Below are 115,343 nucleotides of genomic sequence, written 5' to 3'. Positions count from 1 at the left end.
GCCCGGGGTAGTCGGCTTGTACTTACGGATTGCCATGAGTCTTCTCGTCCTCTATGTCTCGTCAAGTCCCGGGCGCTTACGCGACCGGTCCTCCGAAGATCTCGATGGGCTTGCTGTCGGCCGAGAGGGTCACGAGCGCGCGCTTGGTGTCCTTGCGCTTGCCGTAACCGAACCGGGTCCGCTTGCGCTTGCCCTGACGGTTGGCGGTGTTGACGCTGGTCACGGTGACGCCGAAGATCTTCTCGACGGCAATCTTGATCTGCGTCTTGTTCGAGTCCGGGTGCACCAGGAAGGTGTAGGTGCCTTCCTCGATCAGTCCGTAGGACTTCTCGGAGATGACCGGGGCGAGCAGGATGTCGCGGGGATCGGCGATGGTGCTCACTTGCCCTCCTCCTTGTTCTCTTCCTGGGCGGTCTCGGCGGGCCCGTGGATGAACGCGTTGAGCGCCTCGACGCTGAACACGACGTCATCGCTGTTGAGCACGTCGTAGGTGTTGAGCTGGTCGGGTGCAATGGGGTGCACGCCGTCCAGGTTCTGCACGCTCTTCCAGGCCGCGATGTCCTCGCGTCCGACGACGAGCAGGACCTTCTTGCGGTCCGAGATCTCGCCGAGGAAGGTGCGGGCGGACTTCGTGGACGGAGTCTGACCGGCAACCAGTTCGGTGATCACGTGGATGCGCTCGTTGCGGGCCCGGTCGGAGAGGGCTCCGCGCAGGGCGGCGGCCTTCATCTTCTTGGGGGTCCGCTGGCTGTAGTCGCGCGGCTGCGGGCCGTGGACGGTGCCACCACCGGCGAACTGCGGTGCACGGGTCGAGCCCTGACGAGCGCGGCCGGTGCCCTTCTGGCGGTACGGCTTCTTGCCACCGCCGCGAACCTCGCCGCGGGTCTTGGTGGCGTGGGTGCCCTGACGTGCAGCAGCGAGCTGCGCGACGACAACCTGGTGGAGAAGCGCGATGTTGGCAGGCGCGTCGAAGATCTCCGCGGGGAGATCGACGGTGCCGTTGGTCTTGCCGCCGGCGACCTTGACGTCCAGCGTCAGCTTGGTCGTCGATGTCTCGGTGCTGGTCATGCTCGTGCACCACCCTTCACTGCACTCTTGACGATCACGAGGCCGCCCTTGCGGCCGGGGATCGCACCCTTGATCAGCAGCAGGCCGTTCTCGGCGTCCACCTTGTGAACGGAGAGGTTCTGCGTCGTGATGCGGTCGCTACCCATGCGGCCGGACATGCGCATGCCCTTGAACACGCGGCCCGGAGTGGCGCAACCACCGATGGAACCGGGGCGACGGTGAACGGCCTGCGCACCGTGCGATGCACCCTGACCGGCGAAGCCGTGGCGCTTCATGGTTCCGGCGAAGCCCTTACCCTTGCTGGTTCCGGTGACGTCGACGTAGGCGCCGTCCTCGAAGACCTCGGCGGTAAGTTCCTGGCCGACCTCGTACTCCGAGGTGTCGGCAACGCGGAGCTCCACAACGTGGCGGCGCGGGGTGACGCCGGCCTTGGTGAACTGGCCGGAAGTCGGCTTGTTCACCTTGCGCGGGTCGATGGCGCCGAACGCGAGCTGCACGGCGCTGTAGCCGTCACGCTCTTCGGTACGAATCTGGGTCACGACGTTCGGTCCGGCCTTCACGACGGTGACCGGAACGACCCGGTTGTTCTCGTCGAAGACCTGGGTCATGCCGAGCTTGGTGCCCAGGATTCCCTTGATCTTGGTATCAGTCATTGTTTTTGTCTCCGCCGCGCTCACTGAATGTTGACGTCGACGCTGGCCGGAAGGTCGATGCGCATGAGCGCGTCAACCGTCTTGGGCGTCGGGTCGAGGATGTCGATAAGCCGCTTGTGAGTACGCATCTCGAAGTGCTCGCGCGAGTCCTTGTACTTGTGCGGCGAGCGGATGACGCAGTACACGTTCTTTTCGGTCGGCAACGGCACGGGTCCAACGACGCGGGCCCCGGTACGGGTCACCGTCTCGACGATCTTGCGCGCTGACGCGTCGATCGCCTCATGGTCGTAGGCCTTGAGCCTGATGCGGATCTTCTGTCCCGCCACGCTTAGTGTCCTTTTCTTGCCGCGTTTCGTAGTCCCACCCGAGTCGGGCCGAACTACCTCGTCTGCACAGTCCCTTACCTGGGCCGCAACTGTCCGAACGCTAGGCGACCGGGACACACCCGATCCGCTGCCGCTGTTCATCTGTCATGGTTCTCCGGTACACGCGGTCGGGCGTGTCGCCCTCCCACTCATTCTCCGACCCGGAACTTTTCAGCTTTTCGGGCCGGGAACGCGCACCGGATGCACTCGAATTCGAGTGCCAGTAGGTACTGCTTCCGTCTTGCATGTGGCCGCGAGCAGGTCATGTGATCTACACCGCGACGTTTCACCCCACCTGTTTCGGGCCGCAAACGATCGCGTCCCAGACAAGGCAACCCGACCAGTATGCCGTACCGGGCGGGAGACTTCAAACCGGGCTCGATCCCTCCCACCATCGCCCGAACTTACTCTGAAGTAAGATGCGTGGATGACGAACTCGAGTCCCACGTACGCCGCGTGGCAGAAACTCCCCGACAACGCGCTGGGCCACGCCCTCTTCTCTGTCGGCATGTGTCTCCGCGTCCCCTACTTCGGCTCGGTCCTCCCCCGCGTCGTCGAGATGCGGCCCGGCCGCTGCGAGGTCCGCGCCCCGAAATGGTGGGGCGTCCGCAACCACCTGGGCACGTTCCACGCGATCGCGGCGTGCAACCTCGCCGAGGCCGCCATGGGCATGCTGTCCGAGGCGACCGTGCCCTCGACCCACCGGTGGATCCCGAAGTCGATGACGGTCCACTACCTCTCCAAGGCGAACGGAACGCTGCGCGCCGTCGCGGAACTGCCGGAGCTGCCGGACTTCACCGCGATCTCTGCGGGCGCCGACGTCGTCGTGCCGGTGGGCATTTTCGACGGACACGGGGTAGAGGTGGTTCACGCCGACATCACGACGTGGGTCACACCGCGGTAGAACGCGAAAGGCGCATGTCGAAGCTCACATTCGTTGCGGCGTCATCGGGGGTGACCCGAATTGCCGTGTGGCACTTCCCCGCAGCCGGAACGTCGCGGCACAGCACCACCTTCCGGCCGGACGGGACCGGTTTCCGCCGCGGTCGCCGGGGCCGAAGTGGTACAGACGTCCGGCATTTATCGCGTACCTGTCTTTCCGCGTTACAGAAGATTTCCCCTCCCGTTCCTCGGGCGCGAAGGTGTTCCCCGGTCTGCCTTGATCACCCTCTTCGCGTGACATACTCGGGACATGCCAGCAGCTGACACCGCCGTTCTTGTCGAGGGAATCGAGAAATCCTTCGGTGACGTAGCAGCGTTGCGGGGTGTGAGCTTCGAGGTGCCCCGCGGCACGGTCCTGGGCATCCTGGGCCCCAACGGCGCAGGGAAGACCACCACCGTCAACGTGCTGTCCACTCTGCTGCGACCCGATGCGGGCCGCGCATTCGTCGCCGGACACGACGTCGTCGAGGAGTCGGCGAACGTCCGTCGCAGCATCATGATGACGGGCCAGTACGCCGCCCTCGACGAGTCGCTGACCGGTCGCGAGAATCTGGTGCTCTTCGGCCGCCTGATGGGCCTGCCCAAGGCGTCCGCGAAATCGCGCGCGCAGGACCTACTGACCCAGTTCGATCTGCTCGAAGCGGGCGACCGGAAGGTGTCCGGGTACTCCGGCGGCATGCGCCGGCGCGTCGACATCGCCTGTGGCCTGGTGATCCGCCCCGAGGTGGTGTTCCTCGACGAGCCCACCACCGGTCTCGACCCCCGCAGCCGCCAGGGCGTGTGGTCCCTCGTGTCCGCGCTGAAGGAGCAGGGCATCACGATCCTGCTGACCACGCAGTACCTCGAAGAGGCCGACCTGCTGAGCGACAACATCGTCGTCATCGACAAGGGCACCGTGATCGCCGAGGGCACGGCCGACGAATTGAAGGCCCGGACCGGCGGAAGCTACTGCGAGGTCGTCCCGGTGAGTCTCGACGACCTGCCGCGCGTGCGGGAGATCCTCTCGAGCCTGTGCCCACCCGGCCGGGTCATCGAAGAAGGCACCGACCGGTTGTCGATACCCGCCGAACACGGCGCCCAGACCCTCGCCGAGGTTCTGCGCCGCCTCGACCTCGCCGGGGTCACGCTCGCCGACATCGCCCTGCGGCGCCCGTCCCTCGACGACGTCTTCCTCTCCCTCACCGGTCACGTCCGCGTCGACGAGAGCCTGCCGTCGTGACGGCGCCCGCCCAGCTCGGATTCGAGAGTGCCCTCGAGGGCAGGCACCGGCGGCCGCAACCGTCGAGCATCCAGCAGTGGATTGCGCTGTCCAAGCGCAACCTGCACACGATGGCAGTGTCCGGTCAGTTCTTCATAGCAGTGTTGGCGCCGTTAATCTTCACCATCGGCTTCTACCTGCCGCTACGCCTGGTGATGAAATTCCAGGGCATCGATTACGCACAGTTCGTCATGCCGATCATCGTCCTGCAGGCCATGGCGTTCACCGCGATCTCGGCCGCCCATCGCGCTGCTACCGAGGCATCGAACGGGATGAACTCCCGGTTCCAGACGATGCCGATCGGCCCAGCAATTCCGTTGGCGGCACGGATGACCGCCAGCTTCGTACATTCGGCGATTTCGCTCGTAGCATCGATCGCATACGGATTGCTCATCGGATTCCGATTCGACGGAGGTGTGGCACAAACTGCCGCGTTCTGCGGACTGGCCATGGCCATTGGATTCACCCTCACAACGGGTGCCGATGCGCTCGGCACCCTGACCCGGAGCCCCGAGATTACAAGTCAAGCGCTGACGCTCCCTCAGCTGATCCTCGGCATGTTCTCGTCCGGGTTCGTTCCGGTGACGCAGTTCCCCGAATGGGCTCAGGGCTTCGTGCGCAACCAGCCGATCTCACAGTTCTCCACGTCCATGCGCGCGATGACCGATGGGACGATCACGTTCCAGTTACTGACACCTACCTTGCTGTGGTGCGCAGGATTTGCCTTGGTTTTCCTCCCGTTGTCGGTCTGGTCGAATGTGAGGCGCGGATGACCACCGAGTACCGATCCGACACACCGGCGACGGTGACCTTCCCCGAGGTGCTCGAACCCCACCCGGAGAATTCCCTCGCCGCGCTGTTCTCGCACAGCCTGCTGCAGACCAGACGACTTCTGCTCCGCTGGGCGCGCGACCCGTACACCATGCTTCAGGCGATCGTGTACCCGTCGTTGATGTTGCTGATGTTCTGGGCGGTCCTCGGGATCTCGATCACCAAGGCCACCGGGGTCAACAGCGTCTTCGGGACCGTTCCGATGATCACGCTCGTCGGCGCGATGTTCGGGTCCATCGCGGGCGGTCTGTCGCTGAAGAAGGAATGGGCGGACGGGCTCTTGAGCCGGTTCTGGGTGCTGCCCGTGCACCGCGCGTCGGGCCTGCTCAGCCGACTCATGGCCGAATCCGTGCGGATCATGCTCACCACGGTGCTGATCATCGCCGTCGGTTTCGCTATCGGGTTCCGGTTCGATCAGGGCATTCTCGCCGGTATCGCATTGATGCTCCTGCCGCTTCTGTTCGGGGTGAGTTTCGCGACGATGGTGACCGCCCTCGCCGTCAACGCGGCGAAGGCGCCGCTCGTCGAGATCCTCTCCCTGCTGTGCACCCTCCTGCTGTTCTTCAACTCGGGATTCGTACCCACAGGCGCCTACCCCACGTGGCTTCAGCCGTTCGTGGAGAACCAGCCGATGTCGTGCGCGATCGACGCGATGAAGGGACTGTCGATGGGCGGACCCGTCGCGGAACCACTGCTCAAGACCATCGCGTGGTCGCTCGCGGGGCTGCTGATCTTCACCTACCCCGCGGTGCGCGGCTATCGCCGGGCCGCGGGCAACCCGGCATAGCCACTCGTATTCCCGGACGTCAGAAGAATCTGATGCCGGCCAACCGGCGACGCGCCGCGGTCGCGGGGGTCAGTAGCCAGTCGACCGTCTCGACGATCCGGCCGACGCGCAGGAGTAGCTCGTCGAGGTCCTGTTCGGTGGCCGCCAGCGACCCGACGACGCCGTCCACCGACCGGACCGTGCCGGCGAAGGTGTCGAGCCCATCGGCGAACTTGTCCAGCAACGCGTCGAACCTGCCCAGCACACGGGTGAATTCGTCGAGGGACGTCCCGATCTCGTGTGCCACGCCGTCGACGCGGCTGATCGTGACGTCGGCATTGAGTGCGGCCTGAGTGAGCCTCCTGATACGGCCGGCCGTGTCGACGCCGCCCGCCGCCTCACCCGTCGGTTTACTCATCGATGTTCTCTCCTCGGCTCGTGCACGGACCTAGCGCGGGGTGTGCCCGGTGAGTGGCGGCTCGATCACCAGCGGATCGTCCGCAGCCGGTGGTCCGTAGACGCCGCCGTTCCTCGTCGCGTTCTCCTGACCCAGGTCGTCCGGTCGTGGCACGTTCACGGCACCCCGCTGCTCCAGGTACTGCTGCGACTGGCACGTCCAGTCCAGAGCGGGCTGACTCGGTTCCGCGTCGGTCACCAGACGGCGCGGGGCGTCGTAGACGCACATCGGTCCCTGCGTTCCGACCAGGAGTAGGTCGGCGAGTCCGCCCTTCTCGATCGACGCGATCTTCGGCAGCGCGCCGGGCATGATCGTCAGGCCGTAGTCGAGGGAGGGTGTGCGGTCACCGACGATCTGGGTGGGGAGAACCAGATTCGCCATCAGCGCGCCCAGTGAGTCCCGATTTCCGGACAGCAACGCGTCCAGGCTCGCCATCGTCTGCGGCGAGCGTCCGAGCAGGTCGACGAGGGCGGAATCGTGGGCCCGCAATTGCTCGAGGACGTTCCGCGCCGTACTCGCCGATTCCGGCAGAGCCGCGGTGAGACCGTCCGCCGTGTCCAGGAGCGGCATGCCCTTGTTCACGATGGTCGACAGTGCGTCGGTGCGGGTTTCGAGTGTCCGGGCGATGTCGGCGGAACCGTCGAGCAGGTTCTGCAGGTCCGGTCCCGTGCCCCCGAAGGCGGTGCCGAACGTGTCGGCCAGCGAGGACAGAGCGGTGACGTCCATCGAGTTCACGAGGTCCGTGGTCTCGACGAGGGTCGCGTCGAGCGAGCGCGGGATTCCCTCCTCCGGAACCTCGACGACGTCTCCGTCCGCGAGGTACGGCGGGTCCGCGCCGTCGGGCATGATGTCGAGCGCCTGGATGCCGATCGCGTTCTCGGTGGTGATCTTCGCGGTCGAACCGGCCGGCACCTGCATACCGGGATGCAGTTCGATGCCGAGGACGACGCCCGTCCCTCCGGGGTTCACGTCGACGGAGCTGATTGTGCCCACTCCGACGCCGCGATAGTTGACGGACGCTCCCTGGGCGAGGCCCGCGGCGTGGTCGAGCCGGGCACTCAGGTGAATGGGAGTTCCGAACGTGTCCGGGCCCGCGACGTACCGCAGCCCGAACAGAATCGCGGCGATCGAGATCACGAGGAACAGGACCAGCTGCGCCACCACGTGACGTGTCATCATCGGACGCCTCCGCCGAGTACCTCGGGCAGCGTGCGGGCTTCCGGCACCTCGAGCGGAGCCGATCCGGTGAGCAGCTTGGCGATGACGGCGGTGACGTCGAACGTTCCGTCGAACGTCGTGTAATCGCCCGGTGTGGCCGCGGCGAATCCACCCAGGAACGTCGCCACCGAATTCAGTGTCGGCGCGAGTTGTGACTCGAACCCGTCGAGCGCCGTGAGTACGGCCCCCGCGTCGCTGATCTCGGCCGACAATTCGGATCCGGCGCTGCCGAGGACGTGCTGCGCCTCGCGGCTGAGACGGGACGCCTCCCCCATCAGCGCGACGATCTGATCTCGTTGCGACACCAGGAGATCCACCGCCGGCACCAGACCGGTCATCGCCCGGTCGAGGATCGGTTGCCCGGCAGCGAGTTCCGCTGCGAAGGCATTGGACGCCACCATCGCCCGGTCGAGTTCGTCCCGGTGGTCGTCGACGACCCCCAGCGTGTCGTTCAGCATGTCCACCAGTTCCCGGACCTTGTCCGAGCGGCCCGTGAAGGCGACGGTCAATTCGTTCATGATGGCGTGCATCTGGTCGATGCCGCTGCCGTTCAGCACGGTGGCCAGCGCGGCCAGGCCGCTCTCGATGTCGGGACCGCGCGACGTCCGATCCAGTGGGATGGTGTCGCCCTCGCTCATCGGCGCGCCCGCCGCGTCCCCGACGTCGAGCCGGACGAAGGGATTGCCGAGGGCCGTGGGCAATTCGATCCGGGCCGTCGCATCCTGCGGTATCGGGACGTCGTCGCGGATCCGCATCTCGATGTGAGCGGTGAAGTCCCGGGTCGACACGTCCGAGACGCGGCCCACCACCTCCTGGCCCACCCGGACCTCGGCGCCCGGGACGACGCGATCGACTCCGTCGAACTGCGCGGAGATCTGATACGACGGACCTTCCGGCGAACGGCCCACCGACAGATCCTGCAGGCTCAGCGAACACCCTGCGGCGGGCAGCATCACACCGACGATCAGTGCCGCCGTCAGCGACTTCGTTCTCGTCCGGATCGTCATCGTCCTCCGACCATGAGTTCGCGCAGCCCGAACGGGTCGGACATGCTGGGCGGAAACTGAATCGGGTTGGTGATTCCCGCTCCTCGGCAGAGGATCGGATCGACCACCGCGCAGAGCGGGGACGTCGGCTCGGCTTGCGCCAGGTTCGTGGAGATGTTCAGTCTGATGCGGGCACGCTGGTCCGGAGTGACCGCACGCTGGATGTTGTCGATCAGCAAGGGCACCAGGTCCATGATCTCGGCGAGGTCGGTGTCGTGCCTCTGCAGCACCTCGCTCACGCCCGCGAGGTTGTCGATGCCGGCGGCGACGTCGCCGCCCCTGGCGGACACGAGTTGGTCGATCTGGTTCAGGAGCGCGGACAACTGGTTCACCGTGTCGCCGATCGCGAACTTCTGGCCGGCGAACTCGTCCCCGATCGCGGTGAGCGAACCGGCCAGTGAATCGACCTGCGCCTGACGCGACGAGATCGTGTTCACGAGCACCTCGAGGTTGTCGACGAGCGCTCCGACATCCGCACTGTTGCCCGCGACCACCGAACTCGCCTGCGACAGTGTGCGGATGGCGTCGTTCATCGCGGGACCGAGGCCGTCCGTCGACGCGGCGGCAGCGGAGATCGCGGCGCCGGCGTCGCCTCCGTCCGGGCCGAGCGCCTTCACGACGGTGTCGACGCTGTCCATCAGCTGGTCCCAGGTGATGGGCGAATGACTGCGTTCGGGTGGAATGGTCTGCCCACTCTCGAACACCGGGCCGCCGGTGTACGCGGGACCGAGTTCGACGAAGCGCTCACCGATCGCGGACGTCACCAGCACGTACGCGTTCGCGTCCGCGGGGAGCACGACGTCCGACGCGACGGACATCGTGACCATCACGGTCGCGCCTCTCGGCTCGACCACCTCGACGGTGCCGACCGGAACCCCGAGCACCGAGACCGTGGTGCCGGGGAACACGCCGTTGACGTAGCCGAATTCGGAATGCACGACAGTGGACGACGTGCGGAAGATCAGCAGCCAGCCGGCCACGACGACCGCCACCACGAGGGCGAGCACGCCGCCGATCCCGGCGGCCCGGCGCGCGATGCCCGCGTTCACGAGCACCCCGTGATCAGCCCGACGACGCAGAGCAGGTTGTCGGCGATCACGGCCGACGGCGCCGAGACGTCGGCCCAGTCGCCGGTTCCGGTCGCGTTCACGAGTGCCCTCGCGGCCGGTGCACCCGTGGTCAGGAGCGCGTCGAGGTTCGCGAGGTTCGCCTGCAACCGGTCCGTCACCTGCCTCGCGTTCGCGAGCAGTGAATCCAGCTCGGCGGTGTTCTCACCCAGGAACTGAGATGCCTGTGCGACGAGCGCCTGGAGATCGTCGACCATCTGGCGGATGGCCGCACGCCGGGTGGCGAGCGTGTTCATCACGACGTCCGCATTACCGAGCAGGGTGGTGAGCTGATCCTGCTGACCGACCAGCACGTCCGTGAGGGTCCGCGAGCTGTCGAGCAGCTGCGTCACCTGGTCGGCGTTCTTCGCCAGGATCGCGGACGCCGCACTCACACCCGCCAGTGCCTCCCGGTTCAGGTTCGCGTCCTGCGGCAACGTCTCCGTCACGACAGCGAGCATCTTCTGCAGTCCCCCGAGGTCGAGTTCGTCCGCCGTCTCGATCGCGGACGACCCGATGTCGTCGAGCGAGTACGGGACGCTGGTGCGGCGGAGTGGAATCACCCCGTCGTCCCCCAGGTCTCCCGGCCCCGACGGCGCCACGTCCAGATATCGCTTGCCGAGGATGGTCGACAGCTTCACTCCCGCGGACGTCGTCGATCCGAGGTGACGCTCACCGTCGAGCCGGAAGTGCACGACCACGTGATCGCCCGCCAGGTCCACTGCGGTCACCCGGCCGGCGGGGACACCCGCCACGTACACGTAGTCCGAATCGGTCAGGCCCGCAGCGTTCGCGAGTTCGGCCGTGTAACCGTCGGTCTGCACCGCGAAGCTCACCCGCGGGATCACCAGAACCAGCGCCAGCGCCAGCGTTGCCGCGAGGATTCCGGCAATCCCGACGATCAGCGGGTTGACGGGGCGCACTCGCTGATTCCCGGCCAGCGAGTCCCAGACGTCGCGCACCTTCTCGGTGACACTCATTGGCAGTACCTCGAATGCAGGTCGGGACCGAGGACACCTTCGCGACCGTCGACGTTGACGATGAAGGTGCACAGGTAGATGTTGAGCCACGAGCCGTACGAGCCCGAGCGGTCGACGGACGAGAAGAACTCCGGCATGGCGACCATCAGGTGATCGAATTCCGGGTTGGCGCCCAGCATCGCCCCCGTCAGCGAATCGAGCCGTTCCACGGTGCGGCTGAGCTCCGGGACGCGGCCGTCCACGATCTGCAGCGCCGAGCGGCTCACCGCCGCACTCTGATCGAGGGTGTCCATGAGCACCTCGTTGTTCTCGGCGAGCATTCCGGTGAACTGGGTGAGGCTGTCGACGAGGTGGGACAGCTCGGGACCCCGCGCCGCCGCCGTGCCCACCACCACCTCGAGGTTTCGGATGAGATCACCGATCAGCTGATCGTGATTTGCCAGGTTGCCGGTGACGTCCGCCACCCGGCGCAGCAGAGTTTCCATGCTCGTCTTCCTGCCGTCGAACACGGCGACGACTTCGGTGGCGAGTGCGTTGACCTGTTTCGGGTCGATGGCGTCGAACAGTGGCTTGAATCCGTTGAAGAGACTGGTGAGATCGAGTGCGGGCGACGTTCGGTCGAGCGGGATCGTGTCGCCCTCCTCGAGCGTGCCCTGGCCCGACGGCCCGGCCGCGAGATCGAGATACCGGACCCCCAGCAGGTCGCCGTATCGGATGGCGACGGTGGTGTCGGCGGGAAGTACCTGATCGCGCTGCACCTCGAAGTCCACCAGGGCGGTGGCACTTCCGGCGTCGCCGTCGACGATGTCGATCGAATCGACGCGTCCCACCCGCACGCCGGCGATGGTGACGTCGCTGCCGGGAGTGACCCCCTGGGCGTCGGTGAACAACGCCGTGTACGTCACGGTGTGCCCCTCGACCGGCACTCGCAGAGTGTTCACCACGAGCACTGCCGAGAGGATGCCGAGGACGGCGAAGATCGCCAGTTTGATTGCCGAGTTCCGGACGCTCATCCTCCGCCACCTCCCCCGCAGTTCGGTCCGTCCATGCCGGGATACCGCGGGCAGTCGGCCGACGTGTAGGGCCGCGGGTTGGACAGGTCCGCGGCAACGCGGACCGCGAACTTGCCGGTGGAGAAGACGGCGGCGCCGGCCTCGCCGAACGGGCCTGCCTCGTCGAGGGTGGCCCGCAGCAGATCGGACTTGCTGGCCATGGCGCCCAGGGTCGGCGAGACGTTCAGGGCCACCGCGATCATGTTGTCCGCGTTCTGTTCCAGGACGTCGCCGGAGTTCCTCGACACGACGAGTGAGGCGGCGAGGAAACCGGTGAAGCTGTCGGTGTTCTCGACGAGAGTGCTCGACAGAGACACCGCCGCGTCCATGGTGGCGAGGACGTCCGGTGCGGCCGCGGCCAGCTGCTCACTGATCCGGGCGATCTGCGGCGCCCGCTCCGCGACCGACTCGACGAGAGGCGCGGTCGACGTCGCCACCGTGTGGAGGCTGTCGATGGTGTGCCCCAGCTGCTCGCCGCGGCCACGCAACGCGTCCGCGACGGCACTGAGTGCGGCCTGCATCTGCTCCGGCTTCACCCGCGACAGCATGTCGTAGACCTTCGAGTACAGGTCGTACATCTGGACGGTCTCGGCCGAGGTGTCGGGTTGCAGCCGCGCGCCGGCCTCGAGTCGGGCGCCGCCGGTTCCGGCGGTCGACACCAGCTCCACGGTCTGGTCACCGAACAGCGTGCGGGGCACGACCCGCACCTGCACGGACGCCGGGATGTGACGCATCTGTTCCGGGCGGAGACTGATGTCCATGCCGGTCTCGTTCATTCCGGGGTCGACACTCGACACGGTCCCCACGGTCGCCCCCTTGTAGGACACCGTGGTGTGCGACTTCACGGCACCGGCGTCGGCCGGAAGCGTCGCTGTCACCACCGGATCGGTGACGATCGCACCGGTGCCGAAACCGACCAGCAATGCCGATCCCAGGATCAGGACGGCCACTCCGATCACCCCCCGCACGGCGAGTGCGCCGTTGCCCGGTCCCCCCGGACGGCCGCGCATCACGGCAACCCCAGTGCGGGGGCGGACGGGACGAGGCCCCACAGCGAGAGCGTCAGGAGCAGGTCGACGATGCCGATGGCGAGGATGCTGGTACGCAAGGCGCGTCCGGCCGCACGGCCGACGCCCTCGGGGCCGCCGTACGCGTGGTACCCGTACGAGCAATGGACGAGCGCGATGATCGTCGCGAACACGACAGCCTTGACGAAGGAGTACACGACGTCGGTGGGGGTGAGCATGAGATGGAAGTAGTAGTCGTAGGTTCCGGCCGACTGCCCGCCGAATGTGACGATCACCAGCCGCGAAGCGAGGTACGACGACAGCAGGCCGACGATGTACAACGGGATCACACAGATCAGGCACGAGACGAGTCGTGTGCTCGCGAGGAACGGCAGCGACCGGATCGCCATCGCATCCAGCGCACTGATCTCCTCCGAGATTCGCATGGCGCCGAGCTGGGCGGTGAACCCGGTTCCGACCTTCGCCGCGAGCGCGATGCTGGCGATCACGGGCGCCAGTTCGCGGGTGTTGAGGATCGCCGACAGGAGTCCGGACAGGGATCCCATACCGAGCAGGTCCAGTCCGCGCAGCCCCTCGATGCCCACCTGCGTCGCGGCGACGGCGGACATCGCGAAGACGACGCCGATCGCGCCGCCGCCGGCGAGCAGCGTGGCACCGCCGAAACTGATGTCGCCGATCTGCCGCATGATGTGCCGCCAGTACTTGACGATCGCGAGGGGAATTCCAGCGATCACATTGCCGTAGAACGTGAATTCCCGGCCCAGCCCCGTCATCAGGTCGAGGGGCTGGCGGGCCCGGGTCCGCACCCAGTGCCCGGCGGGCCATCTGGCACTCACGACCATCAGTAACCACCTACCGGGACGACGAGAACGGAATAGAGCTGACTGAGCACCGTGTTGACGATGAAGACCAGGATGAAGGCCAGGACGACGGCCTCGTTGACGGCGTCGGCGACACCGCTGGGTCCGCCCTTGGCGTGCAGCCCCTTGAAACTGGCGACGAGCGCCGATGTCACCGCGAACGCCATCGATTTGACGAGGGCGACCACGAAATCCGACAACCGCGTGTACTGGGACAGTGCGGTGAGAAAGCTTCCCGCCGAATTGTTCTGGACGACCACCTGGAAGAGGAAGCAGGCCGACACTCCGACGGCGGTGACCATCGCGCACAGTGCGACGCCGACGATCACCGCCGCGAGCACTCGCGGGACGACGAGCCGCTCGATCACGTTGAGCCCGAGGACCTCCATGGCCTCGACCTCTTCGCGGATCGTCCGCGAGCCGAGGTCGGCGCAGATCGCGGACCCTCCGACCCCGGCCAGCATCAGCGCGCAGACCAGGGCGGACGCCTGCCCGACGATCACGAACCCCACGACCGCCCCGGTGTACCCCTCGGCGCCGAGCTGACCGGCGAGGCTACCGATCGTGACCGCGATGAGGACTCCGATGGGGATCATCAACAGCAGGGCGGGCGCCGACGTGACCGACGCGATCCGCCAGGCCTGGTCCAGCAGTTCCCGCCAGGCCAGCTTGCGCCGCACCAGAACTCGCACCGCGGCCACCGTAGTCGCGATCGAGAATCCGATGAGTGCGCCGACTTCGTTGGCGAAATGACTCACGGGCCCTTTGGCGGGTGGCAACTCGAATGTCACGCGGTCCTCCCCCGTTGCCGGTCACCGCAGAGCGGCGACCGGCTCGAGATGTTCGATACGGGGTCAGACGACCGCGACGCCGGTTGCGCCGTGGGCCTTTCGGAGCTCGCCTTTGACGACCTTGCCGCTGGCGTTGCGGGGCAGTGCGTCGACGATCACGACGTCTTTCGGGTGCTTGTACCGGGCAAGCTTGTCGTCGAGCCACGCCGCGAGTTCTTCCACGGTCAGGTCGGATCCCTCGTCGTCGAGTGCGACGACGGCGACGGGCACCTCGGTCCACTTGGGATCGGGCCTGCCCACGACGGCGGCCTCCCGGATCCGCGGGTGTCCGAACAGGACGTTCTCCACCTCGGCGCAGTAGATGTTCTCGCCGCCGGAGATGATCATGTCCTTCTTTCTGTCGACGACGTAGACGAATCCTTCGTCGTCCTGCCGCACCAGATCTCCGGAGTGGAACCACCCACCGGCGAACGCATCCGCCGTGGCGGCCGGGTTCTGCCAGTACTCGAGCATCATCGTCGGTCCGCGGTAGACGATTTCGCCGACGGTCCCGGGTGCGACGTCGTTCATGTCGTCGTCCACGACGCGCGTCTGGATCGTCGGGATCGGTTTGCCCACCGAGCCCAGCTTGCGGATCGCGTCGTCCCCGTCGAGGACGCAGGTGATGGGCGACATCTCGGTCTGCCCGAACACGGCGACGATGAGCGCCCGCGGGAACGTGTCCGCCATGGCGCGCAGCACCGTATCCGATGCGGGCGCCGCACCCCAGCTGATGACGCGAAGGGCGAGGTCGCGACCCCGGACGGTCGGGTCGGCGCAGACGGCCTGCCACTGCACCGGCACGAGGAACACCGTCGTGATCCGCTCCTGCTCCCACACGTCGAGCATCTCGGTGGGGTTGAACGCCTTGAGCGGGTGAATCACCGTGGTACCGCCCAGCATCAGCATCGGGGCGACGGAACCGAGAGCTGCCACGTGGAAGACGGGGGACGCGAGGAACCCGATGTCGTCGCCGCGGTCGTAGCGCATCGCGCGGATACAGGTGATGGACTGTCCGACCATGTTCGAGTGCGACAGCACCGCACCCTTGGGTGTACCCGTCGTTCCGGACGTGTAGAGAATCAGGGACGGTGTGTCCTCGGGCAGATCGACGGGTGCATACGCCGGGCCGGCCTCCGACACGAGTTCTTCGTAACCGAGCACGCCGGCTTCCGAGTCGGCGCCGATGTTCACGACCAGGCTCAGTTCGGGAACGTCCTGACGCACCGCCGCGACCAGCGGTGCGAGCGCGGGCTCGGTGAACACCGCACGAGCCCCGCAGTCACGGGCGATGAACGCGACCTCGGGCGGGGTGAGCCGGAAGTTGACGGGGACCGCGATGGCACCGAGGGCATTGATCGCGAGAACCGCTTCGAAGAATTCGGTGCGGTTGAGGGTGAGCAGCAGAACACGGTCGCCGAAGTTCACACCGCGGCGGGACAGCGCGCCGGCGAGCGCCTCCGATCGGTCGTGCAATTCGCGCCAGGTCGTACTGTGGCCGAGAAAGCGGAACGCGGCCTGATCGGGCTTCATCTCCGCGTGCGACGCAACCCAGTTGTTCCAGTGGTTGCGGCGGGATTGCAGTGGCTGCTCCAGCAGCTCGCTACGTGACGACATGTGGTGGTGGTCCCTTCGCTGCACTCGTGCCCGGCGCCCGTCCGTCCGTTCGGACCTGCACCGAGCTGTGACGAGTATTACAGATCTCGACGTCTATCGGAACAGTCTTGTTAACCGCAATTCGCATCAGCTCCGGAAGTTCGGAGCGCGTTTCGCGAGCATCGCGGTGACGCCTTCGACGAAGTCGGGGGCCTGCAGCAGTTCCGCCTGGCCCGCCTTCTCGCGGTCGAGTGATGCGTCCAGAGCTGTGAGCGTCGCTGCGGTGAGTGCCCGCTTGGTGAGTTCGATGGCCCGCCTCGGACCACGAGCGAGCCGGGCCGCCACGGCATCGACGTGCGCGGCGAGTTCGTCCGGAGGAAGGACGCCGGCGATCAGTCCGTCCCGCTCCGCCTGTGCGGCGGGTAAGCGCTCTCCGAGGAGAGCCATCCGGGTAGCCCGTGCCCGGCCGATGGACGCCGCGATCAGCGCGCTGGAACCGCCGTCGGGCATCAACCCGATGTTGACGAACGCGAGGAGTAGATAGGCATTCTCGGAGGCATATGTCAGGTCAGCCGTCAGAGCGATGGACGCCCCGACGCCCGCGGCCGCCCCGTTCACCTGAGCGATGACCGGGACCGGCAACTCGACGATGGCACGAACCACCCTGTTGGCGGAGTCCATCACCACCTCCGCGGTCGCTTCCCGGCCTCCGGCCGCGGCGGCCGCCGCGAGGTCCGCGCCCGTGCTGAACGCCTTGCCCGCCCCCGCGATGATCACGACGCGAACCGAGGAGTCCGTGGCGGCTGCGGTGAGCACGTCGCCCAGCGCCGTCATGTGTGCCAGGTCGAGGGCATTCATCCGGTCGGGGCGGTCGATCGTGATCCGGAGGACCCCGGCCTCGTTGACGACGCGCAGCCCGTCGACCGCCGGCGCGGTCACGACACCGCTCCGATGCGCGAGTCGACCGTGCGCGCGAGCCGCCCGGTGATGATCGATTCCGCCTCCGCGACCATCCGGGTCACGAGTTCGCGCACGGTCGGGATGTCGTCGATCAGGCCCTGACTCTGTCCCGCGGTCCAGATTCCGGCGTCGAGATCGCCCACTTCGAACACCGTGCGTCCCCGGGCTCCGGCGACGAGATGCTGGATGTCGGCGAATTCGCAGCCACGGGACTCGATGTCGACCACCTCGGCGCTGATCGCGTTGCTCGCGACGCGGGCGGTGTTGCGAAGGGATCGGAAGATGAGTTCGGTGTCGCGTTCGGTGTTGGCGACGATCTGTTCCTTGACGGCGTGTGCCACCGGGGATTCGACCGTGCACATGAATCGGGTGCCCATGTTCACGCCGTCGGCGCCGAGTGCGAGCGCGGCGACGAGGCCGCGCGCGTCCGCGATACCGCCGGACGCGATCACGGGGATCGTGAGCTTTCGGGTGGCGGCCGGGATCAGGATCAGGCCCGCGACGTCGTCCTCACCGGGGTGGCCTGCACATTCGAAGCCGTCGATGCTGACCGCGTCGACACCGACCTGTTCCGCCTTCACCGCGTGCCGCACGCTCGTGCACTTGTGGATCACCTTGATCCCCGCGTCCTTGAGGTGCGGGAGGTGGTCCACCGGATTGGAGCCGGCGGTCTCGACGATGCCGATTCCGGAATCGATGATCGCCTGGCGGTACTCGGCGTACGGCGGCGGGTTGATCGACGGGAGGATGGTGAGATTCACGCCGAACGGTTTGTCGGTGAGCTCCCGTGTGCGGGCGATCTCCGCGACGAGATGTTCGGGGGTCGGCTGGGTGAGCGCGGTGAGAAATCCGAGCGCTCCCGAATCGGCCACGGCCGCTACGAGTTCGGCACGGCCGACCCACATCATGCCACCCTGGACGATCGGGTGCTCGACACCGAAGGCCTCGGTGAATTTCGTCCTCATTCAGTTCACCTCTTCGAACGTGCCGCCGGTGGCGGCCTTGTCCAGCAGTAGTTGGGGTGGGAGGAATCGGTCCCCGTACCGCGCGGCGAGAAGCTGCGCCCGGGAGACGAATCCCTGGATCCCGCCCGGGTACTGGTCGATGTAGCGGGCCACGCCGCCCGTCCAGCCGGGGTAGCCGATGCCCAGAATGGAACCGACGTTGGCGTCGGTGGTCGATTCGAGCACCCCTTCTTCCAGGCAGCGGACCGTCTCGACGGCTTCGATGAAGAGCATCCGCTCCTTGATGTCCTCGAACGGAATCTCGGTGCGCGCACGGTCGCGCCGGAACGTCTCGAGCCCGGACCACAATCCGACGCGCTTACCGTCCGCGTATTCGTAGAAGCCGGCGCCCGTGGAGCGACCCTTGCGGCCGAACTCGTCGATCATGCGATCGACGACGGCATCCGCCGGATGTGGCTCCCAGGATTTCCCCTCGGCGAGTATCGCGGCCTTCGTCTCCTCGCGGATCTTGCGGGGCAGCGTGAGCGTCAGTTCGTCCATCAGCGCGAGGACAGGAGCGGGGTATCCGGCCTGCGACGCCGCCTGCTCGATCGACACCGGGGAGACGCCCTCGCCGAGCATCGCGATACCTTCGTTGGTGAACGTACCGATGACGCGGCTCGTGAAGAACCCGCGGCTGTCGTTGACGACGATCGGAGTCTTGCCGATCTGCCGGACCACGGCGAGCGCGCGTCCGAGCGCGTCGTCGCTCGTCTTCTCCCCCTTGATGATCTCGACAAGGGGCATCTTGTCGACCGGCGAGAAGAAGTGCAGGCCGATGAAGTCCTCGGTGCGCGAGACGTTTTCGCCGAGGAGGGTGATCGGCAATGTCGACGTGTTGGAGCAGAGCAGTGCGTCGGGCGCGATGAAGCCGTCGATCTCGGCGAACACCGTGTTCTTCACGGCCGGGTCCTCGAACACGGCCTCGATGACCAGCTGGGCGCCCGCAGTGTCGTCGGGCCTGTCGGTGGGGAGGATCCGCGCGAGGATCGATTCGGTCTTCTCGGGGGACGTCCGGCCCTTGGCGACCGCCTTGTCCAGAAGAGTCTTCGAGTAGCCCTTGCCCTTCTCGGCCGCGGCCAGGCTCACGTCCTTCAGCACCACGTTCATGCCCGACTTGGCACACACGTACGCGATGGCGGCGCCCATCATCCCGGCGCCGAGCACCGCGACCGTGCCGACGGGTACGCGGCCTGCTCCGTCGTACTGCTCGACCAGACTGTTGGCCTTCTGGAGGTCGAAGAAGAACGCGCGGATCATGTTCTTCGAGATCTGTCCCGTGGCCAGCCCGGCGAAGTAGCGGTTCTCGATCTTCTGAGCCGTGTCGAAGTCGACGAGCGCGCCTTCGACGGCAGCGCTCATGATCGCAATCGGAGCCGGATAGGGCGCGCCTTTGAGCTGTTTCCGCAGGTTGGCAGGGAATGCGGGAAGGTTCGCGGCCAGCGCCGGGGACGCGGGAGTTCCACCGGGAAGCCGGTACCCCTTCACATCCCACGGCTGCACTGCGTCGGGGTTGTCGGCGATCCACTTCTTCGCCGCGGGCACCAGGTGATCGACGTCGTCCACGAGCTGGTCGATCAGGCCGAGACCGTGCGCCTTCTCCGCGGTGTGACGCTGCCCCTGCAGGAGAACCTGGGTGAGAGCGGGGACGATTCCGAGCAGGCGCACCGTCCGGACGACGCCGCCCCCGCCGGGAAGGAGACCGAGCGTCACCTCGGGGAGTCCGATCTGCACGCCTGCGGCATTCAGCGCGATCCGATGGTGGGTGGCGAGTGCGATCTCGAGTCCGCCGCCCAGGGCGGCGCCGCCGATGGCCGCGACGACGGGTCTGCCCAGCGTCTCCAGCCTGCGGAGTGGTTCCTTGATGCGGTCGACGTTCGCCATCACCGCCTCGGCCTGTCCCGCGCGGGACTTCAGGATGTCGTTGAGGTCGCCGCCGGCGAAGAAGGTCTTCTTCGCGGAGGTGACCACGACCCCGGCGATGGTGTCGCGCTCGGCGGTCAAGCGGTCGACGACCTCGCCCAGGGACACGATGAACCCCTCGTTCATCGTGTTCGCGGACTGGGCGGGGTCGTCGAGAACGAGGGTGACGATTCCGTCGGCGTCCTTCTCGTACCGAATTGTGCTGTCAGTCATGCTGTTCGCTTCTCCTGTGGTCAGTGCTGGATGCGTTCGACGACTGTCGCGATGCCCATGCCCGCGCCGACGCACAGGGTGGCCAGGCCGTAACGCTTGCCCCGGCGTTCGAGTTCGTCGAGCAGCGTGCCGAGGATCATTGCGCCGGTGGCGCCCAGGGGGTGGCCCATCGCGATGGCGCCACCGTTCACGTTCACCTTGTCGAGCGGGATCTCGAGGTCCTTGGCGAACTTCAGCGCCACGGAGGCGAAGGCCTCGTTGATCTCGAACAGATCGATGTCGGAGACGTCGAGCCCGGCCTTCGCCAGTGCTTTGCGCGCCGAGGGCGCGGGACCGGTGAGCATGATCGTCGACTCGGAGCCGATGACTGCCGTGGACACGATTCCGCCGCGCGGCGCGAGGCCGGCGCGTTCGCCTGCTTCTGCGCTGCCGATGAGCATCAGGGAGGCACCGTCCACGATTCCGGACGAGTTGCCGGCGTGGTGGACATGGTCGATGCGCTCCACCCAGTGGTATTTCTGCAGTGCCACCGCGGAGAATCCGCCCTGCTCCCCGAGAGCGGCGAACGACGGCGTCAACGCCGACAGGCCCTCGACGGTGGCGCCGGGCCGCATGTGCTCGTCCCGGTCGAGGACGACGACACCGTTGCGGTCCCGTACCGGGACGACCGAGCGATCGAACCGCCCGTCGGCCCAGGCGTCGGCCGCCAGTCCCTGTGAGCGAACTGCGAACTCGTCGACCTGGCTGCGACCGAATCCCTCGATGGTCGCGATGAGATCGGCGCCGATCCCCTGCGGGACCATGTAGGTGTCGTAGTTTGTCGCCGGATCGAGTCCCCATGCACCGCCGTCCGATCCCATGGGCACCTTCGACATGGACTCGACGCCGCCCGCGAGAACGAAGTCTTCCCAGCCGGAGGCCACTTTCTGCGCGGCGAGGTTGACGGCCTCGAGACCGGAGGCACAGAAGCGGTTGATCTGGACACCCGCGACGGTCTCGGGCAGTCCGGCAGCCAGCGCCGCGACACGCGGAAGCACGCCGCCCTGTTCACCCAGCGGCGACACGATGCCGAGCACGATGTCGTCGATCAGTGCCGGGTCCAGACTCGGATTCCGGATCTGGATCTCCTCGATCAACCCGACCGCCAGGTCGATGGGCTTGGTGCCGTGGAGGGCACCGTTGCTCTTACCCCGTCCGCGAGGGGTTCTGATCGCGTCGAAGATCAATGCCTGCCCGCTCTGCCGGGTTGCACCCATGATCCAGCTACCTCCGATAGTTCGAAATGTGACATCCAGGAGCGCACGACCGTCAGGAGACCGCGGACACATGCGAATTGTCGTTAACTTATTCTGCGCGTTCCTCACGTGTCAATAGCTCTACGGCAACTCCGCAGCCAGATTCACCGGCATTTTCCGAGAATGTGGGGTGACGATTTCTCCGCAGGCGACCCTCAGCCGACCCGACGATGCGAAAGTCTCGGTTAAGATCATCGGCAGTTAAACTGGCAGAAGACTGCCGATCGATGGAGGTGACCGTGGCCCGGACCAGCACGGCGGCCGGTGCCGCCACCGAGCGGCCGATCCGCCGTCGCCCGAAGAATCGCAAGGCCCAGATCGCGAACGTCGCGGCCGAGGCCTTCAGCGAGCGCGGCTACCACGCGGTCGGCGTCGACGAGATCGCGGCCACCATCGGGATCTCCGGCCCCGCCCTCTACCGGCACTACCCCAACAAGTACGCCCTGCTCGTACACGCCGCCACCACGACAGCCGACGCACTGCAGGCGGCAGCGGACGGCGCCCTCGACGGCATGGCCGAGCGCGAGCCCGGCGACCGACTCGACCATCTGATCTCCGCGCTCGTCGCGAACACCATCGAGAACCGCAAGGTCGCCGGGCTCTACCGCTGGGAGGGCCGGTACCTCGAGGCCGAGGATCGCACGCGCATCCGCGACGTCTTCGTTCACGTCACCCGATGCGTGGCAGACCCCCTGCGGGAACTGCGACCCGAACTCACGTCCGTCGACGCCACGACGCTGGGGGCGTCGACGCTGAGCGTGATGGGGAGCATCAGCGCACACCGCACCACTCTCGCGACGCGCCGGCTCGACGCGCTTCTGAAGTCGGCGTGCGAATCGATCCTGCGCGCGACACTGCCTCCCGCCGTCCCGACCGAAGGAAGGAACACAGGCACAGGTGCGGTACGCGGCCTGGCGGTGACGTCCAAGCGTGAGTTGCTGATCAACGAGGCCGTGAAGATCTTCGACCGGCACGGCTACCACGACTCGAGCATCGAAGAAATCGGCGCCGCGGCCGGCATCAACGCGTCGAGCGTGTACCGCCACTTCCCCAGTAAGGCCGACCTTCTCGCAGCGGTGTTCTACCGCGCGTCCGACCGGCTGGCCGTGGCCACCTCGGCGGCGCTGTCCACCGCCACCGGCCCCGAGGATGCGCTCCGCAAACTCGCCGAGTCCTACCTGGAACTCTCGTTCGGGAACCCGGAAGTGCTGTCGGTGTACTTCGCGGAAATCGGGAACCTCCCGAAGAACGAGCGGACCAATCTCCGCAACGTGCAGCGCCTGCACGTCGAGGAGTGGGTCCACCTGGTGACCACCGTGCGCACCGAACTCTCGGCTCCGGAGGCACGGTTCCTGGTACACGCAGCGCTGGGGCTGGTGCTCGACATCGGCCGCCTGGTCCACTTCGACACCCGCGAGGAGTCGCGTGCGCGTCTCCACACCCTGATGACGGCGGTCCTACTGGGCCACTGAGGCCGTGTCCCTGGACGAGTCGCCCAGGGACACAGCCGTCACGCGGCGCGTCGACGGAATCCGCGGTGATTGTCGCTGTCCGCGCCCAGATCACGGGGACGGTAGCCCACCGGGTATCCGGGGTAGCTCCGGTTGTGCCGATCCCGTGCGGCCTTGGACTCCCGACGTGGCGGTAGGAAGCGCACGAACCTCGCACGGACCCCCAGCGCACGGCGGGACGCGTTCTGCAGCCAGATCGGGGCGGCGGGAAACCCGAACGCTGCCAGCATCATCGGGTCGAGGAGCGCGTAGACCCCCTGCGCGACGAGGGGCCGGAGTGGCGCCGGAAACCAGGAACAGAACAGCTTCAGCGTGTAGGTGCCGACGCGATGGTTGTCGTCGGTGTACCGGAAATACTTCCGCTCGTAGTCGACTTTGAACCGGTAGAAGTCCTCGAAACTCTCGGGAATGTTCTTGATTCCCATTCGGATTCCCACCTGACGGTAGAAGTGGAAACACGCGAGACGCTCGTTCGGAGTCAGCCGCCGCCATCCGAAGCGGTCGATCCAGTCGATCGGCTCGTAGATGAAGGTGGTCAGCACGTACAGCATGTCGCCGTTGTCGATGTCGTACTTGCCGTGCATTCGGTTCACGACGCGCAGTGATTCGATGCCGCGCTCGGAGTCGTAGCCGTGTTCGACGAGTTCGGCCATCAGCAGTGCGGTGTCGTCGTACCTCTTCTGCGGCCGTTTCTCGAACTCACCGGTGCGCTGCAGCAGTTCCGAAATGGTGGGGACACAGTATGTCCGGAACAGCGCGAACTCGAGCGACCGCTGGTAGTCCCACGGAAACTCGTAGCCGGCCGTGATGCGATGGATCTCCTGGTGATCCCGGACCGGGTCGAGTTCCTCGATCCGCCGCTGCCAGCCGTGCCTGCCCCGCGGAACCCCGCCCGGCGCGCCGGTGTCGGCGCGCTTGCTCTTCATCAGCATGTGAATACCCTCCTGCCGCGTGATCAGCGTCCGTGCCGGTTCTTCAACATCCAGGCCGAGATCTTCATGTCCCGCGACTTGCGCTGCATGGTGAGCAGGTTCAGCGGAGCCGCGAATCTCTGCCGGGCGATGGATTTGACCCGGCTGAATTCACGCAGACCGTCCGCTCCGTGGATCCGGCCGAAGCCCGAGTCTCCGACACCGCCGAACGGCAGCGCCGCCACGCCGGCGAACCCGAGCACCGAACCGATCGTCACCACTCCGGCCCTGAGTTTTTCGGCAGCCTGCATCGCCTTCGTCGCATCCCTGGTGAAGATGGACGCGCCGAGCCCGAACGTGGTGCCGTTGGCCTTCGTGACCGCCTCGTCGAGGCTGGCGACCCTGTTGATGACGACCGTGGGGCCGAACGTCTCCTCGCGGATCGCGGTGCTGTCCTCGGGAACGCCGGTCAGCACGATCGGTCCGACGTAGCCGTCCTTGATGGATTCCAGTCCGCCGACCACAGCGGATCCGCCCTTGTCGAGTGCATCCTGGACGTGGCCGCGGACGACGTCGGACTGGCTGGCCATCGTCATCGGACCGTATGCGGCGTCCCGGGGGCCGGGGCGCAGGACCTTCGACTTCTCGGCGACCAGCCGGACGAACTCGTCGTAGACCGAGTCGACGACGTAGATGCGCTCGACGCCGGCGCACGTCTGTCCAGCGTTGCCCATCGCCCCGAACACCGCGAAGCCGGCGGCCTCGTCCAGGTTCGCGTCGGCGTCGACGAGCATGGCGTCCTTGCCGCCCGCCTCGACGACGAGGGGGGTCAGCGTTTCGGCACACGCGGCCATGACGCGCTTGCCGGTGGCGGCAGATCCGGTGAAGGCAATCTTGTCGACCCCGGCCGAGACGAGAGCAGCGCCGGTCGACCCGTCTCCGGTGACCACCTGCAGTACAGGTTGGTTGGGGACGAGCGCCTTCCACTTGTCGGCGAGCCACACCGCGACCCCGGGGGTCAGCTCGCTGGGCTTGAAGACGACGGTGTTGCCCGCCGCCAGCGCATAGGAGATCGACCCCATCGGCGTGTACACGGGGTAGTTCCACGGCCCGATGACACCGACCACACCCATCGGCTCGTATCCGACGCTGCTGGCCTGGTTCGCGCTGACCAGGCCCGATGGCACCTTCCGCCGCTTCAGAACCTTGCCCGCGTTCTTCGCGGCCCAGTCGAGGTGTTCGATGGCGAGCATCACTTCGAGGAGCGCGTCGTCGTACGGCTTGCCGGTTTCCGCGGCGACGAGCGCGGCCAGCTGCTCGCCGTCCCGGGCCATCGACTTCTTCCAGTCGAGGAGCCATTGCTTGCGGCCGTCGAACCCGAGAGCGTTCCACCACTGCGCGGCGGCGCGGGCCGCGTCGACGGCGTCGCGCACCTCCTGCTCCCCCTGGATCGGGTACTCGGCCAGGACGTTGCCGTTGCGCGGGTCCAGGGACGCGAACGTCTTCGGCGCCTGCTCCGTCCGGGCTGCGGGCTGCTCGCCGGCCGTCGTCTCGGTCGTCTCCGCCTGCTGTGGCATGGTCGATGTCCTCCCTCAAGATCACATCAAATATATGTGATGTGATGTAATGTAGTGGACATCACAGTATGCGGCAGACCCCATCGCGGCAAGCCCCGCACCGTCACCTCCGGCCGTCCGATTCGCCGGCCGCATCAACCATGAGGAGTCCCCCGGACATGAGCGTCGAATTCACCAGTGAACAGAAGGACTTCGCGGCGGCGATCGCCGATTTCTGCAAGCGCGAGAGCGGCACCCGCGAGCAGCGCGACAGGCTGACGAATCACGGCGAGCACAACCACAATCAGGACGTCTACGAGAAGATGGCCAAGCTGGGCTGGCTGGGCATCACCATTCCCGAGGAGTACGACGGCTCGGCCGCCAGCCACGTCGACATGTGCATCCTCCTCGAGGAGGCCGCCAAGGGGATGGCACCCATCGGCGGCATCGGTCCCACCCTGATCACGGGCGGTGCCTACACCAAGTTCGGAACCGACGCGCAGAAGGACATCGTGCTGCGCGGCATCGTGGCCGGCCGATCACAGTCCATCTCGATGTCCGAACCGGAAGCCGGTTCCGACGTCGGCAACCTCAGCACCCGCGCGGAGAAGACCGCCGACGGCTGGGTGATCAACGGTCAGAAGACGTGGTGCTCCAACGCGCACTTCGCCGACAACATCCTGCTCGTGGCCCGCACCGGGCGCGGCGACGGCAAGCACGAAGGCCTCACGATGTTCCACGTCCCGGCGGATACCGCCGGGCTGAAGATCAGCGGCATCGACACGATGGGCGGCAAGGAGGTCAACGACCTCTACTTCACCGATTGCGTCCTACCCGAGGACGCGGTGGTGGGCGAGGTCGGCAACGGCTGGCGCCAGCTGATGACCGGCCTGAACTTCGAACGCCTGATCCTCGCCGCCATGATGCTCGGCACCGCGCAGCGCGCGTTCGCCGACACCCTCGACTTCGTCACCCAGCGCAAGCAGTTCGGGCGGCCGGTCGGATCGTTCCAGGCGTTGCGCCACCGCATCGCCGATCTCGCGACGGAGATCGAGTGCTGCAAGCTGCTCGTCTACAGCGTCGCCAAGGACGTCGACGCGAACCCGGACAAGATGCTGGCCCGCGAGGCGTCGATGGCCAAACTGAAGGTCACGGAGACGGCGAAGAAGGTCGCGCTCGAGGGCATGCAGATGATGGGAGGGTACGGCTACGCCACCGAGTTCGACATGGAGAAGCACGTCCGCTCCACCATCGTGTCGAGCATCTACGGCGGTACCAACGAGATTCAGCGCGACATCATCGGCAAGACCTACGGCTTGTAATCACCACCCGCGGTTTATGCTGGTTTGCCGCATCGAAGGAGTTCTCCATGGCATCGCCCTCCGTGTCACGATCCCCAGCGGGCCGCACCCTGCGCCGCCGACCCCAGCTGTCGGACGACGTCGCCGTGCACGTCCGCAACCTGATCATGTCCGGGGGCGTTCGCCCGGGTGACTTCATCCGCCTCGACGAGACCGCGGCGGATCTGGGGGTCAGCGTCACACCTGTCCGTGAGGCGCTCCTGACCCTGCGAGGGGAGGGACTCGTCGAACTGGTCCCCCACCGCGGGTACGTGGTCGCACCGCTCAGCCGGGACGACATCCACGACCTCTTCTGGCTGCAGGGGCAGATCGCCGAGGAACTCGCGGTCCGCGCAAGTCGGTCGGCCACCCCGGAGGCCGTCGAGGAGCTGACCGCGATCAACGAGAAGCTGCGACGCGCCGTCCAGGACGGCGACGCCGACCGCATCGAGGATCTCGAGTTCTCGTTCCACCGGGTCATCAACCGTCTCGCCGACGCGAGCAAGCTGTCGTGGTTCCTGCTCAGCGCCACCAGGTACACCCCGGTGCAGTTCTATTCGTCCGATCCGGCCTGGGGTGAGTCGGCGGTCGAGAGCCATCGCCGGCTCATCGCCGCGCTCGCCGACGGGAAGTCCGACGTGGTGGGTGCGGAGAACAAGGCCCACTTCATCGACGGCGCCCAGCGACTGGTCGCACATCTCGACGAGGTCGGCATCTGGGACTGACCGGCACCACCGGTGCCCCGGCGCCGGGTCAGCACGGTGCGGGGTTGCGATCTCCATAGCTGGGGTCCAGCGCCCGCTGGATGATGTACACGGCCCGCGGATCGGTGGTCAGCTTGTTGTGTTCGGCCGTGTTCGCCTCGCAGCCGTCCTGGAGCCAGACGTTGTGCACGGTGGCGCCCGGGCCTGCCGTCAGGAAGGTGTTCTCCGGCGGGGTCGACACGGTGTCCCTGCGGCTGGCGACCACCGTGTACTCGATGCCCGGGTCGGTGTCGCCACCCGCGTTGAGGAGCTGGAGGAAGGGCGAGCCCACCATCTGCTGGATGTAGGACGGTCCGACCGCGACACCGGCGAGAGTCGTGACCGGCACACCGAGAGCCTGCGCGATCGCTCCCAGCGCCTGGACGTCCCCGAAGCTGGTGCCGTGGTTGGTGGCGCCGAGCGTGACAAGGGAATGCACTTTGTTCAGCGCGGGGTTCGTGCGGTCGGCGCCGCCGTCGAACCGCAGGTACTGGCGGGACACCGTCCCACCGAGCGAATGCCCGACCATGTCGACCTGCGAAGCGCCGGTGGTGGTCCGGACCTGGTCCACGAACCCGGCGAGCTGCCGCGCGGACTCCGCGATATCGGCGCCGCCGAACATGCGCATCAGGTTACCTTCAGTCAGACCGGCGGCCTGTCCGTAGTTGAGGGCGAAGACGCAGTAGCCCTCCGCGGTGAGCGCCGGGGCGAGGTCCTTCCACGTTCCCAACATGCCGGTCCAGGTGCCGTGCACCAGCACGACGGGACGCGGATGCGCCGCGGACGGCTTACAGCTCCAGTCGTTCGCCCCCGGCAGTACCGACGGGTCGGCCGCGGGTGCGGGTTCCGCTTCCACGGGATCCGCTGCCGCTGGTGCCACGCCGCAGAGCATCACGATGCCTGCCAGCGCGAACAACAGGGCCCTACCGGCCGACGATATACGCATATTCCTCGTATCCTGAGTTGACGGAAATAGACTTCAGGTTACGTTACCCAACTGTCCATTAAAGTCTCAACTTGAGATCGAGACTCTGGGGGTGATAACCCACACGGCTCGTCTTCGGCTGATCACGGACAGCCCTCCCGGCCATCCGGAAGGCTCACCGAAACGAACCACCAACGACACACGATAGTCGGGATGAGAAAGCTACTGCCAATCGAGTGAGTGGGGCGATTATGTATTTCTCCGTAGAACAGCGGAACGGCGACGATTCCGGAGAGCATTCTGACGCCTCGGCGCAGCAGGCACTCGAGGGCCTGCGCGCGGAACTCGACGCAGTCGACGCGACCCTGCTCGAAGCGGTCCGGCAGCGGTTGGAGGTGTGCCTGCGCATCGGCGAACTGAAGCGACGCGAGCACATCGCCATGATGCAGCCAGGTCGGATCCACATCGTCCACGAGCGGGCGCGACAGTACGCGGACAGCCACTCACTGTCCCCGGAGTTCTTCGACTCGCTCTACGACCTTCTCATCGCCGAGACGTGCCGGCTCGAGGACCTCGTGATCAACGCGGAGCCCGCCGACGAGGCCCCCCGCCACAACGGACACCACGACCACCGTGACAACCACCACGTTCGTCGCAGTTCCGTGCCATCTGCGAATGTCGAGTCGTGATGAGTACCCGGACGCTCTTGGTCGACAACTACGATTCGTTCACCTACAACCTGTTCACCCTGCTGGCCGAGGTGAACGGTGAACCCCCCACGGTCGTGCACAACGACGTGGAGTGGGACTCGATCCCCTGGTCCGACTTCGACAACATCGTCATCTCCCCCGGCCCCGGACGCCCGGAGCGGCAACGAGACTTCGGGATCAGTGCGCGCATCATCACGGAGACCGAACTACCCGTACTCGGCGTGTGCCTCGGTCATCAGGGACTGTGCCAGCTGTTCGGGGGCAGCGTGGTCCTCGCACCCGAACCGATGCACGGCCGCGTATCCCTCGTCGAACACGACAGTTCCGAACTCTTCGCCGGCATTCCGTCACCGTTCCCGACGGTCCGCTACCACTCGCTGATCGTCGAGGATCTCCCCGACGACCTCGAGGCCACCGCCCGGACCGCCGACGGCCTGCTGATGGGTGTCCGTCACCGCACTCGTCCGCTGTGGGGCGTCCAGTTCCACCCCGAATCGATCAGCACCGCGTTCGGTCACGAACTGCTCGCGAACTTCCGCGATCTCACGCAGACGCATTCCGGGACACCCACGCACGGGTCCATGCTGAGAATCCCGATTCCCCACGCGCCGTACGTGGTCCAGCAGGTGCGCGTCGATCACGAAGTCGATCCCCGCACCACGTTCGAGGATCTCTTCGCGTCCGGACCCAACGCGTTCTGGCTGGACGGGACGTCGGCCTCGGAACCGACGTCGCGATTCACCATCATGGGCAATTGTTCCGGCCCGCGCGCCGAGTACATCACGTACGACGTCAGCGAATCGATCGTCCGGATCACCCGCGAGGGGTTGCCGGTCGAACAGGTGCACGCACCGTTCTTCGACTACCTCGAGCGGCAACTGCAGGCCCGGTCGGTGCCCGGTCTCCCGGGTGTGCCGTTCGGCCTCGGCTACGTGGGGTACCTCGGCTACGAACTGAAGGCCGAGACCGGCGGCACGGCGGCCCACAAGTCGCCCACCCCGGACGCCGCGCTGGTGTTCGCGGACCGCGCTGTCGTCATCGACCATTCCGGCGAGCGCACCTACGCGCTGTGCCTGAGCGATCACCAGGACGATCCGGAGTTGCGCCGCTGGCTCGACGAGATGGAGGTGGCGCTGCATCGGCTGGCCGAGCCGGACAACCCGCCGACCGCGGTGTCGCCGATCCGGAAGCCGGAGTCCGCCGAACTCGCCCTGCGCCACGAGCACGACAAGTACCTCGAACACATCGCGACCTCGCTCGGCGAGATCCGGACCGGCGAGTCCTACGAGGTGTGCCTGACCAACATGGCGACGGTGGACCAGTCGATCGATCCCCTGCACACGTTCGAGTTGCTGCGCTCCATCAGCCCCACCCCGTACAGCGCGTACCTCCAGTTCGCCGGACTGTCGGTTCTCAGCGCCTCCCCCGAACGGTTCCTCAGGATCGGCGCGGACCGGGTGGTGGAGTCCAAACCCATCAAGGGGACGCGGCCGCGCGGCGCGACCCCCGCCAAGGACGCGGCGCTGCGGCAGGACCTGCTCGACAGCGAGAAGGACCGCGCCGAGAACCTGATGATCGTCGATCTGACGCGCAACGATCTGGCTCGGGTGTGCGTTCCCGGATCGGTGCACGTTCCCAAGCTCTTCGACGTCGAGACGTACGCGGCCGTGCATCAACTCGTGTCGACCGTGCGCGGGACCCTCAGCGCGGACGCCTCCGTCGTCGAGTGTGTTCGCGCCGCCTTCCCGGGCGGATCGATGACGGGCGCCCCGAAGATCCGGACCATGGAGATCATCGACCGGCTCGAGTCCGGGCCGCGCGGTGTGTATTCCGGGTCGATCGGCTACTTCTCACTGACGGGGACGGCCGACCTGTCGATCGTCATCCGCACGATCGTCGCCACAAACACCGAGGTGACGTTCGGTATCGGTGGGGCGATCACCGCCCTCTCCGACCCGGAGGAGGAGTTCGACGAGGCGATGGTCAAGGCCGCCACCATGTTGCGGGCACTGACCGTGACGGCAGACCGGCCGAACGAGATCGGGCCGTGAACGTCCCGGCCGCATCCATCCGGACCGTCGCGCTGATCGGCGGTTCCGGCGATGTCGGCCGGATGCTGGCTGCTCGGCTGCGTGCCGACGGAAACACGGTGCGCACCATCGACATCCGATTCACCGATCGATCCGACCCGGATCAGGTGAAGGGCGACGTCACCGACCCGTCGCCCGAGCTGCGGACGGTGGTGAACGCGGCCGATGCGGTGATCCTGGCGATCCCCGAAAGCATCGCGCTGGAGGCGATTCCGTTCGTCGTCGCGGAGTTGGCCGAACACGCCCTGCTGGTCGACACGCTGTCGGTGAAGTCCCGATTCGACGCCGCCCTGCGCGACAGTGCGCTGCGCACCGGTGCGGTGGGCATCAACCCGATGTTCGCGCCTTCCCTCGGACCGGAGGGCCGCCCCGTCGCGGCGGTGACCTACCGGGACAGTGGTGAGGTCGAGTGGTTCCTGTCGGTGCTGTCCGGCTGGGGGTCGTCGGTGGTCCGCCTGGACGCCGAACACCACGACCGGCTCACCGCAGCGACCCAGGCGCTGACACACGCCGGCGTCCTCGCGTTCGGCCTCGCGCTGGCGGACCTCGGTGTCGACGGCGCCGAACTCACCGCGGTGGCGACCCCTCCCCATCTCGTGTCGCTCGCGCTCCTCGCGCGGGTCGGCGGAGGCGTCCCGGAGGTCTATCGGGACATCCAGGCGGGCAATCCGTTTGCGGGCGAGGCCCGCCGCGCGCTCGCCGCCGCACTGACCACTCTCACGGAAACTGTCGAGCGGGGCTCGGAGGACGATTTCGCTTCGCTCATGTCCCGCTCGACGTCGGCGCTCGGCGACCGGAGCGAACCCCTCGCCCGGCTGTGCGCCGACCTCTTCACCGATCTCGTTCACGGACAGCCGCAGTCGTGGGACAGGAACGGAGATTCGTCATGACGCCCCCGAAGACTCCCTCGCTCCCGGAGTACGACCCGGCGGATCCGGTGGAGAGCGCAATCGTGACCCGGCTCGCCCGGAACTGGGGTCAGCGGGCCACCGTGAAGAAGCCGGAACCGGACCTCGACGCGCTGTTCGACCTCGACAAGCAGGACTACCCGAACGAGTTGCTGCCCTTCGCCGATCACGATCGCTTTCTCGGCATGAGCGAGGAGCACCGGAACCAGCTCCGGGCGTGGGCCTGGATCGCATTCAACAAGAACGTCATGGACATCGAGCAGTACGTGGTCAACCCCGGGTTCGACCTCGTTGCGCACGACGCCCTGGACACCGGGCTCGGAGACACGTTCGCCGTGGCCGTCCACCAGGCGATGGTCGACGAGCAGTACCACACCCTCATGCACCTGAACGCGAGCGCCGTCACGCGCAGACAACGGGGTTGGGCGATGCCCAACAACGCCCTTCCCGACGTCCTGACGTTGCGCCGACAACGTGCGGCGACGGCCGATGCCGCCGACCCGAGGAAGCGGGCGATCACGACGTTCGCCTTCATGACGGTGGCGGAGATCTCGATCAGCTCCTACCTCGACCTGATATCCGAAAACGACGTCATCCAGCCGGTCAACCGGGCGACGGTGAGGCTGCACAATCGCGACGAGTACTGCCACGCCTCGATCGCCGACGACATCGCCGGCGTCGTCTACGACACCCTGAGCCCCGACGACCGCCGCCACTTCCTGGACGGGCTCGTCGACGCGATGACCGCTTTCAGCAGCAACGACTACTCGACGTGGCACACCATCGTCGGACTCATGGACTTGAGCGGTGGTCAGGCGATGATCGACGACGCCGAACACGACACCCGCCGATCCGCACTGGTCCAGGATTTCGGTGGCATCCACAAGCTGTGCAAGCACCTCGGCGTCGCGGGCGAGATGTCCTTCGAGTGGGCCTGACTCCCACGGCGACGGGACAGACGGGGCCACGTGGTGGGAAGGCGCGGAGCCTTCCCACCACGGGCCGCGGAGATCAGCGCCCGGATCGCTCCTCGGCCTGAGCCACGAGCGCGGTGAGCGCGGCAACCCAGAACTCCCCGAACCGGTCTACTTCCGGCGTCGAGAGGATGCCGGGCGGGAAGGACATGAACGCCGACAACTGCAGGCCCTCCGCGGTTTCCGAGATCACCGACTGGATGTCGAGGACGGCCTGAGCAGGCATCGCGCTGTTCTCGTATCCGCCTGCGATGGAGGATTCGAAATCGGGCAGCCAGTCGAGTCCGCGTACCGCCTCGGGAACCTCGGCCGCGCTGACGCGTCCGATGTAGTTGAACACGATCTGCGGTTCCGACCAGTTCCTCATGACCGCCGACGTGTCGGGGTTCAGGTACCGGAGCAGGCCGTACCCGATTCCCCGGTCCGGGATCGCGCTCAGCTGATCCCGTACGGCGCGCACGGCGTCCGCCGCGCCCGCGCCACCCTGCAGGGCATCGGCGATGTCGACCCCGGCGAGGTCGAGACGTGCCGGGTACATCGTGGTGAACCAGCCGACCGTCCGCGACAGATCCGCACCCGGCACCGTGGACTCTTCACGTCCGTGGCCCTCGAGGGTGACGACCGTCGACGAAGCCTCGACTCCGCGGTCGCGCCGCCATCCGGCCACTGCCAACGCGAGGGCTGCCGCGAGGACGTCGCCGATCTCACCGTCGAGCGCACCCGGCGTGCCACCCAGCAATGCCTCGGTGACCGGTGCCGGAACATCCACCCGGGTCCGCTCCAGCGTGCTCACCAGATCGGTTCCCAGGTCCAGCTCGCGCGATCCGAGCAGCGGATCCGGGCCGGTCAGCATGTGTTCCCACACCTCGAGTTCGGCCACCCGCTCCGGCGTCGCTGCCGCTTCGAGCAGACCGTCGGTCCAGCGCCGCAGCGACGTACCGACCGGCTCGAGTGACGGCGACGTGCCGGCGGCGATCTGCGCGCCCGCGGTCGCGAAGTCCGGCACCAGGATCCGCCACGACACGGAGTCGATGACGAGGTGATGCGGCACCACGAGGAGCCGGCCGCGCCGATCCGACTCGGCGGGGTCGAACCAGACGAACTGGAGCATCGACCCGGTGCGCGGGTCGAGGCGATCCAGCGCCGCGTCGAACGCCGCACTCGCCACCGCGTCGAACTCCGGCGAACCGGGCTCGTCGCCGGCTGCGATCTCCACCCGCTGCACGGTGGCGTCGATGTCGACGCTGCCCGCGGGTGCGATCTCGAGCGCGTCCCCCACGCCGGACGTGACCAGGGTCGACCGCAGCACGTCGTGCTTGTCGACCACGGCGGCGATCGTCGCGATCACCTGCTCGCGTTCGATCCCGGCGGGCAGTGTGAGCAACAACGGCATCACGAACCGGTCGAAGTCGCCGCCGCGCTCGACCATCTTGCGGGCAACTGGGGTGAGCGGCACCGTTCCGACGCCACCACCCTCGTACTCCTGCAGTGCGGTCGCCGCGGACTCGCCTGAGTCCGCCACCGCGGCCAGCTCGGCAACGGTGCGCCGCTCGAACACATCTCGCGCGGTGAAGTGGATACCGGCCGAACGTGCCCGCGCCACCAACTGGATGGACACGATGCTGTCGCCGCCGAGCTCGAAGAACGAGTCGTCGATTCCGACGCTCTCCCGGCCGAGCAGTTCACCGAACACGGTCGCGAGTGCACGCTCGGTCTCGGTGCGCGGCGCCCGGAATTCGGCCGCCGACGCGAAGTCCGGCACCGGCAGTGCGCGCCGGTCGAGCTTGCCGCTGGTACCCAGCGGCAGTTCGGCGAGAACCATCACGGAATCCGGAATCATGTACTCGGGCAGCGATTCCGCGACGAACCCGTTCAGCGCCGCGGCGTCGAGAGCGGCATCCGGCTTCGGCACGACGTAGGCGACGAACCGCGCACCCACCTCGCTGTTGTGGACGATCACGGCGGCCTGCGCCACGTCGCGGTACCGGACAAACGTCTCCTCCACCTCGCCGAGCTCGATGCGCAGTCCGCGCACCTTCACCTGGAAGTCGGTGCGGCCCACGAACTCGAGGACGCCGTTCTCGTTCCACCGGACGAGGTCGCCGGTGCGGTACATCCGCGCACCCGAATCGCCGAACGGGTTCGCGACGAACCGTTCCGCACTCAGCGCGGAACTGTTGACGTATCCGCGAGCGAGTTGCGCGCCGTCGAGGTACAGCTCACCGGGAACACCGATCGGCGCCGGGTTCAGATGAGCGTCGAGCACGTAGGCGCGCGTGTTCCACGCCGGCGAACCGATCGGCGCGATCGTCGCTGTTCCCGACGGCTCCACCATATGGGCCGTCGAGTTGATGGTCACCTCGGTCGGGCCGTACAGGTTCACCAATTCCGCGGAACCGAGACCGGAAACCCGGTCGGCCGCCGACTGCGGCAGCGGCTCACCGCCCGCGAAGACCAGGCGCAGCGAACCGCACCGGTCGGCCGTCGCAGCGTCGAGGAACATGGTCAGCACGGACGGGACGAACTGGATCACCGTCACCGCTTCCGTACCCACGGTCGCTGCCATGTACTCGGGGTCGCGGTGACCGTCCGGCGACGCGATCACGAGAGTGCCACCGACCACCAACGGCAGGAACAGCTCCCACACCGAGGCGTCGAACGTGAACGGTGTCTTCTGCAGCACCACGTCCTGCGCGCCGATGCCGTAGACGTCCCGCATCCACGCCAGCTGGTTGGCCAGCGCCGAGTGCGGAATCGCCACGCCCTTCGGACGTCCCGTCGAACCCGACGTGTACAGCGCGTAGGCCAGGTTGTCCGCGCGCAGCTCGGCGAGCCGCTCGGAATCCTCGACCGGGCCGTCCGCGTACTCGGACAGGTCGAAGTCCTCGACCAGGTACACCGGCACGTCCACGTCGAGATTCGCGATGTCGTCGGCCAGGCTCAGCACACAGGTCGGCATGGCACTGTCCACGACGTACGAGGTGCGGTCCGCGGGGTGCTCCGGGTCGATCGGCACGTACGCGCCGCCCGCCGTGTGGACGGCGTAGAGGCTGATCACCATGTCGAGCGAGCGTCGCATCGCGATGCCCACCACCGAGTCCGGCCCCACACCCATCGACATCAGGTGCCGCGCCAGACGATTCACGCGCGCGTCGAACTCGGCGTAGGTGAGGCGCACGTGGTCCGCCACCACGGCCGTTCGATCCGGCGTGCGAGCGACCTGGGCGCCGAACATCGACACCACGGATTCGTCGGTGACGTCGTGCCCCGAGTCGTTCCACCCGGACAGGACGAGTTCGCGTTCGTCGCCGGTCAGCAGATCGAGATCTCCCACCAGCGTGGAACTGCCGGCCGCGATGGTCTGCAGGATCCGGTTCAGCCGGGACCCGAGCCGCTCGACGGTGTCGGCGCCGAATACGTCCGGGAGGTACTTCAGGACCAGCTGTAGCTCGCTGTCCGACTGGGCCAGCAGGCTCAGCGGGTAGTGCGAGGCGTCGCTGATCTGCACCCCGGCGACCCGGAGCCCGTCGATGTCGCTGTCCTCGGTGAGACCTGCGCGGTCCACCGGGTACGACTCGAACACCGTCAAAGTGTCGAACAGCCCACCGATTCCGGCGATCTGCTGGATCTCCGGAAGACCGATGTGATGGTGGTCGAACAACGTCGACTGTTCCGCCTGCAGCCGCTCGAGCAGTCCGAGGAGCGACTCACGGGGATCGATACGCACGCGAATCGGGATGGTGTTGATGAACAAGCCCACCATCGACTCGATGCCTGCGACCTCCGGCGGGCGACCCGACACGGTGGCGCCGAAGACGACGTCGTCCGAGGCCGTCATGCGGGCCAGCAGCAGGCCCCACGCCGCCTGGACGATCGTGTTCATCGTCAGGCCACGGTCCCGGGCGATGCGCGCCAGGTTCTCGCTCACCACCTCGCCGAGGTGCAGCGCGAACTCGGCCGGTTCGGGACGGTCCTCGCTGCTCGGTGCCGGGGCCAGCACGGTCGGACCGTCCAGTCCCGCCAGTGCGTGCGCCCACGCGCTGCGCGATGCGTCGGTGTCGCGTTCGGACAGCCAGCCGAGGAAGTCGCGGTAGCCACGCACGCGCGGCAGCGCCGAACCGTCTCCGCGGGTGGCGTACAGCACCAGCAGGTCCTTCATCAGCAACGGCATCGACCATCCGTCGAGCAGGATGTGGTGGTTGCTGATGGAGAACCGGTAGCTGTTCTCACCCGTGCGGATCAGCAGGAACCGCATCAGGGGCGGACGACTCATGTCGAACCGCGCCGAACGATGTTCGCTCAGAACGGAACTCATCCGCTCCTCGCGTTCGGCCTCGGACAGGCCGGAGAGGTCGAGCTCTTCCCACGGCAGTGCGACACGGTCGACGACCACCTGGACCGCGGTCCCCGAATCGTCGGGGACGAACGCCGTGCGCAGGTTCGCGTGACGTGCGATCAACGCCTCCGCCGCGCCGCGGAGCCGGCTGGTGTCGACGGTGCCCTGGAAGTCCAGCACCACCTGGGCGGTGTAGACGTCCACCGCGTCCTCGGCGAGCACGGAATGGAAGAACATTCCGGACTGAAGCGGGGCGAGCGGCCACACGTCGGTGGCGTCGGGGTAGCGCCGTTCGAGCGCCTCGAGGTCGTCCTGCGTCACGGACACCAGCGGAACGTCGGACGGTGTGAGACCGCCGCCGTTCGGCCCGGAGGCGTGCTCGGCCAGTGCGGTCGCCGCGGCGTGCCACAGTTCGGCGAGCTCCCAGACGTCCGCCTCGTCGAGAATCTCGGTGGCGAACGCGATCTTGGCCTCGATCTGGGGACCGGACGCCGTCTCCGAGGTCACCGCGTTGATGCTGAGCACCGCCGGGGCCACCATGTCGTCGTCCATGGCACCGCCGAACTCACCCGAATCGCTGTCGGGGATCCAGCCGAGATCCCGGATCTCGGCGGGCAGATCCACCGAGCCCGCGCGACCGAGGTAGTTGAACCCGATCTGCGGAGTCGGCAACGATGCCAGGGCCGGAGCGGTCTCCTCGTTCAGGTAGCGAAGCAGCCCGTAGCCGATGCCCTTGTCGGGCACGGCAAGCAGCTGTTCCTTGACCGCCTTCAGCGCCGCGCCTGTCGACGTCCCGCCGTCGAACGCGTCGTCGAGATCGGCCCGGGAGACGTCCAGCCGCACCGGGTACAGGCTCGTGAACCAGCCCACCGTGCGGGAGAGGTCGGCACCGGGCACGGTCGCCTCTTCCCTGCCGTGTCCCTCGAGGTTGATCAGCACCGAGCGATCCTCGGTCCCGTTGCGGAGTCCACGCCAGCGCGCGACCGCGAGAGCGAGAGCCGCGAGCAGGCCGTCGTTGACACCTCCGTTCACGGACTGCGGGATCGTGGTGAGCAGCGCCTGCGTCACCTGCGTCGAGAACGTCATGCTCAGGCGGTCGGTCCGGGCGATCACGTCGCGTGCGGGATCGAACGCACGCTTTCCGATCAGCGGATCCGTGTCCGCGAGCATCCCGCGCCAGAAGTCGAGTTCCGCCACGCGGTGCGGCGACTTCGCCTCCTCGACCAGACCGTGCGCCCACGCACGGACCGAGGAGCCGACCGGTTCGAGCTGCGCCGGCTGTCCCGTCGTGATCTGCGAACCCGCGGTCGCGAAGTCCGGCAACAGCACTCGCCAGGACACACCGTCGACGACGAGGTGATGCGCGAGCACCAGGAGGCGGCCGCTCTGCCCCGGCAACGAGGCCGCGGGAGCGAACCACACGAACTGCGTCATCCGGCCCGACGCCGGATCCAGCCGTTCCGCCGCACGGTCGAGAGCCGCGCGTGCCAGTCTCTCGAATCCGTCCGTTCCCGGCTTGTCGGTGAACTCGATCTGCTCGATCGTGTCGTCCGCACCGAATGCGGCTTCGGTCGGGAGAGTCTCGAACGCCCAGTCGTCCCCGGTCCGGGTGAGCCGGGATCGGAGGATGTCGTGGCGTTCCAGGACAGCATCCACCGTGGCCACCAGTTGATCCCGCGTGACCGCGGGCGGGGTGGTCAGCAGAACCGCCTGCGAGAACTTCTCGAAGGTCCCTGCCGTCTCCACCAGCCAGTGCGCGATAGGCGTGAGCGGAATCGAACCGACGCCACCGCCCGGCAGCTCCTCGAGCTTCACCGACTCGACGTCGGTGGCCCAGTCGGCCACGTCGGCCAGCGCCGAGACGGTCTTGCGCTCGAAGACGTCCCGCGCCGTGAACAGCACCCCGGCGTTCTTCGCGCGGGTCGTGAGCTGGATGGACACGATGCTGTCGCCGCCGAGGGCGAAGAACGAGTCGTCGACGCTGACGCGGTCCACACCGAGCACCTGCGCGAAGACGTCGGCGATGGCCTTCTCCATCGGCGTCGACGGCGCGCAGTACTCACTGGCTGCCGACACGAACTGCGGCTCGGGAAGCGCCTTGCGGTCGAGCTTTCCGGCGGGCGTCAGCGGCACCGAGTCGATCGCCATGATCGACGACGGCACCATGTACCCGGGCAGGGTCTCCGACACGAACGCCGACAGTTCCGCGACGTCGATCGACGCGCCCGGAGCCGGCATCACGTACGACACCAGCACGGTCTGACCGGTCTGCTCGCGGTGATGGCCCAGCGTGACCGCGAAGTCCACGCTCGGGTGGCTGCCGAGTTCGGCGTCGATCTCGCCGAGTTCGATGCGGAACCCGCGGACCTTCACCTGGAAGTCGGACCGGCCGACGTAGTCGAGGACGAGGTCGCCGGTCTCCCCGTCGTGCACCCAGCGGACGACGTCGCCGGTGCGGTAGAGCCGCTCACCGGGACCGCCGAACGGGTTGGCGACGAAACGCTCCGCCGTCAGGGCGAACCGGTTGTGATAGCCGCGTGCCACGCTCGGACCCGCCACGTACAGCTCACCCGCGACCCCCACCGGGACGGGCGTGAGCCGGGAGTCGAGCACGACCACGTCGACGCCCCGGGTGGGACCGCCGATGGTGACGGGCCGATCCGCCTTCATCGGGTTGCTCGACGTGCTCCAGATCGTCGCTTCGGACGGGCCGTACAGGTTGAACATGCGCCGGCCGGGTGCCCACTTCTGCATGAGTTCCGGCGGGCAGGCCTCGCCGGCCACCGACAGCACCTCGATGCCTTCGAGCCCGGCCGGGTCGACCGTGGTGAGGGCCGCGGGTGTGATGAACGCGTGCGTGACCTTCTGCTTCTTCAGCAACCGGGCGAGTTCGTCGCCGCCGTAGACGACGCCGGACGCGATGACCATCGTCGACGCGGCGGCGACGGCGTGCAGCAACTCGAACACGGACGCGTCGAAGCTCGGCGAGGCGAAGTGCAGCACCCGCGACTGCGGGGTGAGCCGGAGCCGCTCGACCTGTTCGGTCGTGACGTTCGCCAACCCGGTGTGGGTGACGACGACGCCCTTGGGCAGACCCGTCGACCCGGACGTGTAGATGACGTACGCCGCGTCGTCGACCCGTGTCGGACGGATGCGGTCGGCGTCGGTGACGGCCTCGGAGGACACGGACGCGCAGTCGCCGTCCATCTCGTCCTCACCGAGCACCAGCCACCACACGGTGTCGGGCAGCTCGCCGACGTGGGCGCCGGTGGTGAGACCGACCTCCACGTGAGAGTCCGTGACCATGTGCAGGATCCGGTCGAACGGGTAGCTCGGATCGACGGGCACGAATGCCGCGCCGGTCTTCACAACCGCCCAGATGGAGAGGATGGATTCGACGGAACGCGTCAGCGCCAGCGCGACGAAGTCGTCGGCCCCGATGCCCCTGCCGATCAGGACGCGGGCGAGACGGTTCGAGCGCTCGTCGAGCTCACGGTAGGTGACCTGCTCGTCGCCGCACACGACGGCGACGGCGTCGGGGTCGACCGCCGCGGCGGCGGCCAGGATGCTCGACAGGAGCTCGGGTGCGGCACTGTCGGCGCCGCGGACGGGTGCCAGCACCTCGTGCTCGTTCTCGCTCAGGACGTCGATGTCCCCGATCAGCACGGACGCGTCGGCGGTGATCGCCTCGAGGATGCGCTGGAAACGGAACGCGAACGACGCGATGGTGCGTTCGTCGAACAGATCCGTCGCGTAGGTGAAGACGCCCCGCATCGGCGCGTCCCCGTCCGCGTCGGCTGCGTCCGCGAGCGTGAGCTGCAGATCGAACTTCGCGGCGCTGATTCCACCGTCGAGTCCCTCGACCGTCAGGCCGGGTAGCTCCAGGTGCGCCTGCTCGATGTTCTGGAACGCCAGAGCCACCTGGAAGAGCGGCGAGAACGCCGTCGAGCGTTCCGGCTGGAGGATCTCGACCAGCCGCTCGAACGGCACGTCGGTGTGCGTGAACGCACCGAGGTCGTGCTGACGCACCTGCGCGAGGAGATCGGAGAACGTCGCGTCGACGTCGACCTGCGCGCGCAACACGAGAGTGTTGACGAACATGCCGACCAGGTCGTCGAGCGCGGCCTCGCCGCGGCCCTCGATGGCAGTACCCACCGCGATGTCGTCCGTGGCGCTCAGCCGAGCGAGCAGCACCGACAGTGCCGCGTGCGCGACCATGAACAGCGACGCGTTGTGCTCGCGCGCCAGCGCCCCGAGCCGGTCTCGCAGTTCCGCGTCGATCTCGAAGTCGAAGTTCGCGCCGCGCATCGACTGCGCGGGCGGCCGCGGCCGGTCCGTCGGCAACGGCAGCACGTCCGGCAGACCGCTGAGCGTGGTCCGCCAGTAGTCGATCTGCTTGGTGGCCAGCGAATCCGACGCGTTCTCGTCGCCCAGCAACTCGTGCTGCCAGAGCGAGAAGTCCGCGTACTGGACGTCGAGCGGAGCCCAGGCGGGTTCGGAGCCGGCGGCGCGGGCGCTGTAGGCGATCACCACGTCGCGCGCCAGCGGTGCCGTCGAGGCACCGTCGGACGAGATGTGGTGGACCACGATGACCAGCACGTGCTGCTCGGCGTCGATCCGCAGGAGACGCGCGCGGACCGGGACGGCCTTCGCGACGTCGAAACCGGCGGTGACGAGGGAGATCACGCGCTCATGCAGGGCGTTCTCGTCGGCGACGTTCTCCACGTCCAGTGAGGTGAAACTCCGGGCCCGCGACAACACGACCTGGCCCGGACCGTCTCCGGTGTCGGGGTACGTCGTGCGCAGCGTCTCGTGCCGTTCGACGACGTCGCCGAGTGCCTGTTCGAGCGCCGAGACGTCGAGGCGGCCCGTCAGCTTGATCGCCAGCGGAATGTTGTACGCCGCCGACGCCGTGTCGAACTGGTTGATGAACCACATGCGGGACTGCGCCGGGGACAGCGGAATCCGGGTCGGACGCGGCTGCGGCACCAGCGCCGGGCGGTTCGCGCCCACCGAATCGGACTGCTCGGCGCGAGCCGACAGCGCGATCACCGTCGGAGCCTCGAACAGTTCCCGCACACCGATCGAGGTGTCGAGTGCGGCGTTGATACGGGCGACCACGCGCGTCGCGACCAGTGAATTGCCGCCGAGGTCGAAGAAGCTCGTGTCCACGCTGATCCGCTCATGACCGAGCACGTCCGCGAAGACTCCCGCGACGATCTCCTCGACCGGGGTACGCGGAGCCTTGTAATGGTCCACGGAGCCACCGAACTCGGGTTCGGGGAGCGCCTTGCGATCGAGCTTGCCGTTGATGTTCAGCGGCAGCGCATCGAGGGCGATCAGCGCGGACGGCACCATGTACCCCGGCACCGACCGGCCGGCGAACGCGAGAATGTCGGCGTCGTCGACGGAGTCGCCCTGCTCCGGCACCACGTAGCCGACGAGCCGGTCCCCGGTGTGACGGTCGTGGTGGACCACGACGACGGCCTGCGCCACCGACGGGTGTGCCACGAGCGCCCGCTCGATCTCGCCGAGCTCGATGCGGAAACCGCGGACCTTGACCTGGAAGTCGCTCCGGCCGACGTAGTCGAGGTTGCCGTCGCGGTTCCATCGCACCAGGTCACCGGTGCGGTACATCCGGTGTCCGGCCTCGCCGAACGGGTTGGCGAGGAACCGTTCCGCGGTGAGGTCGTGGCGGCCGAAGTAGCCGCGCGCCAGCTGCTCGCCCGCGAGATAGAGCTCACCTGTGACGCCGGCGGGAACGGGGTGCAGACGCGAATCGAGAACGTAGGTCTGCGTGTTCCATTCGGGCCTGCCGATCGGGACCGAACCGTCGCGCTCGTCGCCGCACCGGTAGTGGGTGACGCTGACGGCGGCCTCGGTGGGGCCGTACAGATTGAAGATCTCCGCGTCGGAGACGTCGCGGAACCGGAGCATCGTGTCGGCGGGCAGTGCCTCACCGATGCAGAGCACGCGTGTCAACGACACCAGCTGGGCAGGCTCCGCCACCGCGACGAACGCCGACAACAGCGAAGGCACGAAGTGCACGGTCGAGACCTGCTGCTCCGCAACGAGTGCGGCCAGGTATGACGGGTCGCGGTGGCCGTCCGGTGTGGCGACGACCAGACGTGCGCCCGCGGTCAGCGCCCACCAGAACTCCCACACCGACAGGTCGAATGTCGCCGCCGTCTTGAGCAGCACCGAATCCTCGGCGGTGAGCGGGTATTCCGACTGCTTCCACCGCAACTGGTTCGCGATCGCACGGTGCGCGATCGCCACACCCTTCGGGCGACCGGTCGAGCCGGACGTGTAGATGACGTACGCGGCGTTCTCCGGCCGCAGCGGTGCGATCCGCTCCGAGTCGGTCAGCGGAGCCGGGTCTATTCCGCCCAGATCCAGTTCGTCGAGGAGGAGGTAGTCGACCCCACCCGGCAGTCCCCCGACGACGGCGCGGGTCGCCAGAACGCAGACGGGTTGCGCACTCTCCAGCACGTACGCGGTGCGCTCGGCCGGATGATCCGGGTCCATCGGCAGGTACGCGCCGCCGGCCGCGGCGATCGCGTACATGCCGACCAGCAGTTCCACCGAACGCGGAATCGCCAGGCCGACCACGGTTTCCGGGCCGACCCCACGGCCGACGAGGTGGCGGGCCAACCGGTTGACCCTCGCCGAGAAATCGGCGTACGTCAGAGACTCGCCCTCGAACACGAGGGCGGTGACGTCCGGGTTCTCCGCGGCGGCGGACGCGAACATGTCTGCGAGCGTCGTCTCCGGCAGCGCCCGCTCGGTGTCGTTCCATCCGGACACCACGAGCGCGCGCTCGTCGCTGCCTGTGAGCGGCAGGTCGCCGACCGCGGTCCGCGGCGAATCCACCGCGGCGGCCAGGACGCGGCGGAACATGTCCGCGAAACGCTTGACGGTGGCGGCGTCGAACAGGTCGGTGGCGAACGTGAACACGCCCGACATCTGCTCCCCCTCGGGGCTGTCCCCCAGGATCAGATGCAGGTCGAACTGTGCGGTGTCGCCCTCGACCTCGAGCGGTGTGACGGTGAGGTCGGGCAGTTCCAGCTCGGCCTTCGTCGTGTTCTGGAACGAGTAGCCCACCTGGAAGATCGGGTGGTGGGCCATCGATCGTGCCGGGTTCAGGACCTCGACGAGGCGCTCGAACGGGACGTCGGCGTGCGAGAACGCCTCGAGGTCTGCCTCCCGGGCACGGTCGAGGATCTCGTCGAACGTCTGCTGCCCGTCTACCTGTACACGCAGTGCGAGGGTGTTGACGAACATGCCGACGACGTCGTCGAGTTCGCGCTCACCGCGGCCTGCGATCGGGGTGCCCACCGAGATGTCCTCGGTGCCGGACAGACGGCTGAGCAGCACCGCGAACGCGGCGTGCACGGCCATGAACACGCTGGCGTTGTGCCCGCGGGCCAGTGCGGCCAGACCGCGGTGCACCTCGGCGTCGATGGTGAAGTCGATCCGCGACCCGCGCAGGGACTGCACGGGCGGTCTCGGCCGGTCCACCGGCAGCTCGAGAAGGTCGGGCACGCCGGCCAGCGTCTTCGTCCAGAAGGCCAGCTGGGCGGCGATCAGGCTGTCCGGGTCGTCCTCGCTGCCGAGGAGTTCACGCTGCCAGATCGCGTAGTCCGCGTACTGCACCGGGAGCGGCGCGAAGCCGGGTTCCCCGCCGGCCGCCCGCGACGCGTACGCCACCATGACGTCGCGCACGAACGGCGCCGTGGACTCCCCGTCGGTGGACACGTGGTGCACGACGAGTGCCAGCACGTAGTCCTGCGGGCCGACCTCGAACAGTCGCGTCCGGATCGGCGGGACGTCGGCGGTGACGTCGAATCCGGCGGTGACCATCTCCACCAACTGCTCGCGCAGTTCGTCGTCTGACACCGCGGCGGGCGTCAGGTCCAGCCGGACCTGGTCGGCGGGGAGGATCACCTGGTGCGGGCCCTCCGGCGAGTCCGGGTAGATCGTGCGCAACGACTCGTGCCGGTCGAGCACGTCGAACACGGCGGATTGCAGCGCGTCCACGTCGAGTGCACCGGTCAACCGGACCGCGAGCGGGATGTTGTAGGCGGGCGAGTCGGGGTCGAAGCGGTTGATGAACCACATCCGGGACTGTGCCAGCGACAACGGGACGAAGGCAGACCTCTCCCGCGGCGCGAGGACGGGTCGCTGTCGGATGTTCTCGTCGGGGGTGCCGATGCGGGCGGCGAGGCCCGCGACCGTCGGCGCCTCGAACAGTTCCCGCACTCCGATGCGACGACCGAAGACCTGTCCGGCCCGCGACACGACACGGGTGGCGCTCAGCGAGTTTCCGCCGAGGTCGAAGAAGCTGTCGTCCACGCTCACCTCGGTAAGCCCGAGGACATCTGTGAAGATGTCGGCGATCGACTGTTCGATTGATGTCGATGGGGCACGGAACTCGGCTACCGACGACACGAATTCCGGCTCGGGTAGCCGAGTGCGATCAAGCTTGCCGATGGTCGTCAGTGGGATCTCGTCGAGGAAGATCACGACGGCGGGAACCATGTACGGCGGCAGGGTCTCGCCGACCAGAGCCTTCAGGTCGTCTGCCTCGAGAGTGCCACCCATGGCAGGCAGCACGTAGGACACAAGCGCGGTCTGACCGGACGGGTCCTGGCGACCCACCGTGACGGCAAACTCCACCGTCGGGTGCGCGGCCAGCGCCGCATCGATTTCACCGAGTTCAACGCGGAACCCACGGACCTTCACCTGGAAGTCGGACCGGCCGACGTACTCCACCCGATGTCCGTCCGCCCAGCGCACGACGTCGCCGGTGCGGTACATGCGCGCGCCGGGTTCACCGAACGGGTTGGCCACGAACCGCTCCGCCGTGACCGACGGACGGTTGTGGTAGCCGCGGGTCACCGACGGGCCGCAGATGTAGAGCTCCCCGGGCACTCCCTCCGGCACCGGACGCAACCGCGAATCGAGGATGAGGGATTCGACGCCACGCAGCGGCGAACCGATCGTCACGCGCTCACCCGCCACCATCGGTTCGGTGATGGTGACGATGACCGTGGTCTCGGTGGGACCGTAGGCGTTGCGCATCTCGCGGCCGGGAGCCCACCGTGCCACGAGTTCCGGTGTGCAGGTGTCGCCACCGACCACGACGGACGTGACGGAGTCGAGCCCGTCGGGGTCGACGGTCATCAGCGCGGTCGGCGTCATGACCACGTTGTTGACCCGTTCGCGACGGATCAGGTCGGCGAGTTCGTCGCCGCCGTAGACGTCTGCGGGCGAAATCACCAGAGTGGCACCCGCGCTGAACGCGGCGAGCATCTCACCGACCGACGTGTCGAAGCTGGGCGAGGCCACATGCAGGAATCGGGAACTCGGCGACACGCCGTATTGCTCGCGCACCTCGTGAGTGAGGTTCGCAAGACCGCGGTGGGTCACCACGACGCCCTTCGGCTTACCCGTCGAACCTGACGTGTAGATGAGGTACGCCGGGTGATCGACCGCGAGGAGACGGATGCGGTCATTGTCCTCAACCGGGCCTGCATCCTCCAAATCGACTTCGGCGACGAACTTTTCGTTGTCAAGCTGCAACCACGTCACGGCCTGCGGGAGACTGTCGTGCACGCCTGACACAGTGAGGCCCAGGCCCGCACCCGAGTCCGACAACATCTCGGCCACGCGGTCGAACGGAAGCTTCGGGTCCACAGGCAGGTAGGCACCGCCGGCCTTCGCGATCGCCCAGATTCCCCAAATCGATTCGACAGAACGCGTGATCGCGAGAGCAACATAGGTCTCCGGACCCACGCCGTGCCCAATGAGCACTCGTGCCAACCGGTTGGACTGCTCATCGAGCTGACGGTAAGTCAGCTCACGTCCCTCGAAAGAGAGCGCGGTTGCATCCGGAGCGATCTCGACCCGTGAACGCAGCAGATCGGGCAGCACCTGCGGTGCCACCGAATCGAGACCTCGCACCGGCGCGATTGCCGCCTTCTCCTGCGGATCGAGGATCTCTATATCACCGAGCACTGCCGACGGCTCAGTCGAGACCACGTCGAGGATGCGGGCGAATCTCCTCGCGAAGCCCTGGATCGTGACCTCATCGAACAGATCTGTCGCGTAGTTGAAGGACGCGGAGATACCCGCGGCTCCCCCATCGACGTAGCGCTCGCCGACACTGAGCTGTAGATCGAATTTCGCCACATCCAAAGGTGTTTCGAGTATCGACACCTCCAGTCCGGGGAGTTCGAGGGTGGCGCCGGTGCTGTTGTTGAACGCCAGCGCGACCTGGAACAGCGGTTGATGCGCGGTCGAGCGGGGCACCTTCAGCACCTCGACCAGGCGCTCGAAGGGGACGTCGCCGTGCGCGAATGCCTCGAGGTCCGTCTCGCGAACCTGCTCGAGCAACTCGACGAAGCGGGCGTCCGGGTTCACCGTGCTCCGCAACACCAACGTGTTGACGAACATGCCGACCATGTCGTCGACTTCCCGTACGCCGCGACCAGCGATCGGGGTCCCGATGGCGAGATCGGTGTCGGAGCTGAGACGCTCTAGCAGCACCGCGAACGCCGCGTGCACAACCATGAACATGCTCGCGTTATGCCGGCGCGCGACAGCGGCGAGCGCTCGATGCGTCTGCGCATCGATCTCGAACGCGAATGTCGCGCCCCGCAACGACTGCACCGGCGGACGCTGATGATCGGTGGGCAATTCGAGCAGTTCAGGGAGGTCCGCGAGTGTCCTACTCCAGTAGCCGATCTGTCGCGCCGCGATCGAACCCGGTTCGGATTCGTCGCCGAGCACCTGACGCTGCCACAGTGCGAAATCCGCGTATTGCACCGAGAGCGGCTCCCAGCCGGGTTCTGTCCCCGCAGCGCGCGCAACATACGCTTCCATCATGTCGCGGAACAGCGGCGCCATCGATGCACCGTCAGCCGCGATGTGGTGGACGACGAGGACGAGGATGTACTCGTTCTCGCTCACCTGCAGAAGGCGGACGCGAAACGGAACGGAAGTGCTGACGTCGAAACCGGCGTTTGCCAGTTCCCTGGCCTGCCTGTACAGCTCGGCCTCGTCGCCCACAGGGTCCGCGACCAACTGCGGTACCGCATCCGAGGCCGGGAGAATGACCTGACACGGCCCGTCGGGCGATTCGGGAAACACGGTGCGCAGCGACTCGTGCCGTTGCAGGACATCAGCAATTGCAGCATGCAGGGCCTCGATGTCCAGGTTTCCGCTCAGGCGTAGCGCCATCGGCAGGTTGTAGGCCCCCGACCCGGTGTCGAACTGGTTGATAAACCACATCCGGGACTGTGCCAGTGACAGCGGAATCCGTTCCGGACGCGGTCCGGCGACCAATGGAAGACGGGGTCGGTCGCCGTCGACAGCCCGCTCGACCAGTGCAGCAACACCCTCGACGGTGGGGTTCTCGAACACCGAACGCACCGTGAGCTCCGTGCCGAGAGCCATATCGAGACGTGCAACGACACGGGTGGCACTGAGCGAGTTCCCGCCGAGATCGAAGAACGAATCGGTGGCGCCGACTCTGTCGATTCCGAGGACCTGCGCGAAGACGCCCGCCACGACCGCCTCGACCTCGGTCCGCGGTACGACGTACTCGCGATGCTCCGATTCGAAGTCGGGTTCCGGCAGGCGCTTGCGGTCGACCTTGCCGTTGTTGTTGAGCGGCATCGACTCGAGCACCACGAGTACGTCCGGAACCATGTGCGCGGGCAGCTTCTTCTCGAGCGAGGCCAAGACCTCGCTCGGGTGCAGCTCGCCCTCGGCCGGCACCGCGTACGCCACGAGGCGCTGACCCTGCGGACTCTCATGCACCACCGCCACCGTCTGGTAGACGTCGGGGTGGGCGAGCAGCGCGAACTCGATCTCACCAAGTTCGATACGCAGCCCGCGAATCTTGACCTGGAAGTCGGTACGGCCCAGGAAGTCGTAGTTCTTGTCGTTTCGGCGACGCACGAGGTCGCCGGTGCGATACATGCGCGTTCCCGAAGCGCCGAACGGGTCGGCGATGAAACGGGTCGACGTGACACCGAACATGTTGCCGTATCCGCGGCCGACCGCGATGCCACCGACGTACAGCTCACCCGTCATGCCGTCCGGCACTCGGCGCAGACGGCCGTCGAGAACATAGAGAGCCACGTTGTCCAGCACGGGTCCGATCGGCAGACGCAGCTGATCTGACACCGCGTCCGCGGGCTGGATCACATACGACGTCACGATGTCTGACGCCTCGGTGGGCCCGTAGCTGTTGTGGCACCGCACGCCTCGGTCGAGGAACTTCTTCAGCGGCGCCGCCTTGACGGCTTCGCCACCGAGCGCGATGGTGCGAACGGAGGCAAGTTCCTCATCGTTCTCCAGCTCGGCGACGATCTCGAATGCTCCGGGCGCCATGTTGACCACAGTCAACTCGTTCTCGGCGATCTGCCGCAGAATCGACTGCGGCTCGAAGCCTTCCACCGCGAGATGGATAGCGCCTCCCGATGACAGCGTTCCCCACACCGTCTTCTGGGTGAGGTCGAATCCCGGAGCCGACGAAACCAGAACACCGTCCCCTTGCTCGAGGGAGAGCTGCCCCCGGAACCAGACCATCATGTTGCAGAAGCCGGTCATCGGTACGAGGGCGGGCTTCGGCCTGCCGGTCGACCCTGACGTGGAGATCACGTATGCCAGGCGTGCACCGGAACCCGGCTCCGCCCAACGGTTGTCGAGATCGGTGCCCTCGCGCGCGGCGAGCGCCTCGGACACATCGGGATCGTCGAGAACGAGTACATCGACATTCACGCCGTCCGCGTCGGCCCACGAGCCCGTGCTGATCACCATGCGAGCGCCACAGTCCTCGATCATGGCTGCGATGCGCTCAGCCGGATACGCCGGATCGATCGGAGCATAGGCAGCTCCGGCCTTCCAGGTCGCCAGCATGCCGACGATCCACTCGATCGACCGCGGGACGACGAGGGCCACCACGTCGTCCGGACGGACTCCGCGAGCCACCAGCTCGTGCGCAACGTGGTTCGCACGCGTGTTCAGCTCGCGCCGCGACAGTCGGATCCCGTTACCTACGAGCGCGAGAGTGTCCGGGTCGAGACTCACCTGCTCGTGCCAGCAATCGATCAGATCGACAGGAAGGGCGTCGACGCGTCCGTCGGACGTCGAGGTGGCCTCGGCGATCACCCCGGCGAGCATGCCTGCGAACTGATCCGCGAAACCCTCACCCGACGCACCGTCGAGCAGACCGGGCAGCAAGGTGGACAGCGCGACAGTCACCGCGGCCTCCGGACCGACACCGACACTCGCCAAGGTCTTGGCCAGCTCGCCGGACTTCTCGTGCCATTGCCGATAGGTGACGTCTATTCCGTTGTGCGACAGCGCGGTGCCGTCGGGGTTGACCGACGCCGCAGCGTCGAGCAGCTCCGGCAGCGGCTTCGCGGCCAAGTCCTCGGCGACACTGTGCGAACCGAGCGACGCTACGGGGGCTTCGGACGCGACGCGGCTGTCGAGCTCCGCGTGCTCGTCGGCCGACAGGATGTCGATGTCGCCGACCACGACGGAACTGTCCGCCACGACCGCGTCGAGGATGCGCTGGAAACGATCCGCGTACTTGCCCACGGTCGTCTTATCGAAGATGTCGGTGGCATAGGTGAGGACCGCCCGCGTCGGGCCTTGGGCGTCCGCTCCCTGCTCGTCGATTGCGAGCGTCAGATCGAACTTCGCGAGGGTGGCTTCGCTGTCCAGTGCCGTCACGGTCAGTCCCGGCAGCTCGAGCCGGGCAGTCTCGTTGTTCTGGAAGGTCAGCATGACCTGCACCAACGGTGCATACGTGTTGGACCGCACCGGAGCGAGCGCTTCGACCAAACGCTCGAAGGGCACATCCGTGTGCTCGAACGCGCCGAGATCCGTCTCGCGCGCACTCGCCAGGACGTCGCCGAAGGTGGCCGATTGCGCGACCTTCGTCCGCAACACGAGCGTGTTGACGAACATACCGACGAGGTCGTCGAGGGCGGCATCTCCGCGACCACCCACCGGTGTGCCCACCGCGATGTCCTCGGTCCCGCTCATCCGCGAGAGGAGCACCGCGAAGGCGGCATGCACCACCATGAAGACGGTCGAGTTGTGCCGACGGGCGACCTCGGCGAGCGCGGCCTTCTGCTCGGCATCGATCTCGAACTCCACACGCGCACCCTGTGGCGACCGGTGGGGGGTCCGCTGACGATCCAATGGGAGGTCGAGCAGGGCCGGGAGGTCCGCGAGGGTGTCCTTCCAGAACTCGAGCTGCTTCGACGCCGGGGACGTCGGGTCGTCCTCGGAGCCGAGCACCTCACGTTGCCACAACGCAAAGTCCGCGAACTGCACCGGAAGCGGCGTCCAGCCAGGCTGCCCGCCGGCAATCCGAGCACTGTAGGCAGTCAGCAGGTCGCGCGCAAGAGGCGCCATGGACCCGCCGTCCGCGGAAATGTGGTGGATCACTACGACGAGCACGTGTTCGGTACTGCTCTCGCCGCCTACCCGGTAGAGCGCGGCGCGAACCGGGACGGCCTTCGCGACGTCGAAACCGGTCGTTGCGAGGGCGAACACCTGCCGGTGCAGATCGGTGTCGTCGGCGACAGGCGTGACCGCAAGGTCGATTCCTACCTCGTCCGGGGTACGCACGACCTGGTACGGCCCCTCCGGCGAGGAAGGGAACAGTGTCCGCAGCGATTCGTGCCGTACCACGACGTCCCGCAACGCGGTCTGCAACGCCGCGACGTCGAGCGATCCCGTGAGCCGTAGCGCGAGCGGGATGTTGTACGCGGCTGAAGCCGGGTCGTACCGGTTGGCGAACCACATCCGCTGCTGTGCGAGAGACAGCGGGATGCGGTCGGGGCGCGGACGTGGAACGAGCGCGGGGCGGGCGGCAGTACGGGCGCCGTGTTCGGCCACGCGCCGGGCGAGACCGGCGACGGTCGGTGCCTCGAAAAGTTCACGAACGCCGAGGTCGGTGCTGAGCGCCGTGTTCAGCCGCGACACAACGCGAGTCGCGACAAGCGAGTTGCCGCCCAGATCGAAGAACGAGTCGTCCAGTCCGACCCGCTCCACACCGAGAACGTCGATGAAGATATCCGCCACGGTGCGCTCGACGTCTGTCTCGGGAGCCCGGTATTCCCTTCCCTCCGTGAGGAACTCGGGCTCGGGCAGGGCCCGGCGGTCGAGCTTGCCCACCGGGGTGAGCGGGATGGCGTCGAGGGTCACGATCGTCGACGGCACCATGTATGTGGGCACGAACTCGCCCACGAAGTCCAGCATCCGGGTGACGTCCACCTCGGCGCCCGGCACCGGGAGCACGTACGACACGAGGACCGAATCCCCGGACGGTCCGGGCAGGACGGACGTCGTGGCGAAGTCGACGGCGGGGTGCTTGGCGAGCACCGCGTCGATCTCGCCGAGTTCGATGCGGAATCCTCGGATCTTCACCTGCTGGTCCGAGCGGCCGACGTAGTCGACGGTCAGCGCGCCGTCCGCGTCCTTCGTCCAGCGCACGACGTCCCCGGTGCGGTACATCCGGTCGCCCGGCTCACCGTACGGGGTCGCGACGAAGCGTCCCGCGGTCAGCGGCGTGCGCCGATGGTAGCCACGGGCGAGTCCGAGACCCGACAGATAGAGGTCACCTGCGATACCGACCGGAACGGGGCGGAGCCGATCGTCGAGGACCAGTGCGCTGGTGCCGCGGATCGGACCACCGATCGTGACCGGGCCGTCGGCGGCCATCGGGTCGCTGATGTTGGTCATGATCGTGGTCTCGGTGGGACCGTATCCGTTGAACAGCGAGCGTCCGGGTGCCCAGCGCGCCGCGAGTTCCGCCGGGACGGCCTCGCCGCCGGCGACGACGAACTGGAAGTCGTCGAGCCCGGACGGATCCACGGACGCCAGCGCCGAAGGCGTGACGAAGCCGTGCGTGACGCGGTGCTCGCGCAGGAACTGCGCGAACTCGGGTCCGCCGTACACGTCGGTGGGAGCGATCACCATGGTGGCGCCGGCGCCGACCGCGAGCAGCAGTTCGAGGACGGACGCGTCGAAACTCGGCGACGCGAAGTGCAGCGTCCGGGAGTCCGTCGTCACCTGGTAACGCTCACGCTGTTCGGCCGCGAAGTTGGCGAGACCCCGGTGGGTCACGACGACGCCCTTGGGCTGCCCGGTGGTGCCGGACGTGTAGATCACGTAGGCGCTGTTGGCCGGTGTCACCGCCGTGCGACGCTCCGGCTCCGCGACGGGGGCCGTGGAGTACCGCGCGGCGGCGTTCTCGAAGTCTTCGCCGTCGAGGACCAGCCAGTCAACGTCCGCCGGAAGCCGGCCGACCTCGGAGCTCACGGAAAGTCCGAGCGACACACCGGAATCGGTGACCATGTGCGCGATGCGCTCGTCCGGGTACCGGGGGTCGATCGGCACGTATGCGCCGCCGCTCTTGGCGACGGCCCAGATGCCGACGATCGACGCGATCGAGCGGGTGATACCGAGCCCGACGAACGTCTCCGCGCCGACTCCGCGCTCGATCAGGATGCGCGCCAGACGGTTCGAGCGCTCGTCCAGCTCGCGGTAGGTGATGCTCTCGCCGCCCGAGACGACCGCGTCACCGTCGGGATTCGCGGCGACGGCCGCGGACAGCAGTTCGACGAGAGTCGTGGGCGACGTGCCCTCGATACCGCGGACCGGTGTCAGTTCCTGGGTCTCCTCGGCGTCGAGGATGGGGATGTCCCCGACCGTGATGTCGGTGGTCGTCGCCACAGCCTCGAGGATCCGCACGTAACGATCCGCGAAACCCTCGACCGTGCCTGCGTCGAAGATCTCCGTCGCGTAGCCGAGCGACCCACTGATGCCGGTGGGAACTCCCTCGTCGGACCACTGCTCCTGCAGGTCGACGGTGAGGTCGAACTTGCTGAACTCGACATCGACCGCGCCGGGGGTTGCTTCGAGCCCCGCGAATTCCAGCGCGGGAATTCCGTTGACTTGGTGCGTCAGGACTACCTGGAACAACGGCGTGTACGCCGTGGATCGGGTCGGCTTCAACGCGTCGACCAACTGCTCGAAAGGAACGTCCTGGTGGCTGAACGCCTTCAGATCTTGTTCGCGGACCTGTTCGAGGAGAGCCGTGAACGACGCACCGGGTTCGACCTCCGTCCGCAGTACCAGCGTGTTGACGAACATGCCGACGAGGTTGTCGAGCGCCTCGTCGCCGCGGCCCGCGATTGCCGTTCCGATGGCGATGTCGGTTGTCGAGCTCAGCCGCGCCAGCAGCACGGACAGCGACGCGTGCAGAACCATGAAGAGGGAGACATTGTGCTCCCGTGCGGTCTCCCCCAGCCGACGGTGGAGGTCGGCGCTGACGGTGAAGCCGACCGAGCCACCTGCCATCGACCGCACTGTGGGGCGGGGCCGGTCGGTCGGCAGCTCGAGCACGTCAGGCAGACCTGCGAGAGTCTTCGACCAGAAATCGATCTGCTGCGTGGCAACAGATTCCGGATCGTCTTCGGATCCGAGGACAGCGCGCTGCCAAATCGCGTAGTCGGCATACTGGACCGGGAGTTCCGGCCACTGCGGCTCGCTCTCCTCGCGACGCGCGGTGTAGGCCGCCATGATGTCGCGTGCCAGCGGCAGCGTCGACGCGCCGTCGGAGGCGATGTGGTGCATCACCAGAACCAGTACATGGTCGTCCACACCGATCCGGAACAAGCGTGCGCGAACCGGGAGGGTGTCGGTGACGTCAAATCCCTGGGACGCGAACTCGAACAGCCGCACCGTCAGATCCGCCTCGGCGACCTCGAACGATTCGAGCCCCAGGTCGACTTTCGACGCAGGAAGAATGACCTGGTGCGCACCGGAATCCGAGTCGGGGAACACCGTCCGCAGGATTTCGTGGCGCGTCACGACGTCGGAAAGAGCGGACGACATCGCCGCGACGTCGAGGTCGCCACGGAGCCGGACCGTCAGCGGCACGTTGTACGCCGGCGACGCCGGGTCGAAGCGGTTGAGGAACCACATGCGCTGCTGCGCCAGCGACAGCGGGAGTTCCTGTGGCCGGGCCTGCGCGACGAGAGCGGGGCGCGGTGTTCCGTTGCCGCCCTGTTGCTCGACGAAGGCGGCCAGTTCGGCGACGGTGGGAGCCTCGAAGAGATCCCGCATGCCTACGATCGCGCCCGTCGACGACGACAGGCGTGCCGCGACCCGGGTGGCGCTGAGCGAATTGCCACCGAGATCGAAGAACGACGCGTCGACGCTCACGCGATCGACACCCACCACATCGCCGAAGATCGTTGCGACGATCTCTTCCAGCGGCGTGCGCGGAGCAACGAACTCAGCGGTGTCCACGGCGAACTCGGGCGCCGGGAGCGCCTTGCGATCGATCTTGCCGCTCGAGTTCAACGGCATCTCGTCGAGGACGACCAGCGCGTCGGGGACCATGTGTGACGGTAGAACCGAACGCAGGTGCGTGGACACGTCGTGGGCCGCCACGGTCGCATCTGCCGGGGCCGTGACATACCCGACGAGCCGCTGAAGACCGTCACGCTCGTGGACGACGACGATCGACTGCTTGACCTCGTCCATCGCGGTCAGGGCCGACTCGATCTCACCGAGCTCGACCCGCAGACCGCGGATCTTGACCTGGAAGTCGCTGCGCCCGAGGAAGATCAGCTCACCGTCGGCGCGCTCGCGCACGAGGTCGCCGGTCCGGTACATGCGGGCGCCGGCATCGCCGAGGGGGTTGGCGACGAAACGCGCGGCGGTGGTGCCGGTCATCCCGCCGTAACCGCGTCCCACTACGACGCCGCCGATGTATAGTTCGCCGGTCACGCCGGTAGGCACGGGGCGCAGCCGCTTGTCCAGCACGTAGTAGTCGGCTCCCGGCAGCGCGGACCCGATCGGGATCGGGGTGGCCTCTGCGCCGGGTGCAGTCAGGTCGAGCTCGTAGGACGCACTCACGTCCGACGCTTCCGTCGGGCCGTAAGAGTTGACCAGGCGGACACCCCGGCCGATCAGCTTCGCGTACGCAGCCGGCCTGATCTGCTCCCCACCCAGGACGACGCAGTCCAATGACGCCAGGCGGTCGTCGACATCGAGTTCGGCAAGCAGTTCGAACGCGCTGGGCGCCATGTTCACGACGCGGACATCGCTCATGGCGAGATGACGGAGTATGTCCGCCGGGTCGAACCCCTCCGCCGCGAGGTGGAGTACGCCACCGGAGATCAGCGGAACCCAGACGTTCTTCTGTGTGAGGTCGAACAGCGGGGAACTCGCGACGAGGACACCCGTGCCGTCGCCGATGCGAATTTCGTCGCGGTACCACCGGTAGGTGTTCATCACACCAACCATGGGCACCATTGTCGGCTTCGGCCGTCCCGTCGAGCCCGACGTCGAGATAACGTATGCGAGACGGGATCCCGCCTCGTCGTCCGTCCACGGGTCGAACCCGAGGTCGCGCGCGTCATACTCGGCCAGCGCCGCGACGGTGTCCGGAGCGTCGAGGACGACGGCCTCGTCGAGAACGGTGTCACCCAACGGCGTACGGCCCAGTTCGCGCCACGACGACGTGGTGATCGCCACGCGCGCTCCGCTTGTCTCCACCAGACCCGCGATACGCTCGAGAGGCCACGCCTGGTCGAGTGGCGAGTACGCGGCACCGACCTTCCACGCGGCGAGCATCCCGACGACCCAGTCGAGCGAACGCGGAACGATCAGGGCGACGACGTCGTCGGCCCCGACACCCCGGTTCGCGAGTTCGCGGGCCACCTGGTTGGCGCGGCCGTTCAGCTCGGCACGCGTCGTCGCGACTCCACCGCCGACCACCACGACGGCGTCGGGGTCGCGCTGCACGTGCTCGTGCCATGCGGCGAGAGGGGACTCCGGCCGGGCCGCGGCCGTATAGGCGGGGGCCGCCTGCTCCGAGACGATCGGTGCGGCCGTGTACTTTTCGAGGTCGACGTCTCCAACGAGCGCGTGCGCATCGGCGATCACCGTGTCCAGGATCGCCCCGAAGCCGTCCTTTCCGTCCTCGGACGGCGGGGCCATCATAATCGTGGGAACCAGACCGGACAGCACCACGGAGACGATCGCGTCCGGACCCATCCCCCGCTCCGACAGCGGCGCGGACATCATGCGGAGCCGCTCGTCGAACTCGCGGTACGTCACCTGCATGCCATCGTGGGCGACCGCGACGGCGTCGGGAGCGACGTCGACAGCGGCAGCCAAGAGCTGCGGCAGCTCGCGAACGGTCATCGTGCGGGCGGGCCTGACAGGGGTCAACTTTGCTCTTTCACGTTCGGTGAGAATGTCGATGTCGCCCACCGAGACATCTGGGTCGGTGACGACGGCTCGAAGAATGCGGACGAAACGCTCCGCGATCCGCTCCACGCTCGCCCGATCGAACAGGTCGGTGGCGTACGTAAACCGGCCGCTGAGTCCGAAGGGCCTTCCGGTGTCGTCGACTCGCTCGGTCAAGGTGAGGGTCAGGTCATACTTCGCGCCCTCACCCAGGTCCTCGAGCACCTGCACCGACAGCCCGGGCAGCTCGAGAGCGCCGATGCGGTTGTTCTGGAACGACAGCATCACCTGGAACAGCGGCGAGTACGCGGTCGAACGCCGGACACGAAGGGTCTCCACCAGGCTTTCGAACGGTACGTCTGAGTTCTCGAAAACGTTCAGGTCGTGCTCTCGTACCCGCGCGAGCAGGTCGCCGAACCCGTCGCCCGCGTGCACTTCGGTACGCAGCACCAGTGTGTTGACGAACATTCCCACCAGGTCGTCGAGCGACTGGTCGTGGCGCGCCGCCGTAGGGGTGCCGATCGCGATGTCGTCGGTGCCGCTGAGCCGCGAGAGCAGAATCGCGAGAGCGGTGTGCGTGACCATGAACAGCGAGGCGCCCCGCGCCGTCGCGAGTCGCTCGAGTCCGTCGTAGACCTGCGACTGGATTCCGAAGTCGACGAAGTCTCCCCGCATCGACTGCCGGGAGGGTCGCGGGCGATCGGTCGGGAGTTCGAGCAGTTCCGGAGTGCCCGACAGTGTCTCCGACCAATACGCGATCTGTTTCGCCGCGAGCGACTGGGTGTCGGCGGGATCGCCGAGGACTTCGCGCTGCCACAGCGCGAAGTCGGGGTACTGCACCGGCAGCGGCTGCCACAGCGGAGCGGCACCGGCGGTGCGCGCGCTGTACGCGACCATGACGTCGCGCGCGAGCGGCGACATCGACGCACCGTCGGCGCAGATGTGGTGCACGACGAGGACGAGCAGGAACTCGCTCTCGCTCGTGGCGAACAACCGGATACGCAGCGGGGGCGCGACCGTGACGTCGAACCCCTCGGTGGCGAATTCGGTGAGGGCCGTGTGGAGTTCGGCCTCGGTCACCGGGACGGGCGTCAGGTCGACGGGAACCTGTTCGGTGTCGACGACCTGCTGGTACGGGCCGTCGCCGGAGTCGGGGAAGACGGTCCGCAGAGACTCGTGCCGCGCGAGCACATCCGACACGGCCGACGACATCGCGTCGAAATCGAGCGAACCGGACAGGCGCACGGCGAGCGGGATGTTGTACGCCGAGGACGCGGTGTCGAACCGGTTCATCAGCCACATGCTCTGCTGAGCCATCGACAGCGGAACACGCTCGGGGCGCGGTCCCGCGACGAGGACCGGCCGGTCGGAGCCGGTGCCGGCCTGCTCGGCCACCTTTACTGCGAGCCGCTCCACGGTCGGCGCCTCGAACAACTCGCGCACACCCAGACGGGTGCCCGCGGCAGCGTTGAGCCGGGCGACCGCCTTCGTCGCCACGAGCGAGTTGCCGCCGAGGTCGAAGAACGACTCGGCGACACTGATCTTCGCGAGCCCGAGCACGTCGGCGAGCACACCGGCGACCAGTTCCTCGGTGGGCGTGCGCGGCTCGATCATCTCGCTCTGCAGGGCGTCGAAGTCGGGCTCGGGCAGGGCCTTCCGGTCGAGTTTGCCTGCGGTGGTGAGCGGGATCTCGTCGAGGACGACGATCGCGCTCGGCACCATGTGCGCCGGAAGTATGTCGCCGACGAAATGCGTCACCTCGGTCACGTCCACCGCGGCGCCCGCGGTCGGCAGCACATACGACACGAGGGCGGTCGAACCCGATGGCATCGACGTGCCGAGGGTGGCCGCGAATTCGAGGTCCGGGTGCTTGACCAGCGCCGCGTCGATCTCGCCGAGTTCGATCCGGAAACCACGGATCTTCACCTGGAAGTCGCTGCGGCCCACGTACTCCACGCCGTAACCGGCGCGGTGCCCGTGGTCGACGACGAACCGGACGACGTCGCCCGTGCGGTACATCCGGCTGCCGCTGTCGCCGAACGGGTTCGCGACGAAACGTTCGGCGGTGAGGCCGAGACGGTCGTGGTAGCCGCGGGCGAGGCCGGGGCCTGCGATGTACAACTCCCCCGCCACGCCGACGGGTACCGGGCGCAGCAGTTCGTCGAGAACGTAGACGGTGACACCGCAGACGGGACCGCCGATCTCGACCCGGCTCCCGGGCACCAGCAGGTTGCTGACGTTGCTCATTACGGTGGCCTCGGTGGGTCCGTAACCGTTGTACATCCGGCGACCCGGCGCCCAGCGTTCCACCAGTTCCGGCGGGCACGCCTCGCCGCCGACCACGACGACCTCGAGCCGGTCGAGTCCGGCCGGCTCCACCGATGCGAGCGCGGCGGGTGTGACGAAGGCGTGGGTGATTTCGTTGTCCGCGAGGAAGTTTCGGAGTTCCTCACCGCCGTACAGGTCGGCGGGGGCAACGACCATGGTGGCACCGCAGCCGAAGGCGAGCAGCAGCTCGAGGACGGACGCGTCGAAGCTCGGGGACGCGAAGTGCAGGGTCCGTGCCGACGGGCTCACCCCGTAATGGGTGCGCTGCTCGGCGGAGAAGTTGGCCAGCCCGGTGTGAGTGACGACGACACCCTTGGGCAGACCGGTGGTACCGGACGTGTAGATCATGTACGCCGGGTGGTCGAGCCGTACCGGCGCGGTCCGCTCGGAATCCGTCACCGGCTCCGCCGACTTCGGGGCGCACAGCGCGTCGCACTCGGACGAGTCCAGGGCGAGCCATTCGACACCCGAGGGAAGGGTGTCCCGCTGAGCGGCCACGGTCAGGCCGAGGATCGCGCCGGAGTCGGCGACCATGTGTGCGATGCGCTCGGACGGGTAGCGGGGGTCGACGGGCACGAAGGTGCCGCCGGCCTTGGCCACTGCCCACGTTCCGATCACCGAGTGCAGCGAGCGCGTCATCCCGAGCGCCACAGACGTTTCCGGCCCCACACCGCGATCGACGAGAACCCGGGCCAGTCGGCTCGAGCGCGCGTCGAGTTCCGCGTAGGTGAGCGATTCGCCGTCCGCGACGAGAGCCGTGCGCTCGCCGTTCTCCGCCGCGGTCGCGGCGAGGATCTCCGGCAGCGACAGCGGTGCGGCGGCGTCGGTGCCGTGCGCCGCCAGCAGGGACGCACGCTCGCCGGGAGCGAGGATGTCGATGTCCGCGACGAGCGTGTCGACGTCCCCGGACAGCGCACCGAGCACGCGGACGACCCGCTCCATGATCTCCTCGACCTCGGCGGCGTCGAAGATCTCGGGAAGGAACTTGGCCGTGAGGTGCAGCCGCGGGTCGGTCATCGCGACGATCGCCAGCGGGTAGTGCGTGGCGTCGTTGGACGTCACGTCGAGAACTCGGAGACCCTCGATGTCGCTGTTCTTCGTGAGCGCCTCACGGTCGAGCGGGTAGGACTCGTAGACCATCAACGTGTCGAACAGCGCGCCGAGGCCGAGTCCCTGCTGGATGTCGGTGAGCCCGACGTGATGGTGATCGAGCAGCTCGGTCTGCTCGTGCTGGATGCGGTCGAGCAGGGTGCGGACGGCGTCGCCGGCCCGGACGCGGACCCGCACCGGCAGGGTGTTGATGAAGAGCCCGAGCATGGACTCGATGCCGGGCACCTGCGGCGGACGGCCCGAGACGGTGGTGCCGAACACCACGTCGTCCCGCCCGGTCAGCCTGCCCAGCACGATTCCCCACGCGGCCTGGACGAGGGTGTTCATGGTGACGCCGAGTTCGCGCGAGCGCGCGGTCATGTCGGCGAGCAGGTCGTCCGGCAGATCGATCACGAGCTCACCGGGCGTGAGCGTCGGGGCGGTCTCCGCGTGCGCGGGTGCGAGGAGGGTGGGCTCCTCGACACCGTGCAGGGCCTTCGTCCATGCGGCCACGGGCACCTGCGGGTCCTGCGCGGACAGCCACTCGAGGTAGCTGCGGTACGGACGCGGCTGCGGCAGTGCCAGCGCGTCGCCGTCCACCGCGTACAGGGTCAGCAGATCCTGGACGAGGATCGGCAGCGACCAGCCGTCGAGGAGGATGTGGTGGTTGGTGACGGCGAACCGGTAGTGGTCCTCGCCCGTCTCGACCAGCAGGAATCGCACGAGAGGCGGTGCGGTCATGTCGAATCGGTCGGTCCGGTTCGCGAGCATCAGCGCATCGAGTTCTGCCTCACGGTCGGCGTCGGACGCTGCTGAGAGGTCGACGTGCGTCCAGGGAACGTCCACCCGGTCGACGACTACCTGCATGCCGGTGCCGTCGTCGCCCGCGACGAACGCGGTGCGCAGGTTGGGGTGCCTCGCGACGAGCGACTCCGCGGCACGGCGGAGACGGTCGGTGTCGACGGATCCGCCCAGGTCCATGACGAGCTGGGTGGTGTACACGTCGGTGGCGGTACCGGCCAGCGACGCGTGGAACAGCAAGCCCACCTGCAGCGGGGCCAGCGACCAGACGTCGGTGAGCGCGGGATAGTCGCTCTCGAGGGTGTCGATCCGGCTCTGACTCAGCGAAACGAGGTCGAGGTCCGACGGCGTCCGGCCACCGGCTCCGGGCCGCCTCGTGTGCTCGACGAGCCCTTCGAGCGCGCGCGTCCACAGGCCGGTGAGCTCGCCCACCTCGGAGTCGGTGAGAACACCCTGGGGGAAGTCGACGGTGGCCGAAAGTCGCTGTTCTCCTTCGACATCCACGATCATCGCGTTGATGTCGAGGGCGAAGTGCACCGGCATCTCGCTGTTGCGGGTACCGGTCAGCTCCATCGTGTCGGTGTCCGGCACCCAGCCCGCCGCCCGGAACGCGTCGGGGATCTCGCCCACCGACACGCGACCGAGGTAGTTGAAACTGATCTGCGGGCTCGGCAACGCCGCGAGAACCGCGCGGGTCTCGGCGTTGAGGAATCGCAGCATTCCGTAACCGATGCCGTGCTCGGGTACCCGTGCGAGTTGTTCCTTCACCGATTTGACGGCGTGACCTGCGGCCGCACCGCCGGCGAGGGCGTCGCGCACGTCGACGCCGGGCGCCGACAACCGGACCGGGAACATGCTGGTGAACCAGCCGACCGTGCGGGAGAGATCGGCGCCGGGCAGCACCGTCTCCTCGCGGCCGTGACCTTCGAGGTGCACGAGGGTCGAGGTCTCGGTGACGCCGCGTTCCGCGCGCCATGCAGCGACGGCCAGGGCGAGTGCGGTGAGGAGACCGTCGTTGACGCCGCCGTGGAATGCGCGCGGCACGTCGGTCAGCAGACCGTCGGTGACGTCGGCCGAGACCTCGAGGCGGACCCGGCCGGTGGTCGAGACCGTGTCGCGGCCGTCGAGGGCCCGCGAACCGATCAGCGGGTCCGCACCGTCGAGGGTGGTGCGCCAGTAGTCGAGTTCGGCCACGCGGCGGGCGCTCCGGGCGTTGTCGGCGAGGCCGTGCGCCCAGCGGCGGACCGAGGTGCCGACCGCCGGGAGCAGCGGGTCCGCCCCGGCGGCGATCTGCGCCCACGCGGACGCGAAGTCGGGCACCAGCACTCGCCAGGACACCCCGTCCACGGCGAGGTGGTGGATCACGACGAGCAGTCGTCCCGACTGCGGGGTGCTCTCACCCTCCCCGCTGTCGGCGTCCTCGCCGTCCTGCGGTGCGAGATCTCCGGAGTCCTCAGCGGGCGTGAACCAGACGAAACGCACCACGCTGCCGGTCGCCGGGTCCAACGTGTCCACCGTGCGCTCGAGGACGTGCGCGGCCAGCGCCTCGAACGAGTCGGTGCCGGGTCCCTCGCTGAACTCGACGCGATCGACGAGCCGGTCGACGTCGACGGAGCCGATCGGTGCGACCTCCAGCGACCATCCGGCCGGAGAGTCGGTGCGGCGCAGCGACGAACGCAGAGCGTCGTGGCGATCGACGACGGCCGCCAGCGTGCGCACCAGGCGGTCGCGCTCCACCTTCGGCGGCAGGGCCAGGAGGATGGACTGGGAGAAGCGGTGGAAGTCGCCGCCCAGCTCCGTCATCCAGTGCACGACCGGTGTCAGCGGCATCGTGCCGATACCGGCGCCCGGCAGTTCCTCGAGGACGTGCACCGTCGCCGATTCGGATGCCGACTTCGCGACCTCGGCGAGCGAGGCCACGGTCTTGCGCTCGAAGACGTCACGAGCCGTGAACAGGACACCGGCTTCCTTCGCGCGGGACACCAGCTGGATCGAGACGATGCTGTCGCCACCGAGCGCGAAGAACGAGTCGCCGACACTGATCCGCGGCAGACCGAGAACCTCGGCGAACAGTCCTGCGATCGACTCCTCCATGGTGCTGCGAGGGGCCACGTACTCACTGGACTCCGCCGCGAACGTGGGTTCGGGCAAGGCCTTCCGGTCGAGCTTGCCGCTCGCGCCGACCGGCATCTCGGCGATCACCACGACGGCGTCGGGAACCATGTACGAGGGCACCGCACGGCCGACGTGGACGGTCAGATCCTCGACGTCCAGCGCCGAATCGGGTTCGGGGACGACGTAACCGACGAGCCGCTGCCCCAGGGAACTGTCGTGGACGACCGCAACGGACTGCGCCACATGGGGATACGAGGACATCGCGGCCTCGATCTCGCCCAGTTCGATGCGCAGGCCGCGCACCTTCACCTGGAAGTCGGTGCGACCGAGGTACTCGATGCTGCCGTCGACGCGCCACTTGACGAGGTCGCCGGTGCGGTACAGACGGGTTCCCGCGGCACCGAAGGGATTGGCCACGAAACGTTCTGCCGTGAGCTCCGGCCGGCCCTCGTAGCCGCGCGCGACCTGGGCGCCCGCGAGATAGAGCTCTCCCGCGGATCCGATGGGAGCGGGCCGGAGGTGGCCGTCGAGCACGTACGCCTCGGTGTTCCACACCGGGGTGCCGATGGGAATCGTGTGGAGGGTCTCCCGATCCACCTCGCCTGCGGTGGCGTGCACGGTGAACTCGGTGGGGCCGTACAGATTGTGCAACCCGGCGTCGGACTTCGCGCGGAACGCTGCGGCGACGACAGGCGGAAATGCCTCTCCCGCAACGAGAACGACGCGCAGGCTGACGAGTTGTTCGCGGTCCGCCTCGGCGACGAACACCGACAGCATCGACGGGACGAACGACGTCGCGGTGACGTTCTCGCGCGCGATCACGTCGGCGAGATAGGCGGGATCGCGATGCCCCTCGGGCGCGGCGATCACCAGGCGCGACCCGGAGGCGAGTGCGGCGAACAGTTCCCACACCGACACGTCGAACGTCGTCGGGGTCTTCTGCAGCACGACATCGTCCGCATCGAGCCCGTAGCGCGACGCGATCCACGTGACCTGGTTCAGGACCGAAGCGTGGCTCACCGCCACACCCTTCGGACGTCCGGTGGACCCGGACGTGTAGATGACGTAGGCCGGGTTGGCCGGCCGCAGATCGGCGGTCCGTTCGTCGTCGCGGATCGGGTCCGCCGGGACGCCGCTCAGATCCAGGGCGTCGATCTCCACGACGTCCTGACCGGCGGGAAAGGCGAGGCCGTCCCGCGCGACCGTGAGGATGCACAGCGGGCGGGCGCTTTCGAGCACGTACGCCGTGCGCTCGGCGGGGTGGTCGGGGTCGAGCGGCACGTACGCGCCGCCCGCCTTGACGACGGCGTACATCGCGACCATGGAATCGAGCGAGCGGCGGATCGCGAGCGCGACCTTCGTCTCCGGACCCACTCCCCTGCCGATCAGTGTCCGGGCGAGACGGTTCACCCGCGCGTCGAACTCGGCGTACGTGAGCTCCGCACCGTCGAAGACGAGTGCCGTCGCGTCGGGGGTGCGTCCGACCTGGGCGTCGAACAGGTCGACGACGGTCCCCGCCGGCGGCGACACGACGTCGCCGTTCCACCCGGTCACGACCTGTCCGCGTTCCTCGTCGCTCATCGCGGCCAGGTCCGACACCGAAGCATCGTCACCGGCGGCGAGGAAGCGCTCGAAGAAGTCGAAGAAGCGGCTGTGGTGACGGTCCAGCTCGTCCGCCGAGTACAGATTGGGGTTGGCCTCGAAGTCGATGTGGATCTTGCTGCCCGCCACACCCTGGTAGATGTTCAGCGAAAGATCTTCGACCGGTCCGGTGGTGAGGACGTTCTGGTGTCCGGTGACCGTCCCCAGCTTGATCTCGCTGTGGAACATCATGATGTTGATCGAGGGACCGAAGAAGCCACGCTGCCCCTGGGGCGCTCCGGCGTCCCGGCGGATGTCCTCGTGCCGGTACCGCTGGCGGCGCAGGGCGCCGGTGAGCTCGATCTGGACGCTCTTGACCAGCTCGGGGACGGTCATCTCCGGGGTGATCTGCAGTCGGAGCGGAACGATGTTCGACACCATCCCGCCGGAGCGGCGCAACGTGGCGGTGGTGCGCGCCGAGACCGGGAGGCTGAGGACGACGTCCGTCCGGTCGGTCATGTGGGCCAGGTACGCGGCGAATGCGGCCACCACGATGGGCGCGGAACTGGCGTTACTGCCGCCGAGAGCCTCGTCGAGAAGGGTGGCGGTGGACTCGGGCAGCGCCTCGGAGGAGAGCCGCGCGAACTTGCCCACCATGGCCGCACGACCGGCCAGGCTCGGGGCCTCGGGCAGGTGCGCGGTGCGTTCGGCCCAGTATTCGCGATCCTTCGCGAACCGCTCGGAGTTGCGGTACCGCTGCTCGTCCTCGACGATCCGGACCAGGTCCTCGGCGCGGCAGGCCGGCGGCTCGGTGCCTTCGACCAGCGCGGTGTAGATCTCGGCGATGCGTGCGATCAGCGCCATCGCGCCGAAACCGTCGAGCGCGATGTGATGGATGCGGCAGAACCAGAAGTAGTGATTCTCCCCGACGTGGAGCAGGTAGACCACGACGAGGCGGTCCTCGAGGAGGTCGACGGGGGCGCTGTAGTTGGCCCGCATCCACTTCTCGGCGGCGTCGACGGAATCGTCCTCGGCGCGGAGGTCGACGTAGGTGATGGCGTCGTCGAGCGCCTTGTCGACGTACTGGTACGGAACGCCGTCGATCTCGACGAGGCGGAGGAAGCCGGAGCCGAACTCCCGGCCGGTGCGCTTGCTGGCCTCGGTCAGCAGGTCGAGGTCGATGTCACCGCGAAGCTCGATGTACTGGGCGATGGTGAGAGGAACGTCGCCCATCGCGTGTTGCGCGAACCAGATGCCACGCTGCGCAGCCGACAGCGGAAACGCTCCTTCCGGAGCACCACTACTACCCGCTGCTTGTCCCGACCCCAAGGGTTACTCCGTTCTCGAACGCGTGGCGACTGCCGCCTGTGTCTTTGGTGATTCGTAGCTCTCGGTCCCACGGACTACGTCGTGGGCCGGTCTTCCGATGAACGCCATCACATGAACAGGCCTTGCCGGTTCGAAGCATCTCGCGGAGGGGGGACGTGCCGGGCATGGGACGCCCTGCGCTGATCGAAGAGTTCCACCACACTCGGAGTCGATGTCAGACGATCGTCCGAAACCCGATTGCCTGCGACGCTGAACACTCCAAGGCCCTTACATCCCGAACTACTTACGGTGAGCGGGTTCATACGTGGCTCCGTTCTCTCATCGATCCAACAAGCGGCCACCCAATCGGTGCTCGTCATCCTCCGAGTCGAGAGCCGAGTCTACGGCGCTGGTGGAGGAGCGAAACATCGTCGCGATCATTGCTTCGGCCTCCTCTCGCTCGGTGGTGACGATTTCGGTTCGTACGGTTCTGCGGTAGCGCCGGGAATTACATCGGTGTCGGATCCGCTCCCGTTACCGGCGCCGGTGTGACGTACCCAACCCTCGATACTTCCAGAACCAGGCCTGAATTCGATCTTCGACGCGCACATATTCAACAGGGAGAACCACATTCCAGGCACTGCGTACACCCAGAACGTGGATACCGTACCGAGGGTCGGAATTTCGCCAGGTGTACAACTATCGTATCCAGTTTCATGTTCCGCCTCCCGACTGTTATCCGTGCACGGTGCAATCGATCTGGTGACCGACCGCGGCGTTGAACACTCACTGCCCCCCGTGACCGCAGTTTTTGCCAACCACCGTGTCTACCAAAGCGCCGCGCAGGTCTCAAAACGAAGAGCGCCCGGAGTTGCGCACAGGGAATAACCGACCAGGTCCGTCGCGGATCCGCATCGAACGAAAACTTGGACGCTCAGTCAGCACCCGGGCACCATCAGATCGCCCGCTGACCTGCCACGAGGACGCGGAAGCACGGCCCCGCCACAGAGGTGCGAATCGACGGCACCCCGGGGGTATCCCAGTATCTGGAACACCCTCCCGCTGCGCGACACTGCCGATGTCCGATTAGTCGCGTTTGCCGCGGCGCGACCGATCGCAGGCAGACGGGAGATTTCTCACATTCGCCGATGCTCGGGCGTCGGATCGCGCGCCTCTACCGGCAAGCAACCAAAGTAAGACTAACCTAACCATTGTCGCCCAACGACACTGACATCGACGGACTCGCAGGCTCAGCGTCCGTGCCGCGCGAACCAGTCGAGCAGGTCGGGGTCGTCCACGGCGCTGCGGTCCACCGTGCGGCCCGCGTCCGCACCCTGGAATATGCGCTTGAGAGGCACCTCGAGTTTCTTGCCGGTCCGGGTGTGCGGGATGCCGGGAGCCTCTATGATGTCGTCGGGCACGTGCCGGGGAGAGGCCTGCTCACGAATCGCTCCGCGGATACGCTGCTTGAGCGCGTCGTCGAGTTCCGCCCCCTCCGACAGGACCACGAACAGTGGCATCCAGTATCCGCCGTCCGCCAGGTCGACACCGACGACAAGCGCCTCGGCAACCTCCGGGAGCTTCTCCACCACCTGGTAGATGTCGGCGCTACCCATCCGAATTCCGTTGCGGTTCAGGGTAGAATCCGACCTTCCATGCATCAGGACGGTCCCGCGATCGGTGATCGTGATCCAGTCGCCGTGCCGCCACACTCCGGGAAACACATCGAAATATGCTTCACGGTAACGCTTTCCGTCCGGATCGTTCCAGAACGACACCGGCATGGACGGCATCGGCGCAGTCACGACCAGTTCACCCACCTCGCCTCGCACCGGCCGACCCGACTCGTCGAACGCGTCGACGGCGACACCCAGACACGGGGCGGACAGCTCCCCCGGCCAGACCGGCACAGTCCGCGCTCCTCCGACGAACGCCGACACCACGTCGGTCCCACCGGTGATCGACACGACGGGAACCCTGCGACCGACGTTCTCGGACAACCACAGTGACGACGCCGCAGGCAGCGTGGACCCGGTCACCCCCACCGCGCGGAGCGCGCTCAGGTCGTGCTCTCGTACGGGAACCACCCCCGCCTTGTCGCACGCGAGAACATAGCCGGGACTGGTGCCGACCACGGTCACACCCAGACGTGACACCAATGCCCACAACGCATCCGGCGTAGGAAACGACGGGCTTCCGTCGTAACAGACGATGGTGGCCCCCACCAGCAGTCCCGCCGTCTGGAAGTTCCACATCATCCAACTGGGACTGGTGTACCAGAAGAGGGTGTCGTCGCGACCGATGTCGAGTTGGAGCGCGAGCGACTTCACGTGTTCGAGGAGAACGCCGCCGTGACCGTGCACGATGCCCTTCGGCAGGCCCGTGGTTCCCGAGGAGAACACCACCCACAGCGGGTGGTCGAACGGGACGGCCACGGACTCGAGTACGGCGTCCCGGCAGGCGGCCTCCGCCCAGGTGAGGGTGCCGTCGACGACGGCGTCCGGATCGAGACGCGGCACGACCACCGTGAGGGCCAGCGACGACAATCCGCCCCGCAGGTCGGCCGACGCCGCGAGCCGATCGTGTTCCTTGCCGCCGAACCGGTAGCCGTCCGCGGTGATCAGCGCTTTCGGTTCCAGTTGACCCAGGCGATGGAGCGCGGCAGGCGCGGAGTAATCCTGTCCGCACGCGGCCCACACGGCGCCGAGCGACGCCGTGGCGAGGAACGCGACGACGGCCTCGGGAATGTTGGGGAGGTAGCCGACGACCCGGTCACCGACTCCGACTCCGTGCTCGCGGAGAGTCGCGGCGAGGCCCGCCACCGCGGACCGCAACTCGTCCCACCCGACGGAGATGCCGGTGGCGCCCTCACCCGCGTACAGGATCGCCGGTGTGCCGGGGCGGGCGTTCCGGAAGACGTGGTCGACGTAGTTGAAGGTCGCCCCGGGGAACCAGACGGCACCCGGCATCGCGGCGTCCGCGAGGGCCGGTCCGGGGTCGGTGGCGGACCGGATCTCGAAGTAGTCCCACACGTCCTGCCAGAACGCCGCCGGATCGGCGACCGACCAGCGCCACAGCGCCCGGTAGTCGTCGACCCGGACGCCGTGACGCCGGGCGACGAAGCGGGCGAAGTCGGTGACGACCGCGTCGCGCACGTCGGATTCGGTGGGCACCCATTGCGGATCGGCAGTCATGGGCACCATCTTCCCCGAGAGCGCGGCCGTCCCGCGCTCTTTCGCCGCCTACCGCGGGGACTCGGACGTGCTTTTCCCCTTCGACTCGGCCTGGGAACGGCGCAGGATCGCCTCGGCGTGACGCAGGACCGGCGCGTCCACCATCTTTCCCTCGAACGCGAAGACTCCTCGCTCGTCGGCGACGGCGGCGAGAACCCGCGTCGCCCAGTCGACGTCCTCGTCGGACGGCGCGTACGCCTCCCGGATCACCGCGACCTGGCTGGGGTGGATGCCCACCTTGATGTCGAATCCGACGGCGACGGCGTCGACCGCCTCGGCGCGCAACCCGTCGAGGTCCTTGATGTCGAGATAGACGGAATCCAGGGCGAGCCGGTGATATGCCTTGGCGGCCAGCAGTGTCGACGACCGCACCTGGGTGGCGACGTCCCGGTAGCTGCCGTCCTCGCGGCGACTCGAGTTACCGCCCATCGCCGCCACGAGATCCTCGGCGCCCCACATCACGCCGATAGTGCTCGCCGCCAGCGCGATCTCGCTCACCGCGAGCGCACCGAGCGGCGACTCGACGAGGGCGATCACCTCACGCGGCGCCAGCGACAGCACCTGGTCGGCGGACTCGCACTTGGCCAGCATCAGCCTCGTGTAGCGGGTGCCGTCGAGTGCCAGCAGATCGCGCTCATGGTCCTCGGTCCCGACCGGATTGACCCGCACCACCGTGCGATCCGGATCCAGCGGGGTGTCGATCAGGGCGACCCGTGCCGCTTCCTTGTCCGCGGGCGCCACCCCGTCCTCGAGGTCGAGGATCACGACGTCGGCTGCCGCAGCCGCCTTCGCATACCGTTCGGGCCGGTCGGCCGGGCAGAACAGCCAGGCGGGCCCGGGCAGTTCCCAGCTCATGACGGCTTCTTCTGAACGAGGGTCTTGCGGACCGCGATCGCCACCACGTCGCCGTTCTGATTCCGGCCGGTGTGTTCGAGCGTGACGATGCCCTCGCCGGGCCTGCTCTTCGACTCGCGCTTGTCCGCGATCTTCGTCTCCGCGTACAGCGTGTCGCCGTGGAACAGCGGCTTCGGGAAACTGATCTCCGAGAACCCCAGGTTCGCGACGATGGTCCCCTGCGTCAGTTGCGCCACCGACAACCCGACCAGCGTCGAGAGGGTGAACATCGAGTTGACGAGGCGCTCACCGAACTGGGTGTTCTCGCTGTACGCGGCGTCCAGGTGCAGTGCCTGGGTGTTCATCGTCTGCGTCGTGAAGAGGACGTTGTCGGCCTCGGTGACGGTCCGGCCGGGACGGTGCTCGTACACCGCTCCCAGCTCGAACTCCTCGAACCACAGGCCCCGCTGAACGATTCGCTTCGGTTCGGTCGTGGCGGTCACAGGCCTGCCTCCCGCGCGATCAGCATCAGCTGCACCTCGGTGGTGCCCTCGCCGATCTCCAGGATCTTGCTGTCGCGGTAGTGCCGGGCCACGGTGTACTCGTTCATGAATCCGTAGCCGCCGTGGATCTGGGTGGCGTCGCGGGCGTTGTCCATCGCGGCCTCGGAGGCCACGAGCTTGGCGATGGCGGCCTGCTTCTTGAACGGCTTGCCGGACAACATCCGGGCGGCGGCGTCGTAGTACGCCGTGCGCGCGGTGTGGGCGCGCGCCTCCATGCGGGCGATCTTGAACGCGATGGCCTGGTTGTGTCCGATGGGCCGTCCGAACGCCTCCCGTTCCTTGGCGTACTTGACCGACTCGTCGACGCATCCCTGGGCGGCTCCGACGCTGAGCGCGGCGATGGCGATGCGTCCCTCGTCGAGGATCCGCAGGAAGTTCGCGTACCCGCGGCCGCGCTCGCCGAGCAGATTCTCCTCGGGAACGCGCACGTCCGAGAACGTGAGCGGGTGGGTGTCGGAGGCGTTCCAGCCGACCTTGTTGTACGCCGGCTCGGCAGTGAAGCCCGGCGTCGACGTCGGCACGAGGATGGTGGAGATCTCCTTCTTGCCGTCCTTCGTACCGGTCACCGCGGTGACGGTGACGAGCTTGGTGATGTCGGTGCCGGAGTTGGTGATGAACTGCTTGTTGCCGTTGATGATCCATTCACCGCTGTCGAACTTCGCGGTGGTCTTCGTCCCGCCGGCATCGCTTCCGGCGCCCGGCTCGGTGAGCCCGAACGCGGCCAGGCTCTTGCCGCTCGTCAGCTGCGGCAGCCACTCCTGCTTCTGCTCCTCGTTGCCGAACCGGTAGATCGGCATCGCACCCAGCGACACGCCGGCTTCCAGGGTGATCGCGACACTCTGGTCGACCTTGCCCAGTTCTTCGAGTGCCAGGCAGAGGGCGAAGTAGTCGCCGCCCATTCCGCCGTACTCCTCGGGGAACGGCAGGCCGAACAGGCCCATGTCGGCCATCCCCGACACCACCTCGTACGGGAACGTGTGGTTGGCGTCGTGTTCCGCCGCGACCGGTGCCACCACGTTCTTGGCGAAGTCGGCGACGGTCTTCGCCAACTGCTGGTACTCGTCGGGAAGCTGGCCGGTGGCAAGGAATTCGGTCATGACGCGTCTTCTTTCGTGTCGGTGGTGTCGGTGTGCGGGGTGACTCGTGCGAGCAGCTGGTCGACCATCACCTGGTCACCGGGTGCGACGAGGATGTCGACGACGCCGTCGACGGGGGCGGTGAGCGAGTGCTCCATCTTCATCGCCTCGACCACGACGAGCGTCTGGCCTGCGGTGACGTGGGCGCCCGCCTCGGCGCCGACGGCGATGACGGATCCGGGCATGGGGCTGGTGATCTCGGCCTCGCCGGCGTGGACGTCGCCGGTGCGGACACTGAGTTCACGGACCTCACGCAGCATCGTGGTGCCGTCGGAACCGGCGAGCCAGATGTGCCCGTCGGTCTGGGCGACCCGGTAGGTCTCGCGTCTGCCGTCGATCACCACGGAGAGCGTGGCTGCGTCGAGCGCCGCCGTCAGGGACAGGGTGTCGCCGTCCTCGACCTGCGCGGTGGCCTCGGACGGACTGCCCGTGATGCGCACGTGGTCGGTGCGGGTGGCGGAGGACAACCGGATGCTGGTGGGCGCGGGAACCCCGACCCGCCAGCCGCTGGGAACGTCCCACGGATCGGCCTGTGCCCGCTCGGGCCAGCGCTGCAACCAGCGGAAAGCCGCAGCGGCGATCAGGGTGGCATCGGTGGCCTCCGCGGCGACGAAGTCCTCGAGCCGTCGGTCGAGCAGACCGGTGTCGAGGTTGCCGGCCACCACGTCGGGATCGGCGAGCAGGAAGCGCGCGAACTCGATGTTGGTGACCACTCCCAGCACACCGGTGCCGGCCAGCGCCCGGTCCAGCTTGCGCAGCGCGCCGGCGCGGTCGTCGGCGTGGGCGATGACCTTCGCCAGCATCGGGTCGTAATCGCTGCCGACCACCGTGCCGGGCTGCAGCCCGGAGTCGACCCGGACACCGGGGCCGGCGGGTTCGACGACGTCGGCCACGAGTCCGCCGGTGGGGAGGAATCCGCGACTCGGATCCTCGGCGTAGACGCGGGCTTCGATGGCGTGACCGGTGAGGGTGATGTCGTCCTGGGTGAAGCCGAGCGGCTCACCGGCGGCCACTCGCACCTGCCACTCGACGAGGTCCAGGCCCGTCACGAGTTCGGTGACCGGGTGCTCGACCTGCAGCCGGGTGTTCATCTCCATGAAGAAGAACTCGTCGGGCTTGTCGGCGGAGACGATGAACTCGACCGTTCCCGCTCCGGAGTAGTCGACGCTGCGCGCCGTGTTGCAGGCGGCCTCGCCGATCCGGGCGCGTGTCGCCTCGTCCAGCAGCGGCGACGGCGCTTCCTCGATGACCTTCTGGTGGCGACGCTGCAGGCTGCATTCGCGCTCGCCGAGGTGGACGACGTTCCCGTGTCCGTCCGCGAGGATCTGCACCTCGATGTGCCGGGGCCGCAGCACGAATCGCTCGAGGAAGAGTGTGTCGTCGCCGAACGCCGACGCCGCTTCACGACGCGCGCTGCGCAGTGCCTCGGCGAGTGCGCCCGGCTCCTCCACCAGACGCATGCCCTTGCCGCCGCCGCCTGCCGACGGCTTGACGAGGACGGGGTATCCGATGTCGCCTGCGGCCGCGATCAGTTCGTCGTCGGACAGGCCGGGGCGGGCGATGCCGGGGACGACGGGCACGTCGAACTTCGCCACCGCGTTCTTGGCGGTGATCTTGTCGCCCATCACCTCGATGGCGTGAGCGGACGGACCGAGGAACGCGATCCCCGCGTCCGCGCAGGCCCCAGCGAACTTGGAGTTCTCCGACAGGAACCCGTAACCGGGATGGATCGCCTGCGCGCCGGTGGCCTGCGCAGCCGCGATCACCTTCTCGATGACGAGGTAACTCTCCCGCGCCGCGGCGGGACCGAGCAGCACCGCGGTGTCGGCCTCGCGGACATGCCGCGCGTCGCGGTCCGCCTCGCTGAACACGGCGACGGAGCGGATTCCCATGGCCCGCAGTGTGCGGATCACGCGCACCGCGATCTCGCCGCGGTTGGCTACCAGGACGGTATCTATCCGAGTCATTTCAGTCATTCCACTCACATCCGGAAAACGCCGTAGGAGACCGGCTCGACCGGTGCGTTCGCACACACCGAGAGCGCCAGTCCGAGAACAGTTCTGGTATCGGCGGGGTCGATGATGCCGTCGTCCCACAGCCTGGCCGTCGAGTAGTACGGATTGCCCTGCGCCTCGTACTGTTCGCGGATCGGCGCCTTGAACGCTTCTTCGTCCTCGGCCGACCACGGGTTGCCCGCGCTGTCGAGTTGCTCGCTGCGCACCGTCGAGAGCACCGACGCCGCCTGCTCTCCGCCCATCACGGAGATCCGGGCGTTCGGCCACATCCACAGGAACCGCGGCGAGTACGCCCGCCCGCACATCGAGTAGTTGCCCGCACCGTAGGAGCCGCCGATCACGACGGTCAGCTTGGGAACCCGGGCGCACGCCACCGCGGTCACCATCTTGGCGCCGTGCTTGGCGATGCCGCCCGCCTCGTAGTCGCGACCGACCATGAAACCGGCGATGTTCTGCAGGAACAGAAGCGGAATCTTGCGCTTGTCGCACAGTTCGATGAAATGCGCGCCCTTCATCGCGGACTCGGCGAACAGCACGCCGTTGTTGGCGACGATGCCGACCGGGTGGCCCTCGACGTGCGCGAAACCGGTGACCAGGGTCTTGCCGTACTCCGCCTTGAACTCCTGGAACTCGGCGCCATCCACGATCCGGTCGATGACCTCGTGGACGTCGTACGGGGTGCGCGGGTCGGTGGGGACCACGTCGTAGAGGTCGGTCTGCGGCGCCGACGCGGGGACGGCACTGATCACATCCCACGGCCGCTCGGCACGCGGGCCGAGGGTCGCGACGATGTTCCGCACGATCCGCAACGCGTCCTGGTCGTCCTCCGCGAGGTGGTCGGTGACGCCGGAGACCTTCGAGTGCAGGTCGCCGCCGCCGAGTTCCTCCGCTGTCACGACCTCACCGGTGGCAGCCTTCACCAGCGGCGGACCGCCCAGGAAGATGGTGCCCTGGTTGCGGACGATGACGGCCTCGTCGCTCATCGCGGGCACATAGGCGCCGCCGGCGGTGCAGGAGCCGAGGACCGCCGCAATCTGCGGGATGCCCTGCGCGCTCATCGTGGCCTGGTTGTAGAAGATGCGGCCGAAGTGCTCGCGGTCCGGGAACACCTCGTCCTGCCGCGGCAGGAACGCGCCGCCGGAGTCGACGAGGTAGATGCACGGCAGCTGGTTCTGCAGCGCGATCTCCTGCGCCCGCAGGTGCTTCTTCACCGTCATCGGGTAGTAGGTGCCGCCCTTGACGGTCGCGTCGTTGGCGACGATCACGCATTCCCGGCCGGACACCCGGCCGATGCCGGCGATGACGCCCGCTCCGGGGCACTCGTCGTCGTACAGGCCGTTCGCCGCGAGCGGGGAGATCTCGAGGAACGGGCTGCCGGGGTCGAGCAGGGTGTCCACTCGGTCGCGGGGCAGGAGCTTGCCTCGGCCGACGTGCCGCTCGCGCGACTTCTCGCTGCCGCCGAGCGCGGCCACGGCCAGCCTCGACTTCAGCTCGTCCACCAATTTCGTGTGCTCTGCCCGGTAGCCCTCCCGTGCAGTGGTTCCGCTCAGTGCCATCCTGCCGCCTTCTCGTCTTGACGCGCGTGCCGAGTGAGTTAATACTCGATAACTGAATCTAAGATAACTGTGATTAACTGAGTTGTCCAGACCACATCCGAGAAAGAGCAAGGCGATGACCACAGACGTCGACGGCGCCGAAGCGCCGATCACGCGCCGGGAGCAGATGAAGGCGGATCGTCGCCGCCAACTGCTCGAGGCCGCCGCCCGCCTCATCGCCGAACGGGGCTTCCTCGGCGTCCGCCTCGAGGACCTCGGTTCCGCAGCGGGAATCAGCGGCCCCGCCGTGTACCGGCACTTCCCCAACAAGGACGCCGTGCTCGTCGAACTGCTCGTCGGGATCAGCACGCGACTGCTCGAGGGCGGATCGCTCGTCGTCGCGGAGGCCGCCTCCCCGGAAGCGGCCCTGGAGGGTCTGATCGACTTCCACCTGGACTTCGCGCTCGGGGAACCCGACCTCATTCGCATCCAGGACCGGGACCTGGAGAGCCTGCCCGCCGAAGCCCGCCGGGAGGTCCGGCAGACGCAGCGGCGCTACGTGGAGATCTGGGTGAAGGTGCTTCTGCAGGTGGACACGTCACTGGACGAGACGGATGCCCGCACCAAGGCGCACGCCACGTTCGGGCTCATCAACTCGACCCCGCACAGCGCCGATCCCACCACCCCCTCGCGCACCCGGAAAGTGCTGCGCGACATGACGCTTCTGTGCCTGCGCCCGTGAGTACTTGTTAACCGCCCGCGGTTAACAAGTACTCACGGGCGGCGAAGCCGCAGAAGGGCCCCGCCCTGACCGGACGGGGCCCTCCTCGTGACGGTGCGATGTGCCGTCTACACCCTGTTCTTGCTCGTCATCGAGGTGTATCCGAGGGTCAGCACGGCCGCCACGGCGATGCTGATGACCCACCGGATCCAGTCGATGCCGCCGGTGTCTCCCTTGTCGAGGAGCCCCTCCCACACCCAGTACCCGATCAGCGCGCCGATGATGCCGAGCACGACGGTGATGACCCACCCCATCGCCTGCTTTCCCGGAATCACGAGACGCGCCAGAACGCCGATGACCGCACCGAAGATGATGGTGCCGATGATGTTGCCGACCATGGCCCTTGTCCTCTCAACACGCAATTCATGGTGCGAGCGGAAGGTCACCGCTCATCTCGAACATAACCACCTGGACACCCGTTCGACAGGGCTTCGGCAAATCGTTGCCAAAAGGTTCATGCGGCGTACCGCTGTGAACCCCCTCGGTTCAGCGAATGCCCTGCCGTCGCAGGGCTACGGACACCGCTGCGGCCCGGGTGTCGACACCGAGCTTCGCGTAGATGTGGGCGAGATGGGTCTTGACCGTCGCCTCGCTGATGAAGAGGGCTTTGCCGAGCTCCTTGTTGGTCATGCCCTTGGCCAGCAGAGTCAGCAGTTCGGCCTCCCGCGGTGTGAGAGCCTCCTCGGGGCGCTGCATCTGCTGCAGTAGTCGCGAGGCGACGGGCGGCGACAGCACACTCTGGCCGGCGGCCGCGCCGCGCACGGCCGCGAAGATCTCCTGGGGCGTCGAATCCTTCAGGAGGTATCCGATGGCACCGGCATCGATGGCGCGCACCACGTCGGCATCCGTGTCGTACGTCGTGAACACCAGCACCGGCAGGTTCCGATCGACCTGCCGGATGCGGCGAATGGCCTCCACCCCGTCGATACCGGTGCCGAGGGCGAGATCCATCGTCACGAGCTGCGGCCGGAATGTGCTCACGGCGTCGACCGCCTCCTCCCCCGTGCCCGCCTCGGCGATCACCTCGATGTCCGGCTGCGAGTCGAGTAGCGCTCGCAGTCCGGCGCGCACGACCACGTGGTCGTCGACCAGCAGCACGGTCACGGTCGTCATGCCGCGGTTCCTCGCGCGCACGGTATCTGAGCGGCCACCACGGTGCCCTCGCCCGGCGCGCTCTCGACGGTGAACGTGCCGCCCAGTTGCTCGACGCGACCGCGCATCGCGCGCAGGCCGTATCCGCCGCGCGCCGAAAGAGTTCCGGCGGGCGCGGGTTCGAAACCGGCGCCGTCGTCGAAGATGTCGAGCACGACGGCGTCCGGAAGATACGTCAACGTGACACCCACGGTCTCGGCGTGCGCGTGCCGGGCAATGTTGGACACGGCGCTCTGGGTGATCCGCAGCAGCGCGTGCGTCACCTCCGCCGGAATCGCGATCGGAGTACCCACGACCCGGAGCTCCGCCCGCGGATGGTGGGTACGCGCGGCAGCGAGCAGTGCCGCGTCGAGCGGCTGGGATTCCAAGTTGGGCGCCGCGAGATGGTGCACGAGACTGCGTGTTTCCGCCAGGTTCTCGCGCAATGTTCCGGTCGCCACGCGGACGTCCTCACGTGCCCGAGCCTCCGTCCGCGGATCTGCCTGCGCCCAGATCTGCTCGGCCGCCTCGAGCCGAAGCAGGCTGCTGGTCAGTCCCTGTGTCACGGTGTCGTGGATCTCGCGGGCCAGTCGTTCGCGTTCGGCGAGCATTCCCGCCTCCCGCTCGGTCTCCGCGAGCCGGGACCGGGTCTCCGCCACCTGGCGGAGCAGTCGCACCCGTTCCCGGCCGTCCCGCTCGATCTGGCTGTACGCCACGACGATCAGCGCTCCGGTACACAGCGGTCCGACCAGCACCGCCCACTCGCTGCGGCCGGAGAAGGTGAAGAACGCCAGCGACGTGAGCACGGCGAGAACCCCGACGACCGGGTACGCGATCCGGCTCGGGTAGGCCCTCGTGCACAGGAAGAACATGGGAAACGCGCACCAGGCGAAACTCGGCGCGAGCCAGACGAGCACCGCCCACGTCGTCAGGACCGGCCACACCCACGGTTCCCATACGCCTTCCCGCCGTGCGACCACGGCGGTGACCGTGTACAACGCGGCGAGCGCGGCAATCAACGCGACCACGACGACGAACTGCTCGCTCACTCCGTGGTAGGTCAGATACCGCGCCGTCGACGTCGCGAGGAGGACGTAGAACGACACATGGATGGCGGTAGCGAGCGGGCCGCGCAGACCCGCGCCGTCCGCCCCGTCCACTCCGTCCACGGGTGTCGTCACGTCGATTGATCCTACGGATCTGCCGTGGGTCGCGGATCAACCGTTCGGATGATCTGCCGGGGCCGGACGGATGAGTTCGGGAGCGCCGTCGGTCCGATGCGGTCACCGGCACCGCCGGGCCAGGCTAGTCAGGTCAGCTCGCCACTTCCCGAAAGGCCTTCCGATGCGCACCTTCCACCGCCTGCCCCGCATTCTGGCGATCACCGTCCCGCTCGCCGCGATCGTCGCCACCTCGGCGTGCGGCACGTCCGCGTCCGACGAGGCCAGTCCGGCGTCCACTCCGGTCGCGACCGCCGCTGCGCCGGTCCCGATCGACGGTGCGGACGGCGTGTTGAGCCAGAACCGTCTCGGTATCGGCACTGCGCAGGCCGCCGCGCAGGCGGCGCTCGCGAAGTGCCAGGCCGACGGGCTCGGCTTCGTCACCGTGTCGGTGGTCGATCGCGCCGGCAACGTGCAGGCCATGTTGCGCGGGGACAACGCGGCTCAGCACACCGTGGAGGCGGCCCGCCAGAAGGCGTACACCGCTGCCGCGTTCGGCGCGAACACCAGTGATCTGAGCGAACGGGCCAAAGGCGACGGCGCGACGGTCGCCGACCTTCCCGGCACGTTGTTCCTCGCCGGCGGGGTGAGCGTGAAGTCGGCCGGCGGGTCGATCGCGGGTATCGGCGTGGGCGGCGCTCCCGACGGAATGCGGGATCAGGCGTGCGCGGCCGCCGGGCTCGACGCGATCGCCGGGGCGCTGGGGTGAAGAGCCGCCCCGTGTCGACGCCCGAACCGGAACGCGCGCTATAGGGACTGAACGAGATTCTCGCGCTCACCCCCGTCGCGACGTTGCTGCGGACCAGGTGACGAGGCGGGTCAGGTGCGCCCGATCAGGTCGAGGGACTGCTCGCGCATCTCGACCTTGCGCACCTTGCCCGTCACGGTCATCGGGAACTCGTCGACGACGTGCACGTACTTGGGGATCTTGTAGTGGGCGAGCTTGCCGGTACAGAATTCGCGCACCTTCGCCGCGTCCAGGGGTTCGGCACCGTCCTTCATCCGCACCCACACCATCAGTTCCTCGCCGTACTTCGCGTCCGGCACCCCGATGACCTGGGCGTCGAGGATATCCGGATGCGTGTACAGGAACTCCTCGATCTCGCGGGGATAGACGTTCTCGCCGCCGCGGATGACCATGTCCTTGATCCGCCCGGTGATCGCGACGTAGCCGTCGGAATCCATCACACCGATGTCGCCGGTGTGCATCCACCGTCCGGCGTCGATTGCTTCCGCGGTCTTCTCCGGGTTGTTCCAGTACCCGAGCATCACCGAGTAGCCCCGGGTACAGAGTTCACCCGGGGTGCCCCGCGGAACGGTCAATCCTGTTGCCGGATCGACGATCTTGACCTCGAGATGCGGACCGACGCGGCCGACCGTCGACACGCGCTGATCGATCGTGTCGTCCGACCGGGTCTGCAGCGACACCGGGGACGTCTCGGTCATGCCGTAACAAATGGAGACCTCGGCCATCCCCATCTGTTCGATGACCTGCTTCATCACCTCCACCGGGCAGGGTGATCCGGCCATGATTCCGGTCCGCAGGCTCGACAGGTCGAACGATGCGAAGTCCGGTTCGGCGAGTTCGGCGATGAACATCGTCGGCACCCCGTACAGCGAGGTGCACTTCTCCGCTTCGACGGCCTGCAGAGTGGCTTTCGGGTCGAAGGAAGGCCCCGGAATGACCATGGTCGCGCCGTGACTCGTGCATGCCAGGTTGCCCATGACCATGCCGAAGCAGTGGTAGAACGGCACCGGGATGCAGACGCGGTCGTTCTCCGTGTAGTGGCACAGCTCGCCGACGAAGTATCCGTTGTTCAGGATATTGTGATGGCTGAGCGTCGCACCCTTGGGGAATCCGGTTGTCCCCGAGGTGTATTGGATATTGATCGGGTCGTCCGAGGACAAGGCCGCCTGCGCGGCGGGCAGCAGGGACGGGTCGGCGGCGTGCGCAGCCATGCCGTCCGACGCCAGCTTGCTCCACTCGGCACTTCCGAGGAGCACCACCCTCTCGAGGTCGGGGCACTGCGGCCGGACCTCCTCGATCATGCCCGCGTAGTCCGAGGACTTGAACTCGGGCGCCGACACCAGCAGACGGATACCGGCTTGATCGAGCACGTACTTCAACTCGTGCGCCCGGTAAGCGGGGTTGATGTTGACGAGCACGGCGCCGATCTTGGCCGTCGCGAACTGGATCAGGGTCCACTCCGGGCAGTTCGGCGCCCAGATCCCCACCCGGTCGCCCTTCCCGATACCCCGCTTCAGCAACCCCACCGCCACGGCGTCGACGTCCCGCCTCAGCTCCGCGTACGTCCACCGCCGCCCCGAGGGCCGGTCGACCAGGGCGTCACGATCGGCGTGGGCTGCCACCGTCCGGTCGAAGTTGTCTCCGATGGTGTCGCCGAGCATCGGGGCGTCCCACACGCCGTTGGTATAGCTGGGAAGCGGGGTTGTCATCACTCTTCCTCTCCAGGAGCCCGTTCGGGCACCTACGGGACGGGCGGACCCGGAGGCCCTTCCGCGGTCGAACTTACTCTTGGTTGATGTGATCCAGGGCATACTGCACGGCGAGGGGCGCCGATATCTGTGCGAAGTCCGGACACCCCTCGCCGGCTCTGTCAGAGCGCGTCGTCTTTCGTTTCCACCAGGGCCTTCGTGCACAGTAGGCTGACCACGCCGAGGACGGCGAGCATGACGCCGATCGCGGCGCTGCCGTACGCGGACGCCAAGGGTGCGGCGATCAGCGGCGGCACGGCGCCGCCGAGCACGCCGGCGAGGTTGTAGCCGAGGCCGGCGCCGGTGTAGCGGTAGCGCGTCTGGAACATTTCCGGAAGCAGAGCCCCGCAGGGGCCGTAGGCGATTCCGAAGATGGCGAGCGTGACCATCACGCCGATCGTGAACGCCACAGGTGAACCCGTGTCGAGCAGCGGGAACAGCGCGAGCGCCCACACGACGGCCAGTCCGCAGGAGATCATGATGACCCGCCGACGCCCGATCCGGTCCGAGTACAGAGCGGAGACGACGATCGTGAGTCCGAAGACTACGGCCGAGGCGATCCCGACCGTCAGCACGAACGGGCGGCTGAACCCGAGGGTCTTGGTGCCGTAGCTGGTGAGAAACGCTGTGCCCATGTAGAAGAACGCGAACAGCGTGGCGAGAGCGCCGGCCGAGAGGAGGATCTCCTTGGTCTGGTACCGCCAGGCGTCCATCAGCGGGAGGGTCCGCGGGGTCGCGTCGGCACGGTCGGCCTGCTGGGCCGCGCGGAACACCGGCGTCTCCTCGATCGCCAGCCGCATGTAGAGGCCGATGCCGACCAGGACGGCACTGAACAGGAAGGGAATCCGCCACCCGTATTCGAGGAAGACCTCGTTGGTGTCGCCGAGCAGGGTGCCGGTGACGAGGAACGTGGCGCTGGAGAGGATGAAGGCCACCGCGGGGCCGAGTTGCGGGAACATCGCGTAGAGGCCGCGCTTGCCCGGGGGTGCGTACTCCGCCGTCAGCAGCGTGGCGCCCGCCCACTCGCCGCCGACCGCGAATCCCTGACCGAAACGCAGCAGCACCAGCAGGATCGGGGCCGCGACCCCGATCGTCTCGGCACCGGGCAGCAGGCCGATCAGGAACGTCGAGACACCCATCAGGATGAGCGTGGAGATCAGAGTCTTCTTACGTCCGATCCGGTCACCGTAGTGGCCGAACAGCATGGCACCCACGGGCCTGGCGACGAACGCGACGGCGAAGGTCGCGAAGGAGGCGACGGTGCCGGCGGTGGAGCCGAGCGCGGGAAAGAACACCGTGGGGAACACCAGGGCTGCGGCGGTGCCGTAGATGAAGAAGTCGTAGAACTCGATGGTCGTGCCGATGCCGCTGGCGACGGCCACCTTGCGGACGCTGGTACCGCCCTGGCGCACCGGTGTGGGGGCGTGGGGGGCGCCCGCACCCGAGTTGGAGACTGTGGTCACTCGATTCCTCCGTGGTCCGTGGGGAACACCCTGGTGGGCGTATCCCGGATGAGAGGAAAAGTAGTGATCCGGCTCACTGTGTCACCACCCCCGGATAGGGGGGTGGTGACGTGTGTCACGTCACTCGGCGGTGCCGGACGCGCCGAGCAGCTCCTTGCGGAGTTCGGTCCACACGGTGGCGTACGAGTCGATCACGGGTTCCGAGATCCACTTCGACTCCCCCGCCGCGACTTTCGCGAGAGCGTCGGCGAACAGGTCCTGGTAGCGGGACAACCGGGGTACGAACGCCGACAGGTCGTCGAACACGACCGACGCCCGGCGGTCCAGGTCGGCCAGCTGATCGGCGTCGGCCGAATCGATCAGTCCGACGAACTCCTCGTGGAACGGCACGAAGCTCTCGTACACCTCCGCGATGGAGTCCTCGTCGATGGACACCCGCTCGGCGTCGAGCTGATCCTCGAGCTCCGAGTGTCCGGCCTCGGTGAGCCCGATCCGGCCGTCCGACACTTCCTGCGCCTTGCCCTGGGTCAGCAGCGCGTCGTAGGCGGCCTGCGCGGACGCGGCGCTCACACCGAGATGCTCGGCCAGAACGGCCGCGCTGACCTGCTCTTTCAACCGGACCGCCTGCAGCAGGGCCAACTCGTCCACATTGCCAGCGAAGGCCATAGATCTCTCCTCGTCACACCCCGTCCAGGGCGGTTCTCCGCAGGTCCGGTCGGACCTGCCGCCCTTTAGATAACACGACTACAGTTCGAGGATCTCCGAGGGGGCTGCGAGCGCATCCGCGCGGGAGGTGTCCTTCAACTCCACTCCGGACCGGCCCAGTTTCCTGGCGCCGGACACGAGACCCGCCACGACGCGGGCTGCGAGTTCGTAGCCGAGCCCCTCGGGTGGGTGGATGTTGGACACGCAGTTCCGGTCCGCGTCGGTGCGTCCGGGACGTGGGAGGTGCGTGAGGTAGACGCCGACACTGTCGGCCACCGACAGTCCGGGCCGCTCCCCGATCAGCAGGACGAGGGTCTGCACGCCCAGTGCCTGCGCGATGTGGTCTCCGAGCGCCACCCGGGCCTGGGTCGCGATCACCGGCGGCGCCAGCGAGTACGTCCCGCCGAACTCGTCGACCAGTGCGGACAGCAGGGACACCCCGTGATCGGTGAGCGCCCGGGGCGACAACCCGTCGGCGAGGACGAATCCCACCTCGGCCGTTCCCGCGGGTACCGCGGACAGGTCTGCCGGTGTGCGGCCCAGGTCGGGCCGCCGCAGGTACTCGCTGCGGTCCGACGCCTGACTCGTGACGACCACGGGCCTGCCCAGGCCCACGGCCTCGACCTGCTCGGCCAGCGCCTCCGCGTCGAGCGGCTGGTGGACGGCGTCCCGTGCGGCGGCGTGCGCCGACCGGAACTCGAGGACGCGCTGCGTGGGCAGGGCGTCACCGGTGCGGCCGAGTCCGATACGCGCCTGCGTCGTGGCCCGCAGTTCCGCCCAGAAGTCTTGCACCACAGGATCGCTCATCGTGCCACCGTCAGCGCCCGCAGCGGCGACGCCGCGGCGTCGACCGGCAGGACCCGTCCCGCGTCGTCGACCATGCCGAGACGGCGCATCCAGTCCTCGAATTCCGGTGCCGGTCTGAGTCCGAGCACCTGACGTGCGTACAGCGCGTCGTGGAACGACAGACTCTGGTACCCGAGCATGACGTCGTCCGCGCCGGGTACCGCGATGACGAAGGCCGCGCCTGCCACCCCGAGCAGGGTGAGCAGCGTGTCCATGTCGTCCTGGTCGGCCTCGGCGTGATTGGTGTAGCAGACGTCGACACCCATCGGCAGGCCCAGGAGCTTTCCGCAGAAGTGATCCTCGAGCCCGGCCCGGATGATCTGCTTGCCGTCGTACAGGTACTCCGGACCGATGAACCCGACCACCGTGTTGATGAGCAGCGGTTCGAGATCACGGGCCACCGCGTACGCCCTGGTCTCGAGGGTCTGCTGGTCGACGGGCCTGCCACCCGTGCCGAGGTGGGCGCCCGCACTGAGCGCCGAACCCTGACCGGTTTCGAGATACATGACGTTGTCGCCGACGGTGCCGCGTTTCAGGGACCGGCCGGCCGCGTTGGCCTCACGGAGCAGCGAAATGTCCACACCGAAACTGGAATTGGCGCCCTGAGTTCCGGCGATGGACTGGAACACGAGGTCGACGGGAACGCCGTCCTCGATCAGGCCCATCGTGGTGGTCACGTGCGACAGCACGCACGACTGCGCCGGAATGTCGAAGCGCTGACGGATGTCGTCGAGCAGGTGGAGCAGTTCCGCCGTGGCGTGCGGCGAATCGGTGGCCGGGTTGATTCCGATCACGGCGTCACCGCAGCCGAGCAGCAGGCCGTCGAGCGTGGCGGCCGCGATTCCACGCGGGTCGTCGGTGGGATGGTTGGGCTGCAGCCGGGTCCCCAGGTGTCCCGGTACGCCGAGCGTCGTCCGGAACCCCGCGGTGACGGTGACGGCCCGCGCGACCGCGATGAGGTCCTGGTTGCGCATGATCTTGCTGACGGCCGCGACCATCTCCGGGGTGAGCCCCGGGGCGACGCGGCGGAACGTCTCGGCCGCACCGTCTCGCGCCGCGACGTCCAGCAGCCAGTCGCGCAGTCCGCCGACGGTGAGATGGGAGATCTCGCCGAACGCGACCCGGTCGTGCGAGTCGATGATGAGCCTCGTGACCTCGTCGTCCTCGTAGGGAACGACGAGTTCGTTCAGAAACGTGCCGAGCGGGACGTCGGCCAGCGCCCACTGCGCGGCGGCGCGTTCGGCGTCGGAGGACGCCGCGCACCCGGCCAGTTCGTCTCCGCTGCGCAGCGGTGTCGCCTTGGCCATGAGGTCGACGAGACCGTCGAACGTGTACCCGGTTCCCGCGACTCCGTGACTGTAGGTGGTCATTCGAGTTCTTCCTCTGCCTTCGCAAGAACAGCAAACTCCTCGTCGGGCGAATTGGCAACGAGGTGATGGCGGCTGTACAGGCCGAAGTACGCCATGAAGGCCGCGAACGCGATCAGCGTCCAGAGTGCGGCGACCGGATCGACGAGGAAGGTGGCGATCACCGCGGCGGCCGCGATGACGAGCGCGAACGACGTGGTGACGATGCCGCCCGGGGTGCGGTACGGGCGCTTCATCTCCGGTTCACGCCTGCGGAGGACGATGTGGCTGACCATCATCAGCACGTAGCTGACGGCCGCGCCGAACACCGCCATGTTCAGCAGCATCGCGCCCTCACCGGTGAGCGACAGCACGAACCCGATGACACCCGGCACGATGAGGGCGAGCGTGGGCGCCTTCCGCGAATTGGTGATCGACAGACTCGTCGGGAGGTAGCCGGCGCGGGACAGCGCGAACGTCTGCCGCGAGTAGGCGTACATGATCGAGAAGAAACTGGCGACGAGGCCGGCCAGACCGATGTAGTTGACGACCTTCGCCGCGGTTCCGTCACCGAGCGCCTCGACCAGCGGATTGCCGGACGTCGACAGGCTCTCGGCACCCAGCGCTCCGGTGGCGAGGAACAGGACAGTTGCCCCCGTGACGATGAGGATGAGCATGCTGATGATGATTCCGCGCGGCACGTTCTTCTCCGGCTCGCGGGCTTCCTCCGCGGCCAGCGGCACGCCTTCGACGGCGAGGAAGAACCAGATGGCGAACGGGACGGCCGCCCAGATTCCGAATGCGCCGAAGGGCAGGAAACTCGACGCGCCCACCGCATCGGTCGCGGCGATGTCGGTGAGGTTGCCCGCGTCGAACAGACCGATCGCGGAGACCGCGAAGATCACGAGACCGACCAGTGCGATCGCCGTGATGACGAACATGGCCTTGAGTGCCTCGCCGGCGCCGGTCAGATGGATTCCGATGAAGATGGCGTAGACCGCCAGGTACACCCACCACCCGTCGGTGATACCGAACAGGTTCAGTGACTCGACGTAGCTGCCGATGAAGGTCGCGATGGCGGCGGGCGCGATCGCGTATTCGATGAGAATGGCCGTGCCGGTGGCGAATCCGCCCCACGGCCCGAGTGCGCGCCGCGCGAACGTGTAACCGCCGCCTGCGGCGGGCAGGGCGGACGACATCTCGGCCATGCCCAGCACCATGGCCAGGTACATGCCCGCGATGACGACACCGGCGATCAGCAGGCCGCCGAATCCGCCCTCGGCCAGTCCGTTGTTCCATCCGGCGTAGTCGCCGGAGATCACGTAGCTGACACCGAGGCCGGCGAGCAGCACCCAGCCCGCCGAACCCTTGCGGAGCGTGCGTTTTTCCAGATAGCTGCTGTCTTCCGAGTGGAAATCGGCAGCATCGTGATGTTGACCGGTTCCGGAATTCTTGGATGGTTCTACGAGTGACATTCCGTCCCCTACGTCGATCCGAATGGTGCCTCGCCCGCACCGCTCGGGGAGCGGAATCGAACGGCCGAGGCCAATGGTGAACGAGTTGTGTACACGTCGTGTCAGCAGAACGTGACCGCGACGTAAAAACCTGGGTCGTAGCGCGCTTCGGGTGCTACGGGACCGGGCGGCGGGCGGGCACGGGACATGCGTCGACGGCTTCGGCGACCACTTGCGGTTCGGGGGACGGCGCGGGCCTCCAGCCCTGCTCCCACTGCTGGCCCACGATGACCTCCTCCGCGGCGAGGCTGGCGTTCTCCTCCGGGGTAAAGGCACGTGCACGACTGAGAAAGCGCATGCCTTCGGGACTTTCCAGGCTGAATCCCGATCCGCGACCGGGCACCACGTCGAGCACCAGCTGAGTGTGCTTCCACGCCTCGAACTGCGAACCGGAGATCCACACGGGCACGGCATCGGCACCCTCGGCCCGGGTGGACGGGGTCTCCCCGACACCGAGACGCAGGTCGAGGACGCCGAGCAGCACGTCGCGGTCGCCGACGATGAATTCACCGTCGGGGTAACACATCGGCGCGGAGCCGTCGCAGCACCCGCCGGACTGATGCATCATCAGCGCCCCGTGGGTACCGCCGAGGCGGCGGAGAAGCTCCACCGCCCCGGCGGTTGCCTTCAGGCGCTGAGGCGCCCGGGCTGCGTCCATCAGAAGAAGCCCTGAGCCTTCTGGGCGTAGCTGACCAGCAGGTTCTTCGTCTGCTGGTAGTGCTCGAGCATCATCAGGTGGTTCTCGCGGCCGATGCCGGACTGCTTGTAGCCACCGAACGCGGCGTGCGCGGGGTACTGGTGGTACGTGTTGGTCCACACGCGGCCGGCCTGGATGTCACGTCCGGCCCGGTAGGCGACGCCACCGTCCCGCGACCACACGCCGGCGCCGAGGCCGTACAGCGTGTCATTGGCGATCTCGATCGCCTGGTCGTAGTCCTTGAACGACGTGACGGAGACGACGGGACCGAAGATCTCCTCCTGGAAGATCCGCATCTTGTTCTGACCGGTGAAGATCGTCGGCTGCACGTAGTAGCCGCCGGACAGATCGCCGCCGAGTTCGGCGCGCTCACCGCCGGTGACGACCTTGGCGCCTTCGCCCTTGCCGATCTCGATGTACGACAGGATCTTCTCGAGCTGATCGTTCGAGGCCTGCGCGCCGATCATCGTGTCGGTGTCGAGCGGGTCGCCCTGGCGGACGGCCTTGGTGCGGATGGCCGCCATCGCGAGGAACTCGTCGAAGATGTCCTCCTGGATCAGCGAACGCGACGGGCAGGTGCACACCTCGCCCTGGTTGAGGGCGAACATGGTGAAGCCCTCGAGCGCCTTGTCCTGGTAGTCGTCGTTGGAGGACAGAACGTCGGAGAAGAAGATGTTGGGGCTCTTGCCACCGAGTTCGAGGGTGACCGGGATCAGGTTCTGCGACGCGTACTGCATGATGAGCCGACCCGTGGTGGTCTCACCGGTGAACGCGATCTTCCGGATCCGCGGGCTCGAGGCGAGCGGCTTGCCCGCCTCCACACCGAAGCCGTTGACGATGTTCAGCACACCGGCGGGCAGCAGGTCGCCGATGACGGAGATCAGGTGCAGGATCGACGCCGGGGTCTGCTCGGCCGGCTTGAGAACGACCGCGTTGCCCGCGGCGAGTGCGGGAGCGAGCTTCCACACGGCCATGAGAATCGGGAAGTTCCAGGGGATGATCTGGCCGACGACGCCGAGCGGCTCGTGGAAGTGGTAGGCGACGGTGTCGGAGTCGATCTCCGACAGTGCACCTTCCTGCGCCCGGATCGCGCCGGCGAAGTAGCGGAAGTGGTCGATGGCCAACGGAATGTCGGCGTTCAGGGTCTCGCGGATCGGCTTGCCGTTGTCCCAGGACTCGGCGAGCGCGATGGACTCGAGGTTCTCCTCGATGCGGTCCGCGATCTTGTTCAGGATGATGGCGCGCTCGGCCACCGACGTCTTACCCCAGGCCGGAGCCGCAGCGTGTGCGGCGTCGAGCGCAAGTTCGATGTCCTCGGACGTCGAACGCGCGACCTCACAGAACGGCTGCCCGGTGACGGGTGTCGGATTCTCGAAGTACTGGCCCTTGACGGGCGCAACCCACTGGCCGCCGATCCAGTTGTCGTAACGCGATTGGAAGGACATGACGGCGTCCGGCGAACCCGGGCGGGCATACACGGTCATCGATAACTCCCTGGTGTCGTGAAACTCGGGTGGAACTGGGTGTGACTCACAACACTAGGGACCGTACCGTTGCAACTACGTTGCGTACTGCTGATCGAACAGATCGATCCTGGACTTGACCTGGGAATACAGGGGCGAACGCGGGTCGAGGCCTGCCAGATACGCCTCCCATGCGGCGACGTCCTCGCGGCCGTGGACGGACGTGGTCCATTTGGCGAGCAACCGTTGATCACCCTCGCGCAGCAGCGCCGCCTGGACGCGTGCCCGCAACTCGTCGCGAAGATCCTCGACCCCGGGCGCCTCCGACCCGGGAAGGACCGGTCCCGAGTAGACGTCGAGGGCGGCGGCGAGCTCGCCGCGATCCAGGGCTCCGCGGACCTGCCGGACGTCCGACGTCAATTCGGCGAGCAGCCGATAGGGCCGCGAACCGAGGTTTGCGGGACCGAAAACCTTACGCAGGCGCGACATCTCGGCACGGATCGTGACGGCGTCGAGTTCGTTCTCGTCGAGCAGCACCGCGAGGCGGTCGGAACTCAGGCCTTCGGGGTGCTCCGCCAGGAGCAGGAGAATCTCCGCGTGCCGCTGCGACAGCGGGATGCGTTCGGGCCCACGAACCAGAGTCGGCCGTCCCGATCCCAGCACCTCCAACCGCAGTACCGTCTCGACGAGCGGGTGCGGTGAACGCAGCTGGTGCAGTCGCAACTCCGCCTCGGCGGCCGCGACGGTCGCCCTGATCAGCGAGAGCACCTCGGGCACCGCCACCCGCGGACCACCGGTGATGTCGATCGCCCCGACGATCAGCCCGGTCGCGGGGTCGTGGACGGGCGCCGCCGAACAACTCCAGTCGTGCACCGAGCGGCTGAAATGCTCGGCACCGAAGATCTGCACACAATGGTCGAGCGCCAGCGCGGTACCCGGGGCGTTGGTGCCGACGGTGTCCTCACTCCAGTCGGCGCCCTCGACGAAGTTCATCTCCAGTGCGCGGTCCTTGGCGGACGAATCGCCCTCGACCCACAGCAGTTGGCCCTTCTCGTCCGTGATGGCCACGAGCAGCCCCGTGTCGGCGGCGTCCTCGACGAGAAGCTTGCGGACCACCGGGCGGATGATCGACATCGGGTGCGACGCCCGGTACGTGGCGAGATCCGCGGCCGCCAGATCGACCGCGCGGGCCGACCCGTCCGGGTTCACTCCCTTGCTGGTGCTGCGCATCCACGAGTCGAGGATGACGGAACGGACGGAATTTCCCTCACCGTCCGGGGCACGACCGGAGGGTGCGTGACGCTCGACGAACAACTGATGCGCCGACGACACCCTGCGTGCCAGCATCGCGACGTCGTCTCCCGGGCGCACGGCGACCCACGGATTGCCCCCTGTGGGCGGTTGACTTTGCATCGAACTCCTCCACGGCGTCTCTGCCTACTGTAACCCGCATCACACGGGCCCGTGTCGCCCCCTCGGTCACTCCCCCAGGAAGGTACTGACGCGCTCGGCGACCATCACCGCCGTGGCGTGCGGCCCACGGCTCGGGACCACCGGGAACACCGAGGTGTCGGCGATGGTCAGCCCTTCCATTCCGCGGACGTTGCACCACTCGTCCACCACCGCCCCCTCGTCGTCGCGTCCACCCATCCGGCAACTGCCGCACAGGTGCAGCGACGTCCCCAGATGCGCGAGCACCGAGCGGTCGGACACCTCCTCCGACAGCGGCACGACGAACGGACCGAGCTCCGGCGAACGCAGCAGTTCCAGTGCGATGGCCTGCCCCTCGCGCAGCGCCCGGCGGTCGGCGGCCGATTGCGCGTAGCGGTATTCGATTCGGGGACGGTCCCGGCGGTGCCGCGACGTGAGCCGGATGTCGCCCCGGCTGTCCGTCACCATGAGCCCGATCCCGAGGACCGGGTCGGGCTGCCCGGATCCGGGGACGAGCACGTCGAACGGCGCCGTGTACGGACGGATCTCGAGGTCGCCGACATTCAGCACCGTTTCGACGACCGGACTGGTGTCGCTGCGACGGAGCGTGTCCCGGATACGGTACGGCAGAGCCACTTCGGGGTGGTCGCTGAAGTCGCTGCCGACCCCGGGCGCGTCGAGTATGACAGGAATGTCGTTGTCTTTCAGGTGTTCTTCCGGACCAATTCCCGAAAGCATCAGCAGCACCGGGGTTTCGACGGGACCTGCCGCCAGCACGACCCGACCGGTGCGGACCGTGCGCCGCACGCCGTCCGACTCCACCTCCACTCCGACGGTCTCGTTACCGGAGAACAGGATTCGGATGACGTCGGAATTCGCTTCGACCGTCAGATTGGGCCGCTCCCACGCCGGCAGCAGGTACGCCACCGCCGTGCTGACACGGCGGCCGCCGTCGACATTCAGGGGCACCGGACCGATCCCGCCGACGCCTGCACCGTTCTTGTCCGGTTCCTCGGGATGTCCCGCGCCGAGGGCCGCGGCGCGGAATGCCGCACTGATCTCGCTCAGCCGTTCGGCGGGCTGCCTGCGAACGGGCATCGGCCCGGTCGTGCCGTGCCGGGAATCGTCGAAGTCGGCGTCACGCTCGAGCGCCCGGAAGACGGGCAGCACGTTCTCGTACGACCACGACGCGGGCCAGTGCCGGAAATCCGCTTCCGTCCCACGGACGAAGTAGGCGCCGTTGACGGCGCCCGAACCGCCGAGGACGTGCCCACGCACCATGGCCGAGGGAACGCTCGGTGCCAACTCCACGCCGTACGTCTCCGCGAACGCGCTGCCCGGACCGACCGGCAGTGTCCGGTAGTCGAGCACGGGACAGTCGGCCACCGACCGGTAGCCGGGTCCGGACTCGAGGAGCAGGACCGATCGTCCGGGATGCTCGCTGAGCCGAGCGGCCACCACACATCCGCTCGAACCACCGCCGACGACCACGACGTCGGCGGCGCGAATCGGATCGGCCACTACGACTTCAACCGGGGCTTCAATGCGTCGAGGTCGCGGGCGGTGATGGCGCCCTTCCATAGCCCGGCGCCGTACGCGACGTCGTCGATCCGCTTGAACACCGTGTGACGCACGGGTCCCAGCCCTCCGGCCTCCCGGTGAGTCACCCAGTCGGCGACGCCCTCGGCGACGGCGATCGCGAGCGCGATGCGGCGAATCCGTTTCGAGAGCAGCACCGCCAGCAGGGTGATGGGCCAGTAGTGACGACACATTGCGGACGCCAGCTGCCAGGCACCGCCGGCGAAGCCCTGCGCCGCGAGGATCGCGGCGATGCGGGTCGGCTGGTCGAGGCCCGTGAACATACGGCGCAGGCGCAGCACCATCATCGCGAGTGTGGCGACGGCGCCGAGCAGGCCAAGCCGGGTGCACGTGGCGGCGGCGAGGCACGCGAAGAACGTCCACGGCGACATCGACAGCGGGGGAACCATGCCCGAGTGCCTCGCCGCCAGCGGCGCCGCACCGGTGCCGTAGAACAGCTTGCGGTCGAACCACTTTCCGAACGTCACACGGTGATCGTGCGCAACGTGGGCCACGGGCTCGTATCGCAGTCGCCAGCCGGACTCCTGGAGTCGCCAGCACAGGTCGACATCCTCCGCCACGTGCATGGACTCGTCGAAGCCGCCGAACTCGTCGAGCACCTCGCGACGGGCGATCATCGCAGCGCTCGGGACGTATGACACCGGGCCGCCGGACTGGACCGCGGACTCCTTGCGTCCGAGGTCGAGGGAGGAGCGGGCGTGCTCGTACCGCGCGAGTGTGCTCGCCTCGGGTTCGAGCGCCACGATCCTCGGGGCGACGAGTGCGACGGCGGGATCGCTGAAGTGACCGAGCATGACCTCGATCCAGCCGGTGCGCGGCAGGACGTCGGAGTCGAGGAACGCCACGAACGGAGTTGCGGCGTAACGCAGACCGGTGTTCCGGGCAGCGGCCGGCCCCTTGGCCGTCTCGTGGCGCAGGACGGTGACGTGGCCACCACACCCGTTCTGCAGCGCGGGGGCGACGATCGGGACGTCGGAGCCGTCGTCGACGACGACAACCTCGAGTCCGCGGAGCGAGGCCAGCACCCGATGCAGCCCGGACGCGTTGTTCTTCACCGGAATGACAACGGTGACATCCCGGGGGGACGGAGTACTCATGGGGCGCGGGTTGGCGACCCCCGAATCGAGAAGGCGGCGTGCGACGACCGCGGACTGCGGATCGACGACCTCGAGGTAGCCGTCTCCGATCATGGCCGCCGCGGTGGGCGCCAGCTTCAGCATCCGAGTCGGCGAACCGCCGATCAACACTCGACCTCCGGAATATGCGCGTACCTTGGGGTCGATTCGGATCCCGAATCCATCGGGAAGTCGAGCTTGGCGCATCAGTCGATCGTATGCGGATCGGAGAGCGCTGGCAGGGCATGCCGGAAATTAGTCGCGTGGGCATGCCGGAAATCCGCCCTCGGCAACTCGAGGACGCCCGTGCGGGTCATCGGAGCCTCCCATCGGCGCCCGGTTCCCACCGGAGCCTTCCATCGGGGCCCGGTTCCCACCGGGCCAGTGCCTTGGTGACTGTGTGGACGAGTACGCCGAAGATCTGCGCCCCCTCCGCGGCCGTTGCGCCCGTCGGGTCACCGAGCACGCCGTTGGCCGACACGGCGACCATACCGCCTTCGCGCAGTCTTGGCATCAACCTCGCAACAGGTTCCGTATTACCGACTTCAGCCCTGGACAACCTCACCCGACCAGGTGAAAGGTGTAGCAACAAGGACGTTTCCGTACGCCCGGCATGGGCGTCCGCCCCGGGAACCGCACACGGCACCCAGGCCACATCGCGAGCCTCGTACCGAAGCAAGGCGACAGCCTTGACCAATGCGGGCCCGTTTCCGCCGTGCCCGTTGACGAACAGCACACGGTCGGCCCACCGGCACGCGGACCTGCCGTACTCGACCAACACGGCCTCCAGCGCCTCAGCCCCGAGCGACACGGTCCCGGGAAACCCCTCGTGCTCGCCACTGGCGCCGTAGGCGATCGGGGGTGCCACCAGCACGTGCGGCAGCGCGCGGGACACGGCGTCGGCGATGGCGGTATCGGTGTCGAGCGGCAGATGCGGTCCGTGCTGCTCGAGCGAGCCGACCGGGACGACGACCGTCGACACACGGGATGCGAGTTCGGGCCACACCGCGTCGTCGAGGTGTCCGGAATGGGGCATCCCCCGATGCTAGGCGACGCGGAACCGGCTGCTGCTCGCACTAGAGCGCGAGCGCCACCCGCTCCCCCTCGATGACGGCGGAATGCGCGCGGCGCGGAGCCAGGGCGTCGCCGATGCGATGAACCTCGATACCGCTGTCGGCCAGCTCTTTCCAGAGCCCGTCCTCCGGCTGCTGATGCGCCGAGGAGACCACCCAGTCGACGGTGAGTTGCCGCGGCTCACCGGTCGGGTGATGCAGGAGCGTGACCTCGAGCCGCCCGCCGTCGACGACGTCGCACCCGGTCGGCACCACGTCCGTCACCTGCGTGATGCCCTTGCCGTGCGCCCGCCGGTTCCATCCCTCGAGGTCCAGCGTGATGCCCAGGTCCTGGCCGACGATCATCCCCGGAGTGCAGATCGTGACGGCACACCCGTCGTCGGCGACGAACTCCGCGACGGACGTGCCCTGATGAAATCCCAGTTCGTCGACCACCAGCACCGTCCCGGACGGACACGCGCGACCCTCCAGCACGTCCCGCACGTCCACCACCCGCCCCGACGCACCCGCCCAGTGCGGACGGCGCGGACGTGCCCCGGTCGCGAGCACCACCACGTCGGGACGTCCCCGCACCAGGGTCTCGGCGGTCGCGTCGGTGCCCGTCCGCACGTCCACACCGCGCCGAACGCATTCCGATTCCAGATCGACGACGAGGTCGAGGAACTCGCGGCGACCCGGGACGACGGCGGCCGTCCGGACCTGGCCGCCGAGAACAGTCGCGCGTTCGAACAGCGTCACGTCGTGGCCCCGCTGCGCCGCGGTCGCCGCGGCCTTCAACCCGGCCGGTCCACCGCCGACCACGAAGACCCGCCTGCCGCGAACGGTCGGTTCGGGCAGCGGGACCGCTTCCCTGCCCGCGCGCGGGTTGACAACGCATCCGAGCCACCGGCCCAGCCCCATGCGTCCGATGCATTCCTGATTGCACGCCAGGCACGTTCGGATGTTTCCCTCTTCGCCGGCCAGGGCTTTCGCCGCGAAGTCCGGGTCCGCGATCTGGCCGCGCACCACCCCGATCAGGTCGCAGTGTCCCTCGTGCAGAGCCTGGTCGGCCTGGTGCGGATCCGAGAATCGGCCGACACCGACCACGGGAAGACCGACCCGTCGCCGGATGGCGTTCGGGACGAACAGCGCGTACCCGCGAGGGACGGCCATGGACGCCTCGATCATGTGGAGCGTCTCGGTGGCCATGCCGATGGACGTGTTGATGTAGTCGACCCGGCCGTCCGCCTCCACCAGAGCGGCCACCTCCACCGCCTCGTCGAGGCGGACTCCACCGTCGAACAGATCCTCCCCCGCGAGTCTCACCCCGAGTGCGCGGTCCGGACCGATCGCGGCACGCACGGCCTCGACGACCTCGAGGAGGAACCGGGCACGGTTCTCCAGCGACCCTCCGTACCGGTCCGTGCGCTGGTTCGTGGCGGGGGCCAGGAAACTGCGCACCAGCGACGAGTGGGAGCACTGCAGTTCGATCCCGTCGAATCCGCCTCGGACACAGTGCTCGGCCACGCGCGCGTACCCGTCGACGAGGGTCCGGATCTCCCGCCGATCGACCGCCTTGGGAACTTCACGGAACAGTGGGTCGGGGACGGCGCTCGGCGCCCACAGCGGCCACCGCGAGTACATGCTCGATCCCTGGCCGCCGTTGTGGTTGACCTGAGCCAGGATCGGGACACCGTGCTCGTGGACCGCGTCGGTGATCCGCCGGTACCCCGGGACGACCTCCGGCCGGTAGCCGGCGATCACCTTCTCGTACGGCCAGTCCCCCGGATGGGTGGCGTGCTCCTCGGAGATAATCAGGCCCGCACCGCCCTTCGCGCGCGCCGCATAGTAGGCGGCGTGCTGCGCGGTGGGCAGGCCGTCGACGGCGTACCCCGTGAGGTGCGCGGAGAAGACCACCCGATTGCGCAGGGTCAGCGGCCCCAGGCGCAATCGGGTGAACAGGTGGCGGTACGCGGAGGTGCTCACACCTTGGTGTTGCCCATGTCGACGGCGACCTGACTGCCCGTGACCCTCCGCGAACCGTCGCCGGCAAGCCACAGCACCGCGTCGGTGATGTCGTCGGTGTCGGCCAGCGGGTGGTCGGTGAGGATGGTGCCGAAGCTCGACAGATAGTGCGGGTGCTTCTCGAGTATCACGAGGCTGCCCGGATCGGTGCCCATCGGAGTCTTCACCCCGTACGGATGAATGGAGTTGACCCGGATGCCGTATTCGCCCAGTTCCTTCGCCGCGGTCTGGGTGAGTCCGACGAGCCCGAACTTGGAGGCGGCGTAATTCGCCTGCCCCGGAAGCGGCTTGATACCCGCGACGGAGCTGATCACGATGATCGAACCCCCGCGACCTCCCTCGATCAGCGCCGGGACCGCAGCCTTCAGCGTCTTCCACGCGCCGGTGAGGTTCACGTCGATCAGCGTCTCCCACTGCTCGTCGGGCATCTCCCAGAAGCGGCTCCAATTGCAGATCCCGGCGTTCGCGATCACGATGTCCAGCCGGCCGAACTGTTCGACTCCCCGGTCGACGACAGCCTTCAGTTGCGCACTGTCCCGCACGTCCGCCTGCTCGGCGAGAATCTTGCCGCCCTCGGATTCCACGAGCCGCATCGTCTCGGCCAGGTCGTCCGGCGTCGCAGGCTCGTAGCTGTTGTACTCCGACACCGGCCCGCAGATGTCCACGGCGATGATCGCCGCACCTTCCCGCGCCAACCGCACCGCGTGCGTCCGCCCCTGCCCACGGGCAGCCCCGGTGATGAACGCGACCTTGTCGTCGAACTGTCCCATGAAATGTCCTATCTCTCGTTGACGAGGGTGAACGGATGGTGGTCGAACTCGTTCTGTCCGTGTGCGGTCCAGGTCAGCGCCTCGGCGCGACCCTCACGGACCGCCTCGAGCAGTGTGCGGGGTGCCACGCAGTCGCCGACCCGCACCGCATCCGTGTGCGACGAGCCGAGGGTGTCCTCGGGAAGGCGATGCGAGCAGTCGATGAGCACGGCGCACGGCACCACCGACTCTTCGGCGGTGTACCGGTTTCGTAGGCGCACACCTTCGTCGCCGATCGACACGATGCGGCTGTCGAGGTGGCGCGTCACCCCGGCTCGTTGCAGACGGGTGTTGGCGTCGGCCAGGTCCCCGGTCATGCCGAGTCGTGAGCCGGCAACGGAATCCTGGGTCACGATGCTCACCTCCCGGCCCCGCGCCGCGAGCCATTCGGCGACTGCCACGCCGACCGGTCCGCCGACCGGGTCGAAGACGACGTGCGGCCCTTCCGTCGACGCGTCGGCGTCCAGCAGATCCGCGGCACCGATACACCGGACGCTCCCCTCGACCGGGAACGGCAACGCGCGAGGCCTGCTGCCGGTCGCGAGGATCATCCTCGTGCCCTCACCTTCCGCGGCGTCGAGTTCGGCGTCCGAGACAGCGGTACCGAGACGGAATTCGACTCCGAGCCTGCGGCATTCGTCCTCGAGCCAGTCGGCCAACGCCGTGAGGTGCGGCGCACCCGCGGCGGCCCGGATAATCCCGCCGAGCCGGGCCGACGCGTCCGCCACGGTCACGCTGTGACCGTTGAGGGCCAGCACTCGCGCCGCTTCGAGACCGGCCGGACCGCCGCCGACCACCAGCACCGCGCCCGTGGCCCCACCAGTGCTGTCCTCGGCAGGATCGACGGTCTCGTGTCCGGCCGTCGGATTACCGACACAGGTGACGACCGGATTGCGGGGGTCGAGCACCTGGCACGTCTGATTGCACAGGACGCACGGCCGCGGCACCGCACCGCGACGGATCTTGACGACGAGGTCGGGGTCGGCGATCTGGGCGCGCGTCATCTCGACGACGTCGGCGACACCCTCGTCGAGCGCCCGCCGGGCATCGGCCGGATCGACGACGCTGCCCTGCAGAACGACCGGGACCATGCCTGCGACGGCAACGCGGATGTCCCGGCAGAGTTCGGTGTTGAACGCGGGTTGCCGATGAAAGTCGGGGCGGTAGGCGTTCGGCGTCATCGGCCCGCCCCGGACCACCACGAGCAGGTCGAGAGCCCCGGCGAGTTCCCGTGCGTGCCCGACGGCGATCGACGGCGTGATCCCCGCCCAGGACGTCGCCTCGTCGCAGCTCAGGCGCAGGGACAGGACCCGGCCGGGACCCAACTCGTCGCGGACGGCTGCGAGGACCTCGCGGGTGAGGCGCAGCGGGTCGGCGCCGTATCCGTCCTCGCGCATGTTGGTGAGGTTCGAATGGAACTGTCGCAGCAGCCCTCTCGGTCCGGCGTCGAGCTCGACACCGTCCACGTCCGCGGACACGGCCGCGGATGCCGCGGCACGGAAGCCCTCGACGAGCTCGTCGATCTCCGCCTGCCCCATCTGCATCGGCATCTCACGGGAGATCACGTCGGCAATCCCCGACGGTCCCCACAGCACCGCCTGCGAATACGCACTCGACCCCTGAAGTCCGGTGTGACCCAGCCCGGCCAGCACCAGCGTGCCGTGCGGACGGCACGCCGCGACGACGTCCCGCCAGCCGCCGACGCAGTCGGACGCCAGCGGCGCGCGCTCGTACGGCCAGTCGGAGGCATGAACCGACGCCACCTCGGTGACGACGATCCCCGCGCCACCACGCGCCCGACGTTCGTAGTACGCGACGTGCCGCGGTGAAATCGTTCTTCCCGCACCGAGATTGGTGGTGTGCGGACCCAGAAGCACCCTGGACCGGGCGTGGCGTCCGGCCAGGGTGATCGGGTCTGTCAATTGCGCAGACATCTACGCCGTTCGTCGGTCAGGATTCGGCGCCGAGCACACGGGCGAATCCGGGCGGGATCACGACGTCGGACGGCGTGAGGTCGTGAATGTTCGCGTGACCCAGCCCGAGCAGTGCCGAGTCGATACCTCCACGGAGGACGTCGAGGACGTTCTCGACGCCGGCCTGACCGTTCGCCGAGAGGCCCCACAGGTACGCGCGGCCGATCATCACCGCCCGCGCACCGAGCGCGACGGCCTTCACGACGTCGCTGCCCCGGCGGATACCACCGTCGAGAAGCACCTCGACCTGGTCGCCGACGGCCTCCGCGATGGCGGGCAGCGCTCGAATCGGCGCCGGGGTGCCGTCGAGGTTGTTGCCGCCGTGATTCGACACGGAGATGGCGGTGACCCCGGCGTCGACGGCGCGCTTCGCGTCGTCGACCCGCATGACACCCTTGAGCATGAACGGCCCGCCCCACTGCTCGCGCAGCCACGCGATGTCGTCCCACGTCGGCAACGGCGTCTGCATCCACTCGCCGTAGGCGCCGAAGAACGTGGGCGGTTCCTGACCGGGCTGCGCCAGGTTCGGGGTGGTCAGATCCGGGATCTTGCGGGTCTTCGCGAACTCGTACAACCACTTCGGACGACTGATGCCCTCGGGGGCGAACTGGAGCATCGCCTTGAGATCCATCTTCTCGGGGATGGCCGGGCTCCCCCAGTCGCGTCCGTACGAGAACGACCAGTCGGTGGTGATGATCAGTCCGGTCGCCCCGGCGGCACGGGCGCGTTCCATCCGCTGGATCAACACGTCCCGGGTACCGACCCAGTACATCTGGAAGAACGTCTGAGGGTTGGCCGCCGTGACCTCCTCGATCGACTTGCTCGCGAACGAACTCAGACCGATCGCCGTTCCGCGTGCCGCCGCCGCGCGGGCGACCGCGACTTCACCGTCGGGATGCACCGCCTGCACACCGGTCGGGGAGATCACGACGGGCAGCGAAATCGGCTGTCCCATCACGGTCGTGGACAGCTCACGCTTGTCGGACAAACCGACGACGTGGGGGGCGAACCCCAGCTCGGCGAACGCCGCGATGTTGTCGTCGACCGTCACGCCCCGCTCGGAACCGGCGATCAGCGCCGCGTACACCGACTTCGGCAAGCGCTTCTTCGCGCGACGCTGAGCCTCCGCCACCGTCTCGAAGAACGGATTCTTACCCATGGCAATACCTCTCGTACCTGGCAGACGACTTACGTCTGGTCCATGCCCGCAAGCGGGTTCTCGTCACAAATCTTGGCCGGCGGACGCACCATCAGCGTCAGCGGAACCGGCGCCCGCGGAGTCCGGCGCTGGCCGGTGCGGGAGTGGTCGACACTGGATTTCGGGATCTCCCCCGCGGCAGCCAACGCCAGTTCGCCATTGCCGATCACACATTCGGGGTCCGGGCCGTCCATCGGCAGCCCGGTGAAGAACTTCGCGGCCATGCATCCGCCGCGGCAGGAGTCGTAGTGGTTGCACTTGCTGCACGCGCCGCCGGTCTGCGGGGACCGCAGCTCCTGGAACAGCTCCGACGTCTGCCACACCTGCTGGAAACCGCCGTCCGCCACGATGTTTCCGGCGAGGAACTGCTCGTGGATCGCGAACGGGCAGGCGTAGACGTCGCCGATCGGGTCGATCAGGCACACCACCCGTCCGGCGCCGCACAGGTTCAGACCGGGCAACGCATCGCCGTAGGCGGACAGATGGAAGAAAGAGTCTCCGGTGAGCACGCCCTCGCCGTTGGCGACCAGCCAGTTGTACAGCTCACGCTGCTGCGCCTGCGTGGGATGCAGTTCGTCCCACACGTCCGCGCCACGCCCCGACGGTCGCAGCCGGGTGATACGCAGGGTGGCGCCGTACTTGTCGGCCAGGGCCTTGAAGTCGTCGAGCTGGGACACGTTGTGCCGGGTGACCACCACGGAGATCTTGGCGTCCTTGAAACCAGCTTCGGACAGATTCTCGAGTGCCCGCACCGCCATCGCGAACGAACCCGGACCACGGACGGCGTCGTTGACCTCGGCCGTCGCACCGTCGAGGGAGATCTGCACGTCGACGTAGTCGCTGGCCGCGAGCCGGGCGGCGACCTTCTTGTCGATCTTCACCCCGTTCGTGGAGAACTTCACCCCCACCTGGTGGGCGGTCGCGTAATCGACCAGCTCCCAGAAGTCCGAGCGAACCGTCGGCTCACCGCCGCCGATGTTCACGTAGAAGACCTGCATACGCTGCAGTTCGTCGATGATCGACTTGCACTGCTCGGTGCTCAACTCCCGCGGGTCACGCCGGCCGGAGGAGGACAGACAGTGCACACACGACAGGTTGCACGCGTAGGTCAACTCCCAGGTGAGGCAGATCGGGGCGTCGAGACCGAGTTCGAACTGGTCGACGAGGCGGCCGACCGGGGCGGAAGGCCTTTCGAGCATGGAGGTCATGGGCTGTGTCCTCTGGTACGGGTGGAGAGAGCTGGTCAGGCGGGGACGATCATGTGCGACTCGGCCAACGTGCCGAGCGCGCGCGCATACTGCGCGGCAGTGTCGTCCCCGATACCCTGCGCCCGCAGTGCGGACCGGGCGTCGGCGTGTGAAGGAAGCGCTTCAACCACCGCGACGATCGTGCGGTTCTTCAGGAACGACAACTTGCGCGTCCCGAAGTGGTAGAGCAGCGCCCCGAAAGGTTCGGGACGCAGCGCCACCTGCGGATGAAGCTTCCAGCCCACATCGAGATCGATACCGGCGTTGCCGGCCACTGAAGCAGAAGCTGGAGCGGACATGATCAGTACACGCCGCACATGCCGTCGATCGAGACCTCTTCCACCAGGGATTCCTCGACCAAGTCGTTTTCCAGCACGTTGTTGTCGCGATCCGACATGATTTCCTCCTACTGTTCGGTGATACGGCGCGAGCCGGAGGGATGTTCCCCGTCATAGGAGACCGTCCCTGTGACTCGCCTCACCACTGTAATGGCATCGAGTGCAGAATGACAGACCGGGAGGGGACGAAAATTGAGAAGTCGTCGAAAACCATCCAGTCGGATAGGGCGACGCCCGTCCACGACGCAGGATCGGATCAGTACCGTCGGGATCGAACTGTTCACGGAACAGGGGTTCGACGCCACCAGCGTCGACGAAGTCGCCGAAGCGTCCGGCATCGCCCGGCGCACCCTCTTCCGCTACTTCCCGTCCAAGAACGCGATCCCGTGGGGTGACTTCGACGCTCACCTCGCCGAAATGCGCGCCCAACTCGCAGCGCAACCCGACGACATCCCTATCGTCGACGGACTCACCGCAGCACTCCTGCAGTTCAACGCGTTCCCCGCGAGCGAGGAAATCAACCACCGCAAGCGCATGGGGCTGATCCTGCGAGTCCCGGCCCTGCAGGCGTATTCGGTGGTCATGTACGAAGGGTGGCGCAACGTCATCGCCGAGTACGTCGCGAGCCGGCTCGGAACCTCACCGACCGACCATGTTCCGCGGACAGTCGGTTATCTTCTACTCGGCGTTGCGATGTCGGCGTACGAGCAGTGGCTCGACGACGATTCGCTCGAACTGAACGAACTACTCGCCAGCGGAATGCAATCGCTCTACGATGGGCTGAGCTCCCTCGGCGAGTCCGACTCCCGAACCTGACCCACTCCCGCCATCACCTCTCGGCAAGGTTGCCTCGAATGACTTCCACTCTCGACACACCCGCTTTCGACTCTCTCGCACCGTGCGAATCCGGGCTGTGGTCACATGGTCACGTCACGGTCGAGCGGGTCGCAGCCGGGCCGCTCACACTCACCCGTGACGGCGACCAGCTGCGGGTGACGCACGCCCTGACACCCGAAGATCTGAGCGAACGACTCGTCGCCTCGGTTACCGCGTCCATCGAGGACGCCGACTTCGGTCAGGACGAATTCGAATCGACCATGGTCGGACTGGTCCGCTCCACCGTCGACGGTGCGCTCGAAGCGTGGACCGTCTACTACCGCAACTCCCTGAACGAACTGCTCGACGGCACCGCCGACTTCGCACCGATCCACGAGAAGGCAGAACAACTGGTCCATGGCTCCGTCCTCGACCTCGGGTCGTGCTTCGGATTCCTTCCCCTCCGACTCGCCCGCGCCGGCCGGTCCGTCACGGCGACCGACATCCTGCCCGGCACCATGACCCTCCTCGACGCCGTGGCACCGGGACTCGGACTCGATCTGCGCACCCTCGTGTGCGACGCCGCGCACGTGCCGGTTCCCGACGACAGCGCCGACACCGTCACCGCAATCCACCTCCTCGAACATGTCGACGAAAACATCGGGGCCGCAGTGATATCCGAGGCCCTCCGCGTTGCCCGCGACAGGGTTGTCGTCGCCGTCCCCTACGAGGACGAGGCAACGGCCTGCCACGGACACATTCGCACCTTCGACACTCCGTCGCTCACGAAGCTCGGTGAATCGACGGGACGCCCCTTCGAGGTGTTCGAACACCACGGCGGATGGCTCGTCATCGACTGCTGACCACCTCACGACGCCCACAGATGCGCCGAGGTCGGGAGCGGCGGCGCGGTTGATCGGTAGTGGTGCCCGGTCGGGGTGCCGACGTCGATGAGATGGGTGCGGCCAGGGTTGTGTACGGGGCGGGCGGACCACCCGTCGCCTTCCTTCGCATGGTTGCACGCCTCGCACAGCCCGGACCCGTTGTGCACACTTGTCTCACCAGACCTCCGCCGTGAGCGGATGTGGTCATGATGCCGGATCGGCGCATCGCACCACGGGGTTCGACACGTCCGATCCCGCAGGTCGATCAGCTTTCGCAGGCTTTTCGGGAACGTGCGGGCTTGCGATTCCATCGCGGTCAGCGCCCCCGACTGCGGGCACGAATACACCCGCCGCAACGACGTCTCGGTATCTCCATCGACGGCGTCCGCCACCAACTGCCGGGCGATGCCTGCCGGCACCGGCCCGAACCCCTGGAGCTGTGCCGCCTCGTGCCCGCCGGCCAGCAAGGCCTCGTCCGAGAGCACCAGGTTCACCGCCACCGGAACACCACCAGCAGCGGCCCGCCCGGTGCCGCGGTCGAACAACAGGTCCACCATCAGCTGATTGCGGGTCCGGCCACCACTGTTGCCGGTGGCGATGACACTGTCCGCATCCCGCCCCAGCGTCGCCTGCAGACACACCGCCTGCTCCATCGGCATCAACACGCTCAGATAGGCCATCGAATCCGGCGCCGGCCGTGTCGTCACCCGACGCTCGGACACCGCCTTGCGATGCCGGGCCACGACCGCCGCGGCGTCGAGTTCGACCGCCAACGCTTTGGCCCGTGCGATCAGACCGCGGTCACCGACCCGTCGAGAATGGCTGGATCCGAGCACAACCGGCGGTCCACGATGCCCCGATCCGTGGCCGACAGGCATGCTGTTTCCCGCACCAACAACGTCGCCCGCCATTCGTTCAACCGACCCGACCGCAACATGGCCAGGGTGTGCGGCATCTCGTGCACCAGAGCCTGCGCGAAACCCAGATGCCGCCCGCCGCGGTTCGGGGACTCTCTGCGCGCCAACGCAATCTGCGACGCGATGCCCCGGTCCCACTCCACCCGCGGCAACCCCCGAGCCCTGCGGTCCGCACGGATACTCGTCGCGACGCCGTCGGCGATCACCGCCTGCACCGCACACCCGACCGACTTCAACGCCTCGATCGCATCGAGCCACTCGATCCCCAACCCCGCATCCCCACCCGCCTCGACACATCGCAGCCGCGCCGTGAACGCACGCAACTCGTCCAAATCCGCTGCAACCAGAGCCCCCACAACCAACCTCCCCAAGGTCGTTCGAAACTTTGTTCGATTCTAGCAACGGAACCCGACCCGAGCAATAGACGGACGGCTCCCACAGGTCCGCCGCACAGGCGCGCGTTCGACAATCCCCCGACGCCTCCTCCGGTGGGTCCGCCACAACCTCGATCCCTTCGCCTCGGTCGGCGCTCACAGTCGGCACCACGAAGGTTCAGCTAACGAAAGCCTATGCCGCAGCGACAGAAGCAACATACGGACCCGATCGTCAGGCGGGGCCGCCGGACCCGAAGGAGTATCCGATGACCCACAGGATCCGCAGGTTCCTCGCCGGAGCGGCCGCATCGTCCGCCCTCGCCGCCGCCGTGGTCGCGGTGGCCGCCGCACCCGCCCAGGCCGAACCCTCGGCCGACTGTCACACCGGCACCACGCCCACATCGGGCACCTCGCACTGCACGGCCAACGACGTGCCCGCCGGCAGGACCGCAGTCCACATCGGGACCGTCGAGTGCTTCGGCCTGACGCCACGGGCGATACCCGGACCCGGCGGGGTCACGCACATTCCGTGGATTCAGAGCTATCGCCGCGATGGCCTATGGGTACCGACGGGGACACCGTCGACCGGATCGTGTGTCGGGGGGATCGGCGCCCCGTGGTGGGAGGTCGGCGTCTCGACGGGCGCCTTCACTACCTGCGGGCTGCAGGAGGGGATCGTCACCTACGTCAGCGTCGCCTGCACTCCGATCCGCCCCCAGTAGGGCACACGACCATCAGCGATCAAGGAGTGTGGCCGGCGAGTATCTGCTCGCGCAGGATGTCGGCGTGACCGGCGTGCTGGGCGAGTTCACGCAGGACCTGCAGGTACAGCGCCCACACGGTGCGCTCGCCCCGGCCGTCGACCGTGTCGTCGAGCGCCAAGGCGGCCATGGTCCGCCGGGAGGCGTCACAGCGTTCGGCGTGGGCGTCGAGCACGGATGCGATGGTGTCGGCCCGGGTGAGGGTGAACGACTGGTCCGGGGTGCTCACGATGCCGATCTCCCGGTACGAGCGACCGGTCACAGCCTGGTCGAACCACACGCCCTCGACGTAGGTGACGTGTTTGACCAATCCGAGCAGCGTCGTCTTCGAACGCACCAGACGCCGACGCGCCTGCTCGTCGTCCAGGTCGTCCAGACTGCCGCGCAGAGCGGCCCGGTACTCGTCGAGTAATTCGTCCAACCGGCCGCGGAGATCGACAGTCCACCCCATGCTGGGCATGATAATCACCTCCGAGCGGCCGGCGTGTCGGATCTGCTGAAACCTTCCGCGGCAGCGGCCCGAGCGACGAGCAAGGCGCGGAAATATTCTCGGCGTCGGTAGCCGAATACGACGTCGTCGCCGAGGTGCGGCCCCTGTTCTGGGACGGCACAGCGTGAAAGCGCGGAACGGCACGGGCCCCGATGGTCGAAAATGGAACCATGGCAGGGAAAGCGAGCGAGATCGTTCTGAGCAAGCATGAACTTCGTGAGGTCGTCGCGTTCGCCGCGGCATGTGCGGAGGTGGTGCTCGCGGTATTCGAGGCCGATCAGCCGCACGACTCGCGGCCCCGCGCCGCGATCACTGCTGCGTGGGAGTTCGCGCGGGGTGGCGAGCGTGGGAAATCTCTGCGCGACACAGCGTGGGCGGCGCTCGAGGCAGCCAAGGGCACGGACACTGCGGCTGCGCGCGACGCAGCGTGGGCTGCGATGTCTGCGGCAGGCGCCGCCTATTTGCATCCGTTGCCCAAGGCCACCCAGGTCAAACACATTCTCGGGGCGGGCGCTCACGCGGCCAGAGCTGCCGAGCTCGTCGCCGGTGACGACCGGACCGTCGGTGCCGGACACGTCGAACAAGCGGTGCATCGTGCGACACCGGTCGTTGTCGACGTGCTCGAACGCTTTCCGGCGGCACCGGGTGGCGGTGGACGGGTCGGCGAGTTGATCCGCATGCTGGACACCGACCTGCGGCGCCGACCGTCGACCCAGCCTCCCTGTGCCGCTACGAATTCGTGAGGTCGCGCCGGCGGAACAGCACGACTCCGACCGCACCCACGACGACGGCGATCACCGCCAGCCAGACCAGCGGAGTGGCCGTCACCTCCGTGGCGGGAACGGGAGGGACGTGCGTGAACGGCGACAGATCGCGGACCGCCTGAGGCAGCCCGAGCAGTGATCCGAGGAATCCGAAGATCAGGCAGCCCGCGAGCGCACCCCAGGAGAGCCCGGCCGCCCAGGCGGGAACGCCGCCGAACGCCAACACCGCCAATGCCGCGACCACCCCGATCGCCGGTACGAAGACGAGGGCGGCCCCCGTGAGGTTCACGACCTTTCCAGGCACGTCGTCGGTCACCAGACCGTACGCGAGACCGGTCGCCGCCCCGGTCAGCGCCTGCAGGACGACGATGCCGACGGTGACCAGGCCGATGTGCGCCAGCATCCACCGCGGACGCGAGACCGCTGTCGCGAGAACGGGTTCGAGTCGCCCCGCCGATTCCTCACCGCGCATCCGCAGTAAAGCCTGTACGGCGTAGCCCGCAACCGCGATCGCCATCATGCCGAAGATGGCGGCGAAGTAGGCGTCGACCATGTTCGTCGTGCCGCCACCGAGCTGTTCCATCATGTCGGCCACCTGCTCGCCCTCGCCGAGGAAGTCGTCGATCTGGTCTGCGATCGCGCCGTACACCACGGCGAGGACGACGATTCCGAATGCCCACCAGAACAGGATCGTCCGTTGCATCCGCCACGCCGATCCGACCGCCGTCGGCAGCGAACGGGATGCGCGGGCGGGGCCCGGGCGGGTCGGCACGAGCCCGGAGCCTATGTCCCGGTGCTCCGTGAGGGCGAAGCCGACCGAGCCGACCGCGAGTGCGAACACGGCGGGCAACGCCAGCACCCACCAGGCGTTGTCGTCGTACGGACGGACCTGCTCGGCCCAGCCGATCGGCGACACCCACGTCGGCCAGCCACTCACCACCCGAGTGCCGTTGTCCGTCACGGTCCCCGTCATGTCCCCCACCGCACGCAACAGGAATGCCACGCCCAGGGCGGCCCCGGCGAGTCCGTTCGCAGTGCGGGCACTGTCCGTCACCTGCGCCGTCACCGCGGCGATCGCCGCGAACGCGATACCGGCACCGGCGACGGCCGCGCCGAGCGCCACCGACCCGTCCAGTGGCAGACCCGCCGCCACCAGCACCACGACGTTGAGCAGTCCGAGAGCGAGGTTCGCTCCGACCGCGACCACCAGGGCCGCGGTGAGCAGTGCCTTCCGGCCCACCACGGCGGCCTCGACGAGTTCGGCGCGGCCGGTCTCCTCGTTCTGGCGGGTGTGCCGCACGACCAGCAGGGTGGTCATCAGGCCGGCGGCCAGCGACAGGGGCATGACGATCTGACAGGCGAGCACGGCGCCGGCGCTGTACCCCGACACGAGACCGTTGGTGGCCAGCGCGACCGGCGACGCCGCGGTGGCCATCGCGAAACTGCGCAGGTCGGGCTCCGTGGGATACAGGCCGAGCACGCTCGACGCCGAGAATGCCTGCAGCGCTGCGAGAGCGAGCAGCCACACCGGCAATTGGATTCGGTCGCGGCGCAGGGCGAGCCGCACGAGCCGGGCGGTCCCCGCATACTGGCCGCGGCCAGCCGTCGCCGGCGCCGTCACCGTGCTCATGGCGTCCGCGTCCCGGACTCGGCCCGCCGGTGGTTCTCGCCCTCCCGGGCCAGTTCGTCCCCGTAGTGCCGGAGGAACAACTCTTCCAGTGTCGGGGGCGTCGACGTCAACGACGTGATCCCGAACGTCAGCAGATGGCGCAGCACCCCGTCGATCGCGCTGGTGTCCACCTCGCACCGGGTGTGCAGGCCGTCGACTCGCACGTCGTAGACCCCCTCGACGGCGTCGAGTCCGGTCACCGGCCGCTGTGTGTCGGCGGTGATCGACGTGCGCGTGAGGTGACGCAGTTCCGCGAGGGTGCCGGTCTCCACCGTCCGGCCCTCGCGGATGATGCTCACCCGATCGCACAGCGCCTCGACCTCCGCGAGGATGTGACTCGACAGCAGGACCGTCTTCCCCGCGTCGGACATCTCCTCGACGCAGTCCTGGAACACCGACTCCATCAACGGATCCAGCCCGGATGTGGGTTCGTCGAGCACGTACAGTTCGACGTCCGACGCGAACGCGGCAACCAGTGCGACCTTCTGCCGGTTGCCCTTCGAGTACGTGCGCGCCTTCTTCGTCGGATCGAGTTCGAACCGCTCGAGGAGTTCCGCGCGCCGCGGCTCGTCCAGCCCGCCGCGCAACCCCGCGAGGAGGTCGATCGCCTCACCGCCGGTGAGATTGGGCCACAGGTTCACCTCACCGGGAACGTAGGCGAGCCGCCGGTGCAGCGACACCGAGTCGCGCCACGGGTCACCACCCAGGAGGCGGGCTTTACCCGAATCCGCGCGCAGCAGGCCGAGCAGTACCCGGATGGTTGTCGACTTGCCGGACCCGTTGGGGCCGAGGAATCCGTGCACCTCCCCCGTCCCCACCTCGAGGTCGAGGCCGTCGAGTGCGCGGGTCGGCCCGAACGTCTTGACGAGATTCTCCACCGAGATCGCAGCCATGATGGGGACGCTACGCCGGTTCGCGGGTGGCCACGACGGGTTCCGCGGCCCCGGCCGCGACGGGGCCGGATCAGATCAGACCGAGTTTGCCCGCCTCGTACACGGCCTCCGCACGGCGGCCGACGTCGAGTTTGCGCATGATGTTGCTGACGTGAAACTTCACCGTCGTAGCCGAAATGAACAGCCGCTCACCGATTTTCGCGTTCGACAGACCCTTGGCCAGGAGTTGCAGGACCTCGAGTTCACGCTCGGTGAGCCCGTCCCGCGGCGTCGTCTGCCCGTTGAGCGAGCGGATCACGGCCGACGCGCTGCGTGAATCGAACGCGCTCTCGCCGCGGGACACGGCGCGGATGGCGCGCACCAGTTCGGTGGTGTCGACGTCCTTGACCACGTATCCGCGGGCGCCGGCGTGGATGGCGCGGACGACGAGTTGCTCGTCGAGAAACGTCGTGAGCACGAGCAGCCCCATCGTGCCGTCCGCGGCGGACAGCTGGGCGCACAGTGCCAGCCCCTCGTAATCGGAGGCCGCCGACAGCTTCAAGTCCATCAGCACGACATCGGGCGCGACGTCACCGACGACGGCCAGCGCCTCCTGCATGGACGACGCCTCCCCGACGACCTCGAGATCCGCCTCCCGTTCGAGGACCGAACGCAGACCCTGGCGGAGAATCGCGTGGTCGTCGACGAGCACGAGCTTCACCACCGAGGTGGGGCGGGCGGACCCGGCCTGGTCACGCACCGAGGTTCGTATGGTCATCGGTCCACCTCACTGTCGGAATGTAACGGGATCCGGGCAGCCACCCGGACTCCGCCGATCCTGGCCCGCGCCACTTCGAGAGTGCCGCCCAATTCGGCTGCCCGGGCCTGCATGTTCGCCAACCCGCGGTGGTGGCCGTCGAGGTCGTTGTTCGCCGCCATCCGCAGCATCAGGCGCATCCGCTTGGGGTCTCCGTCTCCGTCGTCGGCGACGGAGAGCAGCACCGAATCTTCCGAATACGTGAGCCGCAGGACGGCGCGCGTCGCGTTGGCGTGGACCGCCGCGTTGAACAGCGCCTCGCCGGCGATCCTCAGCAGCGCGTGTTCCCGGTCGCTGGACAGCTCGGCGGGGGTGCCGCCGACGCGGACGGTGACCGCGAGTTCGTCGGGCATGTGCACCACCCCGAGCTGCTCGAGCATCTCGGGCAGGGACGTCCGGTCGGAGCCGCCGGAGTGATTGAGCGCGTAGATGGCCGAGCGCAACTGCTCCACGGCGCGGCGCGTCAATTCCTTTGCAAGATCGAGCCTCTCGCTGCGTTCGTCGTCCGGGACACCGCTCCGGCACACCTCGATCTGCATCCCCGCCGACAGCACCGCCTGCGTCACGCTGTCGTGGAGTTCGCGCGCGATCCGGTGTCGTTCCTCGTCGAGGACCTGGTGCCGGTGCGCCGCTCCGAGTTGACGCTGGGTGGATTCGAGTTCGGCGTTGCGCACCGCGAGATCGGAGGCGGTACGACGCGCCTCCGAGTATGCGTGCTCGGCCCGCTCAAGCAGCAGCTGGCCCCGCTGGTAGAGCGCCGAATTCTGCAGAGCCACGGCGGTCTGGCTCGCGAGGATGCTGAGGACCGCGCCGTCGGTCGTGTCGAGCGTGCGGTGCTCGGCCGTCCAGGCCGCGAAGGCTCCCACGACGCCACCCTCGAGGACGATCGGCACGAAGGCATGGTGCGCGTCGATGACGGGAGCGCCCCCGGTGCGCGCGGACCTGATGTCGGCCAGACACGTCACGACCTCGTCCGGCAGCGGCGGGCCCTCGACATTGTCGACGAGGAACGGCGTCGCGTCCGGGCCCAGGACGAGCCGGCGTGGGCCGGCGTCGGGCAGCATGCCGTCGGCGAGGGCAAACGCGACCCATCGCGCGTCCAGGTGCGCCCGCGCCGCCTCGGCGACCGCGCAGATGAGGGTCTCGGGGCCTTCCACCGTGCGGACGAGGGCACGCGAGATGAGCTCCAGTGCGTGGACGACACGTTCGAGACGTTCTGCGGCGCCACGATATTGGGGGTAGAACGTCGGCTTGCCGGACCGCAGTCCGGTGAGCGTCGACAGGTCCGGGACGTTCATGCGCTCACAGCGCAGTCCGGAACAGCGCCACCATCTGCTCCTGGGTGGCCGTGCGCGGGTTGGTGGACATGCAGGCGTCGCGGAGCGCGAACTCGGCCAGGCGTGACAGGTCGGCTTCGCGAACCCCCAACTGGCCCAGACCTTTCGGAACTCCGACCTCGCGGGCGAGGCGTTCCACCCGGTCCGCGACCGCCAGAGCAGCCTCCGCGGGTGTTCCGCGACGCTCCTCGAGACCGAGAGCAGCGGCGATGGCGACGAACGGGGTGGCGTCGTCGGTGGCGTTGAAACGGATCACGTGCGGGAGAAGGATGCCGTTGATGACTCCGTGCGGCAGGTCGAGCAGTCCCCCGACCTGATGGCTCATCGCGTGGGCGGCACCGAGGATCGCATTGGTGAACGCGAGGCCGGCTTCGAGGCTCGCCTGCGCCATGACGGCGCGCGAATCCATCTCCATCGGCTCCTCGATGGTGCGGACGAGGGTGTCGGTGACCAGCCCGACCGCGCGGAGCGCATGGTGGTCGGTGAGCGGGTTGTGGGCCAGCGACACGAACGCCTCGATACCGTGAGTGAGGGCGTCCAGGCCGGTCGCCGCATTGAGCCACTCCGGCATGGTGGTCAGCAGCCGGGGGTCGATCACGGTCACGTCCGGTACGAGCGCGCGGCCGATGATGGTGATCTTGGTGCCCCGCTTCGTGTCCGTGACGATGCAGAACTGCGACACGTCGGCGCCTGTGCCCGACGTGGACGGCACCATCACCAGCGGCGGGATCGGACTGGTGGCCTGGTCGACTCCCTCGTAGTCGAGGATGTTGCCCCCGTTCGCGGCGAGCACCGCGATGCCCTTCGTCGCGTCGATGACGGAGCCGCCGCCCAGGGCGACGAGGACGTCGCATTCACCCTCGCGATACGCGTCGTGCCCGGCCGCGATCTCGTGGTCCTTGGGGTTGGGCGTCAACGCGCTCCACACGACCGGGGTGAGGCCCTGCTCGCGCAGCTGATCCTGAAGCTCGGTCGCCCAGCCGGCGTCGATCAGACCCGGATCGGTGACGAGCATCGGCCTCGATCCGCCGAGGCGGAGTACCGCGTGCGCGGCCTCGACCATCGATCCGATACCGAACACGATCTCGGGCGCATGGAATTTGACCAGCCTGCCCGGGGCGGTGGTGCGGGTGGACGGATAGGATACGGACAAGTCGACACTCCTCCCGACACCTGCGTGCATGTGATCCAGATTACAAGACTCTGACCTAGACCCTACGGTCCGGGACGAGCTCCCACACCCACCGAAGGACAGGTACGTACCTACCCGATCGGGTAGGTAGACGGGATCTTCACCGCAACGCGTGCCCCAGCTCGGCCGCGCGGGACATCAGCTGGGCGGCATCCCGCGCGACGACGACACGGTCGCAGATCTCGGCGTACTCCGGCATCGCGCACGATGCCTGGTTCCAGTACCGCTCGGGTTCCGGGGTGATCCAGGCCAGCCGGTGCACTTTGCGACGCAGTTCGGCGAATTCGTCGACACCCGGTGGGAGGCCGTTGCACCGCCCGTCGCCGACGACGACCACCGAGGTGCGGGAGTTCACGTCGGTGCCGAACGCGGTCAGCACGTCGGAGAACACCCGGCCGTAGTCGCTGCTCGCCTCCAGATCGATGCGCGGGTCGGCGAGCACCGACGCGAGCGCGTCGTCGTCGGCCCCGGCGAGGAGAGTGTCCGTGACGTCGACGGGCCGGTCCACGAACGCCAGGACCTGGCAGCGGCTCGCCCGGCGATGCATGGCCTGTGCCAGCCGGAGGGTGAAGGCGGTGACGGGTCGCACCGACAGCGACACGTCCGCGAGGATCAGCACCCGCACCCGGTCCGGGCGGGGCGCCTTCACCATGAGGTGGAAGGGTATGCCCTCGGTCCGCAGGCTCGCGCGCACGGTCCGGCGCATGTCGAGCCGGCCCCGCGCCAGTTCGCGCGGGCGGGGGCGTGACGGTCCGCGCATCCGCCGAAGCACCTCGTAGCACGCCTGATTCACTTCGGCACGGGACGTGGCCGACACCGCGCCGCCCGTGGTCCCCGGTGCTTCTGCGGGTCCGGCGGTCAGGTCGCGGGCGTCCGCCAGCGCGCCGACGAAGGCCTCCACCGCCTCCGCCAGCCGGTTCAGCTGGGCCGCGGTGAGTGGTTCGGCCCCATCGGAATCGGCGTAGACCGTGCTCGGGTCGTAGGCGTCGAGCCACGCGAGAATCGACTCCGGATCGTCCCAGGACAACGATCCGACGACGGCACCGCTCGTCGACGACGCCAGGTCACCGACGGCGGTGCTCGCCGCCCGCTCGACCTCCACCGTGTAGGTGACACCGCGTCGTCCGGACTCGGCTTCCGAATCGACGGACAGATCCGCGTCGCTCGACGTCATGCTGACGTCGTCGTCGTCCTTGTGGGGGTTGAAACCCTTCTGCGCTTCGGGGGTGTCGAAGTGGTCGCCCACCTCGGCGGCGCGCTCGTTGTACTCCGCGTACCGGGCGGTCTCCGCGTTGTCCGCCACCTCCAGCGCGGAGGGCAGGCCCTCCGCGAACTCGGTCCGGGACGGGGGACGCGCGTCGGGTGCGGCGTCGGCGACCGATGCGAAGAACACGTCGAAGGCGCGGTCGAAACCCGCCTGCTCGTACGTGTACTTCGCGCACACCGCTCGCAGCGACGCCCTCAGTGTGGGCAGGTCGCGGCCGCCGACCAGGCCGAACACCCGGCGAGCCTCGATGACCTCAGCAGGAGACGCGGCGACGCCGTAGCGGCGCAACACCTTTCCGAAGGACGCCGCGAGCACGTCGAGAAGTTGCGCGGGCAGGGACGGAGAGGGGTCGGGCTGCGGGCGGAGCATCGTCAGCGCCTGCCCTGCCGACCCGCGCCGACGCCGCCCCGGTCGCGGCCACCGTGCCCGCGGAAGACGGCCGT

Annotated in this window: 76 protein-coding genes and 1 pseudogene (2 of these 77 running past the window's edge); 17 read left to right on the top strand and 60 right to left on the bottom strand. The window is 67.8% G+C overall.

From position 1 onward, the window contains the following. The 5 genes in view from rplB to rpsJ are tightly spaced (at most 40 nt apart) and all read right to left on the bottom strand, a layout consistent with a single transcriptional unit that may run on beyond the window. Positions 1-36, bottom strand: the start of a protein-coding gene (gene rplB / locus QM806_RS02555) for a 50S ribosomal protein L2 (protein WP_005239633.1). The gene continues 801 nt to the left of window position 1, outside the view; only the first 36 of its 837 coding nucleotides appear in the window; it begins with the start codon at positions 34-36; its stop codon lies off the left edge, out of view. 40 nt (positions 37-76) lie between these two features. Beyond that, positions 77-382, bottom strand: a complete 306-nt coding sequence (gene rplW / locus QM806_RS02550) for a 50S ribosomal protein L23 (protein ID WP_005239632.1) — start codon at positions 380-382, stop codon at positions 77-79. After that, complete coding sequence (rplD, locus tag QM806_RS02545; protein WP_005239630.1) at positions 379-1,068, bottom strand: 50S ribosomal protein L4; 690 nt, start codon at positions 1,066-1,068, stop codon at positions 379-381. The genes rplW and rplD overlap by 4 nt, the downstream gene beginning before the upstream one ends. Then, positions 1,065-1,721, bottom strand: a complete 657-nt coding sequence (rplC, locus tag QM806_RS02540) for a 50S ribosomal protein L3 (RefSeq protein WP_005239628.1) — start codon at positions 1,719-1,721, stop codon at positions 1,065-1,067. Before rplC ends, rplD begins: the two co-directional genes overlap by 4 nt. Before the next feature lie 20 nt (positions 1,722-1,741). Then, the gene (gene rpsJ, locus QM806_RS02535) at positions 1,742-2,047 is read right to left on the bottom strand and encodes a 30S ribosomal protein S10 (RefSeq protein WP_003938093.1); all 306 of its coding nucleotides are present in this window, start codon (positions 2,045-2,047) and stop codon (positions 1,742-1,744) included. A 466-nt stretch (positions 2,048-2,513) separates the two neighbouring features. On the opposite strand from rpsJ, the gene QM806_RS02530 reads away from it, so the two are divergent. The 4 genes from QM806_RS02530 (at position 2,514) to QM806_RS02515 (ending at position 5,904) form a co-directional block, all read left to right on the top strand. Then, entirely contained in the window at positions 2,514-2,990 is a 477-nt protein-coding gene (locus QM806_RS02530; RefSeq protein WP_283290218.1) for a hotdog fold domain-containing protein, read from the top strand. A gap of 288 nt (positions 2,991-3,278) precedes the next feature. Further along, complete coding sequence (locus QM806_RS02525; protein ID WP_005253854.1) at positions 3,279-4,247, top strand: ATP-binding cassette domain-containing protein; 969 nt, start codon at positions 3,279-3,281, stop codon at positions 4,245-4,247. Beyond that, positions 4,244-5,059, top strand: a complete 816-nt coding sequence (locus QM806_RS02520; RefSeq protein WP_005564947.1) for an ABC transporter permease — start codon at positions 4,244-4,246, stop codon at positions 5,057-5,059. Before QM806_RS02525 ends, QM806_RS02520 begins: the two co-directional genes overlap by 4 nt. Beyond that, positions 5,056-5,904 (top strand): ABC transporter permease, encoded by an 849-nt coding sequence (locus QM806_RS02515; RefSeq protein ID WP_005253852.1) that lies wholly within the window; start codon positions 5,056-5,058, stop codon positions 5,902-5,904. The genes QM806_RS02520 and QM806_RS02515 overlap by 4 nt, the downstream gene beginning before the upstream one ends. Positions 5,905-5,923: 19 nt before the next feature. On the opposite strand, the gene QM806_RS02510 is transcribed toward QM806_RS02515, so the two are convergent. The 14 genes from QM806_RS02510 to QM806_RS02445 all read right to left on the bottom strand — a co-directional run bounded on the left by QM806_RS02510 (position 5,924) and on the right by QM806_RS02445 (position 21,412). Further along, positions 5,924-6,301: a hypothetical protein gene (locus tag QM806_RS02510; protein ID WP_005564948.1), complete on the bottom strand. Its 378-nt coding sequence runs from the start codon at positions 6,299-6,301 to the stop codon at positions 5,924-5,926. 30 nt (positions 6,302-6,331) lie between these two features. Then, positions 6,332-7,519, bottom strand: a complete 1,188-nt coding sequence (locus QM806_RS02505) for an MlaD family protein (protein WP_005564949.1) — start codon at positions 7,517-7,519, stop codon at positions 6,332-6,334. After that, the gene (locus QM806_RS02500) at positions 7,516-8,565 is read right to left on the bottom strand and encodes an MCE family protein (protein ID WP_005564950.1); all 1,050 of its coding nucleotides are present in this window, start codon (positions 8,563-8,565) and stop codon (positions 7,516-7,518) included. Before QM806_RS02500 ends, QM806_RS02505 begins: the two co-directional genes overlap by 4 nt. After that, positions 8,562-9,653, bottom strand: a complete 1,092-nt coding sequence (locus tag QM806_RS02495; protein WP_043788885.1) for an MCE family protein — start codon at positions 9,651-9,653, stop codon at positions 8,562-8,564. The genes QM806_RS02500 and QM806_RS02495 overlap by 4 nt, the downstream gene beginning before the upstream one ends. Next, positions 9,650-10,690 (bottom strand): MCE family protein, encoded by a 1,041-nt coding sequence (locus QM806_RS02490; protein ID WP_169694055.1) that lies wholly within the window; start codon positions 10,688-10,690, stop codon positions 9,650-9,652. The genes QM806_RS02495 and QM806_RS02490 overlap by 4 nt, the downstream gene beginning before the upstream one ends. After that, positions 10,687-11,703: an MCE family protein gene (locus QM806_RS02485; protein ID WP_169694054.1), complete on the bottom strand. Its 1,017-nt coding sequence runs from the start codon at positions 11,701-11,703 to the stop codon at positions 10,687-10,689. The genes QM806_RS02490 and QM806_RS02485 overlap by 4 nt, the downstream gene beginning before the upstream one ends. Then, the gene (locus QM806_RS02480; RefSeq protein WP_169694053.1) at positions 11,700-12,752 is read right to left on the bottom strand and encodes an MCE family protein; all 1,053 of its coding nucleotides are present in this window, start codon (positions 12,750-12,752) and stop codon (positions 11,700-11,702) included. Before QM806_RS02480 ends, QM806_RS02485 begins: the two co-directional genes overlap by 4 nt. Next, positions 12,752-13,612, bottom strand: a complete 861-nt coding sequence (locus tag QM806_RS02475) for an MlaE family ABC transporter permease (protein WP_005564955.1) — start codon at positions 13,610-13,612, stop codon at positions 12,752-12,754. The genes QM806_RS02480 and QM806_RS02475 overlap by 1 nt, the downstream gene beginning before the upstream one ends. Then, positions 13,612-14,421, bottom strand: a complete 810-nt coding sequence (locus QM806_RS02470; RefSeq protein WP_169694052.1) for an MlaE family ABC transporter permease — start codon at positions 14,419-14,421, stop codon at positions 13,612-13,614. Before QM806_RS02470 ends, QM806_RS02475 begins: the two co-directional genes overlap by 1 nt. Before the next feature lie 63 nt (positions 14,422-14,484). Then, positions 14,485-16,077, bottom strand: a complete 1,593-nt coding sequence (gene fadD5 / locus QM806_RS02465; protein WP_005564957.1) for a fatty-acid--CoA ligase FadD5 — start codon at positions 16,075-16,077, stop codon at positions 14,485-14,487. Between the two features lie 126 nt (positions 16,078-16,203). Continuing rightward, positions 16,204-16,995, bottom strand: coding sequence for an enoyl-CoA hydratase (locus QM806_RS02460; RefSeq protein WP_005564958.1), 792 nt, complete (start codon positions 16,993-16,995; stop codon positions 16,204-16,206). Further along, a complete protein-coding gene (locus QM806_RS02455) occupies positions 16,992-17,981 on the bottom strand; it encodes an NAD(P)H-dependent flavin oxidoreductase (RefSeq protein ID WP_169694051.1) in 990 nt (329 codons plus the stop codon). The genes QM806_RS02460 and QM806_RS02455 overlap by 4 nt, the downstream gene beginning before the upstream one ends. Then, positions 17,982-20,156, bottom strand: coding sequence for a 3-hydroxyacyl-CoA dehydrogenase NAD-binding domain-containing protein (locus tag QM806_RS02450; protein WP_283290206.1), 2,175 nt, complete (start codon positions 20,154-20,156; stop codon positions 17,982-17,984). Positions 20,157-20,176: 20 nt separating this feature from the next. Beyond that, positions 20,177-21,412: an acetyl-CoA C-acetyltransferase gene (locus tag QM806_RS02445; protein ID WP_169694902.1), complete on the bottom strand. Its 1,236-nt coding sequence runs from the start codon at positions 21,410-21,412 to the stop codon at positions 20,177-20,179. A 266-nt stretch (positions 21,413-21,678) separates the two neighbouring features. Here QM806_RS02445 and QM806_RS02440 point away from each other — a divergent pair, with 266 nt between their 5' ends. Further along, complete coding sequence (locus QM806_RS02440; RefSeq protein WP_005253838.1) at positions 21,679-22,923, top strand: TetR/AcrR family transcriptional regulator; 1,245 nt, start codon at positions 21,679-21,681, stop codon at positions 22,921-22,923. Positions 22,924-22,961: 38 nt separating this feature from the next. Here the strand turns inward: QM806_RS02440 and QM806_RS02435 are convergent, their stop codons facing one another. Together QM806_RS02435 and QM806_RS02430 are read right to left on the bottom strand one after the other, a co-directional pair. After that, complete coding sequence (locus tag QM806_RS02435) at positions 22,962-23,894, bottom strand: oxygenase MpaB family protein (protein WP_169694904.1); 933 nt, start codon at positions 23,892-23,894, stop codon at positions 22,962-22,964. Between the two features lie 23 nt (positions 23,895-23,917). After that, positions 23,918-25,450: an aldehyde dehydrogenase family protein gene (locus QM806_RS02430; protein ID WP_167115520.1), complete on the bottom strand. Its 1,533-nt coding sequence runs from the start codon at positions 25,448-25,450 to the stop codon at positions 23,918-23,920. Positions 25,451-25,608: 158 nt separating this feature from the next. Here QM806_RS02430 and QM806_RS02425 point away from each other — a divergent pair, with 158 nt between their 5' ends. Both QM806_RS02425 and QM806_RS02420 read left to right on the top strand, forming a co-directional pair. Next, positions 25,609-26,751: an acyl-CoA dehydrogenase family protein gene (locus QM806_RS02425; protein WP_164060104.1), complete on the top strand. Its 1,143-nt coding sequence runs from the start codon at positions 25,609-25,611 to the stop codon at positions 26,749-26,751. A 47-nt stretch (positions 26,752-26,798) separates the two neighbouring features. Then, positions 26,799-27,494: a GntR family transcriptional regulator gene (locus tag QM806_RS02420; RefSeq protein WP_164060105.1), complete on the top strand. Its 696-nt coding sequence runs from the start codon at positions 26,799-26,801 to the stop codon at positions 27,492-27,494. A 28-nt stretch (positions 27,495-27,522) separates the two neighbouring features. Here QM806_RS02420 and QM806_RS02415 read toward each other — a convergent pair whose 3' ends face one another. Next, the gene (locus QM806_RS02415) at positions 27,523-28,458 is read right to left on the bottom strand and encodes an esterase/lipase family protein (RefSeq protein ID WP_169694906.1); all 936 of its coding nucleotides are present in this window, start codon (positions 28,456-28,458) and stop codon (positions 27,523-27,525) included. 230 nt (positions 28,459-28,688) lie between these two features. On the opposite strand from QM806_RS02415, the gene QM806_RS02410 reads away from it, so the two are divergent. Genes QM806_RS02410 through QM806_RS02395 form a run of 4 tightly spaced genes read left to right on the top strand, consistent with a single transcriptional unit; the run spans position 28,689 to position 33,083 of the window. Then, positions 28,689-29,126, top strand: coding sequence for a chorismate mutase family protein (locus QM806_RS02410; RefSeq protein ID WP_169694909.1), 438 nt, complete (start codon positions 28,689-28,691; stop codon positions 29,124-29,126). Then, a complete protein-coding gene (pabB, locus tag QM806_RS02405) occupies positions 29,126-31,198 on the top strand; it encodes an aminodeoxychorismate synthase component I (RefSeq protein WP_169694911.1) in 2,073 nt (690 codons plus the stop codon). The genes QM806_RS02410 and pabB overlap by 1 nt, the downstream gene beginning before the upstream one ends. After that, a complete protein-coding gene (locus tag QM806_RS02400) occupies positions 31,195-32,127 on the top strand; it encodes a prephenate dehydrogenase/arogenate dehydrogenase family protein (protein ID WP_169694913.1) in 933 nt (310 codons plus the stop codon). The genes pabB and QM806_RS02400 overlap by 4 nt, the downstream gene beginning before the upstream one ends. Next, the gene (locus QM806_RS02395) at positions 32,124-33,083 is read left to right on the top strand and encodes a diiron oxygenase (RefSeq protein WP_169694915.1); all 960 of its coding nucleotides are present in this window, start codon (positions 32,124-32,126) and stop codon (positions 33,081-33,083) included. Before QM806_RS02400 ends, QM806_RS02395 begins: the two co-directional genes overlap by 4 nt. A gap of 73 nt (positions 33,084-33,156) precedes the next feature. Here QM806_RS02395 and QM806_RS02390 read toward each other — a convergent pair whose 3' ends face one another. The 7 genes from QM806_RS02390 to QM806_RS02360 form a co-directional block, all read right to left on the bottom strand. After that, positions 33,157-66,900, bottom strand: coding sequence for a non-ribosomal peptide synthase/polyketide synthase (locus QM806_RS02390; RefSeq protein ID WP_502943818.1), 33,744 nt, complete (start codon positions 66,898-66,900; stop codon positions 33,157-33,159). A 1,325-nt stretch (positions 66,901-68,225) separates the two neighbouring features. After that, entirely contained in the window at positions 68,226-70,169 is a 1,944-nt protein-coding gene (locus QM806_RS02385) for an acetoacetate--CoA ligase (protein WP_169695900.1), read from the bottom strand. 48 nt (positions 70,170-70,217) lie between these two features. Beyond that, positions 70,218-71,063 carry an HpcH/HpaI aldolase/citrate lyase family protein gene (locus QM806_RS02380; protein WP_283290199.1) on the bottom strand — a complete coding sequence of 282 codons (846 nt, stop codon included), beginning with the start codon at positions 71,061-71,063 and terminating at the stop codon, positions 70,218-70,220. Further along, entirely contained in the window at positions 71,060-71,545 is a 486-nt protein-coding gene (locus QM806_RS02375; RefSeq protein ID WP_005239560.1) for a MaoC family dehydratase, read from the bottom strand. Before QM806_RS02375 ends, QM806_RS02380 begins: the two co-directional genes overlap by 4 nt. After that, complete coding sequence (locus QM806_RS02370; RefSeq protein ID WP_005253824.1) at positions 71,542-72,702, bottom strand: acyl-CoA dehydrogenase family protein; 1,161 nt, start codon at positions 72,700-72,702, stop codon at positions 71,542-71,544. Before QM806_RS02370 ends, QM806_RS02375 begins: the two co-directional genes overlap by 4 nt. Beyond that, on the bottom strand, positions 72,699-74,708 hold the full coding sequence (locus tag QM806_RS02365; RefSeq protein WP_283290245.1) for an acetyl/propionyl/methylcrotonyl-CoA carboxylase subunit alpha: 2,010 nt from the start codon (positions 74,706-74,708) through the stop codon (positions 72,699-72,701). Before QM806_RS02365 ends, QM806_RS02370 begins: the two co-directional genes overlap by 4 nt. Before the next feature lie 14 nt (positions 74,709-74,722). Then, complete coding sequence (locus QM806_RS02360; RefSeq protein ID WP_054245394.1) at positions 74,723-76,312, bottom strand: carboxyl transferase domain-containing protein; 1,590 nt, start codon at positions 76,310-76,312, stop codon at positions 74,723-74,725. A 115-nt stretch (positions 76,313-76,427) separates the two neighbouring features. On the opposite strand from QM806_RS02360, the gene QM806_RS02355 reads away from it, so the two are divergent. Next, a complete protein-coding gene (locus QM806_RS02355) occupies positions 76,428-77,033 on the top strand; it encodes an SACE_7040 family transcriptional regulator (RefSeq protein WP_005253821.1) in 606 nt (201 codons plus the stop codon). Positions 77,034-77,140: 107 nt separating this feature from the next. On the opposite strand, the gene QM806_RS02350 is transcribed toward QM806_RS02355, so the two are convergent. From QM806_RS02350 to QM806_RS02340, 3 genes are all read right to left on the bottom strand, one after another. Next, positions 77,141-77,410: a GlsB/YeaQ/YmgE family stress response membrane protein gene (locus tag QM806_RS02350; RefSeq protein WP_005575191.1), complete on the bottom strand. Its 270-nt coding sequence runs from the start codon at positions 77,408-77,410 to the stop codon at positions 77,141-77,143. 148 nt (positions 77,411-77,558) lie between these two features. Then, a complete protein-coding gene (locus QM806_RS02345; RefSeq protein WP_054245395.1) occupies positions 77,559-78,185 on the bottom strand; it encodes a response regulator in 627 nt (208 codons plus the stop codon). Beyond that, a complete protein-coding gene (locus tag QM806_RS02340; protein WP_054245396.1) occupies positions 78,182-79,384 on the bottom strand; it encodes a sensor histidine kinase in 1,203 nt (400 codons plus the stop codon). Before QM806_RS02340 ends, QM806_RS02345 begins: the two co-directional genes overlap by 4 nt. Positions 79,385-79,547: 163 nt before the next feature. Here QM806_RS02340 and QM806_RS02335 point away from each other — a divergent pair, with 163 nt between their 5' ends. After that, positions 79,548-80,132 (top strand): GlcG/HbpS family heme-binding protein, encoded by a 585-nt coding sequence (locus QM806_RS02335; protein ID WP_065490278.1) that lies wholly within the window; start codon positions 79,548-79,550, stop codon positions 80,130-80,132. A 110-nt stretch (positions 80,133-80,242) separates the two neighbouring features. On the opposite strand, the gene QM806_RS02330 is transcribed toward QM806_RS02335, so the two are convergent. The 19 genes from QM806_RS02330 to mftA all read right to left on the bottom strand — a co-directional run bounded on the left by QM806_RS02330 (position 80,243) and on the right by mftA (position 102,799). Next, the gene (locus QM806_RS02330; protein WP_005253817.1) at positions 80,243-81,880 is read right to left on the bottom strand and encodes an AMP-binding protein; all 1,638 of its coding nucleotides are present in this window, start codon (positions 81,878-81,880) and stop codon (positions 80,243-80,245) included. A gap of 161 nt (positions 81,881-82,041) precedes the next feature. Further along, positions 82,042-83,382, bottom strand: a complete 1,341-nt coding sequence (locus QM806_RS02325) for an MFS transporter (protein WP_005253816.1) — start codon at positions 83,380-83,382, stop codon at positions 82,042-82,044. 120 nt (positions 83,383-83,502) lie between these two features. Next, positions 83,503-84,048, bottom strand: coding sequence for a hypothetical protein (locus QM806_RS02320; protein WP_005253815.1), 546 nt, complete (start codon positions 84,046-84,048; stop codon positions 83,503-83,505). Positions 84,049-84,126: 78 nt separating this feature from the next. Next, positions 84,127-84,894 carry an ethanolamine ammonia-lyase subunit EutC gene (gene eutC / locus QM806_RS02315; protein WP_054245398.1) on the bottom strand — a complete coding sequence of 256 codons (768 nt, stop codon included), beginning with the start codon at positions 84,892-84,894 and terminating at the stop codon, positions 84,127-84,129. Continuing rightward, the gene (locus QM806_RS02310; protein WP_054245399.1) at positions 84,891-86,303 is read right to left on the bottom strand and encodes an ethanolamine ammonia-lyase subunit EutB; all 1,413 of its coding nucleotides are present in this window, start codon (positions 86,301-86,303) and stop codon (positions 84,891-84,893) included. Before QM806_RS02310 ends, eutC begins: the two co-directional genes overlap by 4 nt. Beyond that, positions 86,300-87,754 carry an ethanolamine permease gene (eat, locus tag QM806_RS02305; protein ID WP_005572051.1) on the bottom strand — a complete coding sequence of 485 codons (1,455 nt, stop codon included), beginning with the start codon at positions 87,752-87,754 and terminating at the stop codon, positions 86,300-86,302. Before eat ends, QM806_RS02310 begins: the two co-directional genes overlap by 4 nt. Positions 87,755-87,908: 154 nt before the next feature. Continuing rightward, positions 87,909-88,451: a DUF779 domain-containing protein gene (locus QM806_RS02300; RefSeq protein WP_005572049.1), complete on the bottom strand. Its 543-nt coding sequence runs from the start codon at positions 88,449-88,451 to the stop codon at positions 87,909-87,911. Continuing rightward, entirely contained in the window at positions 88,451-89,974 is a 1,524-nt protein-coding gene (gene adh / locus QM806_RS02295; protein ID WP_005253809.1) for an aldehyde dehydrogenase, read from the bottom strand. The genes QM806_RS02300 and adh overlap by 1 nt, the downstream gene beginning before the upstream one ends. Before the next feature lie 75 nt (positions 89,975-90,049). Further along, entirely contained in the window at positions 90,050-91,366 is a 1,317-nt protein-coding gene (locus tag QM806_RS02290; RefSeq protein WP_005239497.1) for a sigma-54-dependent transcriptional regulator family protein, read from the bottom strand. Between the two features lie 66 nt (positions 91,367-91,432). Beyond that, positions 91,433-92,905 (bottom strand): mycofactocin dehydrogenase MftG, encoded by a 1,473-nt coding sequence (gene mftG, locus QM806_RS02285; RefSeq protein WP_065490273.1) that lies wholly within the window; start codon positions 92,903-92,905, stop codon positions 91,433-91,435. Continuing rightward, complete coding sequence (gene mftF, locus QM806_RS02280; protein WP_054245402.1) at positions 92,905-94,305, bottom strand: mycofactocin biosynthesis glycosyltransferase MftF; 1,401 nt, start codon at positions 94,303-94,305, stop codon at positions 92,905-92,907. Before mftF ends, mftG begins: the two co-directional genes overlap by 1 nt. A 106-nt stretch (positions 94,306-94,411) precedes the next feature. Further along, entirely contained in the window at positions 94,412-95,134 is a 723-nt protein-coding gene (gene mftE / locus QM806_RS02275; RefSeq protein WP_005571400.1) for a mycofactocin biosynthesis peptidyl-dipeptidase MftE, read from the bottom strand. 40 nt (positions 95,135-95,174) lie between these two features. Then, positions 95,175-97,136 (bottom strand): mycofactocin system FadH/OYE family oxidoreductase 2, encoded by a 1,962-nt coding sequence (locus QM806_RS02270; RefSeq protein ID WP_169693537.1) that lies wholly within the window; start codon positions 97,134-97,136, stop codon positions 95,175-95,177. Beyond that, positions 97,133-97,945, bottom strand: a complete 813-nt coding sequence (locus QM806_RS02265) for a mycofactocin-coupled SDR family oxidoreductase (protein ID WP_283290190.1) — start codon at positions 97,943-97,945, stop codon at positions 97,133-97,135. The genes QM806_RS02270 and QM806_RS02265 overlap by 4 nt, the downstream gene beginning before the upstream one ends. 8 nt (positions 97,946-97,953) lie before the next feature. Continuing rightward, entirely contained in the window at positions 97,954-99,918 is a 1,965-nt protein-coding gene (locus tag QM806_RS02260) for a mycofactocin system FadH/OYE family oxidoreductase 1 (RefSeq protein ID WP_169693538.1), read from the bottom strand. A gap of 16 nt (positions 99,919-99,934) precedes the next feature. Then, entirely contained in the window at positions 99,935-101,116 is a 1,182-nt protein-coding gene (gene mftD, locus QM806_RS02255) for a pre-mycofactocin synthase MftD (RefSeq protein ID WP_005253801.1), read from the bottom strand. 29 nt (positions 101,117-101,145) lie between these two features. Next, entirely contained in the window at positions 101,146-102,363 is a 1,218-nt protein-coding gene (gene mftC / locus QM806_RS02250; RefSeq protein WP_007295767.1) for a mycofactocin radical SAM maturase, read from the bottom strand. A gap of 35 nt (positions 102,364-102,398) precedes the next feature. Beyond that, complete coding sequence (mftB, locus tag QM806_RS02245) at positions 102,399-102,701, bottom strand: mycofactocin biosynthesis chaperone MftB (protein WP_080578158.1); 303 nt, start codon at positions 102,699-102,701, stop codon at positions 102,399-102,401. Between the two features lie 2 nt (positions 102,702-102,703). Beyond that, positions 102,704-102,799 (bottom strand): mycofactocin precursor MftA, encoded by a 96-nt coding sequence (mftA, locus tag QM806_RS02240; protein ID WP_005573048.1) that lies wholly within the window; start codon positions 102,797-102,799, stop codon positions 102,704-102,706. Positions 102,800-102,932: 133 nt separating this feature from the next. On the opposite strand from mftA, the gene mftR reads away from it, so the two are divergent. Together mftR and mftM are read left to right on the top strand one after the other, a co-directional pair. Next, positions 102,933-103,556, top strand: a complete 624-nt coding sequence (gene mftR, locus QM806_RS02235) for a mycofactocin system transcriptional regulator MftR (protein ID WP_164060125.1) — start codon at positions 102,933-102,935, stop codon at positions 103,554-103,556. A 38-nt stretch (positions 103,557-103,594) separates the two neighbouring features. Further along, the gene (gene mftM, locus QM806_RS02230; RefSeq protein ID WP_169693539.1) at positions 103,595-104,419 is read left to right on the top strand and encodes a mycofactocin oligosaccharide methyltransferase MftM; all 825 of its coding nucleotides are present in this window, start codon (positions 103,595-103,597) and stop codon (positions 104,417-104,419) included. Positions 104,420-104,424: 5 nt separating this feature from the next. On the opposite strand, the pseudogene QM806_RS02225 reads toward mftM, so the two are convergent. Then, a pseudogene (locus tag QM806_RS02225) lies at positions 104,425-105,713 on the bottom strand (HNH endonuclease). Positions 105,714-105,997: 284 nt separating this feature from the next. Here QM806_RS02225 and QM806_RS02220 point away from each other — a divergent pair. Beyond that, positions 105,998-106,453 (top strand): hypothetical protein, encoded by a 456-nt coding sequence (locus tag QM806_RS02220; protein WP_169693540.1) that lies wholly within the window; start codon positions 105,998-106,000, stop codon positions 106,451-106,453. A gap of 19 nt (positions 106,454-106,472) precedes the next feature. Here QM806_RS02220 and QM806_RS02215 read toward each other — a convergent pair whose 3' ends face one another. Further along, the gene (locus QM806_RS02215; RefSeq protein ID WP_169693541.1) at positions 106,473-106,952 is read right to left on the bottom strand and encodes a DinB family protein; all 480 of its coding nucleotides are present in this window, start codon (positions 106,950-106,952) and stop codon (positions 106,473-106,475) included. A gap of 200 nt (positions 106,953-107,152) precedes the next feature. Here QM806_RS02215 and QM806_RS02210 point away from each other — a divergent pair, with 200 nt between their 5' ends. Next, positions 107,153-107,725 carry a putative immunity protein gene (locus QM806_RS02210; RefSeq protein ID WP_005561193.1) on the top strand — a complete coding sequence of 191 codons (573 nt, stop codon included), beginning with the start codon at positions 107,153-107,155 and terminating at the stop codon, positions 107,723-107,725. On the opposite strand, the gene QM806_RS02205 is transcribed toward QM806_RS02210, so the two are convergent. The 7 genes from QM806_RS02205 to QM806_RS02175 form a co-directional block, all read right to left on the bottom strand. Beyond that, a complete protein-coding gene (locus QM806_RS02205; protein WP_169693542.1) occupies positions 107,712-109,376 on the bottom strand; it encodes an ABC transporter permease in 1,665 nt (554 codons plus the stop codon). The genes QM806_RS02210 and QM806_RS02205 overlap by 14 nt on opposite strands. After that, entirely contained in the window at positions 109,373-110,308 is a 936-nt protein-coding gene (locus QM806_RS02200) for an ABC transporter ATP-binding protein (protein ID WP_054245409.1), read from the bottom strand. The genes QM806_RS02205 and QM806_RS02200 overlap by 4 nt, the downstream gene beginning before the upstream one ends. A gap of 70 nt (positions 110,309-110,378) precedes the next feature. Then, positions 110,379-111,065: a MadR family response regulator transcription factor gene (locus QM806_RS02195; RefSeq protein WP_169693543.1), complete on the bottom strand. Its 687-nt coding sequence runs from the start codon at positions 111,063-111,065 to the stop codon at positions 110,379-110,381. Next, positions 111,062-112,402: a MadS family sensor histidine kinase gene (locus tag QM806_RS02190; protein ID WP_005569462.1), complete on the bottom strand. Its 1,341-nt coding sequence runs from the start codon at positions 112,400-112,402 to the stop codon at positions 111,062-111,064. Before QM806_RS02190 ends, QM806_RS02195 begins: the two co-directional genes overlap by 4 nt. Positions 112,403-112,406: 4 nt before the next feature. Then, positions 112,407-113,594, bottom strand: coding sequence for an iron-containing alcohol dehydrogenase (locus QM806_RS02185; protein ID WP_349307596.1), 1,188 nt, complete (start codon positions 113,592-113,594; stop codon positions 112,407-112,409). 139 nt (positions 113,595-113,733) lie between these two features. Next, positions 113,734-115,269 carry a MadC family VWA domain-containing protein gene (madC, locus tag QM806_RS02180; protein ID WP_120659363.1) on the bottom strand — a complete coding sequence of 512 codons (1,536 nt, stop codon included), beginning with the start codon at positions 115,267-115,269 and terminating at the stop codon, positions 113,734-113,736. 2 nt (positions 115,270-115,271) lie between these two features. After that, positions 115,272-115,343: the 3' end of a MadB family AAA-type ATPase gene (locus QM806_RS02175; protein ID WP_120659364.1), read on the bottom strand. It continues 1,035 nt past the right edge of the window; 72 of the gene's 1,107 nt are visible here — the last part of the coding sequence; the start codon falls outside the window, past its right edge; it ends in the stop codon at positions 115,272-115,274.

The sequence above is a fragment of the Rhodococcus sp. IEGM 1351 genome, from assembly GCF_030056875.1.
GTDB classification, from domain to species: domain Bacteria; phylum Actinomycetota; class Actinomycetes; order Mycobacteriales; family Mycobacteriaceae; genus Rhodococcus_F; species Rhodococcus_F opacus.
Note: the sequence above shows the minus strand (reverse complement) of the source record. Positions and strands in the feature narration are given on the sequence as shown.

Coding starts and splice junctions, on each gene's coding strand:
- rplD (WP_005239630.1), bottom strand. CDS start 1,068: ATGACCAGCACCGAGACATCGACGACCAAGCTGACGCTGGACGTCAAG.
- rplC (WP_005239628.1), bottom strand. CDS start 1,721: ATGACTGATACCAAGATCAAGGGAATCCTGGGCACCAAGCTCGGCATG.
- QM806_RS02530 (WP_283290218.1), top strand. CDS start 2,514: ATGACGAACTCGAGTCCCACGTACGCCGCGTGGCAGAAACTCCCCGAC.
- QM806_RS02525 (WP_005253854.1), top strand. CDS start 3,279: ATGCCAGCAGCTGACACCGCCGTTCTTGTCGAGGGAATCGAGAAATCC.
- QM806_RS02515 (WP_005253852.1), top strand. CDS start 5,056: ATGACCACCGAGTACCGATCCGACACACCGGCGACGGTGACCTTCCCC.
- QM806_RS02510 (WP_005564948.1), bottom strand. CDS start 6,301: ATGAGTAAACCGACGGGTGAGGCGGCGGGCGGCGTCGACACGGCCGGC.
- QM806_RS02505 (WP_005564949.1), bottom strand. CDS start 7,519: ATGATGACACGTCACGTGGTGGCGCAGCTGGTCCTGTTCCTCGTGATC.
- QM806_RS02500 (WP_005564950.1), bottom strand. CDS start 8,565: ATGACGATCCGGACGAGAACGAAGTCGCTGACGGCGGCACTGATCGTC.
- QM806_RS02490 (WP_169694055.1), bottom strand. CDS start 10,690: ATGAGTGTCACCGAGAAGGTGCGCGACGTCTGGGACTCGCTGGCCGGG.
- QM806_RS02485 (WP_169694054.1), bottom strand. CDS start 11,703: ATGAGCGTCCGGAACTCGGCAATCAAACTGGCGATCTTCGCCGTCCTC.
- QM806_RS02480 (WP_169694053.1), bottom strand. CDS start 12,752: ATGCGCGGCCGTCCGGGGGGACCGGGCAACGGCGCACTCGCCGTGCGG.
- QM806_RS02475 (WP_005564955.1), bottom strand. CDS start 13,612: ATGGTCGTGAGTGCCAGATGGCCCGCCGGGCACTGGGTGCGGACCCGG.
- fadD5 (WP_005564957.1), bottom strand. CDS start 16,077: ATGTCGTCACGTAGCGAGCTGCTGGAGCAGCCACTGCAATCCCGCCGC.
- QM806_RS02455 (WP_169694051.1), bottom strand. CDS start 17,981: ATGAGGACGAAATTCACCGAGGCCTTCGGTGTCGAGCACCCGATCGTC.
- QM806_RS02450 (WP_283290206.1), bottom strand. CDS start 20,156: ATGACTGACAGCACAATTCGGTACGAGAAGGACGCCGACGGAATCGTC.
- QM806_RS02445 (WP_169694902.1), bottom strand. CDS start 21,412: ATGGGTGCAACCCGGCAGAGCGGGCAGGCATTGATCTTCGACGCGATC.
- QM806_RS02440 (WP_005253838.1), top strand. CDS start 21,679: ATGGAGGTGACCGTGGCCCGGACCAGCACGGCGGCCGGTGCCGCCACC.
- QM806_RS02435 (WP_169694904.1), bottom strand. CDS start 23,894: ATGCTGATGAAGAGCAAGCGCGCCGACACCGGCGCGCCGGGCGGGGTT.
- QM806_RS02430 (WP_167115520.1), bottom strand. CDS start 25,450: ATGCCACAGCAGGCGGAGACGACCGAGACGACGGCCGGCGAGCAGCCC.
- QM806_RS02425 (WP_164060104.1), top strand. CDS start 25,609: ATGAGCGTCGAATTCACCAGTGAACAGAAGGACTTCGCGGCGGCGATC.
- QM806_RS02420 (WP_164060105.1), top strand. CDS start 26,799: ATGGCATCGCCCTCCGTGTCACGATCCCCAGCGGGCCGCACCCTGCGC.
- QM806_RS02415 (WP_169694906.1), bottom strand. CDS start 28,458: ATGCGTATATCGTCGGCCGGTAGGGCCCTGTTGTTCGCGCTGGCAGGC.
- QM806_RS02410 (WP_169694909.1), top strand. CDS start 28,689: ATGTATTTCTCCGTAGAACAGCGGAACGGCGACGATTCCGGAGAGCAT.
- pabB (WP_169694911.1), top strand. CDS start 29,126: ATGAGTACCCGGACGCTCTTGGTCGACAACTACGATTCGTTCACCTAC.
- QM806_RS02395 (WP_169694915.1), top strand. CDS start 32,124: ATGACGCCCCCGAAGACTCCCTCGCTCCCGGAGTACGACCCGGCGGAT.
- QM806_RS02390 (WP_502943818.1), bottom strand. CDS start 66,900: ATGGGCGACGTTCCTCTCACCATCGCCCAGTACATCGAGCTTCGCGGT.
- QM806_RS02385 (WP_169695900.1), bottom strand. CDS start 70,169: ATGACTGCCGATCCGCAATGGGTGCCCACCGAATCCGACGTGCGCGAC.
- QM806_RS02380 (WP_283290199.1), bottom strand. CDS start 71,063: ATGAGCTGGGAACTGCCCGGGCCCGCCTGGCTGTTCTGCCCGGCCGAC.
- QM806_RS02370 (WP_005253824.1), bottom strand. CDS start 72,702: ATGACCGAATTCCTTGCCACCGGCCAGCTTCCCGACGAGTACCAGCAG.
- QM806_RS02365 (WP_283290245.1), bottom strand. CDS start 74,708: ATGACTCGGATAGATACCGTCCTGGTAGCCAACCGCGGCGAGATCGCG.
- QM806_RS02360 (WP_054245394.1), bottom strand. CDS start 76,312: ATGGCACTGAGCGGAACCACTGCACGGGAGGGCTACCGGGCAGAGCAC.
- QM806_RS02355 (WP_005253821.1), top strand. CDS start 76,428: ATGACCACAGACGTCGACGGCGCCGAAGCGCCGATCACGCGCCGGGAG.
- QM806_RS02350 (WP_005575191.1), bottom strand. CDS start 77,410: ATGGTCGGCAACATCATCGGCACCATCATCTTCGGTGCGGTCATCGGC.
- QM806_RS02345 (WP_054245395.1), bottom strand. CDS start 78,185: ATGACGACCGTGACCGTGCTGCTGGTCGACGACCACGTGGTCGTGCGC.
- QM806_RS02335 (WP_065490278.1), top strand. CDS start 79,548: ATGCGCACCTTCCACCGCCTGCCCCGCATTCTGGCGATCACCGTCCCG.
- QM806_RS02330 (WP_005253817.1), bottom strand. CDS start 81,880: ATGACAACCCCGCTTCCCAGCTATACCAACGGCGTGTGGGACGCCCCG.
- QM806_RS02320 (WP_005253815.1), bottom strand. CDS start 84,048: ATGGCCTTCGCTGGCAATGTGGACGAGTTGGCCCTGCTGCAGGCGGTC.
- eutC (WP_054245398.1), bottom strand. CDS start 84,894: ATGAGCGATCCTGTGGTGCAAGACTTCTGGGCGGAACTGCGGGCCACG.
- QM806_RS02310 (WP_054245399.1), bottom strand. CDS start 86,303: ATGACCACCTACAGTCACGGAGTCGCGGGAACCGGGTACACGTTCGAC.
- eat (WP_005572051.1), bottom strand. CDS start 87,754: ATGTCACTCGTAGAACCATCCAAGAATTCCGGAACCGGTCAACATCAC.
- QM806_RS02300 (WP_005572049.1), bottom strand. CDS start 88,451: ATGGACGCAGCCCGGGCGCCTCAGCGCCTGAAGGCAACCGCCGGGGCG.
- adh (WP_005253809.1), bottom strand. CDS start 89,974: ATGACCGTGTATGCCCGCCCGGGTTCGCCGGACGCCGTCATGTCCTTC.
- QM806_RS02290 (WP_005239497.1), bottom strand. CDS start 91,366: ATGCAAAGTCAACCGCCCACAGGGGGCAATCCGTGGGTCGCCGTGCGC.
- mftF (WP_054245402.1), bottom strand. CDS start 94,305: ATGCGCCAAGCTCGACTTCCCGATGGATTCGGGATCCGAATCGACCCC.
- mftE (WP_005571400.1), bottom strand. CDS start 95,134: ATGCCCCATTCCGGACACCTCGACGACGCGGTGTGGCCCGAACTCGCA.
- QM806_RS02265 (WP_283290190.1), bottom strand. CDS start 97,945: ATGGGACAGTTCGACGACAAGGTCGCGTTCATCACCGGGGCTGCCCGT.
- QM806_RS02260 (WP_169693538.1), bottom strand. CDS start 99,918: ATGTCTGCGCAATTGACAGACCCGATCACCCTGGCCGGACGCCACGCC.
- mftD (WP_005253801.1), bottom strand. CDS start 101,116: ATGGGTAAGAATCCGTTCTTCGAGACGGTGGCGGAGGCTCAGCGTCGC.
- mftC (WP_007295767.1), bottom strand. CDS start 102,363: ATGACCTCCATGCTCGAAAGGCCTTCCGCCCCGGTCGGCCGCCTCGTC.
- mftB (WP_080578158.1), bottom strand. CDS start 102,701: ATGTCCGCTCCAGCTTCTGCTTCAGTGGCCGGCAACGCCGGTATCGAT.
- mftA (WP_005573048.1), bottom strand. CDS start 102,799: ATGTCGGATCGCGACAACAACGTGCTGGAAAACGACTTGGTCGAGGAA.
- mftM (WP_169693539.1), top strand. CDS start 103,595: ATGACTTCCACTCTCGACACACCCGCTTTCGACTCTCTCGCACCGTGC.
- QM806_RS02220 (WP_169693540.1), top strand. CDS start 105,998: ATGACCCACAGGATCCGCAGGTTCCTCGCCGGAGCGGCCGCATCGTCC.
- QM806_RS02215 (WP_169693541.1), bottom strand. CDS start 106,952: ATGCCCAGCATGGGGTGGACTGTCGATCTCCGCGGCCGGTTGGACGAA.
- QM806_RS02210 (WP_005561193.1), top strand. CDS start 107,153: ATGGCAGGGAAAGCGAGCGAGATCGTTCTGAGCAAGCATGAACTTCGT.
- QM806_RS02205 (WP_169693542.1), bottom strand. CDS start 109,376: ATGAGCACGGTGACGGCGCCGGCGACGGCTGGCCGCGGCCAGTATGCG.
- QM806_RS02200 (WP_054245409.1), bottom strand. CDS start 110,308: ATGGCTGCGATCTCGGTGGAGAATCTCGTCAAGACGTTCGGGCCGACC.
- QM806_RS02195 (WP_169693543.1), bottom strand. CDS start 111,065: ATGACCATACGAACCTCGGTGCGTGACCAGGCCGGGTCCGCCCGCCCC.
- QM806_RS02190 (WP_005569462.1), bottom strand. CDS start 112,402: ATGAACGTCCCGGACCTGTCGACGCTCACCGGACTGCGGTCCGGCAAG.
- madC (WP_120659363.1), bottom strand. CDS start 115,269: ATGCTCCGCCCGCAGCCCGACCCCTCTCCGTCCCTGCCCGCGCAACTT.